Genomic DNA, 113050 nt, shown 5'->3' on the forward strand with positions numbered 1-113050 from the left:
AAGCCCCCAGCACCCAAGCCCCGGGAACTCAGACCCCGCCTCCGGCGACCACGCCACCGAGCAACCCTCAACCTGATCCCACAGGGGGTGCCGCGAGCGGACCGACGCCTCCTCCGCCAACCACAACGCCACCACCAGCAGAAGAGCCGACAACACCACCGGTGAGCGGACCAACAACACCTCCCGGCACTCCTTCGGATCCGGTCACCCCACAGCCTTCGACGGAGCCAAGTGTGCCGCAGCCCGAGCCTACGCTCGTCCAGGAGCCGCCGGCGTCGCCGGATCCAATAGTGCCGCAGGAGATCACGCCGCCGGTGGTCGCTGACCCCGAGCCTTTACCCGCGGAAACCAGTCCTACTCCAGATCCAGCGCTGCTCTCGGCGGTCTGACCCATGACGGGACATGACCATAAGCCCGGAAACCTTCCTTCCGGAGCAGACGATCACCCCCTCAACCAAGTCACCGATACCCCGGGCCCGGACACGGGCTACGTGCTGGCGGCCGGGACTTCAGCTGTTCGCGAGCTGCTCCTGGCCCTGTCCGTGGGATTCTCCCTTTCCTCGCCCCTGCCTGACCGCTTCCAGGAGCACCTGCTGGACGGCGTGGGCGACCACGACGGCCTGGATTCGGTGATCGCCGCAGCCAAGGACGCCGGCCTGCTGTCGTCGGACGGGACCGTGGTGGGTACAGTGCGGTACGCCCTGCTAAAGGGAACTCCCGCTGCCCGCATCCGGGCGCTGCAAAGGGAGCTGGTGGACAAGACTCTCCAAGAGGGCCAGGCATTAGGGGATCTGGCTCGTGACCTGGCGAGGAGTGGCTTACAGGACCCACGTGTCGCGGCTGAGCTTGAAAGATGTGCTGACGCCGCATTGGAATTTGACCCACGGCTGGCCGCCGAGCTTTACGCCGAAGCCCTCTTGGCCGGGGGAGACGATGTTGCCAAGGCGGCGAGGCGTGCGCAGGCTGCGGCGGCAAGCGGTGACTTGGACGCCGCGGGCAGGATCGTGGACCGCCTGCTCGCTACCCCTGAAGCACCCGAGCTTCGTCTGGGAGTGGACGTGGCAGCGGCCGTTTGGGCGCAACGCGGAATGCTTGCGCGAGGCGCAGATACTTACAGCTGGCTGGGCCCGGACAGGATCGATGGTTCTGCCCCGCTCGCAGCGGTGGCCATGATCGGTTCGGGAAACCCGGGGGGTGCCGAGGCGCTTGTTACCGCGGCTCCTCCGAGCGGTTCGCCTACGCTCCTGGCGGTTGCGATGTCCCTGACGCAGCAGGGGCTCCGGAAAACCTTGGAGATGGCACCGGAACTGGCACTTCCCGAGCTCATCAGGGCCTCGGACATGATGAACGCGGCAGGCACCTCCATCCCCTTGCCGGAAACCCCCGCTGCGCTGGCGGCCTTATCTGCCCTTCATAGCGGGGAGCCAGCTGTTTCCGACACTGTGCTCCAAGCAGCGCTGGCTGCAGGCCAAGGCGGTGACGCAGCCCGTCCCCGGCTGTTCCTGTTGCGCGCGTGGTCCGCCATGCAGCAGGACAACTCCGACGACGCCCGTTTGGCCATCAACGAGGCGGTGAAAGCCAATCATTGGGCCTTGGCGCCCCGGGATGAGTTCTTGTTGGCTGCCTTGGAAGTAGGCCTTGCCCGACGGGGCAGTGACGTACACGAGCTTGTACTGGCTTGGGACAGGGCCCGCGAAGCCATGATGCACGTATCAGTGGATCTCTACAGCCTTCTTCCGTGGGGAGAACTGATGATCTGCGCTGCGCGATTGCGGGAAACCAGGAGGGTTTCGCACTACCTGGAGGGCGCTTGGGATGTGCTGGGCAGGCTGGGAAATCCGCCCTTGTGGTCGGTGCCACTACATTGGGCGGCCGTGCAGGCGGCCTTGCTGAGCGAGGACCCTGCAGGGCTTGCACCGCACGCGTCAGCACTGGTGCGCGCCTCGGAGCATAGCCATTTGGCATCCGTGCTCGCCGCTGGCGGTAGGGCGTGGGTTTCTGTCCTGGCCGGCCGTTTTGACGCCTCCGACGTCGAAAAAGCGGCGCGCGGTTTGGCCGCCGTCGGCATGCCTTGGGAGGGCGCGCGCCTGGCGGGCCATGCCGCCGCGCATGCGGATGAACGACGTGACATGGCGAAACTGCTGGCCTGCGCCAGGGACATCCACCCTCAAGGTTCAGCCCCGCCTCCGGGAGCTTCAGAGCAGCCGAATGATTCTCACACTGCCGTTCCCGCTCAGCCCGTCTTGGACAAGGGGGGCGGGCCCCGACCTCCTGACTCCTCCGGGCTCAGCGCCAGGGAACGTGAAGTGGCTCGGCTCATCCTGGAGGGCAAGACCTACCGCGAAATCGGCGAAACCATTTACATCTCACCCCGCACTGCGGAGCACCACGTGGCACGCATGCGCCGGCGTTTGGGGGCCGGGAGCCGTTCCGAACTCCTGGTCCGGCTGCGACTGGCCTTGGGGGAGGGATACCCGCCTCCGTAAGCGGCAACCCCTCCACCCCCTAACGGGCAAACACGCAATCCCCTAACGGGGAAGCAACTGGTAGGGGGACCACCCCCGATGCCCGGTCCCCGGCCCCGGCAATACGTTGAATGCAAGCCCGGCAAAGGCGCCGGGCGAACCATTATCCATCACAGAATTTGAGGGAGCACTCCAATGCCAACACTCGCACAACAGCTCGTGCAGTTCCTGATGAGCCTGTTCAACGATCCTGATGCCGCTGAAGAATTCGTCCGGGATCCTGAAGCAGCGCTCGCCGCAGCGGGGCTGCGAGACGTCTCTTCGGCCGACGTCGACGCCGTCCGGCCGGTGGTCCTCGACTACGCACCCATCAATGCCCGTTCGTCGTTCGACCGCGAATACAACACCGGCGGCAACGACGCGTCCACTGGCGTGGGCGGCAGCTGGGGTGGCCGTGATGACGATGATGACGATGGCGGCGGAAACGGCGGCGGTGGCGGTGGCTGGGACGGCCATGATGACGATGGCGGCGGAAACGGCGGCGGTGGCGGTGGCGACTGGGACGATCATGCGCATGCAGTCCAGCAGTTGGTCCATGTGGTGAATAACTACTCCTACACCACGATCGACGACCGCGACACGATCACGGACCAGTCGGTCAACCAGAACATCTGGGCCGACGGCGATGTCACGCAGCTCTTCAACCAGGACTCTGTGGTTGCCTCGGGTGATGGCGCCATTGCTGCAGGTGACGATGTCAGCAATGCGGGCAATACTACGACCACAACCACCAACACTGACGACCATTCAACGGATAACTCGGTGAATATCAATGAATCCGGTCCAGGTGACGTTGAGGTTGGCAACACGGACATCGAGGTAAAGGACTCGTTCAACGACGATCACTCGGTGACCAAGGACTCCTACAACACGGACGTTGACGTTGATGTGGACATTGAGGATTCCTTCAATGAGGACAACTCCAACGACACGACCAATACCACCAACAACACCACCATCACCAACAACGACTCGTTCAACAAGGATTCCTACAACACTGAGAACGAGCTGGAAGTCGGCGACGTGGACGTGGAGTACACGAACATCGAGAACTCCACCATTATCAAGGACAACGACGTGGACCTGGAGTACACCAACGATCAGTCCACCAACGTGACCGTGGAGGACGTCCAAGTGAATTACGACTCCACCGTTATCCAGGACAACGAGCTGGAGATCGACAATTCCAAGGAGATCGACGTCGAAGACGTGCAGGTCAACTACGATTCCACGGTTATCCAGGACAACAAGGTGGACGTCGAGTACACCAACGTCGAGGACAACACGGTCATTGCCGACAACGAGGTCGAGCTCGATGTCGAATACAACGACATTGACGACTCGATCGTCCTCGCCAAGAACGACGTGGAAATTGACTAGTACCGAGGAGAACCAAACAGCGAAAGGGTCAATTAACACGATGTGAAGCCCCAGCAGTGCCCGGCAGACAGCTCACCGTCTGCCGGGCACTTCGTGGCCTCACTGCATCAGACGGCAGCACCGGGACAGGCAGAGCAAAGGACAGACGGTGGCGGACACAGGACACATGACCACGTTGGTTGAGCAGGGCATGGCGCTGGTAGGGGACCGGAACGACCTCCGGCGCCGGCTGCAGAATACCCTCAACCGCTTGCGCGATCCGAGCGTCCGCGTGATGGTGGTGGGTGAGTTCAAACAGGGCAAGAGCCAGCTGATCAACGCCTTGGTGAACGCACCGGTCTGCCCGGTTGATGATGACATCGCAACTTCCGTCCCTACCGTCGTACGGCAGGGGGATCCGGCGTCGGCAGCTGTCCTGGTCCCCGGTCAGAAGGGCACCGATCCCGAAGGGGAAGCCGGCGGACCGGACAGCATGCTGGAACGGCAACCGGTCCAGCTGGAGCAGCTCGCAGAGTATGTCTCCGAAAAGGGCAATCCGGGCAACACTAAGAAGATCATCGCGGCCGAAGTTTCCCTGCCCCGTAAACTGCTGTCAGGCGGACTGGTAATCGTGGACTCGCCAGGAGTTGGTGGCCTGGGCTCAACGCACACGTTGACCACGTTGACCGCCCTGCCATCTGCACATGCCATGGTGTTTGTCTCCGATGCTTCCCAGGAATTCACCGAGCCTGAGATGAGGTTCCTGCGGCAAGCGATGCGCATCAGCCCCAACGTCATATGCGTGCTGTCCAAGACTGACCTTTACCCGACCTGGCGCCAGATCGCGGAGCTGGACCAAAGGCACCTGGCTGATGTGGCTCCTGACATTCCGCTGTTTCCCGTGTCTTCGGAGTTGCGACTCCACGCGGCCCGGCTGCAGGACCCCGAGCTGAACGCCGAATCAGGGTTTCCTGCGCTGATCGCGCACCTGCGGAACAACATCGTGGGCGGGGCGGCCAGGATTCAACGCAAAGCCGTGAGCAATGACCTGTTATCCGTCACCGAGAACCTCAGGCTCGCACTGCAGTCGGAGCTTGGCGCCCTGGTGAATCCGGAAGGAACTCCGCAGATGATTGCCGGGCTGAATGCGGCGAAGGAGGACGCCGACTCGTTGCGCAAACGCTCCGCGCGTTGGCAGATAACGCTCAATGATGGCATCGGCGACCTCATCGCGGACATGGAGTATGACCTGAGGGACAGGCTGCGCAGGATCCAACGCGAGGCCGAAATTGCCATCGACCAAGGCGACCCCGGGCCTGTGTGGGAGCAGTTCACCCAGTGGTTGGAACAGAGCACGGCGGCAGCGGTATCCGACACTTTCGTATGGACCAGCGAACGGTCTCAGTGGTTGGCCACTCAAGTGGCGGATCATTTCTCAGAAGAAGAAGTGGCACTCCCCGCGTTGAAAGTAGCCGATACCGGCGGTGTCCTGGACCCCGTGGCAGACATCCAGGACATGGAAGACGGACGCCTCGGACCGATGCAGAAGGTTCTGGTAGGGATGCGCGGGTCCTACGGCGGCGTGCTGATGTTTGGCCTGCTGACCGGCATCTTTGGGATGGCCCTCATCAACCCACTGTCCGTCGGAGCGGGCTTGATGCTGGGGCGGAAAGCTTACCGGGAGGATAAGGAAGCCAGGCTCAAGCAACGGCAATCAGAAGCCAAGGTCCTGGTCCGCAAGCACGTGGACGATGTTGTTTTCCAAGTGGGAAAGCAACTCAAGGACAGGCTGCGGCTGGTCCAACGGGCCACAAGGGACCACTTTACGGAGATCGCCGAGGAGCACCACCGTTCCCTGGCGGAATCCGTGGCGGCCGCGCAGAAAGCGGCCGCAACTTATGCCGTGGAGCGGGACAGGAGAATCAAAGAGATACGGAATCAGCTCAAGGTAGTGGATGCCCTGGCCAAAGCTTCCCGGCAGTTGCAGGAGGGGCCGCCCGCATCCCAGCCCAATCCCGTATCCCAGTCCAGCCCGTCCCCGCGATCCGAAACAGCGCCATCCTCGGTTCCGGCGAGATGATCGAGCCAGGCATCGACGGAGTCGCGGGCCTGCTCCGGCAAGCAAGGGAGGTCTTCCATGACGACCCAACGGCGCTCGCGGTGCTCAATGAGCTCGAAGGCAGGCTGGAAGGGCCTTTACGTGTAGCAGTAGCCGGGATGGTGAAGGCCGGCAAATCAACGCTTCTCAATGCGATCATCGGGGAAGAAATTGCGCCCACCGACGCCGGAGAATGTACTCGGATCGTCACGTGGTACCGCTATGGACACACCCCCAGGATCACGCTCCATCCGTTCATTGGTGAGCCACAAGCACTCCCTGTGACCCGCGAGGACGGCAGGCTGGTCTTCAATTTGGGTGATGTCCGGGCCGAGGACGTGGAGCGGCTGGTGGTGGATTGGCCATCTGCCAGCCTCCGGGAGCTGACCTTGATTGATACCCCGGGGATCGCGTCGTTGTCACAGGATGTCTCAGGCCGGTCCAAGGCCTTCCTCCTCCCCGAAGATGCTCCCATGGCGGCCGATGCCGTCATCTATCTCATGCGGCATCTCCACGCCTCCGATGTCCGCTTCCTGGAATCCTTCAAGGATACGGCCGCAGGCCAATCCGGGACTGTCAACGCGTTGGCGGTTCTGTCCAGGGCTGACGAGATCGGAGCCGGCAGGATCGATTCGCTCATCTCCGCTGCGGTGATCGCTGACAGATACAGTCGGGACCAAAACCTTAAGCCCCTTGCTTTGGGTGTTGTCCCGGTTGCCGGTCTGCTGGCGCAAAGTTCGCGGACCATGCGCCAATCGGACTTTGAGGCCATGAAACTGTTGGCGCAATTGGACAGGCGTCATCGGGAGAGGCTCATGTTGTCGGCGGATCTTTTTGTCCGCGCTGCCGAGCCCGAAGGGCTGGGCCAAGCAGCAAAAGCGTCCCTCGTGCAAAGATTCGGCCTGTTCGGGATCCGCCTTGCTGTCGCCCTGATTCGAGGTGGCATCGGCAATCCTACCGAACTGGCCCATGAGCTGGCACGGAGAAGTGGACTTGGCCAGTTACTCGACAACATCGCCTACCTGTTCCAAACGCGAGCGGCGGCGCTCAAGGCGCGTGCCGCCGTCGTGGGTTTGGAAGCCCTGGTGCGCAGTACGCCCAAGGACGTCGCGTTGCTCTTGGAAGCCAACTTGGAAAAGCTTCAGGCGGGCGCCCACGAGTTCCGGGAATTGAAACTCCTCGCCACACTGCGGACGGAGGGGATAAGCCTGACCCCGGGGCAGTCGGCAGAGGCTGAGCGGCTGGTGGGCGGCCGTGGCAGCACGCTACCGCTGAGGTTGGACCTGAATCCGGAGGCCAGCCCGGAGCAGATCAGTGAAGCGGCTCGGAACTGCCTGAACCGTTGGCGGTTGCTTGCGGAGAACCCGCTGACTGAACCGGCCGCACTTGAAGCTTGCCGCGTAGTCCTCCGCAGCTGCGAAGGGATGCTGGCCGCCAACTCGCCGTTCGCGAGGCAACCCGTTCGCTAGGCAACCCGTTCGCTTAGCAGCCACTTGGTGGTGGGCGGGAGGAACAAAAGGATCAGCCCGGCCGCGGCCAGGATGAATTGAGCCGCCAGTAACACGATCGTCAGGACACCGTCCGCGCCGGGGGCCACTACAAAGTCGGCGGTAATCACGGTGACCACTGCATGTAGCAGGACCAAAGGGGCAAGGGCCCAGCGAGCCCAAATGCGGCGTTTGAAGAGGACTGCCAGCAGGACGGTTTCCATGGCCACCACCAGCACAAGCATGGTCAGGCTCCCCAGGAACACGACGGCGGTTGCCCCCTCCACTGCCTCGGCGTCGCCGTCGGGCACCATGCCGGCAATGATGCCCTTCAGGCGTTCGAAGTGGGAATCACGCCCAAGAAACCCTGTCACCACCACCGCGATTCCGGCCACGAAGCTGGCCATCCACAGACTACGGGAGGATCGTGCCGGTCCGGGAGGACGAACCACCCTTGCTATGGGCGGCGGTGTGGACAGGGAAATGCCGGGGCGTGGCGGCGGCGCCGAAGGTGATGCGGGCCCGCTGACTGATGGTGTGGAGGAAGATGACTGCCGTGATCCATCAGCTTGCTGGGCCATATTTGCCTACTTCAGCTCGTCCGTGTCATGGGGATCCGGCTCGCTGCGCTTGGCTTCGCCGGGTTTGAAGCCGTTGTTTTTGGCATCCCCGCTGCCATCGGATGGCGTGTCGCCCAGAGCGCGTTCCTTGGCCTCAAGGTCTGCCTTGAGTTTCTTCAGGCGGTCGTCTTCAGCCTGCTTGCGGCGGCGGGTTTCCAGATTGCGGAGGAATTCGGGGTCGTCGTCCGGGGCGGTGGGCTGGCGGCGAGCGGGCTTGGCCGTTGGCTTGCCGTAGGGCCGGCCGAAGATGAACCAGAGGAGTGCGCCCAGCAGGGGCAGAAGGATCATCACAATAATCCATGCGGGTTTGGAGATCCCGCGTGTTTGGTGGCCGTCCGTGCGGATGACGTCCACCAGGGCATAGACAAAGATGACTAGAACTATAACGACGCCTACAACCCGGAGCATGCACCAAGTCTAGTCGCCTGAAGCCAATCACTGGGCGCCCGCTTCCGGCTGTGATCAGAGTGCAACCATCGGGGCGGCTAAACTTGGATGGTGGCTTTCCTCAAATACTCCCTCATCCGTCTGGTGCTGTTCGTGCCGTTGTTAGTTCTGTTCGCCTATTTAGGGGTCGGTTGGATCCTGGCGGTTGTCTTTGCCGGGCTTATTGCCTTCGCCATCAGCTACCTCTTCTTCCAGAAACAGCGCGACGCCGCCACGGCAGCCATGCGTGAACGTTTCTCCGGGCGGGCCAAGCCCATCCGTACCGCCGGTGAGGTTGAAGACGCCGCCGCCGAGGACGGCCTGGTGGAGAAAAACCCGGACATCGCCGTGAACAACGACAAACGCCCGGGTTCCGTCTAAGTTTTTGTACAGCAAACGCCCCCAAGACAGCTTCTTGGGGGCGTTTGCTGTACAAAAACTCGTATCAGGGGCTCAGAAGCCGCGGCTCAGGATCAGTCCCAGCGAGAACAACAGGCTGTAGCCGAGGTTGATCATTCCGGTCTGCTTCAGAACCGGAATGAGGCTCTTGCGCTTCTTGCCGTTCACCATGAGCCAGGCTGGCATCAGGCAAGCCGGAATCAGTAGCAGCACGATCAGCATCCACGGCTTGGTAGGTGCCATGACGATCACCAGCAAGATGGCGACGGCCAGCATCAGCACGTAGCTTTCACGGGCGTGCCGGTCACCCAGCCGGACGGCCAACGTCCTCTTTCCTGCCGCCGCATCCGTGGGGATGTCCCTGACGTTGTTGGCCATCAGCAGTGCACAGGCAATGAGCCCGGTGCCGATCGCACCGATGACCGCAGCAAGGCTCACTTGGCCCGCCTGGGTGTAGGTGGTTCCAAGGGTGGCCACGAGTCCGAAGAAGACGAAGACGAAGACGTCACCCAAGCCCAGGTAGCCGTAGGGGTTCTTGCCGCCGGTGTAACCCCAAGCCGCCAGGACGCAGCCGATACCTACCAGGATCAGCCACCACGTCTGGGTAATGATCACCAGGATCAGGCCGCAAATCATTGCCGCTCCGAACAGCGCAAACGCAGCCCACTTCACCTGCTCGGGCTTCGCGGCGCCGGAACCCACCAAACGGAGGGGCCCCACACGGTCCTCATCGGTGCCGCGGATGCCATCGGAATAATCGTTGGCGTAGTTCACGCCAATTTGAAGCAGGAGGGCCACAAGTGCCGCCAGGATAGCGTTCGGCAGCCGGAAAGCCTGAAGCTCGTATGCCGCTGCCGAACCGATAAGGACCGGCGCGATGGCTGCGGGCAGTGTGCGGAGCCGGGCTCCTTGAATCCATTGTGCAGCTGTCGCCACGTGTAGTACCTCGTGTATTTCGCGAATTGATCTTAGTCAGGGGATTGGAGGGGAGAACTTACCTATTGTCCCTGATGCAGATTGGAAAGCAGGTCAATCATTGCCATGCGGTCCGGTTTTCCGTTGGGAAGCATTGGCAATTTCTTATCAGCCAGCACCGTCTTGGGTGCCAGAACACCCAGTGCTTCCTCACGGCGCGCGGTGAAACCCTTCAGGCCCTCGGGCGACGGATCAGTCACGGCAACGTAGGCCGCCACGGCCTGGCCCCATTCCCGTGAGGGGACGCCGGTGACGAAAGCCGCGGTCACGCCGTCGAGCTCTTCGAGCTTGCGTTGGATGAAAGCGGCCGAGGCCTTGACGCCTCCGGTAATGATCACGTCGTCGGCGCGGCCCAGCACGGTGAGCTTGCCGTCGTCGGACATCTCGCCCAGATCACCGGTGACGTACCAGCGGACGCCGTCTTCCTCGAAGAATGCTGCCTTTGAGGCGCGGGCGGAATCCAGGTAGCCGGCAGCCACGGTGTCGCCACCCAGCAGGATGCGGCCTTCCAGCTCGCCCTCGCCGATCCGGACCTCGACGCCGTCCAGCGGCTCGCCGTCATAAACGCACCCGCCGGACGTCTCGGCTGATCCGTAGGTGGTTACAACGTTCAGTCCCTGGGCGTGAGCGGTCGCCAGGAGCTCGGGCGAAGCAGGGGCGCCGCCCAGAAGGACGGCGTTGAAGCGGCGCAGCACGGCGAGGGTTTCCGGGGCGGGGGAGTCCAAAAGCCGCTGGAGCTGGGTGGGCACCAGGGACGTGAAACGGATCTTGTCCGTCAGTTCCTCGGCGGCGGCCGTGAAGGCCTCTGGCGTGAAGCCGTTCGATTGGTCCATGACCCAGGGACGCGTGCCTGCATAGAGCGAGCGGACCAGCACCTGCACGCCCGCCACATACTGCAAGGGAAGCGCCAGCAGCCACTGGCCTTCGCCGCGCAGGGCCATGGCAGTGGAGATGGACGACGCCGCGAGGGCCTCGACGGTCAGCACGGTGGCCTTGGGTGTCCCCGTGGAACCAGAGGTTCGGACTACCACCGCTGCATCTTCGACGCCGGTCTCTACCGGAACCGCCTGTGGCGCACCGTTTTCGTCCAGGACGATTTCGACGGCGGGGCCCTCACCGTGGAGGGCGGCCATGAGGGCTTTCAGTACGGGATCGATGTCCACAGGGGAGTCCTAGAAGTAGTAGGGGAAGTTGGACCAGTCCGGGTCGCGCTTTTGGAGGAACGCTTCTTTGCCCTCAACGGCCTCGTCAGTCATGTACGCGAGACGGGTGGCTTCGCCGGCGAAGACCTGCTGCCCGGCGAGGCCGTCATCAGCGAGGTTGAAAGCGAATTTGAGCATACGGATGGCCTGCGGGGACTGGCGGGCGATGTCCGCGGCGTATTCCAAAGCTACTTCTTCGAGGTGCTCGTGGTCGACTGCCTCGTTGACCGCACCCATCTTCACCATGTCCTCGGCGGAATATTCGCGTGCAAGGAAGAAGATTTCCCGCGCGGCTTTCTGCCCGATCTGGCGGGCCAACAGCGCAGAGCCGTATCCGGCGTCGAAACTTCCCACCGTGGCGTCCGTCTGCTTGAACTTGCCATGCTCGCGCGAGGCGATGGTGAGGTCGCTGACCACGTGGAGTGAGTGCCCGCCGCCTGCAGCCCAACCATTGACGACGGCGATCACCACCTTGGGCATGGTCCGCATGAGCCGCTGGACTTCCAGGATGTGCAGGCGTCCGGCGCGGGCGGGGTCGATGGTCTCTTGGGTGTCGCCCTCGGCGTACCTGTAGCCATCCCGGCCCCGGATCCGCTGGTCGCCGCCGGAGCAGAAGGAGTGCCCGCCGTCTTTCGCTGACGGACCGTTGCCCGTGAGCAGGACCGTGGCCACATCCGGCGTCATTCGGGCATGGTCCATGGCCCGGTAGAGCTCGTCCACGGTACCCGGGCGGAACGCGTTGCGGACCTCGGGGCGGTTGAAGGCGATGCGGACCGTGGGGAGGTCCTTGACTGTGCCGTCCGATGAGCGCTCCACCTGCCGGTGGTAGGTCATGTCCTTGAAGTCGTCGAAGCCGGAAACTGCGCGCCAGCGCGAGGGGTCAAAGACGTCGGAAACCTTGGCAGGGAGTTGGTTGTTCACACTCCGAGTCTAGTAATGGCCTTAGCTGATGCAGAACTCGTTGCCCTCAGGGTCCGCCATGGTGTGCCATCCGTGAGGTCCTTGATTGGCGGTCCACAGGTGCTTGGCGCCGCGCGCCTCAAGCTGTTTCCGCACGTCGTCCTTGTCCCGGCCGTCCAGCCTGACGTCCCAGTGCACCCGGTTTTTGACGGACTTTTCGTTGGGATCCGTTTGGAACAGGATGCGCCGGCCGGTCTTGGGATCGGTGTCTTCGGCGGGTACGATCGCGCAACCTTCGGCCCATGCCAGCTTGCCGTTGTGGGTGATCGTCTGCTCCTCGGTGGCATTGCCCTGCTCGATCATGGACCGGATGAACGCCTCGTCCTGCGGCTCCACGCTCCACCCGAGGGTCTGGGCCCACCAGTCGGCGAGGTCGTGTGGCTTCTTGCGATCGACTACTACCTGAATGTTCAGCGTCATAACTAACAAGCTATTCCTGACGGCGGGCGGCAGGGTAGGTCTTCGCGGTCACTTTCCGTGAACGTGCTTAAGCGGAACCTAGTTGGGGAGCAGCTCGGGTGGGACTGCGTAGATCAGGACAACGGCCATGAGGTTCTTGGCGGCATGGACAAAGTAGGAGAACATCAGGTTCTTCCCCGTCCAGACGTATACGGCCACCAGCACCACGGCCATCCCCAGGTACGGAGCCAGTGCAGGGAGAGCGAGTCCTTCGCGGCCCACTAAATGGATCGAGGCGAACACCACCACGGAGATCACGCAGCAGACCCAGATGTTCAGATGCTGCGACAACTTGCCGATCAAGAGATGCCGAAAAAGATACTCCTCCACGAACGGTCCCAGAATCACCAACAACGGCACCATGAGCCACGCCGGCACCTGTTGCAGCATGCCTTGGATACCCAACTGGTTCTGGGAGCTTTGGGCGGTCCCGAAGGCCGCCACCAGAATAGCTGTCAGAATCAGCATCACCACGATGGCAAGCGGGACCGTGGCCAGCGTGAACCACGGGCGGGTTCCCAGGATTCTGAGATCGCGGCCCACCACGCGCCAAGCCGACGCCACTGCAAATATTCCGACGCCGACATAGAAGATCGCGTTGACGGCATAGCTCGCTGTGGCCGGATCGATAAACAGGTCAAGCATCAGCCGCTCGAGCGCCTGTCCTGAGGTCAGGAAGTAGGCTGTAAAGCCAAAATATATAGCCACGGCAATGGCATCCAAGGCAGTGAACCTGTACAAAGTCGCCTTAGTGGAAAGAGTGCCCATGTGACCAGCGTAGTTTGCCGCGAGGTCTTGCATGGCCATCGGTAATGGTCACCGTGAAGTAAACATTCAGCCATGTTTCCATCGGGCCCCTCAGTGGATAGCGACCACGGCGGTTGGCGTTCTGGCCGAGTTGGAGCATGAATGCCAGCACCAAAAAACCGGCGGCTGCCTCCCTGGAGGCGTCAAATGGGGTGCGGACAGAGACAGACCGGGTGTTGTCTGTGAGAATCAGGTATGGCCGAGGATCTTGGATTGTTGCCGTTGACACACATCGGGGGAGTTGGGGCCTTCGCCCGGTTCAGTTTGCTGGACCCGGGACGTGTTGGCCCGGGTAAGGCATATGATGACGCGGTCCCCATCGGCCGTCTTCGGCTGCATCCCGCCGGGGGCGGGCTTGGACTTGGACTTGGACTGGCTGGCCGATGAGCAGCGCCATGGCGCGTGGCAAACCTCGTTGGGCGATCCTTCTGGTCGTTACTGCCCTGGTTCTTGCAGGAGCCATGATCTATGCGGTCGGCGCGTATCAGCGTTTTGAGGAGAGTCGGACCGCGGCGTCAGTTGTGGGCGTCATAGCGGGGCAGCCGCTCCCGGACACACCTTTCGTTTTGTTCCGCAATACCGCGGGTGGGCAGGGGTATGGGAATGCGGCGACCGTGCTGCTGTCCGCGCCGGATGGTACCCGTGCCGTGAGTGAGCAGGCCTGCGACCGGGTCTACGGTACTGCAGAAGAAGTTGTTTGCTTGAGGACGAAACGCGGTCTTGTGACGACGTTTGAGGCCGCAGTTTTGGACCGAAATTGGCAGCAAGAGCGTGCTTGGCCGATCCCCGGTATTCCGAGCCGGACACGCGTAAGCCCGGATGGGTCCATGATTTCAACGACGGTTTTCGTGTCGGGCCATTCTTATACGTCGGCAGGGTTTTCCACAGCCACGGAGATCAGCCTGCCCTCGGGTGGTCCGGGCAACCTGGAGGAGTTCGCGCTCGTGGTGAACGGCGAACGATTACTGGCAGCAGACAGGAACATTTGGGGTGTAACCTTCGTCCCCGGTCAGAGTGATGCCTTCTACGCCACGGCCGCATCGTCCGGACGGATCTGGTTGGTCCGTGGGAGCATCGCTGCCAGGACGCTGACAGCCGTTCGCGACAACGTTGAGTGCCCGTCGGTGTCGCCGGACGGCACAAGGATCGCATATAAGAAGAACGTCGGCGGGCCTTTGGCCGCGCATTGGAACGTGGCGCTGCTTGACCTGGCAACCAGCACTGAAACCGTGCTCTCGGAGAAGCGCAGCGTGGATGACCAGATTGAGTGGCTGGATAATCAGACCCTGCTCTACGGTCTGGCTGACGAAGCCGCTGAAGGTGACAGCAACATCTGGAAGCTGCCCACCGACCCCGCGTCCCAACCCAGCCTGTTCATCGAACATGCGTGGTCGCCGAGTGTGGTCCGGTGAGAACTCCTGGAGTGGGCACGCCCATTGCGAAATGGGACCGCACTTACCGCGCGGTCCCTGCTTGCCAGTCTCAAGCCTGGCCTCCGCCCCGATTCGTGTTCAGACCTTCCAGTCTTTTCACGCCGCTGCGGCGACGCCGGAATCAACCTCCGGAACATATGAAAGTATGCTCATATATTGTTCCTGCGGTTGAACCGCAGCACCCGTTCTTGAGGAGCCCCGTAACCTGATGATTTCCAATACCGAAGCGAGTCCACCCTCGGCACCGGCGGAGGCCGCCAAGATGCCGGTTGGAGCCCGTCGCCTCGTGCTCATAGGAGGACTCTGCATTCCTGTAGGGCTGGTTGCCGGTCCGTATCTCTTCGGTCTGCAGTTGGTGGCAGTTGCGGGGGCCGTCGCCGTGGCTGTGGCTTTGTCCTATCGGCGGGAGCCGGTGTGGTTTTCCCGCTGGTCATGGCTGGCAGCGGCGGCCGGTGGTCTGTGGGTGATCGCCACGGTCGGGTACTGGCTGAGCATCATGGCTGCCGTGGACGGCACCTCGGCACCGTCCGGCCTGCCGAACCTGTTGTTTTACTTAGGATTAGTGGCACTGGGAGTTATGGTCTTGGCTACAATCGCGGGGTGGATTTCACGGTTCCTGGCCGATCGGCGCGCTTCTGCCGGGGGGTTATAGCACACACCTTTCCGTGGGCTTCGGGTTAGTTGCCCGAAGCCCACGGGCGAGCCCTCAGATGGCTCGTGCGGTTCGGCTAGACTCCCGCGCCCTTATCCCTGCGCCGGCGCGCGATGAAGAACACCGCGGCAACGACAGCAAGGATGGCCGCGGCAATGCCTACGGTTACGGGCGCGTTGCTGTCGTCAGGCTTAATCTGCTCGGGTGCCGTTTGTGCCGCCGGCGCAGGGGTGCGGGTAGACGTTTCCGCGGCCGTGGTCGGCGTCGTTGATGGTGTGGCGACAACGGCCTGGGCAGGATCCTGAACGGTAAAGGAGTAGTTGCCTTCGATAGGGTGTCCGTCGGAGGAAACTGTGCGCCAGAGGACCTTATAGACGCCATTTACCCCCGCGGTGATCGCGGTGGAAATGGTCGGGCCCTCTACCGTGACCTTGCCGTCACTGAGGGTCTTGCCCGTCTCATCGGTGACGGTGATGACGCTCAGGTTCAGCTGCTCTGTGTCCAGAGGAGGCTCCGAGAGTGTCAGGGACACGCTGCCAGGGGCTGCAGTGACCGTGGTGTCCTTCGCCGGCACGGTGGATTCCAAAGCGTCATGGGCCAGCGCGGGCGTGGCGGCGAAGGCCGGGATCAGCAAGGCGACTGCGATTGCCAGCCGGAGGCGGAGGCCTCGGGGATTACGGGGTTTCATGATGGGATTCTGCAATTCTGCTGGAGTAGAAGATGACCGGGCAGCGCCGGGACGTCCTGAAACGCAGGCTCAGTACGCGTCGGCGGGGCCCTGCAGCGGAGGTCCCCGTACGGGCGGCCGGACCGAATCTTTCCAGCGCGGAGCGGGATCTGCGGACGCAGTGACAGGAACATAGCGGCGGGCCGGGATTGAAGAGGACTCAATCGTTTCAATCAAGGGCCGCAGCCAGGCCGCCAAGGCCCACAGCGCAGACTCTCCTCGCGCCATCAAAAGCGCCATAATGAAGACCGCGGCCACATGCAAGCCGAGCATCCCCAAGCTGGCATCTGCGCTCAAATGGTCATACGGGGCCCCGGCGGCAACGGCTCCGCTGCTGCCCGGCAGCCCTCCGTGATGGGCGCCACCGGCCAAGGGCGAGCCCGGGCCGGACGACGCTGAAAACGCCAGATGCAGCGCCGCCTGACCAATGCCGAGATATGCGGCCAGGATTGGGGCCGTCATTTTCCTGCCCGACAACACCACTGCCGACAGGGCAACGACAGCTGTCAGGGCGGTCATCACCGAAAAGGCCGGGAGTTCACCGCCGGCCAGCACATGCGCTGCGGCCGCCAATGTCAGGACCACCAGCGCAACGGCTGCGGCCCTGGGGAGGCGGAATGGTGCACGCATAGAAGTCATCGCGCACCACTCCTTCCAGGGAAACTATGGTTCTACGTTATGTAGAATGCTGATTTTAGGGCAATAATGCCCGGTATACCCGTGCTGCTGGCCGCTATTTTGCGGCGTCTGCGAGCAACTGCCGGAATTGTTCTTCGGTTTCCAAGGTCAGCATTTCGCCGTTGAGGAAGAACGTCGGAGTTCCCTTGACCCCGAGAGCCGTGCCGTCGGCGATATCCTTCTTGATTCGCTCCTTGGTCTTGTCATCGGCCACGGCGGCGTCATAGGCGGCCAGGTCCAGTCCGAGCTCTTGGGCGAAAGTGCGGAACAGGGGTGCCTGGGACTCGGTCTTCTCGCCCCACTGCGGCTGGGTTTCGAACATTTTGGCATACATTTGCTCGTACTTGCCCTGCTGGGCGGCGGCTTCCACGGCGAGGGCTGCGGTGGCTGAGTTACGGTGCGAGGGCAGGGGGAAGTACCGGTTGACGAAGGTGATCCGGTCACCGAATTCCTTCTTCAGTTCCTCCACCAAAGGCTGTGCTGCAAGGCAGGCCTCGCATTCGAAGTCCAGGAATTCCACTAGCTGGGCCTTTTCCGTGGTTGGAGAGGTGACGCGGTGGCTGTCGTCGCGGACCAGTTGGGCTTCTGCGGACGCAACTGGTGTCGGGGCGGCCGGGGAGGGTTTGTTCAGTGTGAACACGGTGTACCAGATCACCCCGACGGCGACGAGGACGGCCAGCAAGACCCAGATGAAGACCCTGGCTTTCTTGGCTGTGTCCATGGGAGGGGGAGGCGTTTTGGTCTGTGTCATCAGTGGTGGATGCTTTCCTGGTCGCGGTGGGAGGCGGGTTCGATCTGGAAGGTGGAGTGTTCGACGCTGATGTCGAAGTGCTGGGCCACGCAGTCCTGCAGGTACGCCAGAATACTGGCGGCATGCCCGTCGGTCATGCAGTTATCCTCGACAGTGACGTGGGCTGACAGGACCGGGGTTCCGGAGGCCACGAGTGAGGCATGAAGGTCGTGCACATCGATAACGTGCGGCAAGGCCAGGATGTGCTCACGCACCTTGGCCAGGTCCAGGCCCTTGGGCGTGGATTCCATCAGCACGTTCACGGTGTCGCGGAGAAGTTTAAGCGTGCGGGGGATGATCAGGACGCCGATCAGCAAGGACACCAGAGCGTCGGCCTGAAGCCATCCGGTCAGAGCGATGATGATGGCGGCAGCGATGACGGCTACGGACCCGAGGGCGTCGTTGAGGACCTCCAGGAATGCTGCCTTCATATTGAAGTTGTGGTTCCGACCGGAGGCGAGGATGAGCAGGCCGATAACATTGCCGGCCAGGCCAATGATGCCGAACCAGAGCATTGTCGATTCCCCGATTTCCGGGGGCTCGAAGAGCCGCCGGATGCCTTCGACGATGACGAAGCCGCCGACTGCCAGTAGTAGCGCGGCCTGACCGGCGGCGGCGATGATTTCGGCGCGCTTGTAGCCCCATGTACGCGTCAAGGTTGCCGGTTTCAACGCGAGCGATGCGGCAATGAGTGCGATCAGTAGTCCGGCCGAGTCGGTGAACATGTGGCCGGCGTCTGCCAGCAGGGCAAGGCTGCCGGTCAGTGCAGAACCGATGATCTCGGCAATCATCACCGTGAACGTGATGGCAAAGACCGCGATGAGTTTGCCGCGCCTGGCAGTGGCCTCGGCGGCGTGGTCGTGCCCGTGACCGCTCATGAGCGGACCTCCAAAATGTTGTCAGAAGAGAACGATCGTGTGGTGGTGTCCTGGTTATGCCCGGGCTCGCCGGAGCCGCAGATGGTGTCAACGGTCAGGATGGTGCCCAGCAGGTCATTCAGCGCGTGGGCCAGTTTAGCGTCGGCGAGTTCGTAACGGACCCGGCGTCCGGCCGGCTCCGCGGCCACCAAGCCGCAGTCCCGCAGGCAGGCCAGATGGTTGGAGAGAATCTGGCGGCTGACTCCGATGCTCTCAGCCAGGTCCGAAGGGAATGCCGGACCGTCCTTGAGTTGCAGCAGGACCGCAGCCCGGGTTGGATCCGCGAGGGCTTTCCCGAACCTGGCCAAAACATCAATCGTGGGCAGTATGCGCATACCCGTCATATTACAGGCTGTCTTGAATTCAGGAATATCTGTACCGGTTGTGTTTGCATACCTGGCTAGCCGTTTCTGTCGTGGTTACGGCTTCTGGTGTCGCGTTCTTCCAGTTGAGTGAGCATGGCGTTGTAGGCGTCCAGGTCGGCATCGTTGTTGCGGGCCGCTGCCCTGTCGACGCGCCGCGTTTCGCGAGCGTCCGAACGTGACCACATGATGGCCACGCCAATGGCAATCAGCAGGGTCGGGACTTCGCCAATGCCCCAGGTGATGGCACCGGCCATCTGTTGGTCTTCCAAGGGCGGGGCGCCCCATTCGCGTCCCAGTTCGGTGAACCACTCGGGTTGGATCAGGGTGGTTGACCCCATCAGCGTGACGCCGAAGAAGGCGTGGAAGGCCATGGTGGCAAGAAGGAGCAACAACCGAAGAGGGTATGGTGCGCGGCGCGGAACGGGGTCTGTTCCGATCATCGACAGGACGAACAGGTAGCCGGTGATCACGAAGTGGACGGTCATGAGTTCGTGGCCGACGTGTTCTTTGAGGGCGAACCCGAATGCATCGGAGTAATAGAACAGGACGATGGAGCCGGCGAAATTGGCGGCCACGAACAAGGGATGGGTCACAACCGCGGCCGCCCGGGAGTGAATGAGAATCATGACCCATTCCCGTGGACCCCGCGAGCCATCCCGGCGGGGCGCCAGGGTCCGCAGTGCCAGGGTGACCGGTGCGCCCAGGACCAGGAATACCGGCACGATCATGGTCAGGGCCATGTGGTCAAGCATGTGTGCGCTGAACAGTATCCGCCCATATACGGACGGTCCGCCCGAGGTGAAGAACACCAGCGCTGCCAGGCCCACGAGCCAGGCAACGCTGCGGATCCACGGCCAACTGTCCCCGCGGCGCCGCAGATGCTGCGCGGCGCGCAAATAAAGGTACGCGGCGAACACCGCGAAGGCGATCCAGAGCCAGTCCGGCCGCCAGATGGTGAACCAGCGTTCGGGCGTCAGTTCCGGCGGCAGGAGGTATCCGGTGAGGATCTCCGCGGGCGTCAGGGCCGGCCGGATGTCTTCCCCGGCTGGTGGCGGGGTCCGGCTCAGTGCGGCTGCGAGCCCACTGACGGCGCCCATGATCAGCAGCTCAACCACAATGAAACGCCACAGCAGCCGGTTGGCCTGCCCGGTCCGGTTCTTCACGCTGAGGGCGGGAATAAGCCGTTTCCTGTGCAGGTACCCGATGGCCCCCAAAGCGATGGCCGCCGTCGTCTTCGCCATGAGCAGTACCCCGTAGGGGGAGGCAAGGCCGGCCGGGAGCTCGATGCGGATCGTGGCATTGATGATTCCCGAGGCCACAACGAGGACAAAGGCGAAGCCAGCCAAGGTGGAAAACCGTTTGAGGACTTCGGCGGTGTCTTTGCCAAAGGCCGTTCCGCCCACGGCCAGTGCGATGAGACCACCCAGCCACAGGCAAACTCCCACCAGGTGCAGACCCAGGGAGTTGATGGCCTGCTCGTGATCGTTGCCGCCGGCGGCGTGGCCGATCAGCACCACCGGCACCAGGCCGCCAACCGCGAGGAGGGCTGCGGTGGCCAGGCCTGCGCTGGAGCGGACGCCAAAGGTCAGGGTGGCCACGACCGCGGCGATGATGACGACCCACAGCCAAGCCGCACCGTTGGGAAGCTCAGTGATGTAGGAGACAATCTGGGCGGCAAACTCGCGACTGCCCGAAACCGGAACGCCCGCAATATCGGCGAAACTAAACACCAGCACCGTCAAGGCCGAGAGAGTCCAAACCAGGCTCGCCACCGAGGCCAGCGCCATGATCCGACTGAAGGCCGGATGCTCATCAGCGGCTGCAACCCCCGCCGACGAGATGTCCGGTGTGCGGGACCCGGATCGGCTGCCCCTGCGCCCCGGCATCACCGGCGGCACAATGAAGGCCACGAAAACCAAGGCACCAATGGTGGCCGCCGCTGCAACATTCTGCACGGTCTGGGCCACGCCGTAGCCCCATCGGACCAAGGCGCCGGGATCCCGGGTTTCGGCCGGCAAGGTCCCCCTGCCGTAGGCCGTCGCCACCAGCACCACGACGACGGCGATCACGCCAGCCGCGGCCAGCCACCGCAATTTCGGCGAGGTGGTTGGGCTGCCGCTGGCAGCGGGGGCTTTCAAAGCCACAATGGTTCCTTAAGGCTGGTCCCGTACCTGCCTCCTCAAGGCCGGGGAGCCAGGCGGCGCCGAGCAGTCCGACGCCATTCAAGATTATCTGTAGAGTTGTTCAGACGTTAATCGGTGGCCGACGCCCGCTTCCTGACCCAAGCATTACGGCCCAATCAGGCGCGGACCGTACGTCACAAGGCAAATGCGACGCATTAGCAGGTAGAGGTAGTCTTAATGAATGACCGGAACAGCACAGGCTATGCCTACGTCCAGCCAGCCGGGCAACGACTGCGCAGTTCGGCTGGTGGATGCCGAAAAGGTCGAGGCCGTACGGTCCCGAATGCCGGCGGACATGGACGTGAGCGATCTTGCTGTCATTTTCGGGCTCCTCTCGGACCAGGGGCGGGTCAGGATCCTCATCGCGCTGCTCGAGGGGGAAATGTGCGTGTGCGATTTGGCCGCCACCACAGGGTTGAGCGAATCCGCTGTTTCCCATGCGCTGCGCTTGCTGCGCGGACCGCGTGTGGTGGAGGTCCGTCGGGCCGGCCGGATGGCCTACTATTCATTGGCCGACTCCCACGTGCGCATGCTGCTCGATCTTGGTCTCACACACGTCGGTCACACCGGTCAGGACCGCCTGAAGATGGTCAGCAACAGCTAACTTACGCCCTTGGCCAGGCCGCCGTGGCCGGACGGGGGCACTGATATGGGCGAGCCTGGAGTCGAGGGCCCGGTATGGCTTCCCTCGTTACCGCCCTCGCTGGGCGAGTTTCTCGCACCGAACCTGCAGCCTATTCCCCTGATTCCTGCCCTGACGCTGCTGGCCGCGGTCCTCTACCTTGCCGGCGCGATCAGTCTCTGGGGGCAGGGCCGGCACTGGTCCCCGGTACGCACAGCATCGTTCCTGTTCGGATGCCTGGCCATCATCGTCGTCATGGGAGCCGGTATCGAAGGGTACGGGCTGCGCATGTTCTCCATTTTCATGTTCCAGCAGCTGACCCTGATGATGGCTGTCCCGCCCTTGCTGGTCATCGGTTCCCCTGGGACGCTGCTGCTGCGGGCGACCCCGCACAATCTGCTGGGGCGGCCAGTCCTGAAGTTTGCCCTCTGGGGCCTTCGGTCGCGTGCCGGCAGGTTGGCCATTCACCCGGCCTTTATGGTGCCGCTGTTCCTGCTCAGCTTCTACGGGGTCTACTTTTCGGGACTGGCCGACCTGTTGCTGCCGAACTGGTATGGCCATGTGGGCCTTGAATTGCTGTTCCTGGCCGCGGGCATCCTCTTCACGGTGCCGTTGATTTCCGCTGACCCGCTGCCGAGCAGGCAGACACACTTCGGCCGGCTGCTGGACATTTTTGCCGAGATGCCGCTGCATGCCTTTTTCGGTGTCGTGATCATGATGGCTACTGCGCCCATGGTTAAGTTCTTCGCCGCGCCGCCGGAAAGCTGGGAGGTGGACCCCATGCAGGACCAAGGGCTGGCAGGAGGGCTGGCCTGGTCCTATGGGGAACTGCCGGGAGTGCTGTTGTTGATGTTCATTCTGGTTCGCTGGCAACGGGACGAGGCCAAGGGATGGGTCAAATCCGAGCGTAAGGCCGCTGTAGTGGGAGACCCGGACCTGGACGCCTACAACGAATACCTGCGTCAGCTGGCCAATCGCCCGGAGCGCCAGCGATGACAGTACCCGACGTTTCGACGTCGGCCGCCAACCAGGCGCAGGACCCCGCTGCAGCCGAGGCGACGGCGATCCCCGGACAGCTGGCGCAGCGATGGTATCTCCAGGAGGAACGGCGTGGCGTATAGGTTCCTTCTGTCCTGGCGTTGGGCGGGATGGCTGCTGTTGGCCGCACTTTTCGCCGCCGCATGCGTCGGGCTGGGGAACTGGCAGATGGATCGCCGGAATCAGACGGTGGCCGAGATCCGAAGAGTCCAGCAGAATTACGACAAAACCCCGGTGCCGTTTCAGGATGCCCGCACCTACTTTGAAGTTGCGGACCCGGACGCGAAGTGGAGAACGGTTCTAGTGTCAGGGCGGTACCTTACCGAGGACCAGAGAATCATCAGGAACCGCCCCAACAACTCCGTTGCCGGATACGAGGTAGTGGTACCGTTCCGGCTTGCTTCCGGTGAAACGATCGCGGTCAACCGGGGCTGGCTGCCGATCGGCAACGCCCGGCCCGGGTACCCCGATGCCGTGCCCTCCCCACCAACGGGAGATGTCTCGGCAGTCGTACGGATCAAACCCTCCGAGCCCGATGTTGGCCGTGACGCTCCGGAGGGCCAACTGGCAAGCATCGACCTGTCCTACTACGCGAGCCAACTGGGGTACCCGTTGCTGGCAGGCAGCTACGGGGTCATGGCCTCGGAGTCACCGCAGCCTCCCGCAGTCCCGCAGTCGCTTGCCCGACCTGCCATCAAGGAGGGATCGAACCTGTCCTACGCCCTGCAATGGATCACATTCGGAGTCCTCGCGTTTGTCGGATTCGGGTACATGGCACGTCAACAGGCCCGCATCCACCGTGAGGAACTTGAAGCCGCGGAGGCGTTGCCGGACACGGCAAGCAGCGTCCATAGGCCCAGCCTTTCGCGGCCGGGCAAGCGCAAGCGCTCCCGAGCAGAGGAAGAAGACGCCCTCCTGGACTCGATGGGACTTTGACCCGCACGGAGCCCCCGAGGGAAGGCTCTGCCCCGGAACGGCGTACCGTCATCCCCCGGAAGGAGTAATCACCTGGTCTGCCGGGGAACCATGCCACGGCCGGGATCGTTGAGCCCGTAGCTGCACATCTGAAGATACTGTCAGTGCGGATCACCACCGGGCCGGGCGTTCCTGCCCGAGGCCGTCAACGCAAAAGTCACGAAATTGTAACGACAGTACTTTACGGCTACCATTAATTCAGGTTTTTCTGTATTAAAAACCTTTGATGCTCCACGCTGGACCCCGCCGGGGGCATCAAACGTCAATTCTCTTTGACGGCGGGGGTGGAGGACCCAGTTTTGGCAGCAAGCCTGCCTTGGGGTGAAGCCGTGATGTCAGTGGTCTGTTGACCGCCGGCCACGGCCGGGCATTTTCCTTGGCCCGAACCCGACAGCTAACTTCGCAGGCGAACCGAAAGGATCCCCCTTGGCTTCTGTATCCCCCCATGGCCGCCGTCGAAAACCAGCCTCCGGTTTCGCGCCCCGCATGGCCCTCCCGATGATTTCCACGACCACCGGCCGCCACCGGCCCGTGCCAGAGGCAGGAGGGAGGGGGAGCCGGCACAAACAGGTCACGGCCGCCACCACGCTGAGCGTGGCCGCGCTTTTAACAGCAGCGCTCACCGCAGCTCATGCCAGCCCGGCGTCGAATAATGCAGCTCCTGCCTTGCAGTCGACGGGGACCGTCGCCGCCGGCGCGCCTGTCCAAGCCCCCTTGGGGGCTTCGATAAGTTACGAACGCCCGGCTGTCACCACCGAGCAGGCGCCGTTGCCGGTACCGGCCAAGGCTGACGTAGCTGCTTCCGGCGCGGTTGCGCCTAAACCCGTCGCTGCGCCCCCTGCCCCTGTGACTGCCCCTGTGCAACCTGTCTCAGCGGCCCGGCTCGGGGCGCCCTTGGCCGCCATGTCAATCACCTCTCCGTTCGGTGTTCGCACGTCTCCGATCTCAGGTGCCGGGGAGCTGCACACTGGCCTGGACCTGGTGGCGGCCTGCCAGGTAGCCGTGTTCGCCGCCGGGGCCGGAACTGTCGTGGAGGCCGGATGGTCCCCCTACGGTGGCGGGAACAGGATTGTGGTTGACCACGGGAACGGCCTGAAGAGCACTTACAACCACCTGGCCGCGATCGAAACCTCCGTCGGCGCGACCGTATCAGCCGGCGAGCGGCTGGCGGCGGCCGGCACCACCGGCAACTCCACCGGCTGCCATTTGCACTTCGAGGTACTCCTTAATGGACAGACCGTGAACCCGCAGGGATGGATGTAAGTCCCCACCATCGCCTCTCCGGGATGTCCACGGTCAGAGTCCTGATGTGCCCAGGAAGACGTGGCTGAAGGCGAAGAAGATGGTTCCGGCAACGGCCACGTAGAGCAGCGCAGTAAAGATCCAGCCAAAGTCAGCGACAACGCGGGCGGTGGTGGCGGGTACTTTAATGACTCCATGGGCGATGTTCCGGGCTGTGACCCAAACGAACAGGGGAATCATTGCCGCCCAGACAATCATGCAGAAGGGACAGAGGATGTGAATGGAGTACAGAGCCTGGGACCATAGCCACACAACGAAGGCAAACCCAAGCGTGACTCCGGTCTGCAGCCCGGCCCAGTACCATCGGGCGAACGTGGCCCCGGAGAGCAGTGCCATGCCGGTGGTGATGACGACGGCGAACGCCACGATTCCGATAAACATGTTGGGGAACCCGAAAACTGAACTTTGCCAGGTCTGCATGACCTGGCCGCAGGAAATCCAGGGATTGACGTCGCAGACCGTTTTGTAGCCGGGGTCCTTGAGTACCTCGAGTTTCTCAAGGACCAGGGCGCCGGAGGCGAGCCAGCCGACGATACCGGTGATGACCAGCAACCAGCCGAACGGCTTGTCCCGGGTCATGCGGGGAACAACCGTTCCTACATCAGCTGAAGCATCACTGCTGTTGGCGGGTTTCAAGTTCGCAGCGGATTTCTCGGTGCTGGTCATGGCTGTCGTCCTTCGGGTTTGGTGGAGGGCTTGACTACCATGATCCCGCAGATGCGGTAGTGATCGGTGCCTTCGAGGTTCCTTTTCGCTACATTCGCAGGATCCGGTCACTGAGGCGGCCTTCAAACCTCGCCGATAACATCACGACTTTGCGCTATCATCGTCATATGACGATTCATATGGCCGGCCCCGGGAGCGATTGCGCCCCCTTGGATCCCGCGGCCGCACTCTTTCATTCGCTCAGCGATCCGACACGTCTGGGCATTGTGAAGCGCATGTCCCAAGGAGAAGTGCGGGTGGGTGAGCTTGCTGCTGAGCTGGGTCTGGCACAGTCCACAGTCTCCGCCCATATTGCTTGCCTGCGTGATTGCGGCCTGGTTGAAGGCCGCGCCCAAGGCCGCAGCGTGTATTACTCGCTCTCACGCCCCGAGCTGATGGATGTACTTGCCCAAGCTGAAATTCTGCTTGCGGCAACCGGCAACGCTGTCAGCTTGTGCCCGAACTACGGCGCCGACAGTGCCCGCGCCGAGCTGACAAACACGAACCTTACGAAGGAGAACGCCCGATGAGCGACGCATGCGGCTGCAGCGACGACAAGCCCGAAACCGCGGCCGAAGAGGCTGAGGAAGCGGTCGGATTCTGGCAAATCAACGAGATCAGGGCCGCCGCAGTGGCCGGGGTGCTTCTACTGACCGGATGGATTCTGTCTCTGACCGGAGGCCCTGAGTGGCTGCGCCTGGTCCTGGAAATCGGTGCCCTGCTGGTCGCTGCCTGGACGTTCGTTCCCTCCACCCTCCGGCGCTTGGCTAAAGGCAAGATCGGCGTGGGCACCCTCATGACGATCGCCGCCGCCGGCGCAGTCGCATTGGGCGAGTACGAGGAAGCAGCCATGCTTGCCTTCCTCTACTCCATTTCCGAGGGCCTTGAAGAATACTCTCTGGCCAAAACCCGCCGCGGTCTCCGCGCGTTGTTGGACCTGGTTCCGGCAGAAGCGACGGTCCTGCGCAGCGGCACTGAGGTCACAGTAGACCCGGCCGAACTTGTCCCGGGGGACCGGATGATTGTCCGCCCGGGAGAGCGGCTGGCCACCGATGGTCGAATCATCACCGGCCGCACTTCCCTGGACACTTCGGCCCTGACCGGTGAATCCGTCCCGGTGGAGGCCGGTCCCGGCAGCGAGGTCTACGCCGGGTCCATCAACGGAACAGGGCCACTGGAAGTCGAAGTCACCAGCACCGCGGAGAACAACTCCCTGGCCCGCATCGTGCACATCGTCGAGGCCGAACAGTCCCGCAAGGGACCGGGCCAGCGACTTGCGGACAACATCGCCAAAAAGCTCGTCCCCGGCATCCTGATCGCTGCGGTCCTGATCATCGTCTTCGGCTTCATCGTCGGAGAACCGCTGCTATGGTTCGAACGCGCACTGGTTGTCCTGGTCGCCGCATCACCGTGCGCTTTGGCGATTTCCGTCCCGGTCACCGTTGTGGCCTCCGTCGGTGCGGCCAGCCGCATCGGTGTGCTCATCAAGGGCGGCGGAGCCTTGGAAACCCTCGGCAAGATCCGCACCATCGCCCTGGACAAGACCGGCACCCTGACCCGGAACAAGCCCGAAGTCATCGACGTCGCCGCAACCGGGACCGCGACACGCGAAGAAGTCCTGGCCCTCGCGGCCGGGCTGGAAGCCCGCAGCGAACACCCCCTTGCTCGTGCCATCCTGGCCGCATCTCCTGTCCGGGCTGAGGTCACCGACGTGGACACGGTGCCCGGAGCCGGCCTGGAAGGCCTTTTCGAGGGTAAAACCGTCCGGTTGGGCCGCCCTGGCTGGATCAACCCCGGTTCCCTTGCCGGGGAGGTTGAGCGTATGCAAACGGCAGGTGCCACCGCTGTCCTGATCGAATCCGATGGCGAGGTCATCGGTGCCGTCGCAGTGCGTGACGAGCTTCGTCCCGAAGCCCGGGACGTCATTGCCCGGCTCACGTCCTCCGGGTACACCACAGCCATGCTGACCGGGGATAACATCATCACAGCCAATGCCTTGGGCAAGGACGCCGGGATCACCGAAGTCCACGCCGACCTCCGTCCCGAAGACAAGGCGGAGATCATCAGGACCCTGAAGTCCCGGCAGCCCACCGCTATGGTCGGCGACGGCGTCAACGACGCCCCTGCCCTGGCCACAGCCGACACCGGCATAGCAATGGGAGCGATGGGCACCGACGTCGCAATTGAAACCGCTGACATCGCCCTGATGGGTGAGGACCTGAATCACCTGCCACAAGTCCTGGACCATGCCCGCAGGACCCGGGCGATCATGCTCCAGAACGTGGGCCTGTCCCTGCTGCTGATCGCAATCCTGATCCCACTGGCACTGTTCGGCCTGCTGGGACTGGCTGCCGTGGTCCTGATCCATGAACTCGCTGAGATTGTGGTGATCGGCAACGGCGTCCGCGCCGGCCGGATCAGCCGCAAAACCGCGCTCGCGTCGGTCAAGACCACGCCGGCTCTGGAGCCGGCAGCGTGAGCGTCCCGTCGCCGGCAAGTCCCGCCGGCACGTCAGCTGTTGCCGGGAGAGCACGGCGGGTCAGGATCACCTTGCTCATCACGGCAGCAGTACTCGCCGTGGTTGACCTGGTCATTAAGGCCCTGGCCGAAGCCATGCTCTCCAAGGGCGCCACCATCGATCTGGGTCTGGTGAACTTGAAGCTGTTGTACAACACCGGGGTAGCTTTCAGCCTTGGCGATGACCTGGCCCCATGGCTGGTGATCGCCGCGACCGCCGCGATCATCCTGGCCATGACCTGGTACGCGGTCTCCACCGCCCCCACCATGTCAGCCCTTTCACGGGCCGGTGCTGCCCTGGTGGTGGGCGGCGGGGCCGGGAACCTCGTAGACCGGCTCGATGGGCGCGGCGTCGTGGACTACCTGCACAGCGGCTGGTTTCCTACCTTCAACCTCGCCGATGTCTTCGTCACCGTTGGGGTAGCACTGTACATACTGGGCACTTTGCTCGGGTCCAAAAAACAGCAAACGGCGTAAGCAGCACACGAAACTCAAGGCTCTCCTGATACCCGAAAGGGACTCCCGTGTTTGCGACCATCCTGGCAGCGGCTGGCATGTTTGCCGCAACGAACATCGATGACATCGTGGTGCTGACGGCACTTTTCCTGGCCTCAAGAAAGGGTAAACCGCGCCCTTGGCACATCGTCGGAGGGCAGTACGCGGGATTCATCACCCTTGTGGGGTTGAGCCTCCTGGCCGCGCTGGGTCTAAGCATCGTCCCGGACGAGTGGGTGGGACTTCTCGGATTCCTCCCCTTGACTTTGGGCGTCCTGGGCCTTATTCGGGGCCTGAAAGAAGACGGCGATGACGATGAGAATAAGCTCACCGGAGGGCTTGGCCTGATCGGAATCGCGGGTATCACCATTGCCAACGGTGCGGACAACATCGCCATCTATACCCCGGTGTTCCGAACCATGGCCCCGTCCGACACCGCCATCACCGTCGTCGTTTTTCTGGCACTTGTTGCTCTCTGGTGCGCTCTGGGCAAGATCATCGGCACTCACCACAGAGTCGTAGAAACCCTGGAAAGAGTTGAGCATTGGTTGGTGCCGGCAGTCTTCATCGGGCTCGGCCTGACTATCCTCATCGGATCAGGATCCCTGCAACGCTTGATAAACCTTTGGGTCTGACACTTGGGTGAGCGAGGTCAAAACCGCCGCGCACGCACGCACGCTCGCAGCGGCGGCAGCCGATGGCAGTAAGGCTCCAAATGGGGAATCGGATATAAGAGGGCCGGGCTCCCTCACAGGGAGGAAGCCCGGCACCACGAAAGGGCTGCTCAGAGTGCCGCCAGAAGCGTCTGCATTTCCTTGATCTCGGCTTCCTGGGCGCTCACGATGTCCTTGCTGAGCTGGAGGGCCTCCGCATCCTTGCCGTCCTTGCTTTCTGTTGTGGCCATCGTCACGGCGCCCTGATGGTGGGCGATCATCTGGGTCAGGAACAGTTTGGCGGCCTCAGTGCCCTGGGCGGCTTCCAACTTGGTCATCTCTTCGGGGCCCATCATGCCCTCCATGCTGTGCCCTGTGGGCATCTGAGTGGGTTCGCCCCAGCCCTGCAACCAGCCAGTCATTTTCTCAATCTCCGGGGCCTGGGCGTCCTTGATGCGGGTTGACAGGTCCCTGACCTCGGCAGGGATATCTTTTTTCTTGAGGATCATCTCGCTCATCTCAACAGCCTGGGTGTGGTGCGGAATCATCATCTGGGCGAACGTCACGTCAGCGGAGTTATGGTTCGCCGCGGCCGCCGGGTTCGACGGGTCGGACGAGCCGCTGCCGTGGTCCATTCCCGGCATGGACGTCACGGAGGAACCGGAACCACCGGAACCACCGGAACCACCGGAACCACCGGGCGCTCCGCATCCGGCAAGGGCGACGGCGGCAGCGATGGCTGTTGCTGCAAGGGGTAAGAACTTTTTCGTCTTCATAAAAATCAGGTCCTTCCTAAGAATTTCGGGGCGCGAAGACGCCCGTTCAAAGGTGGTGGGATCATCAGCTGTACGCCTCTCAGTCTGAGGGCAAGGGCGCATTGAAACCTGCCTGGGCTGGCCCGGCAGAAGGAACGGCTACGTTCTGCTGATGGACAACTCACCCGGTGAAGGACTCCCGGGCCGGTAGGACCATGGGATCCGAGGTGTGCTGGTCGGGACCGCGGATTGTGCCGTGACGGAGGTCGTGTCATTCGGTACGGGCGCCGCCAGAGCAGCGGCCGTCGCCGAGGGGATGCAGGATGCACCCATCGAGTGTTGACTCGAGCACTTCCCGGAGCAGGAGCACTGCACAGCGGAGTCGGCACCCTTGGCGGCGGACAGTTCCGCCATTGCAGGCTCCGCCGGTGCGGCCGCATGGTCGTCGTGCCCGGACGCTTCACCTCCAGGCGCTGCCGGACTTTGCCCGGCCATGTACGGCATGCGCGCGGCAGTGGTGCTTGACTGTGCCGAGTGTGCGCTGGTCAGAACATGCATGCCCAGGATTCCGGCGATGATGGCCAGCACGGCGGTCAGAAGCGCCGTCGTGAGCAGGGCAGAACTGGTCATGGTGCGCTGTCCGGCCATACTGGACCTTCCTCCCTGCGTGCGTCTGGTTTTAGCTGCCGGCACCGCCGCCCCCAACCTGCGGGACGGCGGTGCCAACGCGGGCTCACGGTTGGGTCAACGAACCTGCGAGAGGTTCAGTTTCACTCGGCGGAGCAGTTGGGTGTTCAGGGCTACCACGATTGTGGAAACTGACAACAGAACCGCGCCCGTCCGAGTATGGCCGCCTTTCGCGGGGAGGGGAGCAGGCCAAATGAGACTGAGCTAGATGCTCAGCCTGTATCCGGCTGCAGTAACGGCGTCCCGGATAGCTGCATCTGTGGCTGATCCGGAAGCGACCAGGCGGGAGATTCCGCCAGGGACGAGTTCAACAGTCGCGGTAACAACTCCCTCCACAGCGTTGACCGCCTTCTCAACGCTGGCTTTGCAACTACCGCAGGTCAAGCCTTCCAAGGAAAACCCGATGCCGGGAGCCGACTCCGGTGCTTGCGCGGTTTCCGTGGAGCAGCAGCCACATCCCGTGGAGGAAGCAGAAGTCACGGGCAGTTCAGTACGTGATGGTGTTTGCATGTCAGTTCCATTCAAAGCAGAAGATTCGATGGTGCTGTGGTTGAACGGTTGTAAAGAGGAAATCACTTAGCCCTCCGCGACAGACCACTCACTGACAACACCCCGAGTATACCCCCCAGGGGTATGAGAGTGCAACTGTTCGGAAGAGCCATCTGAGTGCTCGAGCTCTCCGTCGCCGCGACCTGGCACCGAATCTCGGTGGCCCTCACCATGAGGGAGAATGAACTCATGAGGATAGAACTGCTTTACATTGATGACTGTCCGAACTCCGCTGGAGCGCAGGAGCGCCTGGAAGCAGCCCTCGAAATCCTGGGACGCGGCGACATTCCCGTGCATATGCGGCAGCTGAACTCCGCGTCAGAGACCGAAGATACGGGATTCGCCGGTTCCCCGACCATCACTGTCGACGGCAAAGACATCTTCCCGACCGGCGCAACCGCCGACGATCTCGCGTGCAGGGTGTACGTCACCCCGCACGGACTCACAGGAATGCCGACCGTCGAGCAGGTCACCGGCGCCCTCAAGAATCATGGATTCTGAGTCTTCCGGCACATGCTCCTGCTGCGGCAGGAGCATGGCCCGGAAAAAGCTTCACGCCTTGGGAGAAGAGGCATTCTTTATCTGCCGTCGCTGCGGCTTGTGGGTAGCTCTACGGCTCACCGCAGATCACCCGGACTAAGACCCGCCCTTGCCCCGCTACGACCCACATGGCGACCCGATCCCCTTGCCGGACGAACACCCCGACACGGCACGCACGATCCAGTTGGACGTGGTGGTGCCGGGGCCACAGTGGTCATTTGGCTGGTCTTGGATGGATGCGCCGAGATGCTTCACTGCTCCGCCGGGAAGTGCCTCGTCCGGGCCGCGCAACTCATCATCAATGAACGCAAGGCCTTCGCGGCCGGGATGCTGACCGTGTCGCTGGAGCCGGAGCTGATGTCGTTCTGGTGACGAGGTTGCTGCGGGGCTCTGGGTGGAAACTGTTGCCCCGCCCTGGAGGGCTTCAGTTTTCAGGATGGGTTCTCAGGATTGTCCGCTGAAGGTGAGCGTGATGAGCATTATATTGAGTCCGACGATCAAGGTGGCACTGGTCCAGCCGGCGATCTTCAGGGCTTTGCCGTCGGTGTGGATGCCCATCACGTCACGCTTTCCCGTGAGCCGGATCAGGGGGATCAATGCGAACGGGATGCCGAAACTGAGCAGTACTTGGCTCAATACCAGGGCCAGGGTCGGCTCGATCCCCGCCCCGAGAACGATCAGCGCCGGAATGAGGGTGATGACCCGGCGGGTCAGCAGCGGGATCCGGACTTTCAGGAGTCCGCCCATGATCGTTGCACCGGCGTAGCAACCAACCGACGTCGACGCCAGCCCGGACGCGAGGAGTCCGATGGCGAAGATGACGCCGATGGCCGGTCCCAGTGCCGAGGTCACTGCCGCGTGGGCGCCGGCGATGGTGTCCGTGCCCTCGGTGCCACGCAGGCTGGATGCCGCCAGCAGCAGCATCGAAATGTTCACAACACCAGCCAGCAACAAGGCGCCGATGACGTCGAAACGGGTGGCGCGGATCAGGCGCGTCCGCACCGCCGGATCTTCGGAGAACCCATGCCGGTCCCGTGCCAGGGCCGAGTGCAGGTAAATCGCGTGTGGCATGACTGTCGCGCCCAACATGCTCGCTGCCAGCAGGACGGTGTCAGTGCCCTCAAAACGAGGAACCAGACCGCCCAGGGCGGCTCCACCGTCTGGCGGGTTGACGAACAACCCGGACATGAACCCAACCGCGATGACGCCCAGGAGCACCAGGATCGCGTATTCAAAGGAACGCTGGCCCCGATGCGACTGCAACGCCAGCAGCAGCATGGAGGCCACGCCAATGATGACACCGCCGACCAACAATGGGAGCCCGAACAACAGATTCAGTGCCACCGCACCGCCGATCACCTCGGCCATGTCCGTGGCACCCGCAACGATTTCGGCCTGCACCCAGTAAAGCCTGCGCCGTTTGGTCCCGAGCCGCTTGGCCAGAATCTCGGGAAGGCTCATACCAGTGGCCAAGCCCAGCTTCGCCGATTGATACTGCACGAGAACGGCCATGGCGTTGGCCACCACCAAAACCCACACCAGCAAGTACCCATAGTTCGCACCCGCTGTGAGGTTCGCCGCAACATTGCCCGGATCCACATAGGCGATCGCGGCAACGAAGGCCGGACCGAGCAGCAAGAGCCGGGACCACACCTTCCGGGGAGTAGGGCGGGTTTCAAGTGTGGGTGCAGTCATCGGATGGTCCTCATCATCGGGGCGGTCTGATAAGAGAATAGAGGAAAATTAGGCATACCGAAAAGTAGCTTTTAGGAATGCCTATAAAGTCAGCTTTTACCTGCTGCGTGAAGCTCTCATTCTTGGCATCCGTGTGTCCGGCTTAGCATTACAAGAGTGGAAAACAGGAACTTCGTGGCATGGATGGACGAGCATCAGATTGGCCTCTACCTGACGGCAATTGTCATCGGCGGTGGCATCGGGTTCTTGGCGCCGGGGCAAGCTCCGGCGTTGGAGCATTGGATCAACCCTGTGCTTGGGCTCTTGCTTTACGCGACGTTCTTGGGTATTCCGTTTGCCTTAATCGGCAGGGCTGCAAAGGACTTTCGCTTCCTGGCCACGGTGCTGGTGTTGAACTTCGTCGTCGTCCCTGTCGTGGTGTTTGGTCTGACACGGTTCATTGCCGGGGACCAAGCTTTGTTGGTCGGCGTTCTGCTGGTGCTCCTCACGCCGTGCGTTGACTACGTCATCGTCTTCAGCGGTCTCGCCGGCGGGGCCGGTGACCGGCTTCTGGCGACCGCGCCGGTGCTGATGCTGGCTCAAATGCTCCTGCTCCCGCTTTACCTTCTGCTCTTTGTCGGCCCGGACTTGGTGTCAGCCGTCGACCCGGCACCGTTCTTTGAAGCCCTCGTCGTGCTGATCATCATCCCGCTGGGTGCGGCGGCGCTGACACAGGTTCTTGCCCGGAAAGCGGCGGCCGGCAGGGCCGTGATGGCCGTAATGCAGTCGTTTATGGTGCCGCTCATGATGGCGACGCTGGCCGTCGTTGTCGGTTCACAAATCGTAGGAGTGGGACAGGAACTTACCTCTCTACTTTCTGCCGTGCCGATTTATGCCGCGTTCCTGCTCGTCATGGTGCCGCTGGGCATGTTCGCCGCCAAACCCGCCAGACTCGATGTTGCCGCTACCCGCGCCGTGGTTTTCAGCGGAGCGACCCGTAATTCCCTGGTGGTCCTTCCGCTTGCCCTGGCACTGCCTGACCACCTGGCGCTTGCCGCACTTGCCGTGGTGACGCAAACGCTGGTGGAGCTGATCGGCATGGTGCTCTTCGTCAGATTCCTGCCTGTAATAGTAGGCAAGGAACGGCGCCCGCAGGCGGCCTGATAGGTGCACGGATGATGCGGACGGGACCATGACCAACGGCAACCGGATTGCCTGGCGGTGATCACCCGTCCCGGAAACTTACATGTCAGCTTCCTGGCTGCCGGACGCTGATGGGGGATCGCACCACATGGATGTCGCCGTAGGCGTTGCGGGCGCGGATCTCCACTTTATGGGTGGTTTCACCTGGTCCGCTGGTGGCCTCGAGTGCGTTGCGTACACGTCCGTACTTAGTGTTGAGGTCCAGCCAGGCGGCAGTGCCTTCACGAACACCGACGGCCAATGCGCCTGCGGCGGTCTGGACGGTGAGGGTACCCGCGGCCACTTCCCCCACCGTGATGTCGCCGTTGGACGTTTTGACCGTAGTGGACCCGCCGGCCCGCTCCAGGGAGACGTCGCCGTTGGCTGCACTGACGCTGAGCTCGCCGGAAGCGCAAGCGATGTAGGTGTTGCCGTTGCCGTTCTTTACGGTAGCAACGCCCTCAATATCCCGGATACGGATCTTGCCGGAGCCGGTCTTGATCCTGGACCTCCCTGATGCGCGCTCCACCGTGACATCGCCCATGTCCGTGTGTGCCTGCAGCTCGCCGCAGTGCTCCACGCGGATGTGGCCCAGATCGGTTTTCAGGTCGGCAGTGCCGAATTCGCCCTCGCAGCGGAGGTCTCCCATGGCGGATCTCAACTCCAGGCTGCTGCCGGCGGGAACCTCCACAGTGATCTCCACCGCGCCGCCGTCGCTGAACCAGCTGTGGCGGAATCCGGGGTGCAGCCTGACCTGCAAGCGGCCGTCCGAATAGTCCACGGTTGTCTGCTCAGCCATCCTGGCGTCCAGGCTTCGCTTGGCCTTTCGGGGCTGGACCGTCACCTCGGTTTGCGGGTGGTCGCGGGCTACGATCCACATATCGCCGCGAACAGAGACATCAATCACGACGGCGATTGGTTGAGGAATCTGGAAGGTTGCCATCAGCGCGCCCATCCCGTGAAGTTCTGCTCGCCGGGTTCGTGGCGCGTACTTTCTTTGTCGAGAGGCCGCCGTGGACTGCTTCGGCGACGGCCCGTACCAGCCAGGAGTTCACGGACAGGCGCTCCCTGCCGGCTGCCTCTTCAACTTGTTGCTTGAGCTGATCCGGAAGTCGGAGAGTGGTGCGCGAGGTGCTGGTGCCATCGAAGTCTTCCGGCGCCATGGGGCCTCGGATTGACTGTTCGATCATTGCCTCGAAGTAACTGGTTGGCGGATTGTTGACCACGAATTCCGGATCACGGCCCCGGAGCCTGACTTCTACGGAGCCGGGGGCGATTTCCAAGGTGATTTCGCTGGCGGCATCAGAGAGCGCCTCCAACAGGACCAGCCGAACCGTGGATTCGACGGCGGCAGTGAGGCGTTCGCTGAGGGCCCGCGCCTCCGGGCCGCCGGCTTCGGCGGCGCTTTCCAGCTGTTTCCGTACCTCGCTGACGTATTGGCTAAGCTGCATGACACCATTGTGACGCCAATATGGTGTCATAGCAATGCCGTTCTGCGGGCGGGGGCCCTGTGGTGTGGTGGCTTGACGCGAACCCACAAAGCCCGGCAGTCTGGAGCGATGAAGTCTTGAGCGCAGCCCTTCTTCCCGGCTGCATCCCCAGTACCCACACGGCTTTCTGCCACCCACTGCGGACTTGCGAGGATTCCTCTTGACTGACCACCTTCACCTTTCCGGCGTTTCCCACGGCTACGGGGACCGCGAACTATTCCATGCCGTCGACCTTGCCATCCACCACGGCGAACACGTGGCGATCGTCGGCGAAAACGGCGCCGGCAAATCCACCCTCCTCCGGCTCATGGCCGGCGTTGAAACGCCCGACGACGGCACGGCAGGTTTGTCAGGCAACCCCGGCTACCGCGTGGGATACCTCGCGCAAACCCATGGCTTCTCTGAGTCTCTGACCGTCAGAGACGCCATTGACACTTCCCTGGCTTCGCTGCGTTCCCTGGAGGCGCGCATCCTGGACCTCGAATCCGGCCTGGCCGACGCTGATTCCGACGAACTCGAGCTCTACGGGAGCCTGCAAACGGAATACCAGCTCCGTGAAGGCTACGCCGCCGAATCCCGCGTGGAATCAGCGCTGGACAAGCTGGGGCTGGGAGGCCTGGACCGGCGTCGAACGCTTGGATCCTTATCCGGCGGCGAGCAGGAGCGGGTAGCGCTCGCCTGTCTGCTGGCTGATCCGGCAGACGCGTTGCTCCTGGATGAGCCCACCAACCACTTGGATGCGAGCGGCACTGCGTGGCTTGAATCGCGGTTGGCCGCGCATCGCGGAACAGTGGTGGTGGTCTCGCATGACCGCGTCCTGCTGCGGAAGATAGCCACCACCATCATTGAGGTGGACGCTGACCGGCGGTCGGTGAACCGCTACGGGAACGGGTACGAAGGCTACCTCCGGGAGAAAGCCGCCGAGCGGGCCCGGTGGATCCAGCAATACGAGCAATGGCTCGATGCCATGGCCGCTGAACGACTCCAAGCCGCCACTGTGGCAGACGGCATGGGCTACGGCCGAAAACGCGACAACGACAAAATGGGTTTCGACTTCAAAGCGGGAACCTGGCAGCGCGCGGCGGCCAGCAAGGTCCGCAATGCCCAGGAGCGCCTCCGCAGGCTCGAGGATAACCCCGTGGATCGGCCGCCCGTGCCGCTGAAACTTGCAGCACCCCTGGGAGTCATTGCCGTGGCGGCGTCCGAACCCGCGGTCGAAGCCCACGGCATCAGCGCGCCCGGCAGACTCCAGACCACCCACCTCAGGGTGGAAGCCGGACAAAAAGTGCTCATCACCGGTCCTAACGGTGCGGGCAAATCCACGCTGTTGTCCATCCTGGCCGGGACGCTGGAGCCGGCCACAGGCTCTGTCACGGTGAACGGCAAGGTGGGTTACCTGCAGCAGGAACTTGAAGTGCCCTCCCGCCCGGGGCTTCGCCTGCTACCTGCATTCGCCGCGGGGCTCGGCGGGAACATCGACGAACATGCTGAGGGCCTGCTGCGGCTGGGGCTGTTCCGACCGGCTGAATTCCATGTTCCCGTGGGTGGCCTTTCCGCAGGGCAGCAGCGCCGGCTCGCCCTGGCCCGACTCCTTCTGGGCGGCTACGACACCATGATCGTGGACGAGCCCACCAACCACTTGGCACCGGTGCTGGTGGAGCAGTTGGAGGCAGCGCTCGCCGCCTTCGAGGGGACCTTGGTGATCGTGAGCCACGACCGCGCGCTGGGAGAGTGGTTTGACCACTGTGCCCGTGCCGATGTCGCGGTCGAACACCGCTGCGGTCCGGTCGGCACGGGCGGCCATTGGGTCAGGTACGGAATGCAGGGCGGCGAATTGCTGTAGCCCTCACGCGGGTCCACGCCTGTGAGCTGCCCGAAAAGCGATGGTTACGCGTTGTCCTGCAGGCCGAAACGCGGCGGCGGGCGTCCTGTAACACGGCCGGAGCACCATGGAAGGAAGCCGGCCGAAAGGAACTTCCGTGATCATCCAGAATCTCTTCCTGCAGGGCATCTACCCGTTCGAGGGCAGCGGCATGGAAAAGCCAGTCCCCCTCCACAGCGAGCTGGCGCACTTTGTCCCGGACGGCGTCGTGAACCAAACGCTGTACTTCCGCGGGGGCAATTCCAGTCCCGAGCTCATCACCGTGGTCCTCATGCGCGACGGCGTGCCCATCCGTTACTTCCCCATCGGGGCCAAAAGCGACGTCCATATTCCGCTGAGGGTTGTTGAAGACACTGACGGTGGGTCGGTGATCGAGCTGTTCATCGTGGCTCCCGCAGGCGTCAGGGGTTCGGTTGTGGTGGACCTCGGGATGGTGGAGCACTGATGCGCCGGCGGCTGGTGGTCATCGGCAACGGAATGGCCGGCGCCCGGGCCGTGGAGGAAATCCTGGCAAGGGGCGGCTCTGACCTCTTCCACATCACCATGTTTGGCGACGAACCCTACGGGAATTACAACCGGATCATGCTCAGCCATGTCCTGTCCGGTGAGGAGGGCGATGCGGATATCTTCCTCAACTCTCTTAGCTGGTACCAGCAGAACAACATCACACTCCATGCCGGTGTCCGGGTGGACCGCATCGACAAGTTCAGCAAGCACGTCTTTGCCGCCGACGGCCGGGTGGAACCTTACGACGACCTCATCATCGCGACCGGCAGCCGTTCACACTTGCCGCCCATGGAGGGCGTCTTTGCACCCAGTGGAGCAGTCAGGCACGGTGTCTTCACGTTCAGGACCTTGGACGATACCCGGAAGATGATTCAGTTCGCCAATAGTGAGCACCATAGCCGGGCAGTGGTGATCGGCGGCGGCTTGCTCGGGCTGGAAGCGGCCCACGGCTTACAGGCCAATGGATTGGCCGTTTCTGTGGTTCACTCCGGCGGGCATCTGATGAATGCGCAATTAGGGCCCGACGGCGGTGCAATACTGCGGCGGAGCGTCGAGGCGCTGGGCATCGAAGTGCATACGGGAAGCCGGACCACAGCGATCCTTGGCGCGGAGCGCATCACCGGGGTAAGCCTGCGCGATCAACGCGAGCTCGGCTGCGACATGGTGGTGGTTACCGCCGGCATCAGGCCAAACGTTGACGTCGCCGTCGTGAGTGGCCTGGCAGTGGAGCGGGGCATTGTGGTGGACGACCACCTGCGCGTCATGGATGAAGAGAATATCTTCGCCGTAGGGGAGTGCGTGCAGCACCGCGGTGAGGTGTACGGACTGGTGGCCCCACTGTGGGAGCAGGCTGCCGTGCTGGCCGATCAAGTCACCGGGGTGGATCGTTCATCGGTGTATCTGGGCTCCCGGACCGCCACCAAACTAAAGGTGGCCGGCGTCGATGTTGCGTCCATGGGGCTTGCCGGGCCGGAGCGCGACACAGATGAACACATCGTGTTCTCGGAACCGGGCCGGGGCGTGTTCAAGTCGATCGTCATTCGCGACAACAAAATGGTGGGCGCCACGTTGTTGGGCGATAGCCGGAAGGTGGCCTACCTGACCCAGGCTTTTGATCAGGGCTTGGCCCTCCCCGAGGAGCGTCTATCGCTAATGTTCGATCTCGGTGGACCAAGTGCCGAGGAGAGCGTGGCCGAACTGGCTGACAGCGCGCAGGTCTGCAACTGCAACGGAGTTTCCAAAGGGGCACTTGTTGCTGTGGTGAAGGGTGGCTGCACCTCGGTATCCGCGGCCATGGACGCTACCCGGGCGGGAAAAGGCTGTGGCTCGTGCAAGCTCATGGTCACACAGGTGGTGGAATGGGCCGCGGGCGGGGCGGTGGAGGAAGACCCGGCAGCGAGCTACTACGTTCCCGGAATTCCGCTGGATAAGGCCGCTTTGATGGCTGAGATCCGGGCACGAGGGCTGCGCTCCGTTTCCCAGGTGTTTGCCGCTCTCGCCCCGGGAAAGCTTGAGGACGCTAAATCGAAGATGGCCCTTGCATCCCTCTTGAAAATGATGCTGGCCGATCAGTACGTTGATGAACGCGATGCCCGTTTCATCAATGACCGCGTACACGCCAACATCCAGCGGGACGGCACGTTCTCCGTAGTCCCACAAATGAAAGGCGGAGTGACGTCGGTCCAACAGCTCCGGAGAATTGCCGACGTCGCGGAGAAACACAAGATTCCCATGATCAAGCTGACAGGCGGGCAACGGATCGACCTGCTGGGGGTGCCCAAGGAGGACCTGCCACAGGTCTGGGCTGATCTGGACATGCCGTCCGGATATGCCTATGGCAAGAGCTTCAGGACCGTCAAGACCTGTGTCGGCAAGGATTATTGCCGCTTTGGAACAGGCGACTCAACCGGCTTGGGCATTGGATTGGAGTCCCGTTTCCAGGGAATTGAGGCACCGGCCAAGCTGAAACTCGCGGTCTCCGGCTGTCCGCGCAATTGTGCGGAATCATTGGTCAAGGACGTCGGCGTAGTGGCGGTGGAAGGTGGCCGATGGGAGATCTATGTGGGCGGTGCGGCCGGTGCCCACATCCGCAAGGGAGATCTGTTGGTCACCGTGGATACCCCTGATCAGGTCACCCTCCTGGCGGGCCGGTTCATGCAGTACTACAGGGAGAACGCCAACTGGCTGGAACGGACCTACGCCTTTGTGCCACGGGTAGGCATCGAACACCTTCGGAGAGTCATCCTGGACGACTCAGAGGGTATCGCCGGGCGGTTGGACGCAGCCATGCAAGCTTCTGTGGATGCCTATGCTGACCCTTGGAGTGAACGCGATGATCCACTCACGCCCGGGCAGTTCCGGACCTCCCTGCCGTTGACCGTGCTGCCTCAGGTGCCTGTCCGATGAGCACGCAGTCCCTGTCCGCCGTCGAATCGAACTTTCAGCGCGTCTTAGGGCCGGTGGACCAAATTCCGTTCGGGGAGGGCAGGGCCTTCGGAGTGGACGGCGAGCAGGTGGCGGTGTTCAGGTTACGGGACGGATCGTTGCGGGCAGTCTCGGGTGTCTGCCCCCACAAAGGCGGCCCGATCGCCGACGGCACCATCGACCACAGCGTGGTCATCTGTCCCCTTCACCAACACGCCTTCGAGCTGGAAAGCGGATGTTCCACTACGGGCGCCAACCCTTTGCGGTCTTACAAAGTCTTCGCAGATGAGGCCGGGAACATCGTGCTGATGCGGGGCTGAGAGGCGCTTTTCCACAGGCCCTTGTTGCCTGCGTCACGGGCATTGGGGTTAATCCCGTAAGATAGACGGGTTGCGCGAAGCTTCGGCGTTCTGCGTTCTTTGTCACACTTCGGGCCCTCCAACGAGGAAAAGCTCGAATTATGTGTGCCAAAGCCGCCCGTGTTCCGGCACCGGCGTAACACCAACAGCAACACCCCAACCCACAAGGAACAGCTGTGCCGCAAAGTACTCCCACAGATCTCCAGAGCTCCAAGGCCTCATCCGTAGCCTCGGACTCCAACCTCAGTGCCGAGGGATACCAGAAGACCCTGAGCCGCCGCCACGTCACCATGATCGCCATGGGTGGCGCTATCGGCGTCGGTCTGTTCATGGGCGCCGGTGGCCGTCTGGCCTCCACGGGCCCTGCCCTGATCTTCTCCTACGCCATTGCCGGCGTCATCGCTTACCTGCTGATGCGCGCCCTCGGCGAACTCATCATGTACCGCCAGACCTCCGGCTCCTTCGTGAGTTACGCCGGTGAAATGTTCGGCAAGAAGGGCGCCTTCCTTTCCGGGTGGATGTACTTCATCAACTGGGCCATGACAGGCATTGCCGAGCTGATCGCAATCGGCCTGTACTTCCAGTTCTTCTTCCCGAATGTGCCTATTGAACTGTCCGCCATCGCAGCACTGGTGCTGCTGGTGGCCGTGAACCTGTTCAGCGTCAAGGCGTTCGGCGAGTTCGAATTCTGGGCTTCCTGCCTTAAGGTCGCGGCGATCGTGATCTTCCTGGCTGTTGGCACGTTCATGGTTGTCACCAACGCCAAGGTGGGCGACGGCAACGCGTCTGTGGCCAACCTCTTCCACGAAAACGGCGGCATGTTCCCCAAGGGCGGCCTGGTGATGATCCTGGTCCTCAACGCCGTGATCTTCGCTTACAACGCCATTGAACTCGTCGGCATCACTGCTGGCGAGATGGAAAACCCGGAGCGCGAAGTTCCCAAGGCGATCCGCGCCGTCGTGGTCCGTATTGTGGTCTTCTACGTTGGTTCGGTGACGCTGCTCGCGATGCTGCTGCCGTCCGACCAGTACGTTGCCGGCACCTCGCCGTTCGTTACCGTGTTCGGCCAGATGGGCCTCGGCTGGATGGGCGATGTCATGAACATGATCGTCATCACTGCCGCCCTGTCCTCCTGCAACTCGGGCCTGTACTCGATCGGCCGCATCTTCCGGACCATGGCCAACAACGGCCACGCTCCGCAGGGGCTCACCAAGATGTCCACCCGCCACGTGCCGTACGCGGCCATCCTGGCAATCGGTGGCGTGTACCTGGTAGGCATCCTGCTCAACATCTGGCTGGGTGGCTCGTACGCGTTCGACCTCGCGCTGAACACCGCGTCCATCGGCGTGATCTTCACATGGGGCTCCATTTTCGCGAGCCAGATCGCACTGCGGAAGAAGCGCGGCAACGTCTCCACCCTGCCGATGCCGGGTTCGCCGTGGACCAGCTGGTTGGGTCTTATTGCCCTGCTGGCCATCACCGTTCTGATCGGTTTCGACTCCATGACCAACAAGGAAACCGGCGAGGTCTTCCTGCTGGGCCTGTGGACCCTCGCGACCATCCCGTTCTTCGCCCTGGTGCTGTGGCTCGGATGGCAGAAGGTCAAGAACAACGAACCCAAGAGCGAGCTGTTCAGCTAAGCCTCTGGTTTCAAACGCTCCAAACGCTTCAAACGCTTCAAACGCTCGACGGCGCGTGCCTCCTTTTGGTCGCACGCGCCGTTTTGCGTTGTGGGGCCTGTTGTGCGTGNNGGGCCCCGCAAGTGGAGGGGGCCTGTTGTGGGGCCTGTTGTGCGTGCTATTGCGGCAGACCTGTCAGTTGGGAGTGTCAGGGGTCGGGTCTAGGCTCGATGTATGGAACACACCACCACCCTGACGCAGCACGTCAACGCAAGCCCGGAGAAGGTTTGGGCCGTCATATCGGACATTCCCGGATCAGCCGGTACGCTCTCCGGCATCGACTCAATCCAGATGCTCAGCGATGGCCCTTACGGGGAGGGCACGCGCTGGAAGGAAACCCGGACCATGATGGGTAAGAAGGAGACCGTCGAGATGTGGGTTTCCGAGACGGACCCTCCGCGCAGCACCACGGTCAAGGCACTTCAGGGCGGTGCGGACTACACCAGCCGCTTCAACCTCACCGAGAGCCACGGCGGCACCGATCTGACGCTGACTTTCGGGGCCGCGGTGACCAATCCGTCGCTCCTCAGCAAGGTGGGCGTGGCTCTGTTCGGGAAGATCGGGATGAGCATGACCCGCAAGGCCCTGGCCAAGGACCTCGCCGAGATCGCAGCCAAAGCGGAAACGCTCTGATGGCGGGAGCAAAGGTTGCCGCGCCCAAGATTTCGCCGGTGCGGCTGGATGAACTGCGTGACGACGACGCCCCGGACTTCCAGCGCGGCGAACGGTACGACGGCGTCAGGCTCACCCGCGTTTCCGCCGATGGAGAGGAACTGAGCGGTGCAGATTTCATTGAGTGCGAGCTGAACGGTGTCTCCTTCAACGAGGCTCAGTTGCGGGGCGCGACATTCCGTGAGTGCATCTTTTCCGAGCCGTACGCCCCGGTTTTCATGGCTGCGCGAACTTCCTGGCAGGACGTAGAGATCACCAATCCGCGGTGGGGTTCGGCTGAACTTTATGAGGGAAACTGGCGGTCTGTCCGAATCGACGGCGGCAAGCTGGATTATGTGAACCTGCGCGGCTCCAAGCTCATGGATATCCAGATCTCCGATTGCATCATCAATGAACTTGATCTCGGAGGGTGCACGGGAACGCGGTTGGCATTGAAGAACTGCACTATCGGCACGCTGGATGTCACGGGCGCCAAGCTGAAGGACGTGGATCTGAGGACTTCGGAGTTCCGCGGAATCAACGGTTTGGCGGGGCTCGCAGGCGTGGTGATTGATGATTACCAGTTGAGCCTCATGGCGCCGTTGTTGGCCGGGCATTTGGGTATCCGGGTGATCTGATGCGGGCCAGGGCCGGTCCTTTGGGGTCCGTAACTGAGGGCTTCAGCTGTTGACCGGCCCTCCGGGCAGTGTAATCTTTATAGAACGAACGGTCGGTATATTATTCCGGATCGGTCCCTTTCACTTCGCGAAGGATGTTCTCATGGTCGAGGCTTTTCTTGTTGGCGGCGCACGTACGCCTGTAGGTCGCTACGGTGGGGCGCTGTCCTCCGTCCGCCCGGACGATCTTGCTGCACTGGTGGTCCGGGAAGCGGTGGCGCGTGCCGGCGTCGATCCTGACTCCATTGACGAGGTGATCCTCGGCAACGCCAACGGCGCGGGCGAGGAAAACCGAAACGTAGCCCGCATGGCAACGCTCCTCGCGGGACTTCCGCTCCACATCCCTGGGATCACGGTCAACCGCTTGTGTGCCTCGGGCCTCAGCGCGATCATCATGGCCAGCCAGATGATCAAGTCCGGAGCTGCGGACATCGTGGTGGCCGGCGGCGTCGAATCCATGAGCCGTGCCCCGTGGGTGCAGGAAAAGCCCACTACGGCGTTCGCCAAGCCCGGCCAGATCTTTGATACCTCCATTGGCTGGCGCTTCACCAATCCGCTCTTCAACAAGGGCGAGCTCTCGCGCGACGGCAAGATGACTTACTCCATGCCCGAGACGGCGGAGGAAGTGGGCCGTGTGGACAACATCTCCCGGGAGGACGCTGACGCTTTCGCCGTCCGCTCCCACGAGCTAGCACTGGCCGCCATTGCCGGGGGTCGATTCAACGACGAAATTGTTCCCGTCATTGTGAAGACCCGGAAGTCCGAAACGCTGGTGGATACCGATGAGGGCCCCCGCGAAGGAACTACCATGGACGTCCTGGCCAAGCTGCGGCCGGTTGTTCCGGGCGGATCCGTGGTTACGGCCGGCAATTCTTCCACCCTCAACGACGGCGCCTCGGCGATCATCGTCGCTTCCGAGGCCGCCATCAAGAAGTTTGGCCTAACGCCCCGGGCCCGCATTGTGGACGGCGCATCTGCCGGCTGCGAGCCTGAGATCATGGGCATCGGCCCGGTCCCGGCTACCCAAAAAGTCCTGGCACGCTCCAGGCTCACGGTGGATCAGCTGGGTGCCGTGGAACTTAATGAGGCTTTCGCCACGCAGTCGCTGGCGAGCATGCGTCGCCTTGGACTGAACCCGGAAATCGTCAACAACGACGGCGGCGCCATCAGTTTGGGGCACCCGCTCGGTTCCAGCGGCTCACGAATCGCCATCACGCTGCTGGGTCGGATGGAGCGGGAACTCGCGTCATCCTCCGGACCCAAGCTCGGACTGGCCACGATGTGCATCGGCGTCGGACAGGGCACCGCGATGCTGATGGAAGGCGTGTAATGGCGCTGGATCCGCAAGACTTCACCACGCTTCTCATCGAGGAACGCGAGGACCGGCTCACTGTCCTGCTGAACCGTCCCGAGGTCCGTAACGCGATTGACCAGACAATGGTGGACGAGCTTCACCAGGTGTGTGCTGAACTCGAGCGGAATCCGAAGGTACTGATCATTGCAGGGACTGAGGGCGTTTTCGCCTCCGGCGCGGATATTGGCCAGTTGCGCGAACGCCGCCGTGACGACGCTTTGCAGGGGATCAACTCCACCATCTTTGTCCGCATCGCCAGGTTGCCCATGCCCGTCATCGCGGCCTTGGACGGGTATTGCCTTGGTGGTGGAGCAGAGCTCGCGTACGCCGCCGACTTCCGCATTGGCACTCCGAGTGTCCGCATCGGCAATCCGGAGACCGGCCTGGGGATCCTTGCAGCGGCTGGGGCCAGTTGGCGGCTCAAGGAACTCGTGGGGGAGCCCAAAGCCAAGGAAATCCTCCTGGCCGGCGCAGTGCTGCGCGCCGAAGAAGCCCTGCGCATCAACCTCATCACGGAGATCCATGAAGCACCTGACCTCATGGATGCCGCGCACAAGTTGGCGGACAGGATCGGACGCCAGGACCCCTTGGCCGTGCGGATCACCAAATCCGTGTTCCACGCCCCGGTAGAAGCACACCCGCTGATCGATACGCTCGCGCAGGGGATTCTTTTCGAGTCCCAGGCCAAGTTTGACCGAATGCAGGCATTCCTGGATAAGAAGTCGGCCAAGGCATCCCAAGACACCGCCGCACCCGCAACAACCACCGCAGACCCGCAAGACAGGACACAGAAATGAGCCAAGCTCCCACCATCCCGCACGTCGTCGGAGTCCTGGGTGGTGGCCGGATGGGTGCCGGGATCGCGCACGCCTTCCTCACCAAAGGTGCCAATGTGATCGTGGTGGAACGCGACCACGAGGCAGCAGCCGGAGCGCAGGATCGCGTTGCCGACGCTGTCACCAAGTCCGCTGCCCGCGGCACCCTGAACGAGTCTCACGAACAGGCGATGTCCCGCTTCAGCACCTCCACGGACTACGCGTCGTTCATTCACTGCGGCCTGGTGGTGGAGGCAGTGCCTGAGGACTACCACCTCAAGGTCAAAGCGCTGAAAGCTGTTGAGGAACACCTGTCCGCGGATGCATTCCTTGCCTCCAACACGTCCTCGTTGTCCGTGACCGGCCTGGCCAGCGAACTTCGTCGTCCGGCCCACTTCGTGGGTTTGCACTTCTTTAACCCGGTGCCCGCCTCCACTCTCATTGAGGTGGTGCTGGCCAAGGAAACGTCTCCCGAACTCGCTGCTGCGGCCAAAAACTGGACCGAGGCACTCGGCAAGACCGCCGTCGTCGTCAATGATGCTCCCGGCTTTGCATCCTCCAGGCTTGGCGTCGCAATTGCCCTCGAGGCGATGCGCATGGTGGAGGAAGGTGTGGCGTCCGCCGAGGACATTGATGCCGCTATGGTCCTGGGTTACAAGCACCCCACTGGCCCGTTGAAGACCACGGATATTGTTGGCTTGGACGTTCGGCTGGGCATCGCGGAGTACCTTCACTCAACGCTCGGCGACCGCTTTGCTCCGCCGCAGATCCTTCGCGACAAAGTGGCACGCGGTGAACTGGGACGTAAAACGGGCAAGGGATTCTTCGAGTGGAGCGCCTAACCCCCGCAGGCGGTTAGGCTAACCGGGTGACTTCAATCGAACCCACCACCCTGACCGGTAAATTCGTGACCCTGGAACCATTGAGCCAGGAACACCATGACGGGCTGGTGGACGCAGCCCGCGACGGCGATCTCTGGAAGCTTTGGTACACCTCCGTCCCTACGCCGGAGGGTATGGCTGCCGAAATCGATCGCCGCCTGGACCTGCAGGCAAAAGGGTCCATGGTGCCGTTTGCCACGCGGTCCAACGCAACACGCAAGCTCATAGGAATGACCACCTACATGAACATCGACGCCGAAACTCCTCGCTTGGAGATCGGGTCAACCTGGAATGCCGCGTCGGCGCACGGCACGGGAACCAACCCGGATTCGAAGCTGCTGCTCCTGCGGCACGCCTTCGAAACGCTGGGCTGCCCGGCCGTGGAATTCCGCACGCACTGGATGAACCAGCAGTCCCGTGAGGCGATTGCCAGGCTCGGCGCCAAGCAGGACGGTGTGCTTCGGAACCACTCCCGCAGCAAGGACGGCGCCCTCCGCGACACCGTGGTGTTCTCCATCCTGGAACACGAATGGCCCGCCGTGCGGAACGGGTTGGAGTTCCGGCTGGCGAAGTACGGCGTGTAGCCGTTTCTGCGCATCGAGGGGCGGGCTTTCGGCATTATCGACACGTCAAAAAGCCGAAAGCTAACCCCTCAGCGCTGTGGGAGTCTTCGTCGAGGGGCGGGCTCTCGGCAGTAAGTGGGCGCGATAGTCCCGAGAGCTAACCCCTCGACGAGGGCTACGCCGGCGCGCCCGTCACAACGCCACGCTCTCCCCGGCCAAAGCACTCCGCACCGAGGTCCAGGACTTCAGCACCTCCAACACGGCAGGATCGCGCTCGTCAAGGACGGCTTGCTGATACGAGTCCTCGAGCAGCGAATCCACGGAAACCCGGACGCCGTCGGAAGCACTGAGAATCGCGGCTTCCACCATGGCCAGGCTCATGATGTTCTGGTGCACCCGTCCCATGGGCGTGCTTCCGGTGCGCACAGCGGACACGAAGTCCCGCAGCGACCCGGCGATCTCCTGACCCGGATCCTCAGAAAGGAAGGCATCGCCGGAAACCAGGGCATCGCCGGCTTGAGTAGGAAGGGAAGACACCGGCTCATTGTCGCCGTCCCACAAGACAGTTCCTTGCTCACCGCTGATCCGCCACGATGCATTCCACGAGGTCTCCTGGCCAGGGCTGCACCAGCTGCCTGTGAACACGAAGCGCTCGCCGCCGGTCATCTCGAAGATGGCCGTGGATCCCGCATCTCCGCGATACCAGCTCCAGGACGGGTTGTACTCCTCACAGAACACTGAGACGGGGTCGGCGTCGAGCAGGAAGCGGGCCATATCGAACTGGTGTATGGCCATGTCCAGCAGGAGCGGGTGATCCATGGCGTCACGGAATCCCCCGAAGTGCGGTGCCTTGAAGAACTCGGCCGAGACGATGCCAACTGAACCCAATGTGGAGGACAGGCGCTTGGCCGAGAACAGGTGCTTGTTGTAGCGCCGGGACTGGCTGACCATGAAAAGCTGGGCGTGAAGTTCCGCGGCTGCTGCCAAGGAAAGGCCCTGCGCCACAGTCGAAGCCACTGGTTTCTCGCCCAGAACCGGTAAGCCGGCGGCCAGCGCTTCGGTGGTTACCGGATGATGCGCAGCCGGAACCGTGACGTTGATGACCGCCTGGGCTCCGACGTCGGACGCCAACTGAGCTGTACCGGCGCCAACGGGGAGGCCGGGGCGCCCTAACCACGCCGCAGCGTCAGCGGCAGCCGCAAGGTCCAGATCAACGATTCCGACGAGCTCAACCAACGGCGACGACTCCACCGTACGAAGCCACGCGCGGCCCATTCCCCCTGCGCCTACAACGACGACGCGAAGGGGAGTGCCGTCGTCGGGAATGGTAGCGAAAGTGCTCACGCGTTGGCCCCCTGGTAGCTCTTGCCGTTGAAGAAGTCGCCGGTCTCGTACCGCAGGAGCTCAGGGACGGCGCGTTCCGGGCGGTCGGTGACGGCCCATTCCACGGCGTTGGCGATGACACGCCGGACGTCCTTGTGGTGGTAGACGGGGTAGTCCTGGTCGCCGGGGCTGAAGAAGAAGATCTTGCCGTGGCCGCGGCGGAACGTGCAGCCGGACCGGAAGACTTCGCCGCCGCTGAAGGAGCTGATGAACACCAGTTCCTCGGGCGTGGGGATGTCGAAGAATTCGCCGTACATTTCCTGTTGCGGGATCTCGATGGGATGCGGGACGCCCTTCGCGATGGGGTGCGTGGGATCCACGGTCCACACGAGTTCGCGGTCCTGCTCGGAGCGCCAACGCAGTGTGCAGGAGGTGCCCATGAGCTTGGTGAAGATCTTGGACCAGTGCCCGGAGTGCAGCACGATCAAGCCCATTCCGGCCAGGACATGCCGGTGGACGCGTTCCACGATCTCGTCGTCAACATCTGCGTGGGACATGTGGCCCCACCAGGTGAGGACATCGGTGTTCTCGAGGATTTCCTCGGTGAGGCCGTGTTCCGGTTCGTCCAGCGTCGCGGTCCGGACCTCGACGGCGGCACCCAGGTTCTCTTCGATGCCCGCCTTGACGGCGCCGTGCATACCGTCCGGGTAAAGGCGTGCCACGAGTTCATCGCGCTTCTCGTGGCGGTTCTCGGACCACACGGTGACGCGGATGGGCTTGCTCTCAGTCATGATTTCTCCTTGAAGGTGTGGGTACGCGGTCTACTTGACCGCACCGCCGGTGGTGCCGGCGGCGATGTATTTTTGGGCTGCGACCAGTAGGACGATTGCCGGGATGGAGGCGAGTACCGCCGTCGCCATGACCGAACTCCAGTCGTTCACGTAGGCGCCGATGTACTGGAAGATGCCCAAGGTGACGGGCCGGACGGCTTCGGTGGTGGTGAGGGTCAGTGCGAAGAGGAAGTCACTCCACGCGAACAGGAACGTGAAGAGCCCTGCAGTGATCAGGGAGTTCCGGCTGAGCGGAAGCACGATCGACCAGAACGCCCGGAGGTGACCCGCCCCGTCCATCCGGGCAGCCTCGATCACCGAGGCCGGCATACCGTTCATGAAAGCCCGGATGATGAGGATGGCGAACGGGATGCCGTGGGCCGAGTCAGCCAGGATCAGGCCCGGAATGGAGTTGAGAAGGCCGAGATCGTTGTAGGCGGTGTACAGCGCGTTGGCCACCACGATTCCCGGAATCATCTGGCTGATGAGTATGGCGAACAAGACCACTCCGGCACCCCGGACTTTGAAATAGGCAAGGGCGTAAGCGGCCGGGGCTGCAATGGCCAGACTCAGCACCACGCTGCCCAGCGAAATGATGAGGCTGGTTCCCAGGTTGCCCGCTTGCTCGTTGATGGCTGTGGCATAACCGGTGAAGTCGGGCTTCACAGGGAACCATGAGGTTTCCAAAGTGGTGCCGTTGGGTTGAAGGGAGGCGTTGACCATCCAATAGACCGGGAACAGCATGATGGCCAGGAAGAAGATGGCCAGTGCTGTGTAGCCCCAGTTCTTGCGTCCCGCGGTTTTTTGGGGTTTTCCGCCCGCGCGCCGGAGCGTGGGTGCCTTTAGTACGGTTGTCATGCTGTCCTCACTCATCCACTGCGCGTCGGCTGGCCCGCAGATACAGCACTGCGAAAACCAGGGAGATGATCACCAGCACGTTGCCCAATGCCGCACCTTCGCCGAACTTGAACTCGTGGAAGGACAGGTTGTAGGACTGCGTCGCGATGGTCTGGGTGGAGTTGGCGGGCCCGCCGTTGGTCAGGCCCAGGATGATGTCCAGCACCTTGAGCGTGTAGACGACGCCGAGCACCAGGACCACGCTCACCACTGGCCTGAGCATGGGCCAGGTGATGTGCCGGAAGGCCTTCCAGCCCGTGGCACCGTCCAAGGAGCCTGCCTCGTAGAGTTCGTCCGGGATTTCCTGCAGGCCACCGTAGAGGATGGTCAGGTTGAACGGGATGCCGATCCAGATGTTGACGCCCACCACGGCAATAAGGGCCAATGAAGTGCTGGTGAGCCATGGAATGCCGGTATCGATGATGCCGAGGTCTCCCAGGAATCGGTTCAGCGCACCGCTGTCCTTATCCAGGATCCAGCGCCACACGGCACTCGAGACGATCAAGGGAAGCAGCCAAGGGAGCAGGAGCAGGGACCGCAGGATTCCGTTGAGCGGGAACTTGCGCTGGAAGAAGATGGCCAGCGAAAGGCCGATCACGAACTGGCCAATGATGGAGCCAATGGTGAACAGCACCGTATTGAGCAAAGACGTCGAGAACAACGACGACGACAATACAGTTACGTAGTTGGCGAACCCTACCCAGGGGGCTTCTCCAGTGAAGAACGTGGAGGTGGTGTAGTCCTGGAAACTCATCACCACGTTCTTGACTACCGGATAGCCGAAGAACAACGTCATGTAGACCACGGCGGGAACCAGGAAGAGCCACTGGAAGATGCGCTCGCGGCGTTGGCGGGAACGACGCCGGGGTGCCGGCTTTTCGGTGTCGGTTCCGGGAGTCTTCGCTGCCTCGCCGGTGGCCCGCCCCTCTGAGTGAGGTAAGTCAGTTGCTAATGACATAGCAGCTTGCCTACTGACCTTGGGCTTGCTTGAGGGCATCGGCCGGTGAGGCGTTGCCCGTCAGCGAAGTCTGGATGGCTGTGTAGATCTTGGTGGCCTGTGCAGGCCATTCTTCTCCGAGCTGGCCGGTGCGTGCACGGGCTGTCTTGATCAGCTCGGTGAACGTGGCGAGCTTTGGGTTGTCGCTTGCGAACTTGTCCGAGAGGGTGGTTTTGGAAGGGATGGTATTACGGGCTGTGGCCATGGCCAATTGGTTCTCGTCGCTGTTCAGGCAGGCAACCATCTCTGCTGCCTTTGCTTGCCGGGCTTTGTTACCGGTTTGCGGGACAGTCCATACTTCGCCGCCGAGCGGAGCCACGGACGTCTGCCCGGCTTCACGTACAGGGATCTTCACTACGCCGTACTGAAGCGTGGGTTGCTTGTCCAAAGCCGGGATTTGCCAGGGTCCGTTGACCATCATGGCTGCCTTGCCTGCCAGGAACTGGTCTTTGACATCAGCCTGGGTCCAGTTAAGGGCAGATGATGAAACCGAGCCGCTCTTTACCAGGTCCGTCCACAGCTGCAGGGCCTGCTCGGTCTCTTTGGTGTCGATCTTCTTCTCATCACCACCGTTGGACCACATGACGGGAAGGAACTGCCACGTGCCCTCGTAGGTGGGGTTGGCGTTGAAAGCGAGTCCGTACTGGTCTCCAGCGGTGAGTTTGGCGGAAGCATCCTTGAGTTCATCCCACGTCGTGGGCGGGGTGACACCCGCCTTGGCCAGGATGTCCTTGTTGTAGAACAAGGCGATGGTGTTCACGGTTGGCGCCAAGCCGTACACCTTGTCCTTGTACGTGCCCGCGCTCAGCACACCTTCAGCGAAGTTTTCAGTGCTGACCTTGAAATCGGCAAGGGGTGCCAAAGCTCCTGTGGCTGCGATCTGCTGGAGGTCCGGGTTGTCCAACATCAGGACGTCGGGGAGAGTCTTGGAGGAGGATTGTTGGAGGACCTTGGAAATGAGAGATTTTCCGGGGACCGTCTCCCGCTTGACGGTAACGCCCAGCTGGGTGCCGCACTTTGTCAGCGCATCGCCGATGAACGATTTGTCCGGCTCGTTGTTGTAGTAATCCATGACTGAGAGTTCGGTGACGGTCTCTGAGGACGATGCCGCAGTGGAGGAGCCGCAGCCGGAGAGGGCCAGCGGTAGACCCACCAAGGCGGCGACTGCCAATGCGAGTGGACGGGATGTCCTTTGTGGTGACTTCATTGTCTGTTCCTTTCTGGGAATCGATTTATCGATGCGTATCGACGATGCGTATCGATGAACTTTGGAATCGGAGGTAGAGCAGGTGGTTACAGAGGGGTGTTAGCTGCCGTGGGGTGGGCGGAGCGTGCTTGAACGGTGCGTAATGACCGTGGGTACCAGTTCCAGGGATTCGTGTGGTCCTTGGTTCTCGGCTTCGAGGAGGTCGCAGATGATCTTCACTGCCCGGCGGGAAACTTCCCTCGGGCGCAGATCGATGGTGGAGAGGGGAACGGGCTGTAGTTCGGCCAGGGTGGGTGAGGCGCTGCCTATGACGGAGACGTCCACCCCCGGAGTCAGGCCTCGTGCGGCCAGCGCACGGCGGAGAATATCCTGGATGGTGCGGTCAGGCGCAATGAAGGCCGGTATGCCTTCGGTTGCGGCCAGTGCTTTGTCCACGGACTCGGAGATGATGGCCACATCTGCGCCTCCCGGGAAATGCTGTACTGCCACTCCCAGTGATTCGGCTGCCGCGTCGGCTCCCCGCATGAATCGGTCAACGTAATTGACGTGCCGGTTCACCACCGCGGGTTGCCATTCGATGATCGAGATGACGCTGTGGCCAGCCGAGGCCAGATCGCGGACGCATTGCTCACCTGCCATTTCGAAGTCCGCGTCAATGCAGACCAGGCCGGAGGGGTCCCGGGGTATGCCGATCAGCAGCACGGGGACATTGAGCGACCGCGCGACGGGGAGTCGTTCATCCTCATCTTCGACTTGCATGAGGATCAAGCCGTCGCAGATCTGTTGACCCACAACGCGACGAAGCCCCGCCGCCCCTTCGTCTTCGGTGACCAGGAGAATGTCGTGATCAAACTGCCTTGCCGTGGAAGCGATCACCGACACGAACTCCATGAGGGAAGCCATTTCGAGTTCCGGGATGAACGGAATGACCAGTCCGATCACACGTGTCCGTCGGCCGGCCAGGGCACGGGCGCCGGCATTCGGCTGGTAGGTCAATTCCTCGATCGCAGCCTCTACCTTTTTCCGCGTCTTCTCGGAGATGGGCCGCTTGCCGCTTAGAACGTAGGAAACTGTGCTTTGAGCTACTCCGGCGGCCTGGGCGACGTCCTTGCTGGTGGGCATGGCCGGACCTCCTTGTGCTCTCTGCTGAACAGTTTCCTGTGATTGTCGATGCGTATCGTCGATGCGCATCGAAAACGAGTATGACACGGGTCACTCAACCTCCGCAAGACCCTCTCCCACGTCCCGCGTGCTTCAGGTGAACCCTCTCTCACGTCCCGCGTGCTTCAGGCGAACCCTCTCTCACGTCCCGTTCCAGGGCACCAATGTGCTTAGCTGGCTCCTATGGACGGGACTTCAGCTCTTCAGGGCGTCCAATGGGATGGCGCCGTCAACGCTTGGCGCATTGCCGGGGATGTGTACCGCATGGGCCGCCACGAATGGGTCACCGAATCCGGCTGGCAGCAGATGTACGACGACGGCGTCCGCACCGTGATCGATCTCCGCGCCTCGCGCGAGCGGCGGCTACGCGACACCGACACCCTGGTGCCGGACGAGGCGAAGGTGCGGATCGACGTCGTACATTGCCCAACCGAAGATCCTGATCATAGTGACTTCGACGAGCTTTTCGGACCGTACCTCAAGGACCCCGCTCAATACGGGGATTACCTTCACCTGTTCGGGGACAAGATCGCGGCCGTCTTCAAAGCTATTGCGGCGTCCCCGGGAAAAGTGGTGGTTCATTGCTCCGCAGGCAGGGACCGCAGTGGCGTGATCGCGGTGATGCTGCAGCGGTTGGCGCTGTCCGGGCCAAGCTGGGCGTGGGCCGCCCTAACTAAAGCCGGAAATTCCTGCTGTACTCCACGGGGCATTCATGTACCCTGTATATATTACCGAACGGCCGGTCAGTAATGTTGGCTCCAGTCAGCAGGGACCGTGCCGATTTCACGTGCCTTGGAAGGACCCGTCGACGATGACCACTACAGCAGTCGCCCCGGAAACCACAGCCGTTGCAACCGTTCCCAGCTACGTCCAGGATGCCTGGTGGACGCCGGCGCCCGACGTGAAAAAGGTGCCGGTCCGTGACGCAAGCACCGGAGAGGTTCTGGCCAACGTCAGCACCGACGGACTGGACCTTGCCGCCGTCGTAAATTACGGACGCACCACCGGCCAAACGGAACTCGGGAAGCTGACGTTCCACCAGCGCGCGCTCAAACTCAAAGAACTGGCCATGTACCTGAACGGGCGCCGTGAAGAACTGTACGAGTCCTCGTCACAGAGCGGTGCCACCAAGATCGACAACATGATCGATATTGACGGCGGAATCGGCGTGCTCTTCACGTTTGGTTCCAAGGGTCGCCGCGAATTGCCCAACTCGCAGGTTGTGGTGGACGGTCCCATGGAGACGCTGTCCAAAGACGGATCGTTCGTGGCCGAGCACATCTACACCCGCATCCCAGGTGTCGCGGTTCAGATCAACGCGTTCAACTTCCCGGTGTGGGGCATGCTGGAGAAGTTCGCCCCCGCATTCCTCGCCGGCGTCCCCACCATCGTGAAGCCCGCCACGCCCACAGGTTACGTTGCCGCCGCCGCAGTCAAGGCGATCATCGAGTCCGGCATTCTTCCCGCAGGCTCGCTTCAGCTGATTTCCGGTTCTGCCCGCACCATCCTGGATGAGCTCGATTACCGCGACCTCGTGTCCTTTACGGGCTCGGCGTCCACTGCCAATTCGCTTAAAGGCCACAAGAACGTGGTCCAGGGCGGCGTCCGTTTCACCTCGGAAACCGACTCCCTCAACGCTGCGATCCTCGGCCCCGACGCCGTCCCCGGCACTCCCGAGTTCGACGCTTTCATCAAGGCCGTGGTCACGGAGATGACCGTCAAAGCCGGCCAGAAATGCACCGCCATTCGCCGCGTCATCGTCCCGCAGGAGCTCACGGCCGAGGTCGCCTCGGCGGTCGGCGCGCGCATCAACGAGCGGGTAGTGCTTGGCGATCCTCGCGCCGAGGGCGTCACCATGGGCGCCCTGGCGTCGCTGGAACAGCTCGCGGACGTCCGCGCTGCCGTCCAGTCAATGCTCGACGCCGGCGGTGAGCTTGCGTACGGATCTCTCGATTCGCCGTCGGTCACCTCCGTTGGCGGCAACGTAGGCGTGGTGGAAGACGGCGCGTTCATGTCCCCGGTGCTACTGAGCTGGACTGACGCCGAGGCCGAAGAAGTCCACTCCTTGGAGGCATTCGGGCCGGTATCCTCGGTGTTGGGGTACTCGGATCTTGCAGATGCCATCCGCTTGGCGGCCCGCGGCTCCGGCTCGTTGGTGGCCTCTGTATGCACCAACGATCCCGCTGTTGCGCAAGAACTGGTGCTCGGCATCGCTGCCCACCACGGACGCGTCCACATGCTCAACCGTGAAGACGCCCGCTCATCCACAGGTCACGGATCCCCGGTGCCACACCTGGTCCACGGCGGTCCCGGCCGCGCAGGCGGCGGCGAAGAACTGGGCGGCATCCGATCTGTCATGCACCACATGCAGCGCACCGCCATCCAGGGCTCGCCCAACATGCTCACAGCCGTTACCGGTCTTTGGCACACCGGCGCGGACAGGAACTTCACCGTGGAAACCGAGGGGGAGCACCCCTTCCGGAAGCATCTGTCCACGCTGCGAATCGGCGATGCCGTACGTTCGGATCTCCGCGAGGTCAAACTGGAGGACATCACTGCCTTTGCCAACTCCACGGGCGATACGTTCTACGCGCACACCAACCAGGAAGCCGCCGAGGCCAACCCGTTCTTCCCCGGCATTGTGGCCCACGGCTACTTGCTCCTGAGCTGGGCTGCCGGACTCTTTGTGGAGCCCGCCCCGGGCCCCGTCCTGGCCAACTATGGCTTGGAGAACCTGCGCTTCATCACCCCTGTTGCAGCCGGCGATTCCATCCGCGTCACGCTGACGGCCAAAAAGATCACACCCCGTGAGACTGACGAGTACGGGGAGGTGGCCTGGGACGCCGTCCTGACCAACCAGAACGACGAAATCGTAGCCACCTACGATGTCCTCACCCTCGTGGAAAAGTAACGCTCTCTCACATCCCTCGGGCTTGAGCGGGACGCTCTCTCACCACGACGAAACGCCTTTCCACCTGTATGGGGAAAGGCGTTTCGTCGTTTCGGCTGAAGGCAGCCAGGAGTAACTACACGACGACGACGGCACAAGGCTTTGCCACGCGCGTCACCTTGCGGGATGTGAGAGATGGTTTGCCGGAAGCCAAGGGGATGTGCGAGAGGGCTGGCCGGAAGGGCTAGGGATGTGCGAGAGGGTCAGGCGGCCGTGTGGAGGCCGTCGAAGGCCATGGTGATCACGTCGTCGGCGAGTTTCTCCGGCGACAGCGAGCCGCCGGGCTTGTACCATTCCACGATCGAGTTGATGGTGCCGAACAGGAGGCGCGTGACCGTTCGCGGATCAATATCCTGGCGGAGCGACCCGTCCTCCCGGGCGGCCGCGATCAGCTCGGCTACTTTGTGGTCAAACGCGCGACGACGTTCCAAGGCGTCCCGCTCGATCTCGGTGTTGCCGCGCAATCGAAGTAGCAGTGTGACGAACGGCAACCGGTCCACCAGCACGGCGATGGTCTGCCGCAGCACGAACTCAAGGCGCGCATCGGCGGGCCCGGAGGTAGCGGAGGGCTCCTCCAGGATGGCCTCGAGACCGCCCAGCGCGTGGTCCAGGGCGAGCTTCAGCAGATCACCCTTGGACGGCACGTGGTGGTAGATGGCTGACTTCGAGATCCCAAGGTTCTCGGCCAGGATGCCCATGGACGTTGCGTCGTACCCGTGGCGGTTAAAGACGTCGACGGCGATGCGGAGCACCGACTGCTGGTCATAACCGGGCCGTCCGCGCTTGGTGGTGGTCTCAGTAGGCATGCTGGCATTTTCTCACGATCTCAACGGGGTATGGCGATCAGCCCTTGGGACGCATGTCGTAGATCCGGCGAAGCTTGCCGTTGGACCGCTCAAGGGAGCCGGGCTCCACAACGTCAACCACGCAAGATGACCCCACGTGAATCTTGATCTGCTCACGCAAGGTGTGTGCCGCCGTCGTGCCTGCCTCCGATGGAACGTTCTCGCGGCGTTCGATCTTTACCGTCAGCGAATCCATGCGTTTGCCCTCGGGGCGGGTGATTTCGAGCTGGAAGTGCGGGCTGAGCTCGGGGATTCGGAGCGCGATTTCCTCGATCTGTGACGGGAACAGGTTCACGCCGCGCAGGATGATCATGTCGTCGCTGCGGCCGGTGATGCGGCCCATGCGGCGGTGAGCCGGGCGGGCGGTGCCGGGGAGCAGGCGGGTGAGGTCCTTGGTGCGGTAGCGGATGATCGGCAGCGCTTCCTTGGTGAGGGAAGTAAAGACGAGCTCGCCGGGTTCGCCGTCGGCCAGGACTGCGCTTTCCCCCCGGGAGGGATCGACCGGATCGATGATTTCCGGCCGGAAATGGTCCTCCCAGATGTGGCAGCCGTCCTGGGTTTCAACAGCTTCGCCGGCGACGCCCGGGCCCATGACCTCAGAGAGCCCGTAGATGTCCGAGGCCTTGATGTTCATGGTGGTTTCGAGCTCGTGGCGCATTTCTTCAGTCCACGGTTCGGCGCCCAGAACGGCGTACTTGAGCGAGGTGGACCTGGGGTCGATGCCCTGGTGTTGCATGGCATCGGCGATGGTGAGCAAGTAAGTGGGCGTGGCCAGGATGGCGTCGGGCTTGAAGTCCTGGATGAGCTGGATCTGACGTTCTGTCTGTCCTCCGGAAATGGGGATGACGGTGCAGCCGAGCGCTTCGGCGCCCGCGTGCGCACCGAGGCCGCCGGTGAACAGGCCGTAGCCGTAGGCGTTGTGGACCTTCATGCCGGGGCGTACGCCGGAGGCGCGGAAGGAGCGTGCAACCAGGGTTGCCCAGTTGGCGAGGTCGTTCTTGGTGTAACCAACCACGGTGGGGCGGCCGGTGGTGCCGGAGCTGGCATGGATGCGGGCTACCTGGTCCTGCGGGACCGCGAACATGCCGAAGGGGTACTCCAGCCGGAGGTCTTCTTTGGTGGTGTAGGGAAACTTGCCGAGGTCGCTCAACTCGCGGAGGTCCGTGGGGTGCATACCGGCCTCGTCGAACTTGCGCTTGTACAGGGGCACACGATCATAGGCGTAAGCCACCGTGTGCTGGAGTCGGGTGAGCTGCAGGGCCTCGAGTTCGTCGCGGGAGATGGTTTCTTCGCGGTCCAGCACGGGCGCGCTGGCGACGGAGGTGGTAGCGGGTGCGGCCACGGTGTTCTGAGTCATGGGGTTCCTACTTCTTGGAGATGGTGCGGCTGCGGCCACGGAACTCGGCGATGAGCTCCCCGGGATCGGAAGCGGTGGGATCGGTGGCGTCAGCGTCCGGTGAGGCCGCATAAATCTGGATGTCGTACAGGCCGCTTCGGCCGGTGCTCGCGCGGCGGTTTGCGACGGCGGTGACCACCTGGCCTTGGAATGCCGGCTTGATGAAGTTGATATCGACGCCGGAGGCCACCGTGATGTTGGCGGCTTGCTTGGGCGTGGGGTTGGCCGGGTTACAGGCCAGTGCGAAGGCGGTGTCGCCAAAGGCGAAGATCATTCCGCCGTGGGCCATGCCGAATCCGTTGAGCATTTCCTGGCGGAGATGCATGCGGATGGTGGCGTGCCCGTCGTCGAGCTTGAGGACCTCGATGCCCATCCATTCGGACGCGTAGTCGTTCGTCAGGATGTGGTGCTGTGCACCGGAGAGGGTTGTTTCAACCATGCGTCATTGCCTCCAGCTTTATTTACCGAATGTTCATTAGGTAATCCCAGATCGCGCCACGTGTCAAGACTGGACCAGTATTCTCCTGTACCTAGTAGCCTCGAAGTCATGCCCGAAATTGAGCTTCCCATCATCACCGACCGACTCATCCTGCGGCGTTTCGAGGCCGAGGACCTAGAGAGGTTCCACGGCTACCAGTCGCTTCCCGAAACTGCCCGTTACCTCTTGCGCAACGAGCTGAGCAAAACAAAGTCCATGGAGGTCCTTGGCAGGTACGCGAACTTCGAGTTCAACCAGGTAGGGGACTGGGTTTGCCTCGCCATCGAGCGTAAGGACCACCCCGGCCTGATGGGTGAGGTAGTGCTGAAATGGCTGGAGGGCGCCGGGCAGGGAGAGCTGGGCTGGATACTGCATCCGGAGGCGCGCGGCCACGGGATTGCGACGGAGGCAGCGGAGGCAGTCATGAAGCTGGCGTTCGAGAAGCTGGCTTTCCATCGCATCGATGCAAAACTGGACGCACTCAACTCCGGCTCCGCGGGTATCTGCAAGCGGCTTGGCATGCGGCTGGAAGCCACGTTGGTGGACAACTGGCACTACAAGGGGCAATGGGCGACCGAGAACATCTACGCGATTCTGGACTCGGAATGGCGCACGAGGCACCATCCATGGACCCGGAAAATCAGCTGACAGGCCACGTCTTGTGGTACTTCAGCTGTTCGGTCAGCTGCGGCTCAGGCAGCGGCCGGCTGAAGTAGTAGCCCTGTCCGCTGGTGCACCCGATACTCAGCAGGTACTCAGCCTGCTCCGCGGTCTCCACACCTTCCCACACGGCGGCCAATCCGCAGGCCCGGATGAGTTGCAGTACGGCCGCGAGAAGTGCCGGCTGTGAGGGGTCGCTGCCAAGGGCCGACAGTAGCGTCCGGTCCACTTTGACGGTATCCACCGGGAGCTGGCGAAGGTAGCTGATGGACGAATAGCCGGTGCCGAAGTCGTCGATTTCCAGGCCGACGCCAAGTCGGCGCAAACTGTTGAGTGTGTAACGGTCCAGATCGTTCCCTTGGATCACAGCGCTCTCGGTCAGCTCCAGGACCAGCAGTGACGGATCCAGATCGGCTGACGCCAACGCCTCGCGGACGTCTTCAATGAATTCCAGACGCTGCAGGTCCGCGGCCGAAACATTGATGCGCATGCTGAAGTTGTGGCCCGCCGTCATGGGATCGGTTCGCCATTGCTTCAACTGCTCGACGGCGGTGCGGAGCACCCATCCGCCCAGGTCCGAGATCATTCCCGTTTCCTCGGCCACGGGGATGAACTCGTCCGGCATGATGATCCCACGGGTGGGGTGGTTCCAGCGGACCAGGGCTTCCACGCCTTCAATTTCGCGGGTGTCCAGCCTGATGATGGGTTGATAGTAGAGCACCAATTGGGAACCCGAGATCGCCTCTTTGAGTTCGCCCACCAACTGATTCCGCATCTGCCGGGCCAGAAGCATGTCAGGTGCGAACACCTTGAGCTTCCCGCGCCCGTCCGCCTTGGACTCATACATGGCGATGTCGGCTTCCATCATGAGCTCTTCCGCCCGCTGGCCGGGATCGGCCATCCGGAGGCCCATGCTGACCCCGCAGCGAAGGTGTTGGCCCTCGATCTCCATCGCCCCCACCACGGCAGCGAGGATTCGGCTGCCGATGGCGCTGGCCTCAGCGGGTGTCACTTCCGGGAGCAGGACAGCGAATTCGTCACCGCCCATGCGGGCCACCATGTCCTGTTCGCGAACTGCCCCGCTGATACGGTTGGCCACCGTTTCCAGGACTTTGTCACCGATGGTGTGGCCGAGGGAATCGTTGATGGCTTTGAAGCCATCCATATCCAGCAGGAGGATCGCGGGCCGTTTGTTGCCTTGGCCGCCGTTCGCTTGGGCCTCGCTCAGGGCGGTGGCAAACGCGGATCGATTGTTGAGGCCCGTAAGGGGATCGGTCATGGCCATGCGCTGCATCGCAAGGTGCGCTTCATTGAGCTGTTGTGTCCGGGCCTGCACCCTTTGTTCGAGCTCTTCGTAGACGATCTGCAGGTCTTCGGCCAGCAGGTTGGTGCCTATAATGACCGCATCGATCTCGTCCCGCGCTTCGGAGACCTCGATCCTGGTGTTCAGGTCGCCGGCCGCCAACCTGACGATACCTTCCAGGAGCAGCCCCAATCGGGGGTCGTTGGCGGAGTACATTTCTGCGTCAGACATGCTCACCCCCCGTGCGGCCCTCCCCGGACGCTTTGCCGAAGGAACTCGCGAACGGCGGCGCTGCGTTCCGGCAAGGCCGCTTGGTCAAAGAGCTTCGCTGCTTCTTCGAATGCATCCAGGCCCTCCTCAATTCGCTCGGACGCCAGCAAAGTCCGTCCGAAGAGAAAGTGCGCTTCCGCGGACGTTTGAATGGCCAAAATGGAGGAACGGGCACAAAGAGGTTCAAGGATCGCCAACGCTTCCTGCATATCACCTATGAGGCAGTTCCAATGGGCGCGGACCAAGGACATCTCCAGATGGTCCCGCTCGGATCCGCCCACAATGTCCGTGGCGAGCTCTGCCCTCTCAATGCAGCGAAGGGTGGCAGCGTCACCCAGTTTTGCCTGCAGGCGCATCTCAGCCGAGGCGCGGTTGAAGCGTGCCCACAAGTCAACATCCTTTGACGGTGAAAGCCGTTCGGCAGCCAGATCGTGATAGCGGCCGCCATCGGTGACACGGTCAGCCAGGAAGGCAACGTTTCCGATCACCCAGTAACCCTTGCCCGCGGTGTCTTCGTCAACGTCATCGGTAATCAACGTCTCCAGGACAAGGCATTCCCGCCATGCATCTTCGAGCAATCGGCTCTCGGCCAGGGCCGCGATCAGGGCACGCTGGGCCAGGACCTGCACATAAAGGAGATCCGGATCCGTGGCAGCAAGTTTTGCCGCGTCGGCTGCCATGGCCGCAGCTTCGGCAAGCCTGCCGAGGCCTTGCAGCCCGATGGCCACCATTGTTCCTGCCTTGGCCCCCAGCTCGGGCGAGGACGCGGTGAGGCTGTGGTCATTGAGCGCGGATGCCAGCGCAAGGTATTCATCGATGTTTCCCTGATCGCGGAGACACTCCGCTTGAAGGTAGCGCATGTTCCACCAGGCGAGTTCGTCGCCGGCGTCCCGGGCAAGTTCGGCAGCCTCCGCGGCCAGCCTCAAGGCCTGGTCAAAGTCCCGCGCCTTCCATTTGGCGCGTGCATTGAGTCCGGCAACAAGGTGGGAGGCCAGGTGGGGACTTTGCATGTGCCCATTATCCATGTCATTGCGGAAGAAAAGCTCGTATAGTTTGCCCCGTGACTTTATTCAAGTCACAGACAACAAATTCGCATCAGTACGAAAGGGCATAGCGGATGAAAAAATTTGCGGCAACCCTGCTCATGGCGGCGGTTCTGGCAGTAACAGGTTTCGCTGCTCCGGCTAATGCCGAGCCTACGCAGGACAGCACGGCAATTGGCTGGTGGCCTAACAGCACCACCACTGGTAAGACGAACACCACCAGCATCGGTTGGTGGCCGAACTAAACATTGGGGGAGCGCCTCTTAAGGCCAAAGAGCTAAATTGATGCCCCGGGCTGTTGCCCGGGGCATCAGTTTTGTTTCGCTGGGTGTCGAGCATTAGTGACCGCAGGACACATCTTCCGCTTCGGCTGTGACACTGCTGTCACAGCCGACGGCGGGAGTTACGCGCCGCGGGCCTCAGACCCTCAATGCCGCGCGTCGCAGACACAGCCACGCAGTGACCACCAGCGCGGCCTATGGTCCTCCTACGGGCAACTCAACGGATACCGTGGTCCCGGATCCCAAGGTGGAGTCAAAGGCCATCCGCCCCATATGGCGGCTGATGATGTCGTTGGCGATCGCCAGCCCCAGTCCACTGCCGGGCACGGCCGCCGAGGTGGCATTGGACGCGCGGTAGAAGCGGGTCAGGATGTGGGGGAGATCGTGTTCCGGGATACCCAGACCGTTATCTGCGATGCGGACAAGAGCCGCACGTCCGCCGTTCTCGGAGGCCGACATTGCGCTGGTGATGCCGACTCGTCCGCCCTCGGGAGTGAACTTGATGGCGTTGGCCACAATGTTGGTGAACACCTGTTCCAGTTTGGCTTCATCTGCTGTGACCTCGATGTCCTCGGTGGCTTCAGTGAAGGACACGGAAACGTGACGGGACTCGGCCAGCGGCCGGAGAGTTGTCACCACCACTTGGAGGAGCTTGTCGATGTCCACCGGCTTGAGGTCCAGGTTGCTGCCATCCTGCATGGAGACGGTGAGCATGTCCTCAATCAGCCTGCGCAGGCGGTCCGAGTTCCGGGCAATGACATCCAGCATTTTCCTGATGCCCTCGGGAATGGGGCCACCGGAGCCGTCCTGAATCATGTCCAGATAGGCCGTGATGGAAGTGAGGGGCGTCCGAAGCTCATGGTTTACGGTGGCAAGGAAGTCTGTCTTGGCCTTGTCCAGTTGCCTTAGCTGATGCAGCACGCGTTGCTGGGCGCTGATGAGGTGTCCCTGGATGAGCCCGTGGGCCACGTTCCCGGCGACGTGCTGCATCAAGGCGATCTCTGGACGCGTCCAGTCGTGCCGCTCCTGGACAGTTGACAGCAGGATGATGCCCATGGCGGTAGCGCCTTCGCCAACAGGGAGCAGCACCGTGGAAATAGGCTTGAGTTGGCCTGACCATTCGCGTAGTGCCTTTGCGATCTTAGAGTCGGGGTCCTCCCGATGGTCCGCAACGGCGAGGACCTCCGCTTCCGCCCACAGCCGATTGGCCGTCTCCGTAATGAGGTTCTCGCTCTCGCCCAGCTTTGCCGGAAGCAGCGGAAGTCCTGGACGGTTCCACTGTGCCCGGATGCTGGGAACCCGCTCATCGCGGAAAGTGGCGAACCAAACGTGGTCCGCACCCAAGGCCTCACCAAAACCGCGAACCACGTGCTCGGCGATCAACTGCGGATCATTGGTTTGCCTGATTTCGGAAGAGACGTTCCGGAGGCTTTCCCGCAGTGCTTCAATTTCGCCACGGGAACGTGCGCGTTCCTTTGCCCGGCCGATCAGTGTTTCAACCCGATGGACCAGTTCCCCGGCCCGCGCCGGGCTGAAGATGTAGTCTGCTACGCGCCAGGACTCCACTTCCGCAAGGTCCACGGACTCCTGGGCGCCAAGAAGCAGCAGCACGGGAAACCCGGGGTTGCCCAGCCCATGGGCGAGGGAGTTCTCCGCCACTGCCACTGACGGGCGGTGTTGCTGGAGCTTCACGGCCAGTGAGGCAGCGTCCTTGGCAGGGAAAACCTGGAAGCCCGCAGCCTCAAGCGCGGACGTAGTGGCCGCGAGACGGTCATGGTCTGAGTCCGCCACGACAGCCGAACGGGAAGCATGCTGTTCACCGGCAACGGTCTCGCCCACTGAGCCCCTTCCGTTCCAACATTGGTCCACAGTATTTCAGGATTTGGCAACACCCTATCAGCGGCATAGTGGCCAGTGGTCGCCCAACTGTAAACGGGCTTTTTGAGTCGTGGGACACATCTTTACTTTGACTCGCGGATTCGACAGCCTTGAGGGAGTGAGTGCGGGGGATCCATTCCGGATTTCCCCTTGCAGCTGTAGTGAAATGCGCGAGGAGAATAGTGGACCACCCAGCAACACCGCAAGACCAGCAACAGGTGAAATTCGAGTTGGAACTCGAAGAGCCCGGGATCCTTCGCCTGACGTGGCCGCGGGGGGCCAGGATCAAGGAACCGGATGCCCAAAGGGCAATGGACAAGGTCAACGAACTTTGCGGACAAGACCGGCACCCCATGATTGTGGACATGGCTACTACGGACGACGTCACCAGGGGCGCCCGATCAGTGTTTGCCAAACCTTGCCAGGCTTCCCGGATTGCTCTTTGGGGTTCGTCCCCCGTGGACAGGGTCATTGCCAACTTCTTCCTTGGCATCATGAAGCCGCCCTGCCCTACCAAGTTCTTCACATCTGAAACAGAAGCGTTGGACTGGCTGGTGGAGGCCTAACGCCCCATATATTTGGAGAATGTTTTCTGCGCTCAGGAAGTACCTGCTGATACCTCGCCTCATTAGGCTGTCCTCGGCAGCTCCCAAGGACCCGTTCACGGCATGGGACCAGTATTGGGGGAACATCCGGTCGACCGGCGCCACCGGCGATGTCTTGTGGGATTCGGGAAGTGCCCATGAACTCAATGGTTATCTCCCCACCCTGAAGCAGTTGGACCAGACCTTACCGATCGTTGACGTCGGCTGCGGGAACGGCAGCTTTACCCGGCTGCTGGCACAGCATTTCCCCCACGCGCTGGGGCTCGACTACTCCGCCAATGCAGTGGACCGTGCCCGGCAGGAGGCAGTGGGGATCACGACGGCGTCATTCGCCGTGTGCGACATGACGGCACCTGACGCTGCGCAGACCGTGGCCACGGCACTGGAAGCTGCGGGCTGGGCAGGGGACGCAAACGTGTTCATCCGAGGTGTTTTGCACGTACTGGACCGCGGAGGCCAGTCGGCTCTGGCTGCAAACCTTCTGCCCGTCGTCGGGACCCGCGGTGGCGTTTTCCTGGCCGAGACCAACTTCCCGGGCAATCCCGTGGACTACGTCAGCCACCTCGGCGCCACCCGGAACTCCATCCCGGCGCCGCTCGAGGGGGCCATCCGGGGACTGCCGATGCCCGGGCGTTTCGGTGCAGCACAACGTGCCAAGGCCTTCCCTACGGCGGACTGGAACCTTTCGGAGGAGGGCTCAGCGAGCATCGAGACGCGCCCGCTGAGCAATCCTTCGGCGCCGGACCTCATTCCCGGCTACTACGCGCTGCTCCGGGCCCGCCGAGCATAGCTTCTTGGGGCCAACTTCTTGAGGCCGAGCTTCTTGGGGCCCAGCTACTAGGCGCCGGCGCTACTTGAGGCCGGCGCCGGGGAGCAGCTCGGCGGCACCCAGGGAATCGGCGACGAATGCGTAGTCCCATGCCCTTTCGCGCCACTGCACGTAGCGGCCCGAGGCACCACCATGTCCGCCGTCCATTTCGATCTTCATGACGATTGGTTCGGTTCCCGTGGATGCCGAGCGCAGTGCCTGGACCCACTTGGCCGGCTCCACGTACAGTACGCGGGTGTCGTTGAACGAGGTCACAGCAGCGATCTTAGGGTAGGCCACGGCCCCCACATTCTCGTAAGGAGTGTAGGACTTCATGTACGCGTAGGCCTCGGGGTCCGTGATGGGGTTGCCCCATTCCTCCCATTCCAGGGCCGACAGCGGAAGCTCAGGATCCAGGATGGTGGTCAAAGCATCCACGAACGGTACCTGCGCCACCACGGCGGCGTACTTTTCCGGGGCCATGTTGGCCACTGCGCCCATGAGCAGGCCGCCAGCGGACCCTCCCATGGCAGCAATGCGCGAAGGGTCAACCCAGCCGGAGTCCGCCAGCCAGTCGGTGGCAGCGATGAAGTCCGTGAAGGTGTTCTTCTTTGTGAGTTTCTTGCCGTCCTCATACCACTTGCGACCCAGTTCACCGCCGCCGCGGATGTGCGCAATCACCATGACGATTCCGCGGTCCATGAGGGACAAGCGGGCCACGCCGAACACCGGATCCATGCTCATTTCATACGACCCGTAGCCGTACACCAGGCCTGCTGCGGTGCTATCCGGCTGGACCGAGGCGTGACGCAGCACTGACAGCGGCACCTGTGTGCCGTCGTCGGCGGTGGCCCATTCGCGCGTCGCGACGTAATCCGACGCGGAGTAGCCCCCCAGGACCGGGCTTTCCTTGCGGAGCAGCAACTCACCACCGGGGTGTTCCGAGGTGGGCAGGACGAAGTCGTAGACGCGCGACGGCGTGAAGTACGAGGTGTAGCCAATCCGGATCACGGGAGCTTCATAGTCAGAGCCGGATACACCTGCGGTGTAGAGCTCTTCATCGAAGGCAGGCTCCACCGGCGCCCCTTGCGCTTCTGTGCCAAGACCTGCCAGCGGCAGGACCTGTACGCGCTCGATGGTGTCCTTGCGTACGGACAACACCAGATGGGTGGACGTTACACCGGCGCCGTTGACGCGAACTTCGTCGGAATGCTCGACGACGGTCCGCCAGTTCTGCTCGGCAAGCGGCTTGGTGAGCTCTGCCGGATCCACCAGGCTGACCATCGAATTGATGGCGTCCTTGTTGTGGGTGACGAGCAGGGTTTCCTTGCCGTCAAGGAGGAAGGGCTCGGCCTCGTAGAGAACGTGATGGTCCCGGGAAATGACGGTGCTGAGGCCGGCGTCGTAGTCATCGAAGCCAAGCAGCCGCGTTTCGCTGAACTCTGAGCAGCCGATGCTGACCACCAGGTGGCAGCGGTCGGAGGAGAGGTCGAACCCGAGCCACATGGCGACGTCGTCCTCTTGGTACAGAACCTCATCCTCAGCCACGGGCGTGCCCAGGAGGTGGGCTTTTACCTGGTAGGGCCGCCACGAATCGTCCACCACTGTGTAGAAGAGCCTGGTGCCGTCGGGAGAGAAGGCAACCCCGTAGAAGATGTCCTCAATGACGTCCGGGAGGAGTTCCCCGGTGCGCAGATCCTTGATCCGCAAAGTGAAGCGTTCATCGCCGGAATTGTCCACGGCGTAGGCGTAAAGGTTGCCGTCCATGGTCACGGCGGCACCGCCCACGCTGAAGAACGGTTGTCCCTCTGCTTCGATGTTGCCGTCCAGCAGCACCTGCTCGCCGGGAAGTTCAACGCCGGCTTCCACTGCCGGGGGAGTCCAGTCCGCCACGGGATCATCGGTGTTGTTGGCCAGGACGCGGCACTGGATGCTGTACTCCTTGCCCTCCACCGAACGGCTGTAGTACCACCAGCCGTCCTTGCGGCTGGGCACGGACAGATCAGTCTCCTGGGTCCGGCCCTTGATCTCCTGGAACATGGCCTCACGGAGCGGCTCCTGATGTGCCGTGACCGCTTCCTGGTAGGCATTTTCCGCCTTGAGGTGGTCAACAACCTCGGAGGATTCCTTGTCCCTGAGCCACTCATAGTTATCCACGAAGACATCCCCGTGATGTTCGCGGCGGGTGGGAATCTGCTTCGCGACAGGAGGCTGGACAGTGGTTTCCTTGGCAGCGGCAGGCGCGGATGAAGTGTGGCTCATGTGGCCACTCTATAGACGGGGTCCGACACGGAACCAGCAATTTCGCTCAGAGCGCCCGGGTCAATCCGCTGTTATGAGAGTGATCCATGACTTGAAGCACACCGTCTGGATTTGCGTCATGACTTGCGTGGTGGCCCCACTCCATATATTGCGAGCACGATTTCGGCCCGTTCCCGGATATTGGAGGTTCAGATGGTTCCGCTTCACGCGCAGAGTGTTCACATCGGCAGGAGAGGTCGTCTCCAAACCCGGCGACATCCAGACTCTTTGCGCCGTTCCCACGTGGACCTCGAAGTCATCATTCCTGCCTTCAATGAAGCAGCGAGGATTCCCGACACCTTGACGCAGACGGTGGACTTCCTGGCAGTCCAACCTTGGACTTCGCGCATTGTGGTGGTGGACAACGGCAGCGTGGATGAGACTGCTGCGGTGGTCCGCCGGATCTCGCGGGAAAAGGGAAATGCGGTACCAATCGCATTGGTGGGGTGTTCCCGCCGCGGAAAAGGAGCGGCTGTACGCCGCGGCCTCCTCAGCGGAACATCCAAATACACGGGCTTCTTCGACGCCGACCTCGCCACGCCGCTGGAGACACTCACGGAAACCATGTCGCAGCTGTCCGGCGGCGCTGCAGCGGTTATCGCCTCGCGGCATGCCCCGGGTTCCACCTTTGTTGTGCCACAACACCTCGGGCGCAGGATGGGTGGCACGGCCTTCCGGGCTCTGACCAAATCCAAGGTCAAAGGCATCCAGGACACTCAGTGCGGCTTCAAGTTCTTTGAGCGGGATGCCCTCACCGCTGCCATGGTGCAGTGCCGCAGCACAGGTTTCGCCTTCGATGTGGAACTGCTCCTTCGGCTTCAGGACAACGAGGCCAGCATTGTGGAACTGCCTGTGGCCTGGACCGATGGAGCCGAGTCCACGTTCCGCCCCTTCCAGGACGGAGTGGCCAGCTTCGCCTCGGTGATTCAACTTCAGAAAGCAGCATCATGACGGACGGCTCAACTGACATGAACTCCCCAACCCAACTTGCTGGAAAGCACGTGCTGGTGCTCAACTGGCGCGACGTCAAGCATTCACAAGCAGGCGGCGCAGAGCAGTACATGCATGAAATCTCCCGCAGGTGGGTCAAGAACGGAGTTCGTGTCACCTGGTTTACCGGCCGGGACTCGGGCCAGTCAGCCGAGGACACCATAGATGGCATCCGCATTTTGCGGGGAGGCGGGGCGCTCTCCATCTATGGGCAAGCCGCTCTCAGGCTCCTGCGTACCAATGGCCAGTTCGACGCCGTGGTGGATTGCCAAAACGGAATCCCATTTTTCTCTCCGTTGTTCCTTCGCGGGGATATCCCGATTGTGCAACTGGTTCACCACGTACACCAGGAACAGTTCCGCACCAGGTTCTCCCCGCCCATGGCCGCCGTGGGCCGCTTCCTCGAAAGCAGCGGCGCCAAGACGGTGTACGGGCAACGCGCCATCGTGGCTGTATCGCCTTCCACGCGCCGGGAATTGCGGAAGCTTGGATTCTCGGGTCCCATCCACGTGGTGCCCAACGGCACCATCGATATCCCGCCGACGGTTACGGCGCGGGCTGCGGAGCCCACCATCGCCGTCGTGAGTCGTTTGGTGCCCCACAAGCGATTGGACCTACTGCTCGGCCAGTTCGCCGTGGCGGCGCGCAGGCTTCCCAATCTGCGCATGGACATCGTCGGGGACGGTCCCGAGAGAGCGCGGCTGCAACAACTCGCCATGGACCTCGGCCTTGACCACGCAGTGACTTTCCACGGCTACCAATCCAACCAGGTTCGTGACAACTTGTTGAGCCGCGCCTGGATGACTGTCTCCACGTCGGCTTCAGAAGGCTGGGGTTGTTCAGTGATTGAAGCCGCAGCCTGGGGCGTGCCGTGTTTGGCGCTGCGGGTTCCGGGTATCAGGGATTCCGTGGTGGACGGCCGTACCGGATGGCTGGTGGATAATCCCACCGACTTCGGTTCTGCCATGGTTGACGCGATCTCTGAGTTGACCGAACCCGAGGCCGCCATCATCGTCTCCGGAGAATGCCGTGAATGGGCCCGCTGCTTCACCTGGGACCGCAGCACGCTACTGCTCACCGGGGTGCTTTTGGAGGAAGCGAAGATGCGCCGTGACGGCGGAGACCCCCGGGCCAGCCACTCCGACTTGTCCACGCTGGTTCAGGTTGAAGTCCCTGAGGTTGCCGATTTCAAGGCCGCTCTCAGGCCTACCGATGAGTACGCCGTGGCTGACGGTCACGTCTCCATCATCATGAAAGGCCGGGACGAGTTCGAGGCCTTTGCCGCGATGAAGAAGATCGGACTGGCCTCCGCGGAGATCCGATCCGCAGGCAGCAGCACTTTGCTGGCCGGACCCGGAAGCGTCTTCGCACCGGCCGATGCCAACGATGGCCAGTAACAGTAGTTGATCCATGGATGGATGCGAACAGACCATGACCACAGCCGTGAACCTAAGACCCAGAGCTGAAAGCAGGGAAAGGACGCCGGACCAAAACGTCAACATAGCTCAAAACAGTGGCTTCCTCGCTGTGTCCGCCGGACTGGTGGGCGTGGTGAGTTACGCCTGCACACTGCTCATGGCCAACATGCTGGGGACAGCGGATTACACACAGTTCGCTGCTGCCGCGATGATCCTTGGCGTGGTGGGGATCGTGGCCAATGCGCTGGTTCCGCTTCCTCTGTCCCACGTGGTTGCCGTGCATCCGGAAGGGTCCGAAGAGCGGCGCAACGGCGTTGCCTTCTCGGCCTTCGTGTCCTGCCTGGCGGGAATTGCCGCGGCGGCCATCACTGGCAGCGTGACGCTCGCGCTTGCCACGCCGGCCCTGGCTGCAGCCGTCGCTCTGGCAGCTTTTACCATTTTCGTGGTGAACGCACCCGCCGGCTGGCTTCAGGGCGAGCTCCGCTTCACCTGGTACGCCGTGTCTACCATCGGCGAGGTTGTCCTGCGCTTGGTCTTCAGCGTGTTGGTGATCGTGATGGCATGGGGTGCAGGGGGAGCGGTCCTGGGATTTGTCGCGGGGTGCCTGGCGCCGCTGGTGGTGCCGTGGTCGTTTTATCGGGATCTCCGTTGGCGTCCCCGGGTGTTGCTTGAAAAGTGGCGATGGGCCGAAACCAGTGATATCGCGTCGGTTCTATGCGTAGTGTCCGTGCTCGTAGGCATCGACGTCGTAGTAGTCGGCTTCCTGGACAACGGCTCGGTTGAGGCGGCAGGTTTCCAAGCGCTCGCCACCATTGCAAAGGGTCCTGTTTACGTGGCTGCGGGAACGGCGCTGGTGGCTTTTCCTCTGCTTCGCAGCCCTGGCGTCAAGGTCAGCGAGGTGCTTGGCGCCTCCTTCGCTTCCTTCGGGCAGTTAGTGGTGGTGGCCTTCGCCATCATCGCCACGGCACCGCCCCTGATGTCCGGCGTCATTGTTCCGCAGAAGTATCACGGTTCCCTCGGACTCCTGCCATGGCTGGCGGCTTCCGGCCTCGGCTATGCCGTCCTTATGGTGCTTTCCACCATCCTCCTTGCCATGCGTGCCTACCGCCGCTGCCAAATCGGCCTCGCTTGTGCGTGCCTTCTGGTGATCGGCGGACTGTGGATCGGCTGGCAGCTGAACGCCGTGACCGGTATGGCCATTGGGTCTGCTGCCGGTGCGGTGACTGCCGGGTTGGTCCTGGCAGTCCTGGCGCGTCCCGTTCTGGCATCTGCAAACCCTGGAAAGGGTGCGGGCAGGTTCGTCATTCTGGCGCTTGCCTTGATCGTGGTTCTCGCCGTCACCTCGCACTTGCAGCCACTGCTCTGGTTGCTGCTGGCCGGTATCAGCGGTGTCTCTGTTCTTGCCCACCAGCGCGGCATGCTCCCGCACCGGAACGACTTCAAAATTTCACGACGGCGCCAGGTTGGCAGGCGCAGCAAAGCTCCCGGTCGCCGGTCCAAGCCGGACTCAGAGGTCATCAGTCCGCTTCCGGCCTGGTGGGGTACCCGGGCGCTATCGAGCAACCTGACCGCATTCATCGCTGTGGTTGCTGCCGCGTTCGGCGTTCGTGCCCTCGGCCTCGAGCGGGGCTTCGAAATATGGGTGGACGAGATGCTCTATGTCCGGTTGGGTGAGTCCGTAGCTGCCGGTGAGTTCCCAACTTTGCCTGATGGCCCGTTCTTCCTTCACCCACCCGGGTACTTTCTGCTGGAAGCCGGGGTCATCCAGATCTTTGGGATTACCGGCGAGATCATTGAGGTGACCCTTCAACTGCGTTGGCTTAACGCTGTGATGGGTGCACTGACTGTAGGACTTGGTTTTCTACTGGTACGAAAATTAGCAACCCCTACCGCAGCGTGGCTTACGGCCGTGCTGCTGGCGTTCGAACCGTTCATCCTGCGGAACAACAGCCATGCATTCCTGGAGACCTCGGCCATGGTGCCGGGCCTGGCCGGACTGCTTCTCCTGGTGTCAACCAAGGTACCGAAGAGCACATTGCATTCTTTCCTCAGGCTTGCAATGGCTGGGCTCCTACTGGGGTACTCCATCCTCTGCAAGGACTTCTTCTTCATCTGCACCGTGGCCCCGGTGCTGGCAGCCATGGTGTGGAAAAAGACGTTTCCGTGGCGGAAGGGACTGGTGGTGGCTGCCTTTGGCTTCCTGCCCTACGTGGTCTACCTGATAGTGGTGGCTGCCCATGGCCACTTTCCCAGCTGGGTGTGGGCCAAGACCAACGGGCTGGTTCGCATGTCCGGTGTGGAAAAGAGCACCGGGTTCACGTCAGAAGGATCACCGAGCATCATCTCCCGCCTCGTTGAACAGAGCGGGCATTTCGGGACCAGCTACATCCTGCTGGGGCTGTGCCCCGTGGTTGGTTTGCTGCTGTGCTTCAGCCTCCACGCGGGCCGCCGTCTTATTGGGCTTGCCGGCTTGGCTCTGGGGGCAGCGGGCGCCTACAGCGCAGTGTTCGGCACTTTCGAGGAACAGTACGGCTACGGTGTCATGGTGGCCGGGGCTATCTGTTCGGTCCTGGTGGTGGTGGAGATCCGGGAAAGGTACCCGAGAACCCGCAAAACCTTGGCCATCATCAGCGTCTGCTACGTGGTACTGACCGTGGTACTGGGCCTCCGCACGGCCCTGACAGTGGACAACGGCTTTGTCCGGGCCAATGACTGGATCCAGGCCAACCTCCCTGCCGATGCCCGCATCAGTGTCACCAACAGCACCGGGCACTTTGCCTACATGCATGATCCCCGCTTTGGTATTTGGCCCTCCGCGCCGCTGATGAAACAGAACGGCGTCAATTACATCCTCACCCAGTCGAAGCCCACCAGCCAAGGCTACGGCTATGCCAACCCCACCATGCTTACTTGGCTGAAAGACCATGCAACTCCCATGGTCACAACGCCTGGCCCCACCAACGGTGAAACCACTATCTGGTACGTGGACCCGGCTGCCCTGGATGCAGCGGCCGCGGCCAACGTAGGGGTGCCTTCCAAAGACTTCGGGACGGAAAGATAAAAATGAGAGTTTTGCATTTGGGCTTTGAAGATCCACGCATGCCCGGGGCAGGCGGAGGATCCGTACGAACCCACGAAATCAACCGCCGCTTGGCGGCAAAGGGCTTCCGCGTTACCGTCCTGACTACCCGGTATCCTGGCTGGCAGGAACGCATGGAGGACGGTGTGCACTATGTGCCCATTGGCTTCGGAACGGGCGGTAACCGCCTGACGAGGCTGGTGGCCTATATTGCACGGCTGCCCTTCGAGGTACGCAAGCGCCGGTCAACTGCTGAGTTGGTGGTGGAGGATTTCTTCGCTCCGTTTTCCACCATGGCCGCCCCCCTCTGGACCAAGCGCCCCACCATCGGTGTTGTCCAGTGGCTTCATGCCGGAGACAAGGCACGGCAGTACAAGCTGCCCTTCCACTGGATAGAGCGGTTGGGCGTGCGGAAGCACCGCAGGCTCATCTCGGTTTCTCAGGGCATCGGCGATCGACTGAAAGACCTGAACCCGGACTTGCATGTGGACGTGATCGGCAACGGTGTGGATCCCGGCGCTTGGAACATCGAACCCCGGCTGGGGAAAGATGTCCTTTTCATCGGACGCCTGGAGTACGGGCACAAGGGCTTGGATCTCCTTTTGGAGGCATGGTCCCACGCCTGCAGCAGCATAGAGGGCAACCTGCTGATCGCCGGCAATGGCCCGGACGAAGAAAGGCTGCGTACCGGCATCCAGGACGGCGGTCTCTCCGAGCGCGTGCAGATGCTCGGATGGTTGTCCGGGGAGCGGAAGTTCCAGGCTCTCAGCGATGCCCGGCTGCTGGTAGTGCCTTCCCGGCATGAGACCTTCGGGCTGGTGGCCATCGACGCGCTGGCGGCTGGCACTCCGGTGATTGCCTTCGACATTCCGTGCCTGAAAGAGATCATCCCGCCGGGTACCGGGTGGATAGTCGACGCCTTCGATGTTCAGGCGTTGGGCGAGGAAATTGCCCTTCGCTACTCCCAGGCCGGGCTGGAGCACGTGGCCGAGCAGGGCCGGAAATTCGCAGCCAATTACAACTGGGATGCGCTCGCCGACATGCAAGCCCAGGCGTACCGCACCGCTCTGACCGAACTGAAGAAACCTCCAACCCGGCGGCCGCATGCCTCCCACGCTGAAAGGCCTTGAATGCCTCTCCAATCACGAGTTGAACGTTCCATGGCAGGCGACGCACCGTGGCTGTTCCTGTCACCCCATCTGGATGATGCAGTGTTGTCCTGCGGTGCGCTCATTGAAGCGCAGGCCCAGGGGCGCGAGATCATCGTGGCTACACTCTTCACTGAGGCTACGCAGTCACCGCATACGCGCGCAGCAGGGTCCTTCATGCGTCAGTGCACCGTACCGGATGCCGGAAAACTATTTGAGGCCAGAAGGGCGGAAGACCGCGCCGTACTCCGGGACATGGGGGTTCAGTCCATCCATCTCGGCGAAGTGGATGCGCTGTTTCGACGCCGCCGCAAGCCACCAATGCTGGGGAGCAGCGCGTGGGAAAGGCTGCTCCCGGAGCTGACCCACCGATACCCCACCTATCGCTTCGATATCGCGTTGGGCCGTATCGCAAAGGGCGATCAATTACTCATCCGCCAACTCCGTGGAGACGTGGCCGGGCTCATGGCACTAACCAAGGCGGAGCTGCTGTTTTGCCCCGCCGGCGTGGGCAAGCATGTGGACCACCTGATCACCCGCGAGGTAGGTAAGGGACACCCGGAGAACGTGGTGATGTACTCCGATTTCCCCTACGACCTGGCTGCCGGCCCGGATGAAGCGCACATGTCCAAGATGGGATTCGTGCCGTGGACCTGGGATACGGGACTCGCTGCCAAGCCCGGTCGGATCAGGCAGTATCCCACGCAGGCAGACGCCCTGTTCCCCAGCGGAGTAATCCCTCTGAAACCGGAAACCTACTTTGTGCCGGCACCCATCATTGACGGCGGATAGTGACGTCGCCTGAGGAGCACAAAGTATCCCGGCCGGGGCATCGGGCGCGAAGGTCTGCCGGCTGGCGCCACCGGACGGTGCCGGGATACGTGTGGGTTGCGGCCATGGTTGGACTGCTGGCCGCGGTGTTCCGACTGTTCGGCGTTCAACGGGCCAATGACGTCTTTATCGATGAAGTGACCTACGCGGACATAGCGAGGCAAATAGCAGATGGCCACATGCCATCCATCCTTGGTACCCCGTTCTTCCTGCATCCTCCCGGCTCTTACGCCCTCAACGCAGTGGTTATCCGCGTGCTGGGTTTGGGAGGACACTCCATGGATTTGGCGTTGCAACTGCGTTGGGTCAACAGCGTGCTCGGGGTCATGACAGCAGTGGTTTGCTTCTTGTTGGTCCGCCGCCTGGCCGGGGTGGGACCGGCCGCGCTTGCGGGCGTCATGCTGGCCAGCGATCCCTTTGTCCTCCGCATGGATGGGCGCTTGATGATGGAAACACCGGCAGGGTTGGCGGTTCTGTTGGGATGGCTGTTGATGCTGTTGGCACTCCACCGCCCGGCGGGGCGCTCGCGCTTGTGGCTGGAAATCAGCGCAGGGCTGGTCTTCGGAGTGGCCATTGTCATGAAGGATATGACGGCCGTGTTCACTGTGGTGCCACTGTTGGCCGCAGTAGCGTGGCGCAGAACAGTTCCACTGCACACGGCTTTGCGTGTCCTCGCCTGTTCCCTGGTTCCCTATCTTCTGTATCTGTGCTTGATTGCTGCCAGCGGGCTGTTCGGGGAGTTTATGGACCAAAAGTCGGTAGGCGTCCTCAGGATGGTGGGGGCCGTCCAGATGACCGGCTTCAATTCAGTGCACAGTGTGAGCCTTACCGATCGGCTCATTGACCTGAGCAGTCGCTTTGGCACCAGTTATCTTCTGTTGGGGCTTTCCATGGTGGCCGGTGTCGTGGCCGCCATGTCTCCGCTGGCGGGACGGCGGTTGGTGGGCTTGTTCTCGGTCTTTACCGGCTTTGTTGGTGTGTACTCCGTCTTTTTTGGTGCGGCAGAAGAACAGTTTGGCTATTGCGTGGTGCTGGCCGGATTGGTTTCGACGCCCGTGGCCGCTGTGATGGTGCTGAAGTGGCGGCCGCGTCTTCGTGGGTGATAGGGGCTTTTGCGGCTGTCATGGGTGTCCTCAGTCTCTTTCTGGGTGTTCAGGCAAGGTCAGTGGTGGATGACGGGCTTGTGCGTGCACGGGATTGGATGAACGCCGGGTTGCCGCCGTCGTCGAAGGTAGCTTTGACGTCCGTCACGGGCGAATTCGCCTTGCAGCCTCATGAGGGCTGGGCTGTGATGCCGTCCCTTCAGTCCCTGAGGGATGGAGGGGCCGAGTACGTCCTGACTCAGGGCAGGCAGTTGAGTGAGGGGTACGGTTTCGCTTCGCCTGAGTTCTTGCACTGGTTGCAGAACAACGCCCGGCCGGTTTTCTCTTTCACGGGACCAACGTCAGGTGACACGGTGGTATGGAAGGTGGACCGTCCAACGTTGGAGGAGGCCGTCGACGGCGGGCTGACGCTCCCGCCTGTGTCGGGCGGTTATCAGTGAGAGCGCTGGTTCCCACGCTGTTGCTGCTGTTCGTCATTGCCACGATGACCGCCGGATGCAGCCCGGAGACCGGGCAAGCACCCCCGACCCTGTCCTTCGGGGTTTTGGGAGCCAGTTGTGATCCGGAAAAGCTGGCAGCACTTCAAAGGGCCGGGGTTTCCGTGGTGGAATTGCCGCTGGCCTGGGACCGTTACCAGCCCGAAGCAGATCAGGTGGACCGACACTACGTTGCCGAGGTGCGGGTGCGTCTAAGCGATTGCCGCAAAGCCGGCATGGGCGTGGTGCTCTCCCCGGGCCTGCACTACCCGCCGGAGTGGGTACGAACCCTGCCCGGTGGAGCGCTGAAAGGAAGCGCGGGGGGTGTGCCCCAGGAAGCCGGGGCTGAACTGGTTTTCAGCGCCAAGGCCAGGAACGCTGCACAAAAGTACCTCGCCCGGCTCGCATCTGACCTGGGTTTCGAGGGCGTAGCAGCAATTCGGGTGGGGACGAACGCCAGCGGTGAGCTCGGATACCCCGGCCCAGGGGACGGTGGGAATGATCGCGAGTTTTGGGCCTTTGGTGACGCTCCCCAGTTCGGTATTGGTTTGGCCTGGGGAGTAGCGCCTTCTCCTATGCCGGGGTGGGTACCGGGCTCCCGCTCGTGGCACGGCAGGTCAGTCACCGACGAACAGGTCCGGAGGTGGTGGGATTGGTACGCCGGATCCGTTGCGGAGGCGGTGGCATGGCAAGTGGGCCAGTTGCGTTCGCTCGGATATCAAGGGCGGATCCACGTTCCTGTGGCAGGGCGGGGAGTGCTGCCGAATGACAAGACAGAAGCAATCGAGGGACGCCTGGATGGAAGGGCCAACCCGGACGGCGCCCAGGAACGCGGCTTGGACTATGCTGCCCAGTTCGGGATCCTGGCACGGTTGCCAGGGGTGGACGTGGACTTCACCGGACTGGATGACGTCTCGGATGTCAGATCACGTGCTGCTGTTCCGCCACAAGACCAGTGCCGTCCACATGACCAGGAAGGCGTGCTGACGGACAACGTCTCACAATGGTCCTCCCACAGGTACACGAGTGCCTTGGCCCGGGGGGCGGGCCTGGGATTGGTCGGTGAGAACCCTGGGCCTCCCGGTGCGCCCTTCACTGGCGGGGCGCCGCAGTCACATAGCCTCGCCGAACAACTGCAAACTGCGCCCCGCTATGCCTCGGAATGCGGCATGACCATGTTCCTGTTCGGCTTCGAAGAAAACCTCTTTGGAGAAAAGGGCCGGCCGGGCACCGGCGTCACGGTGGAGGACTACAAGGAGGTTATCCGGCAGCTCCAAGCTCCGACTGGTTCACTCTGAGCGGAGTGCATTTGCCAGGGTCACCCGGTTCCGCCCGGACGCCTTCGCCGCGTACAGGGCCAGATCGGCTTCGCGTAAAAGTTGCTCGCTGCCTGCCCGATGCCCCTCAGCGTAGGCCGAGACACCGGCACTGATGGTCAGGACGCCGTCGGGGTCCCCCGAGTGTTCGATGCGTAGATCATGCACTGCGGACCGGACCCTTTCCAGGACGACTCCGGCGGTAGCCGCCGACTGGTCTTCAAGCACCAGCAGGAACTCCTCACCGCCAAAGCGATACACGGCGTCGCCCTTCCGCATCTCTCGGGCGAGGGTTGTGGCGATGGCCACCAGGGCTGCGTCCCCGGCTTGGTGGCCGTAAATGTCGTTGTAGCTCTTGAAGTTATCTACATCCACCATCGCCAGGCAGTAGTCGTGGTCTTCGCGGCTATGCAACTGGCCGAGGTCCTCGGCCAGCTTCAGGCGGTTATGCAGCTTGGTGAGGGGGTCCGTGCGGGCCTGCTCAGACAGCGCGGAACGGTACCGGGCCAGGTCCGCGTGGAGCGAGGTGATGCGCTGGGCAGCCAGGAGCCGGATGTGCAGGCTGAACGGATCAAGGGGCTTGGTGACATAGTCGTCTGCCCCTGCCTCCATTCCAGCCAGCACATCTTTCCGCGAACCGTGCGAGGTCACCAGGATCACATAGGTATACCTGTCCTCCTCGGCCGCCCGGATGGCGCGGCAGAGATCCAGCCCGTTCAGGCCGGGCATCATCAGGTCGGTCACCACGGCTTCGGGGCTGTGTTCCTTATAGAGTTCCCACGCCGAGTCACCGTCGACGGCCACGATGCACTCGTGACCGGACTGCTCGACGGCGGCCTTGGTGACCATCCGGGAGATCCGGTCGTCGTCAGCGATGAGGATTTTCACAGTGCCCCCGGTGAGTGTGCTTCAGAAAGTGTGCGCTTGAGCGCCTCGTCCACGCGAGCGAGTTCCGTATGCAATTGGCTCAGCAACAGTTCACCTTCGGATCCCAGCTCCGGTCCTGCATCGCGTCCCAGCCGTTCCAGGTCCTTGCACAGGGCGGCAGCACCAACCGCTCCAATATTGGCTGCCGCACCCGCGAGTTTGTGCGCCGCCGCTTCCACATCCGCGGCTTGCTCGTTTTCCAGTGCAGCACGCAACGTCTCCACGGCTCCCTGGGAATCCTGCCGAAAAGCCCTGACGGCTTCGGGTAACAACCCCAAACCGTCCGCGGGCCCAAGTTCACGCAGGATCTTCAGCCGGTCATGGTCAAGAACACCAGAGTTCGACGCCGGTGCTTCCGCCTGCTGTTGACCGGCGTCAGCCGCAGCCTCGGCATCCACCCCGCCGTCCGTCGTCGACGTCTGCGGCACCCAGCGCGAGAGGACTTCAGCGAGTGTGGCCAGATCCACGGGCTTGCTGATGTAATCGTCCATGCCGGCGGCGAAGCAGCGCTCGCGGTCCTCGTCCAGGGCGCCGGCGGTCATGGCGATGATGGGAATACGGGCGGAGTGTCCGTTGCGGGCCCGGATTGCCCGGGTTGCGTCGAAGCCGTCCATGACGGGCATATGGCAGTCCATGAGCACAGCTGCATACGTGCCGGACAGCGCAGCGGAAACGGCTTGTTCGCCGTCGTCCACAATGTCAACTTCGTAACCGAGGCGGTTCGCCATGCCCCGGGCCACCAGTTGATTGACTTCGTTGTCCTCGGCCACCAGCAATCTCCCGAGCAACGGCGCAGGATCCGCCGATTCAACAGGGCGGGCGAGCACAGGCGGGGAAGGCATGCCGGCGGTCTTGGTGGCCAGCACACGCAAGAGGCGGTTATAGAGTTCGGAGCTGCGGACGGGCTTGGTGAGGTATTCGCGGATCCCGGCTGCGGTGAGGTCGCTCCTTTCCACTTGCATGGTGGAGGTCAGCAGGATGATCCCCGGGCCGCCGGAGCCGTTGCTCTCGGTTTTGATGCTGCGGGCAAGTTGGAGGCCGTCGGTATCGGGCATGCACATGTCCACCACGGCGATGTCGTATGGGTCGCTCGAAGAGGCCGCTGCCCGGTACTCGTCCAAAGCGGAGGCGGCGTCCGCAACCGAGACCGGGAACATTCCCCAGCTGGCCAGTTGCGTTTCCAGCACCAGGCGGTTGGTTGCATTGTCGTCCACCACCAATACCCGGCGCCCGGTGAGGGTGGCAGGCAAGGATTCGGTGTCCGAAGGGGCCGGGCCAAGGGGCAGTTCGAGGTCAAACCAGAACCTGCTGCCTTCTCCCGGCTCACTGTCCAAGCCGATCCTGCCGCCCATGACTTCCGTGAGGCGCCGTGAGATAGCCAGGCCCAGTCCCGTTCCGCCATAACGGCGTGTGGTGGAGGCGTCTGCTTGGGCGAAGGATTCGAAGAGCCTCTGATGGTTTTCGGCGCTGATGCCAATGCCCGTGTCCCTGACCTCGAAGCGCAAGGATGCCTTGGCCGGGTCCTGGGCAAGAACGGAGACCTGGACTTCCACTTCACCGGATGGAGTGAACTTGACCGCGTTGGAGGACAGGTTCAACAGGATTTGGCGGATGCGGCCGGCGTCGCCCATGAGGCGCACCGGAACGTCAGGGTGGCAGTAGGAGATCAGCTCCAGGTTCTTTCCCTGTGCAGCTTCCACAACCAGTCCCGCTACTTCTTCAACCAGCGCCCGGGGGTCGAAGACGTTGACGTCCAGGTCCACTTTTCCGGCTTCCAGTTTGGAGAAGTCAAGGATGTCGTTGATCAGGGTCAGCAGGACCTCGCCGGCGCCCTTTACTCCTTGGGCGTACTGCCTCTGGCCTTCACTGAGGGGCGTGTCCATCATGAGCGAGGTCAGTCCGATCACCGCGTTGAGGGGAGTCCGGATTTCGTGGCTCATGGTGGCCAGAAACTCGGATTTGAGGCGGCTGGCCTCAAGGGCTGCTTCGCGGGCTGCAAGGAGTTCCTTTTCGGCAGCTTTGCGTTCGGTGATGTCGCGGGAGATGGTGGCGACGCCGCGGATGCCTGATTCACCCTGGACAGGAGACAGAGTCACGGATACCGGGATTACCTCTCCGTCACCGCGTAGCCGATGGCTTTCGTAGTTCTGCACTACGCCGCTGTGCGCGGTAGCTTCCAATGCCTGGCGTTCGTTCTCCATCAGGTCCTTCGGGACAAAGAAGTCCCCTTTGCGACCAACGGCCTCCGAGGCCGGGTAGCCGAAGATGCGTTCGGCACCAGGGTTCCAACTGGTGATCACGCCATCGGGGGTTTCCCCAATGATGGCGTCGCCGGAGGAGTTGACGATTGCCCCGAGTCCCTCAAGTTCGGCCGTCCGTTCGGCCACCTTCGATTCGAGTTCGCGGGTCAGCGTCACGTTTTCGACGACGATCAGCACCTGCCGCACGATGACAAAGACGATCACCACCAGCCCTGTGAGCAGCAGGACGCGGTCCTCTCCGATGGGACGGCTGCGCGAAAAGAAGACCGCACTGAACACGGGCAGGTAGGGGAGAAGTTCAAGGGCTACGGCGTAGGCGCGCCCATCCTTTTGGGTGCTTCCGGCTTCGGGGAGCAAGGGACTCAGCCCCACCAAGAGGAAGGCCAGCACCCACCCCAGAGCCAAGGGGGAGCCTGTAACGCCCGTGATGCCTTGGAGCGTTAAGCTCATGTATCCGAGGTCTGTGATGGCAAGGATCCAGAAGCCAATTCCCATGCTCAGCCAAGGGAGCCTGCGGCCGCGGGCTGCGCGCATGGTCAGGACGATCACCACGGAGACCATGAACACGTCCGCAATGGGGTAGGCCATCTGCGTCGTGTGGGCAAAGGCGTCCTGGTCAGTGGCCCCGGCCAGGGGTCCCAGCACGGAGCTCCACGCGATAAAGAATGTGGAACTTGCTACCACACCTGCGTCCAGAATGGTGCGGCGCAGTGAAATGCGCAGGCCTTGTCCTCTTGACAGCAGCACAAGTCCGATGGATGCGGGCAGCGCGTACCAAACGAAGCCGATGTCTGCGAAGGACGGGAACGGGTATTGGTGGTTCAGGGTGATGCCGTTGATGGTCCACACCGTTTGCCCGGCGCTCCATACGGCCAGGCCCGCCACGATGAACCAGCGGCCGGGGTTGTTGTCCCGGCGCCGACGGGCAGCGAGGGTATGAGTGGTCAGCGCGGTGAGTGCGGCGAGAAGGATGGCCAAGTCACCGGCGAGCTGCGCCGTCGTCGTCCCTGCTCCGCTTGCAAGACCGAAAGCCAACAGCACCAGACAAACCGCGACAGGCACTAAGAAGAGCACCCAAACCTGCCGCAACGACGAGCGCACTGGAAGAACCCCGTGCTTCACTCCTGCCACTGAACCCCTGCCTTCGAAAGTGGCCCCACCAAAAGCGAACAACGCGTCTTGCCTGCGCTGAGGAGAGCATACGCCGAAATCACCGTCTAAGTACCCAACGTGCCCTGCAAGGGGCACATTGGGTACCAGATGGTAGGCCTACATGGGTCAGCGCTGCGGTGTGAGCGTCTTCGAGTAGATCGTTGCCCCGAGGGCGTTCCGCAGGCTCACCGTGAACAAGCCGTCCGAAGCGAGATCCACATGCCCGAAGTACTGGTTCTCGCCGTCACGGGGTGACTCGCCCGGGAAGCGCCCGGCCTTGGCAAACAGAACTTCGGGACCGAAGGTCTTGTCCATCTCGCTCGGTCCGAAAGAGCCTGCGTTGATGGGCCCGGCAACAAATTCCCAGAAGGGGTCGAAATCCGTGAAGGACGCCCGCTCGGGGGAATAGTGGTGGGCCGCGCAGTAGTGCACGTCAGCGGTCAGCCACACGGTGTTCTTGACCCCGTACTTCTTGAAGGCGCTGAGCACGCCGGCAATTTCAAGCTCGCGTCCCAAAGGGGCTCCGGGGTCGCGGTTGGCCAGGCTTTCCTGGTTCACGGCGCCGTCGGGCACGATGATTCCCAGCGGCAGGTCCGCGGCGATCACCTTCCATGTCGCCTTGGATGTGCGGACTTCCTTGATCAGCCAATCCACCTGCTCCTGGCCCAGGATGCTGGTGGCATACGGTTCCTTGCCGTCGGTGTTGGGGGACTTGAAGGTCCGCATGTCCAGGCAGAAGATCTCCAACTGAGGCCCGCGCGAAATCTTCCGATAGATGCGCGCTGGCTGGTACTGGCCGGCGTCGTAAGTTCCCGGGCGCCAGAGTGCCGCGGCGTCCGCTATGGGCATGTTCTCCTGCCACGCCTGCCGGCCGCGGGCGGCCAGGACATTGACGTTGCGCTCGGTGTAGCGGGGGTCGTCCAGGATTTCGCCGGGGTACCAGTTGTTGGTGGTCTCGTGGTCATCCCACTGCGCGATGACGGGGACATCGGCGAACATGGCGCGCATATTGGCGTCCAGCGAGTTGTAGCGGTGCCTGCCGCGGTACTCCTTGAGCGTCTCGGCAACCTTGGACACTTCCTCAGTGACGATATTCCGCCACACCTGGCCGTCCTTTTCCGTGACGGTGGCGGCGATGGGGCCGTCGGCGTAAATGGTGTCGCCGGAGTGGATGAAGAAGTCGGGCTTCGTGGCGTGCATGGCTTTGTAGCCTCGCATGCCGCCGAGTTCCTCGTTGATGCCCCAGCCTTGGCCGGCGGTATCTCCGGTCCACACGAAGGACTGCGGGTTCGACGACGAACTGCCGCCTCCGCGCGCGTCTTCAGTACCGCCGTCGTGCTTTCCCGTAGCGGAAGCGGGCGCTGTGCTGAACGTGCCTCGAACTGCCTCCCCGGGACCGTTTTCATCTTCGAAGGTCAGTTCCAGTGCGAAGCGTGTGCCCGCGGGCAGGCCCTTGGCGTGGATTTTGGCGGTGAAATCGCTGGCATCGGTGGCCAGGGGGCCGCGGATAGTGCGGTTGAAACCGTAGCGTCCCCGAAGGATCCCGCCCGCGTTGTCCACGGCCTGAAGCTGAGCCGTGAGCCGGCCCGGACCGGAAGCGCGGGACCAGAGGACGGCGGAGTCCGTAGTGACGTCGCCGGTGGCGATCCCCGTAGGAAGCGTGAGCCTCTTACGTACCAGAGGGATGGCGGAAGGGGCGGAAGCCGGGATGGCCGAAGCGGGCGCGGCAGTGCCCGTGGCAATGCCTGCGAGGGCGAGCGTGGCGAGGGAGGTTTTGACGAGTGAGCGGCGCGAGAGGTCAGTCATGGGTTCCACAGTGCGGGGCGCGGATGAACGGAGGGTGAGGGCAAGTAGTCCATTTCGGAAAACTGCGTAATGCCCAAGTAACCGTTCAGGTCAAAACAGGGAAAGTCGAGTAGTTCCTACTCGTGCGGCAGACATTGTCCTCTTCGTAGCATTGGAATTCCTAAGGTTTATAGCAATTCCGTTCCTCCGGCTCAGCGGTGGACTGCACCCCCGTCAATACCAGGTGGTGCCCTCCCAATACGTAGCTGCGCTTTTCTCCTTCAGACCCACAGCGGTTTGTCATGCGCGGTCCAAGCCATGGAGTCCGGGGTTTCCCATGAATATGAATGACTTAGATCTTCAAACGTCCCTGTCAACCAAGAGCAACGCTGATGTTCGGCGGCCAAAATTCAGCAAACCCAAGCTGTTGATTGCCGGCGCAGTGCTCGCGATATTGGCACTGATCCCACTATTCTTTGGCGTCGTCAATTGGGCTACGCAACCCGCGGGTGAGGTTGACCAAACTGTTTCCAATGAGCAGGTGCCTTCCGCGAAGGATGAAGGTACCAAAGCCCCCGCAGCTCTGCCTGTGCAGGATTCGGAAGCAGCCCCTGCAGCTGAAGCGCCAGCAGTGCCGGCAGCCGCAGCACCGGCAGCTGAGGCGCCCGCAGCTGAGGCGCCCGCAGCGCCCGCTCCCGAACCACCCGCACCCGCACCCGAGCCACCCGCACCCGCTCCCGTCGAGGCGGCCCCGGCACCACCTGCCGGCGACCCCAACCTCTACACGGTGGCGTCCGGCGACACGGTGGGTTCCATTGCTTCGCGCTACGGAGTGGATGTCACTGCGATGTTGGCTGCCAACGGCCTTAGCGCTTACTCAGTGATTGTGCCGGGGCAGGTTTTGAAGCTGACGGGACCTCCTATCGCGATCGTCGCTCCGGCTCCGGCAGCTCCAGCCGCTCCAGCAGCCCAGGCCGCACCCGCGCAAGCACCGGCAGCAGCCGCTCCAGTAGCTCCGGCTCCCGCGCCGGCACCCGCTCCTGCTGTCAGGACCATCTACGTGGCCGGAGCGGGAGGCCAATCGATGGTGGACGCCTGCATCGGGCCCATCCAGTACACGCCAACCAATGCCTACGCCACGTTCATCACAGAGCACGATTTCTGCGGAGGCTGGGGCCGGTTCTCGGGAATCAGCGTTGGTGAAACCGTGTCGATTCCGGGCTACGGAACCTTCACGGCCACCGGTAGGGGCCAAGTACCCAACCCGGGAACTACCAACGACGTCGCAGCCGTGTTCGGGGGATTCCCGGCAGTTGTCCTGCAGACCTGCATTCCCGGCACCAGCCAGATACTGGTGATTGCCCTCAACTGATAAACAAGAACTAGGCCGGCGCCGTCAGGCGCGCGAAACGGAGGATGCCCAGGATGGCCGGGGCCAGCTCATCCTCCATCTGGTGGTAGACCTCTTCCGCTCGTCGGTAGGGGTCTACCACGTCGTTGTCTGAAGGGTCGGATGGCAAAGCGAGGTGGCGGACCGATGCCGCCCGGGTGGGGAGCGCACGCCAGAACTCCGTGATGTCGCCGGCAGAGGCGGTATCGCCACGGTTCTCCAGCACGGACAGCATTCGGGCAAATTCCCGGACGGTGAAGGTGCGTTTCAACAAAGATGCGTCCAGTTGGAGGACTTCGCCGCGATGCTTGGAGGTCATGGCCAGCACCAGGTCGGTTTCCTTGAGGATTTTGGGCGTGAGTTGCCTGGCCGCAAAACCGTCGGGGCTGCCACGGAACGTGCTGATGATTTGGGCTGAGAGCGGCTGGATGGGCTCGCCCACCATGGCTCGCGTGCCGGCGCTGCGGACTTCGAAGGATCCCGGGCTGACCTGGTTGAGCCCGGCCTGCAGCAACCGTTCGGCAACGGGGGAGCGGCAGATGTTCCCGGTGCAGACGGTGAGAATCCTGAAGGGCTGGGGCGATTCCACGTAAGGCTCTTTTCTGGCGGTGACTGGGGACAGCTGAGGTCCCACCCCAAGTTAACACGGTGAGTGGCGAGGACCTTGTCAACAACGCAGGGCCACTGAACAGAGTCCGAACACGTCCGGTGCCAACAAGCGAACGCTTGACTGAAATCACCCGCTCCGCATATTCTGAACGAACGGTCGGTAATTTATTAGGAGCAACCATGGCATCGCAGAATCTGCAGTCAGTGCCCGCTGAGCTGTCCCCGGAAGAGCAGGAGCGGGAGGCAGCCGGACAGGCGTATTTTGATCGCATCATTTCGGAGGACTCGCGCATCGAACCGCGCGACTGGATGCCGGCGGCTTACCGCAAGACTTTGCTGCGCCAGATCTCGCAGCACGCGCACTCGGAAATCATCGGCATGCAGCCGGAAGCCAACTGGATCACCAGGGCGCCGAGCCTGAAGCGCAAATCCATCCTCATGGCCAAGGTCCAGGACGAGGCCGGCCACGGCCTGTACCTTTACTCCGCCGCTGAGACATTGGGCCAGTCCCGGGACCAGATGATGGAGGACCTGATTGCCGGCAAGGCCCGGTACTCGTCCATTTTCAACTACCCCACGATTTCCTGGGCTGACATGGGAGCCATCGGCTGGCTTGTTGATGGTGCCGCCATCTGCAACCAGGTGCCCCTGTGCCGTGCATCCTATGGTCCTTACGGTCGCGCAATGGTGCGCATCTGCAAGGAAGAATCATTCCACCAGCGCCAGGGTTTCGAGATCCTGCTGGAACTTTCCAACGGCACGCCTGCGCAGAAGCAGATGGCCCAGGAGGCGGTGAACCGCTGGTATGCGCCGTCGCTGATGATGTTCGGTCCGCCGGATGACGATTCACCCAACTCCAAGCAGTCCATGGCCTGGAACATCAAGCGCTTCAGCAATGACGAGCTGCGCAGCCGGTTCGTCGGCATGATGGTGGAGCAGGTCCGGGTCCTCGGCCTGACCCTTCCTGACAAGGACATCCGTTTCAACGAGGAAACCAAGAAGTGGGAGCACGGACCCCTGGACTGGAATGAGTTCAAGGAAGTCCTGGCCGGCCGCGGTCCCTGCAACTCGCAGCGCGTCGAGCGCCGCCGTGAGGCACACGAAAACGGTGCCTGGGTTCGCGAAGCCGCCGTGGCGTACGCCCGCAAGCAAGCACAGAAGGAACACGCAGCATGAGCCCTCACGGCAATCCGGAAGCACCGGCCAGCGCCGCCAGCGAAATCAACCGCGAAGCCCCCAAGGTTGCGGCAACCAACGCTGAAAGCTCGACGACGGGGCGCGTCTCAGGCCCCGACGTCACCTTGGGCGGCGCCAAGGAAGAAACCCCTTGGTCCCTTTGGGAGGTCTTCGTCCGCTCCAGCCGCGGCCTTTCGCACGTGCACGCAGGATCGTTGCACGCACCGGACGCCGCTATGGCCCTCCGGAATGCACGGGATTTGTACACCCGCCGCAACGAAGGCGTCTCCATCTGGGTGGTCCCGGCCGAGGCCATCTCCTCCAGCGATCCCGACTCCAAGGGTTCCTTCTTCGAGTCCCCGCAGGGTAAGGATTACCGCCACGCAACGTATTACACCAAGAGCGAAGGCGTGAAGCACCTGTGAGCAACACTAAAGACACTGACTTCGCAATCGAAGGCCACGGCGACATCTCCGTGGGCGTCCACGGAGCCGGGGCTTCAGGTGACGGCTCGGCGAGCGCCACCCGCATCACGCCGGGCAACGCGCTGCGTCCGGAGGACATCGCCCTGGAGATCAGCCGTGGGCAGGTCAAACCCAGCGAAGATGTGGCAGAGTTCGCCCTGCGCATCGGCGATGACGGCCTGATCCTCGCCCAGCGCCTGGGGCACTGGATTTCGCGTGCTCCGGAGCTTGAAGAAGACATCGCCTTGGGCAATATTGCCTTGGACCAGTTGGGCCACGCGCGTTCGTTCCTGACCTACGCCGGTGCAGCTTGGGGTAAGTCCGAGGACGACCTGGCGTACTTCCGCCGCGAGCACGAGTTCCGTTCCGCGCACTTGTTTGAGCAGCCCAACGGCGACTTCGCGGTGACCATCGCCCGCCAGTTCATCGTGAGCTTCTACCAGTACGAGCTCTACACGGCGCTTACCGCATCAAGCGACGCCACCCTCGCAGCCATCTCCGCGAAGGCCGTCAAGGAAGTGGACTACCACCGCGACCACAGCGCCCAGTGGGTGCTTCGTTTGGCCGGAGGCACGGACGAGTCCCGCGCACGCATCATCCAGGGCTTCAAGCTCGTATGGCCGTACGTGGATGAACTCTTCGAAGACGACGAGCTCACCACCCGCCTGTCCGAGGCTGGCGTTACAGTTCAGCCGTCCAGCCTCCGCGCAGAATTCGATCGCCTCACCCGTGGGATCATGGCCGAAGCGGAGCTGGAAATCCCCGGCGTGCCGCAGGCCCTGGGCGGTGGACGCAACGGCAAGCACTCCGAATTCATGGGCTATATCCTCGCTGAGATGCAGGTCCTTGCCCGCGAGCACCCCGGCGCGAGCTGGTGACCAGCATGGCTACCCGTTCACCAACGCAGCCAAGGACAGCCGAGCAGCGGGCCTGGGACATCGCGTCCACGGTCTGCGATCCGGAGATTCCAGTCCTCACCATCGAGGACCTGGGCATCCTCCGCGGCGTGCGGGTTTCCCCTGCCGAAGCACCCACCCCTGCCGAAGCACACGGCCCTGCCGAAGCACCCACCTCTGCCGAAACGCCAGGCCAGCACGACGGCGGTGCCTCCAGTGCCGTCGTCGAGGTCACCATCACGCCCACCTACTCGGGCTGCCCGGCGATGGATGCCATTGGTGACGACCTGCGGGCTGCCTTCCAGAAGGAGGGCTACGCCAGCGTGCACATCAACCTGGTGCTGTCGCCGGCGTGGACCACTGACTGGATGACCGAATCCGGCAAGGCCAAGCTGGAGGAATACGGGATTGCTCCGCCCAGTGGCATGGCTGCTGCCGGTGGCCACTCCGGTCCTGTCCGCCTGAGCCTGGCCGTGAAATGCCCGCAGTGTTCGTCGTTGAACACCAAGGAACTCACCCGCTTTGGTTCCACGTCCTGCAAGGCGTTGTTCGTCTGCCAGGACTGCAAGGAACCGTTCGACTACTTCAAAGTCCTCTAAGGAATTCCATGACCACCGAAACCCAGACGGCCAGTCGCCGTCGTGCGTCTTTCCACAACCTGACCGTCACGGAAGTCCGGCGCCTGACGGACGATGCCATTGAGGTCACGTTCGGGGTTCCTGCCGGGCTTGCCGGGCAATACGACTACCTGCCCGGCCAGTACGTGGCCCTTCGAACCACGCTCCCCGATGAGAAGGGTGAGCCGCACGAGGTCCGCCGCAGTTACTCGATTTGCGCAGAGCCGCGCAGCTTCGGGGACGGCAGCAGCGAGATCCGCGTGGCCATCAAGAAGGACCTGGGCGGTCTCTTCTCTACGTGGGCCAACGCCGAACTGAAGGCCGGCGACGTCCTGGATGTCATGAGCCCGCAGGGTGCGTTCATCTCGCGGCACGGCAAGGACGGCGCGTCGGTTCAGCACAACGTCATGAATTCCATGAACCACCCGGAGGAGTTGGCGGGGGAGCCGGGTAATTTCGTGGCGATCGCCGCAGGTTCGGGCATCACGCCGGTGATCGCGATTGCACGTACGTTGCTGGCGGCCAATCCGGAAACCACGTTTGACCTTGTCTACGCAAACAAGGCGGCCATGGATGTCATGTTCCTTGAAGAGCTGGCGGACTTGAAGGACAAGTACCCCTCGCGCCTGGCACTCCACCACGTGTTGTCACGCGAGCAGCGGATCGCACCGCTGATGACGGGTCGTATTGATTCCGAGAAGCTGCAGGCACTGCTCAGTAGTGCCATCCGTGCCGAGGATGTGGACGAGTGGTTCTTGTGCGGGCCGTTCGAATTGGTCCAGCTGTGCCGTGACACCCTTGCTGCCCGCGGCGTTGAGCCCGAGCACGTGCGTTTTGAGCTGTTCACCACTGGCCGTCCGGATCGTCCCGAGGGCAACGCCGGCCGTCCTGTTGTGGAGGACGAGTCGCAGGATACGTACAAGATCACCTTTACTTTGGACGGGCTGACCGGCGACGTCGCCAGCCCCACACACGCCCGCGAGTCCATCCTCAACGCTGCGTTGCGTGTCCGCCCGGACGTTCCCTTCGCGTGCGCCGGTGGTGTCTGCGGCACCTGCCGCGCCAAGCTGATCACCGGTACGGTGACCATGGATGAGAACTACGCCCTTGAACAGGACGAGCTGGACAAGGGCTACGTCCTCACCTGCCAGTCCCACCCCACCAGCGAAGAAGTTACCGTCGACTTCGACGTCTAAGGAGTCCCCATGATCGAGCTCTCCATTGCCAACGGTATTGCCGAAATAGTCCTCAACTACCCGGACAAGCTGAACTCGCTCAACGAGGACGCGCTTGCCCAACTGGACAAAGCGTACGACGACGCTGCTGCCGCCGCCTCACGTGGTGAGGTGCGGGTGCTGCTGCTTCGCGGAGAGGGACGCGCGTTCTGTGCCGGTCGCGACATCTCAGGGGTGACGCCGGAAACCGATGATGCGCAGGCTTACCTCGGCGGACTCGTGGAGCCGCTGCTGAAGAAGATGGCTGCGTTCCCGGCACCCACGTTTGCCGCCGCCCATGGTGCTTGCCTTGGGGTTGGGCTGGGGCTGCTGCTGGCCACGGACGTTGTTTACGTGGCGGACAACGCAAAGTTCGGCTCGCCGTTTGCCAAGCTTGGAGCCACGCTGGACTCGGGCGGGCACTGGTACTTCACCGAGCGCCTGGGCATGCACCGCACCTTGGACCTGATCTACACCGCCGATCTCATTTCCGGCGCTGAAGCCGTGGAACAGGGGATGTTCAGCCGGGCGATGCCTGCGGATTCCCTGCTGCCGGTGACCCGGGAGATCGTTTCTCGCGTGGCTGTAGGAGCGACTGGCGCTTTCAATGCGTCGAAGGAGCTCGTGGCCCACATCCGCGACCAGCGCCTGGGCCTGTGGGCTTCCATGGCCGAGGAAAACACCGAGCAGGCCCGGCTGTGCAAAACCGACGACTACGCCGAGGGTTTCCGTGCCTTCCAGGAGAAGCGGGCACCCGTTTTCAAGGGCTAACTCCCACTTTCTGCTGCGGATTCCGCCCTTGTTCGTCCCACTTGCAGTTGTGCGCTGAGCAGGGCGAACAAGGGCAGGTTTCGTAGGCTCTGGCTTAGACATCGGTGAGAGCACCATAAGTGAATGCGGGAGCCGGGCTGCCGCTCTTGAGGCACGGAAATCCGGTGAATGGACTTGACGCGGGCAAGGACCCGCGAGCATCGGGACTGAATTATGGTTCCCCCAGGAACATCAATGGTTCAGCACCTGGAGGGTGTAGTTCCAAACCAGAAAAGACCATCAAGACGTGGCTCAGATAGAGAATACAGCTCAGGGAGCTGGATGATTGCGTGCGTCCCAGCGGAACCCTCTACCCGCAACTAAGGCGTGCGGCCTAAAATAAGTCACACGCATTGGAACGCGCCTGGCGGTTCAGCGTGCTTTGAACGGAGAGTGCCATGCTCCAGATGATCATGTGCAAATTCAATCTCCACCACCGCTGGCACGTGGAATCCGCGGAGGACGGCAGCGGACGGTACCGGCGCTGCACCAGCTGTGGCAAATTCGACCGCGACTGGGACGGCAGCGGCTTTATGCACTGAGCGAAGCTAGATCAGGGTGTTGAAGATCCCCCAGCCGGTACCAATGTGCATGTTGCCGAAGAGGCCGGCCCCGTACTCCGAGTTCATGAAGAGACGCAGGTCGCCGGTTTCATCGATGCCCACGATGTCGTTGAGGGGTTTGAGAGCGGAGTAGCGGGCCCCGTAGAGCCGTTCATAGATACCGGCGCCGCTTATTTCGGTCATGACTTCCCAGCCCTGACCAGCAATGGATGGGGCTTTCCAACCGCCGTTGCCATCCGCCGGGTACTGGTACAGGATGCCGGAGTGGTCCCGGGCGTAAATGTCCACGGCGCCGTCGCCGTCGGTGTCGCCGGGTGTCACCAGCTTGTTCATGACATCCCATCCGGTGCCCACACGAGATGATGCCAGCCACCCGCCGTCGCCGTCACCAGGGTAGAGGTACAGGTCTCCTGTTGTGTCCCGGGCGAGGACGTCATTGTTGCCGTCGCCGTCGAAATCTCCTGGTCCCACCACGGCGTCAAAGATGTTCCAGCCCCAGCCGACTTGTGACGGAGGGAGCCATCCGCCGTTGCCATCTCCTGGGTAGATATGCAGCGTTCCTGCCCTGTCGCGGCCAAGGAGATCGTTGTTGCCGTCGCCGTCAAAATCACCCGTGGAGAAGACGGTGTCGAAGATGCCGAAGCCCCGGCCTACTACCCGCGGTGCTTCCGATGTGTGGTTGTAAAGGACACACCGGGCGCCGGACGGACAGATCGAGTACTCCGGGCTGTAGACGTGCGGGTAGAGGACCAAGTTGCCGTCATTGGTGCGGCCCAGGAGTTCGAAATTACCGCGGCCGGTCCACCCCATGGAGCGATTGGATGCTGCGATGGGAGCGGTCTCGGCGCTCTGGAACACTTCTGATTCAGAGCACACGCCGTAAACGTTGAACGATATGCGGTTGCCTTGGTCCTCGGGAAGGAGCTTCAGGAATTCGCCCTGACGCTCCGGAGGCAGGGGGTCGCCGTTGCTCAACCATTCCATGACGAAGCCGTGCGGGGCCTCCGCCGTCGATGGGCAGTCCTGTAGGCCGTAATCGGCCTTTCCTATGGTCAGTTCCGAACCGACGTTAGGCATACCAAACATTGGAGGAACCCAGTCCTGGGAATCCGCTGCGGCGGGTGCAGCGCCCACCGCCGTCGAGCCTAATAACAATGCGCCAAGTGCCGCAGACTTGAACGCAAATGATCGAAAGCTTCCCATGTTCCCCTGCAAGGCCCGTGACACAACAGCGTGAATGAAGCCGAGCCTAACATTCCCACGGAGAGTTGGCCGTCGTCCTAAGAGCCAACAATCGTGTACTCGACGGCGACCGTACAGAGGCGACCGTACAGATAAGGAACCTTCTGTAGCTCGTGGCGTGGCGAAAGTACGACGACGTTGCTGCCGCCCACGGTGGCTGGGCGCCCGTCCCGCTCCCTGGGGGAGCGGCTTGACCCCTTGAAATGGGAAATGTTGCGTCCAATCCAGCCGAATCGCCGGTGTGTCCGTCAGACTGATGATCGGCACATGAATGTTGGGGACCTCGGCGGAGACTGTCGTTACCCTGCGCCGTGGGCTGCATAAACATTCTCCGAAAGGCATCACATGACACAGCCGCAACCCGACCCCAATCCGGACACACCTGAAGTCCACCAGCCTCCGGCGCCGCAGCAGCCGGATCATTCCGCTCAACTGCAGCAGCACTACGCTCCGCCGCAGATGCCCCAGCAGCCGCAGTACGGGGCGCAGCCGCCGCAGCCGCAGTACGGCACGCAGCCGCCACAGCCGCAGTACGGCACGCAGCCGCCACAGCCGCAGTACTACGCTCAGCCGCAGGCGCCCCAGCAACCTCAGTACGGGGCACAGCCGCCGCAACCCAATATGGCCTACGCTTATCCGCAGCCCAAGTCGAAAATTGCGGCCGGCCTTCTAGGAATTTTCCTGGGCGGCCTCGGCATCCACCGCTTCTACCTGGGCTACACCACCATCGGTGTCATTCAGTTGGTTCTCACTGTGGTTGTGGGCATCTTCACTTTCGGGTTGGTGGGCCTGTGGGGCCTTATCGAGGGCATCATGATCCTTGCCGGAGCCGACTACTTCCGGAGGGACGCCAAGGGCGTTCCTCTTCGCGACTGACGCAGGAAAGAAAATTTTGACCAACATCATTCACGACAAGCCGGAGCAATTAGAACAAATCCGGGCGGGTCTCCTGCAAGGCGAAATTGTCTATGCGGTGTACGACTGCATCGGCGTTGGCACTGGCTTCGTCGGTATCACGAACATGCGCGTCATTCTGCAAGACAAGAGCTTCGTGGGCAATAAGCTCGCCATCGTGTCTGTGCCCTACAAGAACATCCGCTCCGTCTCCATGCTCTCCAATAAATCGATGATGGGCCGGTTCGCTTCGACGTCGAGCATTGGCATCGACACAGGGGGAAGTATCAAAGAAGCCGACTTCCGTGGCGATGACAAGGCCCGGCACGCGCATGACTTGATCCTTTGGAACGTGCTGACCACGAAATAGCTTTCGCGATTGGAGGGCGGTCGAACATTCGGCCGCCCTCTTGGCTGTTTGAGGCCAATTTCCTACACAGGCCACTTCCTATGCAGACCACTTGGCGCATGGCAAAGTGATCGGCATGACTCGAATCCTGATGATCGGTATCCGAGCCAGTGCGCTCGACTACAGCAAGCTGCCTCCCGGGCTGGATGAAGCCATCATGACCGAACGGATCGAGGCCGGTTTCGGAGCAACAATTGCCGCCGGCTTTGATGCTGTGTCCTGTCTGATCGGCACTTCGCCGGATGAGGCTGAATCGGAAATTCGAGAAGCCTTTGCCCGTGACCGTTTTGGCCTGGTGATGATCGGCGGTGGAATCAGGATGGTCCCGGAGTACACAGAATTGTTCGAGCGGGTCATCAACACGTGCAGCGCGGAAGCACCCGGAATCCCGTTCTGCTTCAACACCTCGCCGGAAACCACCTTGGAGGCTTTGAGGCGCCATATCCAGCCTTAGTCATCTGCAAAAAGCGCGGCGTAGACTTTCCGTTGTGCGGTGGCGGGCCCTACTATTCGGAGGGAGGCTGACATGGCTTACGATCCCCAAGCATCCCGTAGTGACAGCGTCACCGAGCAGCTTCAGGACCTCGTTCTGCAGTCCGTGGACGTGGACGAATTCCTCACGGACCTGGCTGCGGAACACACGCTTTTACTGGTCCCGGCATTGAGGAGGCGGAGTCCCAGGCTGCGCAGGCTTCAAAGGTCTTGCGGATGGCTAGCCGAGGTCTGTAATCAATCGCGTGAGGTTGGTGGTGTCCGCATTTTGAACTCGTGGGGTACGGAAGCGTAGTAGCGCGCCCGCGTTAAATCACGTCTGCTTCAGATGCGGGGGAGCGTGGAGTACGGGCGGCTCGGAAGGTTTCCGGCAACCCACGGCCGGACGGGTGGTTCCAGCGGAATCTCGCCGCGGCCGTCGCGGATCACCAAGACCACCGCGCCTATCGCAGCAGCCAAGCAAGCTATGCCCATCAGGACCAGGGCAATCATCAAAGCCAGAGACATCGCCATTCCCTCTGACTTCAATTTTAGTGCTGTTTCAGCGGAAGGGGGCAGTTGATCAGCAGCACGTCCGTTGACGAAGCGAATCCTGCTGTGCCTATTCTGAGAATGAATCAGGTCCAGCAAGCGGCCTGAAGTCATCGGCGGGAATATCATCCCGTGGAAGGTCATTTTTGTATCATGTCCCAGCAACTTCCCCTCGACGAACTCACCCTTACTCTGGCCCGGATCAAGGGCTTGCTCCTGACAGAGGAAAAGGTAGACAGGGCAGTGCAGCTGCTTGCCGAAGGAATCCGTGATGCGTTCCCCGGCAGTGCAGGAGCCGGAGTGTCTCTCATTGATGAGCAGGGCAACAGGACCAGTGCCGGAGCCACGGATCCTTTGGTGATCCAGGTTGACCAGTCGCAATACCGGTTGGGGGAGGGGCCGTGCCTGACCGCTTGGGCAACCGAACGCACCGTCATCGTCCACAACGCCGAGACGGATGACCGTTGGCCGGAATGGGCAGAGGCCGCACGGGAACTCGCCATTGCCTCAGTCATCAGCGTCCCCTTGATACGTGGAAGCAGGTGTCTCGGAGCCATGAAGCTCTACGCCGCTGCCACCGATGCTTACGACCAGACCACGGCGCGGTCCCTGCAGAAGCTTGCTGCCTCCGCAGCCATCCTCTTGGACAACATTCAGAGTTCTGAGACACCGAAACGCTTCAGTGAAGGCCTGGTGGAGGCGCTGAACAGCCGGGACACCATCAGCCGCGCCCAGGGTTACCTCATGGGTCAGCGCGGCATGGCTGAGGAGGACGCTGTCAGGGAACTTCTGAACCTGTCCCAAGAAACCAAGCAATCCCTGGCGTCCGTCAGCGCCCAAATCCTCAGCGGGGGGAAGAAGGAAGAATCTTATGACGGAACCTGAGCGGAACGGTTGCGAGGGACTATCCCTTCAAGAACAACTCCAGCTCAAGGGTCTGCGCAAGGCCCTGACAAGCGCGGGAATTCCGGATGAGGATTTGTGGCTGCGCTACTTTTCCATCGGCGGGATGGTGGGCGAATACGAAGTCGATGCCTACCTTCAGTCGCTTCACTCGCTGCCTTCGCTGCAGAGGGACCTGTTGGCGCACGCGGCTAACGAACTCATCGATGAACTGCCTGCGCTGCCCCGCGCTCCTTACAACGAACAAGTGTCCCCGGGTCGGCCACGCTGATCCGTCGAAGGGCGCGATAAGCGGCCCTAAGGGACGAGTCTGGACTAAGGCTGCGCTGCTGTCTCCGGAGATGCCATAGCTGCGGGGTCCCCGGCTGGTGTCGCCGGATCGACGAGCGGCTGATAGCGGCGGGCGGCCGGCTCCCATAACGCGTTCCAGCGGTCCATGCCTGATTCGCCGCCGGCGGGGCTTCCTGAATGGTCGGGGATTGCATTCATTGTGTCTCCGAAGATAATTTGGGCTCAAAATTTAGTGCCTGAAGTATTATGTGACCTGAGCTACAGCGAGGTCAAGACAGGGTGCAGGTGCTCACTCTCAATCGCTATGCGGGCTTGTGCTGCCGCGGCTTTGAGGGCATCATCCACCGTTGCGCCGCGGAGCGTCGCTGCCAGGAAACCGGTCATGAAGGCGTCACCTGCACCGTTGGTATCAACCACATGGGCGGGTACTGCACTGACCTCATGCCGCGCACCGGAGGCCTCCAACGCAATGGCCCCTTCTGCCCCGCGGGTGCAGACTGCCAAGCGGGGGCCGCGTTCCAGGCAAGCGCGCATAAGCTCCCATGGGTCCTCTGTACTGTCGTCACTCATGAAGACTGTGGTGGCGGCGCGAAGGAATGGCTCGTGGAATTCTGACGATCCGTCGTAGTCGTGAAGGTCGGCCCAGATAGGGGTCTGTTGGGGGTCCAAACGTTGCAGCAGGAGCGTACCAAGTTCGCTGAGGTCGATGATCGCGACGTCGGCCGCAGCCACCGCCTCAGCAGCGACACTTAGTTCGTGCTCGCTGGGCGTCGACGGAACCGCAAGGTACAGCGAAACCCGCTTGCCGTCGTCGGACATGAGGTTGACGTGGCGCTCGGTCTGTTCAGACGTCAAGCGTTCGACGGCGACCCCGGCTGCCGTCAGGGCGCTGCGGATCCGCTGGCCTTCCGTGTCAGTTCCAAGCGGCGAGCACAACCGCACCTTGACTCCGAGGTCTGCGAGGTGCAGGGCCTTGCCCGCCGAGGTCCCTCCGATGGTCTCCCAAGAACGGCGGGCAAACTGCATGTGCGGGACAGGCTCCGGAAGATGGTCGAGAAGAATGAGCTGGTTCCACGATGCCGGGCCGCAGACGGTTACTGAGGGAGGAGTAGGCATGCCATATCCAATCATTCATCCGGGGCGCTGGTACAGGGCGGTTAGCGTCTCATCTCGGCGACCAGTCCGTCAGCTAGCTGGAGGAGCGCCGGATGATCAGTCGGGTGCGCAGCCGGTGCAGCTGACTGTGACAGGTTTGGTTGACATAGCCACCGCGTCCTGCCGGCCCTCCAGGACCAGATAAGCAATGCTGCCGACCCGAGGGGTGCGAGGAAAGCTGCCATCATCACTATGGGGAGCCCGACTGTGGCAGCGGCAAGCCCCATCAAGGCCACGACGGCGATTCGGGCAAAGCGACCGGCAACCACCAGCCGCCCCAACGGGAGTGCAATGGCGAAGCCTATAAGAGTTGCCGCAACCACCGTGGAAGGCCACTGAGAGGGGTGTCCCGCTCCAAGAAGTTGCGCGAAGCCCTGGGCGGCCATGGCTGCGCATCCGAGAGCGACTGACCACGGCATGACGGGCCCCAGACGCTGGGCAAGTACCAGTCCGGCAAGAACCAGCAGGGGGATACTGATGAATGCTCCGTAGGCTAAACCGAGGTTCATCGCGTGCGTGGAATTGGTGACCATGGGTGCCCAGCTGCTGCCCGTGACGGCAAAGACAGCGCACGCCAGCCCCGCCAGGAGCAATGTCAGTGCAGTCCCGGCCACGGTGCTTCGGTTCGGCGCCGATGCTTGGCAGGGCACTACCGGGGTAACTTCCGCGGCCCGCGACGGCACCGGGCGTTCCTTCTGGAGGGCCAGGACAAAGAGTGCGACGGCGCCCAGGGTCCCCGCCATGGGTGGCATCAGCATGAGAGCCCCGAGTGCAAGAGCCGTGGGTGCGGCCAAGAGTACAGCCTGTAAGACGCGGACGGCAAGCGAACGCCGGCTGGCCAGGAGTGAACCAAGCGGGACCGCTATGCAGACCGTCCCGGCAACCCAGCCCAGGATCATGAAGGGAAGGAAGGCGGATCCAAACCAACTGAAGCCCTGACCTTTATCGGCTTCGTCAAAGCGCACCGACCAACTTGCTGCTGCAGAGAACGCCAGAGCCCACGCCGGCACCGCACCTATGGCTGTGAAGAGAGCGACGCCGGCAGGCAGCCGTCCAGCTCGTCGCAAGAGCACGACGCCGGAAAAGCTCGCCGCGAGCGGGCCGACGAATCCAGCCAGTATGAGGTGCGTAGGGCCTGTCCACGGGAGGTAGCGGACGTTACTGAACAAGACGACCATGGCTCCCAAGAACGCCGCCAAAGACGCGGCTGCGAACCCCACGGCCCAACGGTTTGTTACTGAAAATCGGCGCGGCTGCGCAAATGAACCCACGTATTGCCTAACTTTTTGGCGGATACCGCCCCCCAATGGATCTCCCGCCAAAAGGCAGTGGTTCACATGCTATCCGGGCTGCTTGTCTTTTCGAGCGGGGAACTGCGTCTATATCCTTAAGAGATGAGTGACGTAGCGCGTTCCACCATCGCCTTCGAGGGGCACTTCGCACGGGAGCTCCCGGAGCTGGCTATCCCGTGGCGGGCGGAGGAAGCTCCGGATCCGCAGCTTCTGGTGCTCAACCAGCCGCTCGCCGTCGAGCTTGGTTTTGATCCTGATTTTCTCCGGAGCCCGGAGGGCGTAAGGCTGCTGATCGGAAACGCCGTTCCTGAGGAGGCGACTCCGGTGGCCCAGGGATACTCGGGCCATCAGTTCGGCTTTTACTCGCCACGTCTGGGGGATGGCCGCGCACTCCTGCTGGGTGAGGTTGCCGGTGCTGACGGGAAGCTGCGCGATATTCACCTCAAGGGTTCGGGGCGCACGCCCTTTGCCAGGAACGGTGATGGTTTGGCGGCGATTGGTCCCATGGTGCGGGAGTACATCGTGAGCGAGTCGATGCATGCGCTGAACATTCCCACCACCAGGTCCCTCGCGGTTGTTGCCACAGGACGTCAGGTTCAGCGGGAGACGCTCCTGCCGGGGGCTGTTCTGACCCGCGTGGCCAGCAGTCACCTGCGCGTGGGTAGTTTCCAGTACGCCAGGGCGTCCAATGATCTGGACCTGTTGCGACGGCTTGCCGACCATGCGATCGAACGCCACCACCCGGCGTCGGCCGATGAAAGCAACCGGTATCTCGCGCTCCTCAAGGCCGTCATATCGGTGCAGGCGAAATTGGTGGCGCAGTGGATGTTGGTCGGATTCGTGCACGGTGTCATGAACACGGACAACATGACGGTGTCCGGAGAGACCATCGACTACGGCCCGTGCGCTTTCATGGAGGGTTTCGATCCCGTCGCGGTGTACAGCTCCATTGATGAGATGGGGCGTTACGCCTACCGTAACCAGCCAGTGATTGCGGAGTGGAACCTTGCCCGCTTCGCCGAATCAATCGCAATCCTGATCCACGAGGATGAGGAACAGGCGGTGGCCCTTGCCGTAGAGGCGCTCAACGGGTTCCGCCAGGAGTACAGCGCCACGTGGTTCAACGGCATGAAGGCCAAGCTTGGGTTGCCGGAGGACTTGGACGACGCCGTTGCCTCACCTTTGGTGGATGACCTCCTTCAGTTGGTTCAGGAGACGCGCGCTGACTACACCTCGTTCTTCCGAAGCCTGAGCAGGGCAGCCCGCGGGGAGGCCGAACCGGCGCGCCGGCAGATCGTGGATTTGGCCGCGTTTGATCGATGGTTGAAACGCTGGCGGGCACTCGCACCGGATGCCGATGCCATGGATAGGGTCAACCCGATCTACATTCCCCGGAATCATCTGGTGGAGGAAGCCCTTGCTGCCGCGACTGAGGGAGATACGGGCCCGACGGAGCGGTTGCTGAGCGCCGTATCCGAGCCGTACACCGAACGCCCCGGCTTGGAAAAGTACGCCGAGCCCGCGCCGGAAAGCTTTGGCCCCTACCGGACTTTCTGCGGCACGTAGGGAACGCTGGAGCAAGAGAAAAGCTGAGGGCAAGCGACCCGAATTGCGTCGCTTGCCCTCAGCTTCTTGTTTTTGTGGCCTAGCTCCAGACGGCTCTAACCACCATGTCTGCACCTGCGGCCAGATGATTGCCGGTGTGGCCGGCATCCAGAACGCACACATCCTCTGATTCAGGTGCGCCTGTTGATACCAGGCACTCTGCGGCCCTGAAACTCAGAAGATCCACGGGGAGGCTGTCGCCTATTTGAAGTTCACTCATGATGCCCTTTTTGCTCGCCCGGGCGTCACTTTGAGTGTCTATAGCCCGGTGTTGTAGTTGGAGAGACTTTCTCCTTGGGACGCCGGACTTCATCAGCGGATGAGTCCATACTGCTAGATAGACGAGCTTTCGTCTACGCGGGATCACCTATCACTTAGTTGAAATTGGTGTGGCGCACGATTGCCAGGAGCTCTGCGCGGAGATCCTCAGAGTCCAGGTTGACGGCCGAGAGCACATTGTTTTCCTGGTGGTGGGATTGCTCCAGCAGTGTCAGGCCCAGTTCGGTAATCGATATCAGCTGGCTGCGCCGGTCGAACCTGTTTGGCTCACGCCGAATGTAGCCCCGTGATTCAAGCCTGGACAGCAGCGGCCCCATGGTTTGGGCTTGGACCCGGACGCTTCGGGCAAGGTCCCCGGGCGTAATGGGCCCTGCCGTCGCAACAGCATCAAGAGTAAGGACCGCCGGATAGGTCAAGCCCAGCGGGCGTAGTTTGTCGTTCCATGCCAGCTCCACGAGCCGCGCTGCCGTGGACAGCAGCCGGCTGGTTGGCCATCGTTCCATGTCAGGCATTCAGGCACCCCCACGCATTCCCAAAATAGTCAGCTTGCTTACTAGGCTACATGAGGTGCTAAGGGCACGACGGCGGAACCCGCCTTAAGCGTTCGGAGTAGTGGTGATGCCTAGCCTTCACACTCGGTGCTGCGCACGTTGTAGCTCAGGGGCTTTGTTCTGTATTCCCGGGCCAGGGGAGCGGGTTCAGGAGAGCTCGAACGCCGAACGTCCCGGGCCTCGCTCCGCGGCGTGGACCTGCAGCGCGTGCCGCATGGCTTGGCGGTTGTCTTCGGCAAGTTCAGGTTGGCCGGCGACGCGGTAGAGGTCCGCTGCCCACTGAAACTCATCGGCAGCGGCACGGAAACGGGCCTCGTCGAAAAGCCGGCGCCCGATGTGGTGGCGAACGTAGGCCTCATCTCCAGGCGTCCGGGCTGTTCGCAGCGCTTTCTCGTGGAGCACGGCGGCGTCATGCCAGCGGTACTGGCGTTGATTGATCTGTGCAAGGACCAGCAGCAGCTCGCGACGGTCCGGTGTGTGGGGTAGCAGCTTGAAGCCTTCGCCCAGGGCTTGAGCGTCCCGGCCAAGCAAAGCGAGGTACCGAACGCGTTCCACGGGAGGGCAGTCGCCTGCCAGGGCAGCTTCAAGGGCTTGGCGGTTGATCACCACGTCGCGGAACGTCGTAGGGTCAGTGCGCCAGAGACTTGCAGTATCTTCCACCGTGATGTGCCCCCCATAGGCTTGTTACGGAGCCAGCTGAGTCGCAGCACTGTTCAATGACAGACTGCAGGAAATTCCATAATCTCATGAACGGTTGGACCCGCAAGCTCGTTCCACCCTGAGGGCATCAGTGGAGTTGACTGTCCGCTGGCGTAGCGCGCCAGGAGTGGAAAGGAACGGTCAACCCTGCGCGTGTTGGTGCGCAGGTAAACGGCCCGGCGGCTGCAACGAGGTCAGGTGCAAACGGCACCACTCGCACCAGCTGGAGTTCGTTGCTGCCTGAAGTGGCCCGGATGGTCAGGGCGTCGCCCGAGCGGCTGACCCTCATTCGTACGCGCCCGCCATTCCATTCCGGCACAGGCGCCAAGGACCAGTCGGAGAAGCGGTCGGTGACCACCGCGCCCAGTTGAGCGGCGCCGTCGGCGAATTCGACGCCAGCCTTGATCCAGTGCTCGGCGCTGACACGGATAAAGATGCCCGCCTGATCGAACTGTTGCGAAAATTCGGCGGTGAACTCAACCTCCATGGCGCTGTCCTGCGGAAAGGAAGCCAGCAGCGCGTGTTCGGTGTCGTGGATGAATCCGTAGGACGTGACGCGCCAGGCGTCGCTGCTTTCGGCGGCCGTCACCAGCAGGTCACCTGCCTGCTCGACGACGGCGGCTGGCTGGTTGGTCCACTCGCCGCGGTTCCAGGGAATGTCAGTCGGCATAAGGCTCCTCGATGTTTTGGTTCGCAAGGTTGTTTAGGACTCTAGCGGCTCCTTCTCCACCGTGGCGTGGTTTTCACCGGCGGGGTAGTTGGATCCTTTGCGGGCCTGAATCCAGCGCGTAAAGAAGAAGAGGACGAGCCCGATTCCCAGCAGGATGGCTGCACGCAACCAGATTTCCGCGTCTTGCTGAAACAGGAGAAGCGCACAGGAGGCCAGGGCCAGGCACGGGATGATGACGTGCACGCGGAAGTGCTCGTGTTCCACCCTGTCTTTGCGCAGCACGAGGACGGCCACGTTGGTGCTGATGAAGACGAACAAGAGCAGCAGGACCACTGTTTCAGCGAGCGAGCCGAGGTCCCCGGTGGCGGTCAGCGCCATCGCGGCCAAAGTGGTTACCGCAATGGCCACCCAAGGCGTGCGCCGCTTGGGGAGAACCCGCCCCATCCCTGCCGGCAGCAGTGATTGTTCGGCCATTCCAAAGGCCAAGCGACTGGCCATGATCATTGTCAGCAGGGCACCGTTGGCAACGGCGATGAGTGCCACCAGGCCGAAGACCCAGTCGGGGACTCCAAAACCAGTGGCTTGAACAACCTGCAGCAGTGGGCCTGAAGAACTGTTCAAGTCGCTTGCAGGCAGGGCGATGGATGATGCCAGGCCAATCAGAATGTAGATGCCACCAGCGGTCAGCAATGCACCGAACAGTGCCTTGGGGTAGACGCGGTGGACGTCCCGGACCTCTTCGGCCACGTTGGCTGAGGTTTCAAAGCCTACAAAGGAGTAGTAGGCCAACAAGGAAGCGGCGAGGATTCCCGCCCCGGGGGAAACGGCCGGGTTGAACTCAACCACGCGGGAAACATCGCCGTCTCCGCGGCCAAACATGAGGCCGACCAGAACGATGACCAAGACAAGGCCTGATACTTCGATGACGGTCATGACTACGTTGGCCCTGACGGATTCCTTGACCCCGCGCGCGTTCAGCAGCGCGATCAACAGCAGAAACAACAATGCCGTTGGAGTGGCGGGTACGTCCAGGAAGGGCTTGAGGTAATCCCCGGCGAACGCGAGGCTCAACCCGGCCGCGCTGGTCACTCCGGCGGCCAACATGCAGAAACCGACCAGAAACGAAATCAGGGGAACTTTGAAAGCCCGCTCTGCAAAGACGGCAGCCCCACCGGCCTTAGGGTACTTTGTCACCAGCTCCGCATAGGAGGCGGCGGTGAGCATGGCCAGGAACAAGGCAAGTGCCAAGGGAATCCAGACTGCCCCGCCCACCTCGCCTGCCACCTTTCCCACCAGCGCGTAGATACCGGCTCCCAGCACATCGCCGAGGATAAAGAGGAAAAGAAGTGGACCGGTAATGGACTGCTTGAGTTTTGAGGTTTGGGGCCTTGCCGGTCTGTTCATGGGAACAAATCTTACTGGAACTAAGCACCCTTACTAAATTCCCAAGGGTGCCCGCAACAAAGTCTTACTGAGTCGCCGGAAAGGCTTTCCATTAACGCCGCGTACCGTTCCGTCCCGGGGGTGATCCGTTTATGCTGGGACTTACTAAGTACCCTTGCTATTGCGGAGGTTGATCACATGCGAAAAGTTCCAGCGGTTGGAGTGTTGGCGGTTGGGGCGCTGGCATTAGCCGGGTGCACAGGCGGCGGAGGCGGTTCAGCAAGCCCTTCCTCGAGCCCTTCCGCCACCGCATCGGCGTCGGAGTCGGTCCAAGCCAAGGTCTACAACGAGGATGAGTTGCGGGACCTTATCTCAGGCATGAAGGACGGTGACGGTAACGAACTGAAGCTCTACTCAAAGGATCAAGTGGACCAGGGCAGTAACATCGCCAATCTATTGTTGAGCACCGCCACAGTCGATCCCGCTGACTGCAAGGACATCGCCACCGCGGGGCTGATGGACAAGGTTGAAAAGGGAGACATCGCCGTCGCGCTGTCTGAGGGCGAGCAGCCAAGGTCCCTGTCCGCACAGTCCGGCAGCGAAGGACCGGACGCCGACAAGGTTCTCCAAGACATCAGCGCCAAGATGGACAACTGCTCGAAGTTCACAGTGAAGGCACTTGGCGGAACGTATGACGTCACCAGCGAGAAACTTCAGGCTGAGACGAATGCCTCGGAAACGTTCGGAACCATCAGCACCCGTTCGGGTGACAATCAGCAAAAGCTGATGCAGGTGTCCGCCGCTGAGGGTAGGTTGCTGGTGGTGGCTACGAAGAGCGGGGCAACCCTGGGCGATCCTGACCAGAAGGAGCTTGAGGATTTGATCAACCAGGTGCTTGAGAAAGCCGAAGGCGGCAGCGGAAGCGGCAGCCCGACGCCGAGCATCTCTTCGGGCAGCCCGTCTGCTTCGACTCCCTCGACAACTTCAGAATCGACAACTTCAGAATCGCCAACTTCAGAATCGCCATCTTCGTCGTCGCCCGAGGCGACACCTACAATGACTGCCACTGAGGGCGGTGAAACTTCCTCTGCTTCGCCGAGTCCGACCCCTTAATCGAAACCCCTTCGCCGCCGTAACATTACGGCCACCTGCAACACCTCGCCGGCCCCGGCTGGATGCTTAGGCTTGGCTAACCTAAACTTCTCGGGAGGAGATAGTCCCCAACTTTCCTCATCTTCCCCACGAAAGTAGCCCCCATGAAGTTCCGCAAGAATGCGCTGGCCGGAATCGCACTCGCCGCCACCGCAACGCTCGGCCTCGCGGCCTGTGGCTCCAACGCCGGCACCGCACCTGCCGCTTCCGAATCCGTCGCCGCAAGCGATGGCATCACGGTGTACAACGCCCAGCATGAGAGCCTGGCCAAAGAATGGACCGAAGCTTTCACTAAGGAGACCGGCATCAAGGTCACCCTTCGCCAGGGCTCGGACACTGAAATGTCCAACCAGATTGTCCAGGAGGGCGCAGCTTCCCCGGCTGACGTTTTCCTTACGGAAAACTCACCTGCAATGGCGCAGGTTGAAAATGCAGGCCTGTTCGCTGATGTGGACAAGGCTACTGTCGATCAGGTTCCGGCGGAGTTCCGCCCGTCCACGGGCAAGTGGACCGGCATAGCCGCCCGCTCCACGGTTTTGGTCTATGACAAGAACAAGATCAGCGAAGACAAGCTGCCCAAGTCCATGCTGGATCTCGCTAACCCCGAGTGGAAGGGCAAGTGGGCAGCTTCGCCCACGGGCGCCGATTACCAGGCAATTGTTGCCGCCCTGCTCGAGCTCAAAGGTGAGGCCGCTACTGAGGCCTGGCTCAAGGGCATGAAGGAAAACTTCAAGGCCTACAAGGGCAACGGCACCGCCATGAAGGCTGTCAACGCCGGTGAAGTGGACGCTGCGCTGATCTACCACTATTACTACTACGGCGATCAGGCCAAGACCGGCGAGAATTCCAAGAACGTCACGCCGTACTACTTCAAGAACCAGGACCCGGGTGCGTTCGTCTCCACCTCCGGTGGCGGTGTCCTGAAGTCCTCAAAGAAGGCAGCGGACGCCCAGGCGTTCCTGAAGTTCATCACGGGCAAGCAAGGCCAGGAGATCCTCAAGAACGGTACGTCGTTCGAGTACACCATCGCCTCCCAGGTTGAGGCCAACCAGAAGCTTGTTCCCATCAAAGAGCTCCAGGCACCTGCCGTTGACCCGGCCAAGCTGAATTCCACCAAGGTCACCGAACTGATGACCAAGGCAGGACTGCTGTAATTCCGTGAGCGTTCGCCTTTCGGCTCCCGGCTCGCAGAGTCCGGAAAGCACGACGACGGCGGGTGGGGGCAAGCGCCCCCGCCCGCCTTTCGGCGTTTCCACTGTGTCCTTGTTGGCAGTGTTGATTGCACTGTTTTCGCTGGTGCCGCTGGGTTACGTCGTCTATATGACAGCGGCGACAGGCTGGGACACCGCCGTCGAACTTATTGTCCGGCCGCGGGTTGGCGAGCTGCTGCTGAACACCGTCATGCTGATGGTCTTGACGGTTCCGCTGTGCCTCATCCTGGGGGTCGGGGGCGCTTGGTTGGTGGAGCGGACCGACCTCCGCGGTCACCGCTGGTGGGCCGTCGCGTTGGCCGCGCCTCTGGCGATCCCTGCGTTTGTGAACAGCTACGCGTGGGTGTCCGCGGTTCCTTCATTGGAGGGAATCTGGTCCGGCGTGCTGATTGCCACCCTGTCCTATTTCCCGCTGGTCTATATACCGGCAGCCGCCACCTTGGGCAGGCTGGACCCGGCCATCGAACAATCCGCCGCCTCCATGGGTCTTGGCCCCTGGGCCGTGTTCTTCCGCGTGGTGCTGCCGCAACTTCGCATCGCCATGACCGGTGGCGCGCTGCTGGTGGCGTTGCACCTCCTGGCAGAGTACGGAGCCTTCGCCATGATCCGTTTTGATACCTTCACGACGGCGATCATGGTCCAGTTCCAGTCGACGTTCAACGGTACTGCAGGCAACATGCTGGCCAGCGTCCTGGTCTTTCTCTGCCTCATCCTGTTGCTCGCCGAGGTCAAGAGCCGCGGCACGGCACGCTATGCACGCATAGGTTCCGGCGCCCAGGCCAAAGCCACCCGGATTGCCCTGGGCCGCTATCAAGCGCCGGCGCAGCTGGCAATGCTGGCTCTGACTGTCCTGGCTTTTGGTCTCCCGTTGTGGCTTGTGTTGCGCTGGGCAGTAGCTGGAGGGTCGGAGGTCTGGGCAGCCGATGAATTCATCCCCGCGCTACTCCAAACCCTGATGTACGGGGCGGTGGGCGCTGCTGTTACAACCGTGGTGGCGTTCCCCATGGCCTACCTGGCGGTCCGGCACCCGAGCGGGTTCAGCAAAATGCTTGAGCTCTCAAACTACGTGACCAGCTCAATGCCAGGAATCGTGGTGGGCCTTGCCTTCGTCACCGTCAGCATCCGTGCCATTCCCGGCGTCTATCAGACTGCGGGTGTACTGATCGCAGCCTACGTCCTGTTATTCGTGCCGAGGGCCTTGGTCAACCTTCGCTCCGGTCTGGCCCAGGCGCCCAAGGAGCTTGATGAGGCTGCCCAGTCCCTCGGCAAGGCTCCGCTGGTGTCCTTCTTCAAAGTCACCTTGCGGCTCACCGCCCCGGCCGCGGCCGGGGGAGCAGCCCTGGTTTTCCTCGCGATCGTCAATGAACTCACGGCCACACTCCTGCTCGCGCCCAACGGCACCCGGACCCTCGCTACAGAGTTCTGGAGTAAGAGCAGCGAAATTGACTACGCCGGCGCGGCACCCTACGCGTTGCTGATGATCCTGCTCTCGGCCCCCATGACCTATCTGCTCTTCCAACAGTCCAAGAAAGTGGCCGGACAGTGACTACTCATTCTTCCCCGGGAATAGCGGCGCCGCGCATCGCGCCCTCTGTTGCACCAACCACGGACATTCACCTCGACATTGCCGGCGTCACCAAGAATTTTGGTTCACAGCCGGTCTTGAGGGGTGTCGATCTCTCCGTGTCCAAGGGCAGTACCACTGCCATCGTGGGACCGTCAGGTTCGGGCAAGACTACGCTGCTGAGGCTCATCGCGGGTTTCGAGGTTCCCTCCAGCGGTGCAATCAGCCTCAAGGGAACTCCCGTTGCGGGAAACGGGGTCTGGGTTCCCGCGCACAAGCGCCACGTGGGCTACGTTGCCCAGGACGGCGCCCTCTTCCCGCACCTTACGGTGGGGCAGAACATCGCCTTCGGCCTGGACGTTGGAAAGCTCGACGGCGGTCGTCGGGGTGTTCGGGCCCGGGTTGAGGAGCTGCTCGCAATGGTTTCGCTTGATGCCTCCATGGCAAAGCGCCGGCCTCACCAGTTGTCCGGCGGTCAGCAGCAGAGGGTTGCCTTGGCCAGGGCACTGGCCCTTGAGCCCGAACTAATGCTGCTCGACGAGCCGTTTTCCGCCTTGGACGCCGGTCTCCGCGTCGCGACGCGGAGGGCCGTAGCCAAGGTACTGAGCCAAGCCGGCGTGACTACCATCCTGGTCACCCACGACCAAGCAGAAGCCCTATCCTTTGCGGACCAGGTGGCCATCATGCGCGATGGAACACTAGCCCAGATTGGCAACCCCTTTGTTGTCTACACGCGTCCCGTGGACCGTGCCACGGCGGAGTTCTTGGGTGAGGCGGTCATTTTGGACGCCTGGATGGAAGGCTCCCTGGCTACATGCTCCCTGGGCGGTATTCCCGTGAGGCGCCCCCCTGCCCAGGGCAGGGTCCAACTCATGCTGCGGCCGGAGCAGATCCGTATCGCTCCGGATGGCCCCATCCGTGGCGTCGTTGTGGACACCGACTACTTTGGGCCTGAAACGACCGTGCGCATCAGGCTGGGTTCTTATTCTGCTCCCGACGGAGGAAGCTCCGGCAACGGCCATCGCTACCCGGGCGGCGGTGAGGTGATCACCATCAGGCATTGGAACGCATCCATCACTAAACCTGGAACGGAGCTCTGCCTGCGCGTGGTGGGCGAGGCGGTAGCGTTCCCGGTGAGCGCCTAGCCGAGGTCATATTCATGACGCCAAGCATTATCCAGTTGAGTTAGGTTAGCTTTACCTTGTTCAATTTCGCATGTGACTATTCAGCCGGATTTGGCCGGAGTGTCGTTCGCCGCAAATTTGGCTGCGTTCGGAGACCGGACCGCCATCAGCGTCGGGGAACGCTCACTTAGCTATAGCGAGCTTGCCTACCGCGTGGAGGCCATGGTGCGCTCCTTGGGCCCTGCCCGACGACTGATCGCCCTTGAGGCCGAGAATACGCTATCGTCCTTGACCGTCTATCTCGCCGCGCTGGCGTCCGGACATCCACTGCTGATCCTGCCCGCGGGTGGTGGCCAAGCCGCGGAAGCGCTCATCGCGGCCTATGACCCCGACGTTATTGCCCGCTCATCCCAAGGCAGCTCTGTCCTGGACGTCCGCAGGCTCGAGACCCGGCACGAACTGCACCCTGAGTTGGCGCTCCTGGTCAGCACTTCAGGGTCCACTGGATCACCGAAACTTGTTCGTCTCGCCGGAGCTTCCCTTCAGGCCAATGCGGCAGCGATCGCCGAGTACCTGCACCTGCGTCCAAGTGACACGGCAGCCACCACGCTGCCCCTCTCTTACTGCTACGGGATGAGCGTGGTCAACAGCCACTTGCTGGTGGGGGCCTCGATCGCGCTGACGGACCTGTCGGTGGTGGACCCGTGTTTCTGGGACCTGGTCCGGTCCCGGCACGTAACGTCGTTTGCTGCTGTGCCGTACACGTTCGATCTTCTGGACCGGGTGGGCTTCGAACACATGGACCTTCCTAGCCTGCGCTACATCACCCAGGCTGGAGGTCGACTTGCCCCGGAAAGGGTCCGGGCCTACTCCCAACTGGGTCAGGAGCGCGGCTGGGACCTATTTGTCATGTACGGGCAGACGGAGGCCACCGCCCGGATGGCCTACCTTCCACCTGACCAAGCGGTGGACCACCCGGGCGCTATCGGGGTGCCGGTACCCGGGGGAGCGTTCCGGCTGGAACCCGTCCCGGAACTGGATGCCCACGAGTTGATTTACACCGGCCCCAATGTCATGTTGGGCTACGCGGAGCAACCCGGGGACTTGGCCCTCGGCCGTGAAATTACAGAGCTCCGCACCGGCGATCTCGCCCGGCAGGGAACTGGCGGACTCTACGAAATTGTTGGCCGTCGCAGCAGGTTCGTCAAGATCGTTGGGCTGCGGGTCGATCTGGGACAAGTGGAGCGGCTCCTCGCCGACCTTGGCCTAAGTGCCGCCGCAGCGGGCTCCGACGAGATGGTGGTAGCCGCAGTGGAAGGGGACCATGACCTAGCCCTGGTCGCCAAAACACTGGCGCAGGACCTCGGCGTGCCGCGTGCCGCCGTCGAACTTTACTCTGTACCGTCCATTCCGCGGCTGGCCAACGGGAAACCTGACTACCCCGCCATCCTGGCGCTTTCTGTCCGTTCGGAGCCAGCCCAATCGGAAGACGTTTTGGACGCTGACGACGGACATCCGTCCGCAACGACGGGGTCAGTGCAGAAAATCTACGCGGAGGCCTTGGAACGCCAGAATGTTGCCATCACGGACAGTTTCGTGTCCTTGGGGGGAGACTCGCTATCTTATGTAGCGGTGTCCGTGCGGTTGGAGAAGGCCCTTGGCCGTATTCCACAGGGATGGCACACAATGCCCATCTGCGAACTGGTTCCCGCGCAGGACTCAGCCCCCTCGGGAGACCTGGGGAAAGCGGGTGCTCCGGGCCCGGTTGGCCGTGCCGTGCAGAAGTGGCACAGCAAGCTATTCGCCAGCATGGAAACAGGGATCGTCCTCCGTGCTGTTGCCATCGTTTTCATCGTCGCCACTCACATCGACTTCTTCTCTTGGGAAGGCACCGCGCACGTGCTCATGGCCTTGGCCGGCTACAATTTTGCGCGCTTCCAGCTCACGGGGTCCAGGGGCGAGCGGCTTAGACGGCAATTAGGTGCGGTTGCGCGGATTGTGGTGCCCAGCGTTGCGGTGATCGGTCTCGCGTTCGTCGTCACCGACGACTATCGCTGGCAGAATATCTTCTTACTGAACTCTTTGGTGGGCCCGCCAGGGTGGACTG

112 protein-coding genes and 1 riboswitch (1 of these 113 cut by a window edge) are annotated in these 113050 nt (G+C 62.3%); of the genes, 64 read left to right on the plus strand and 48 right to left on the minus strand.

All coding sequences use genetic code 11. The annotated features are described in order from the left end of the window. Nucleotides 1–180: hypothetical protein (locus ACLRGI_RS06425; protein ID WP_419200827.1), on the minus strand; the 180-nt coding region annotated here is incomplete at its 3' end. Between the two features lie 212 nt (nt 181–392). Between ACLRGI_RS06425 and ACLRGI_RS06430 the strand changes: the two genes are divergently transcribed. The 4 genes from ACLRGI_RS06430 (at nt 393) to ACLRGI_RS06445 (ending at nt 7451) form a co-directional block, all read left to right on the plus strand. Next, nucleotides 393–2486 (plus strand): LuxR C-terminal-related transcriptional regulator, encoded by a 2094-nt coding sequence (locus ACLRGI_RS06430; RefSeq protein ID WP_419200828.1) that lies wholly within the window; start codon nt 393–395, stop codon nt 2484–2486. Nucleotides 2487–2660: 174 nt separating this feature from the next. Then, a complete protein-coding gene (locus ACLRGI_RS06435; protein ID WP_419200830.1) occupies nt 2661–3905 on the plus strand; it encodes an IniB N-terminal domain-containing protein in 1245 nt (414 codons plus the stop codon). 166 nt (nt 3906–4071) lie between these two features. Beyond that, nucleotides 4072–5964 carry a dynamin family protein gene (locus ACLRGI_RS06440; RefSeq protein WP_419200831.1) on the plus strand — a complete coding sequence of 631 codons (1893 nt, stop codon included), beginning with the start codon at nt 4072–4074 and terminating at the stop codon, nt 5962–5964. After that, nucleotides 5961–7451 (plus strand): dynamin family protein, encoded by a 1491-nt coding sequence (locus ACLRGI_RS06445; RefSeq protein ID WP_419200832.1) that lies wholly within the window; start codon nt 5961–5963, stop codon nt 7449–7451. The genes ACLRGI_RS06440 and ACLRGI_RS06445 overlap by 4 nt, the downstream gene beginning before the upstream one ends. Here the strand turns inward: ACLRGI_RS06445 and ACLRGI_RS06450 are convergent. Both ACLRGI_RS06450 and ACLRGI_RS06455 read right to left on the minus strand, forming a co-directional pair. Further along, the gene (locus ACLRGI_RS06450; RefSeq protein ID WP_419200834.1) at nt 7448–7876 is read right to left on the minus strand and encodes a hypothetical protein; all 429 of its coding nucleotides are present in this window, start codon (nt 7874–7876) and stop codon (nt 7448–7450) included. The genes ACLRGI_RS06445 and ACLRGI_RS06450 overlap by 4 nt on opposite strands. A gap of 180 nt (nt 7877–8056) precedes the next feature. Further along, complete coding sequence (locus tag ACLRGI_RS06455) at nt 8057–8497, minus strand: PLDc N-terminal domain-containing protein (protein WP_419200835.1); 441 nt, start codon at nt 8495–8497, stop codon at nt 8057–8059. Nucleotides 8498–8584: 87 nt separating this feature from the next. Between ACLRGI_RS06455 and ACLRGI_RS06460 the strand changes: the two genes are divergently transcribed. Then, a complete protein-coding gene (locus tag ACLRGI_RS06460; RefSeq protein WP_419200836.1) occupies nt 8585–8896 on the plus strand; it encodes a DUF4229 domain-containing protein in 312 nt (103 codons plus the stop codon). Between the two features lie 72 nt (nt 8897–8968). Here ACLRGI_RS06460 and ACLRGI_RS06465 read toward each other — a convergent pair whose 3' ends face one another. From ACLRGI_RS06465 to ACLRGI_RS06485, 5 genes are all read right to left on the minus strand, one after another. Next, nucleotides 8969–9850: a 1,4-dihydroxy-2-naphthoate polyprenyltransferase gene (locus ACLRGI_RS06465; protein WP_419200837.1), complete on the minus strand. Its 882-nt coding sequence runs from the start codon at nt 9848–9850 to the stop codon at nt 8969–8971. Between the two features lie 62 nt (nt 9851–9912). Beyond that, nucleotides 9913–11052, minus strand: coding sequence for an AMP-binding protein (locus ACLRGI_RS06470; protein ID WP_419200838.1), 1140 nt, complete (start codon nt 11050–11052; stop codon nt 9913–9915). A 9-nt stretch (nt 11053–11061) separates the two neighbouring features. Continuing rightward, the gene (locus tag ACLRGI_RS06475) at nt 11062–12012 is read right to left on the minus strand and encodes a 1,4-dihydroxy-2-naphthoyl-CoA synthase (RefSeq protein ID WP_419200839.1); all 951 of its coding nucleotides are present in this window, start codon (nt 12010–12012) and stop codon (nt 11062–11064) included. A 21-nt stretch (nt 12013–12033) separates the two neighbouring features. Then, nucleotides 12034–12471 (minus strand): VOC family protein, encoded by a 438-nt coding sequence (locus tag ACLRGI_RS06480; protein WP_419200840.1) that lies wholly within the window; start codon nt 12469–12471, stop codon nt 12034–12036. 78 nt (nt 12472–12549) lie between these two features. Further along, nucleotides 12550–13278: a CPBP family intramembrane glutamic endopeptidase gene (locus ACLRGI_RS06485; protein WP_419200841.1), complete on the minus strand. Its 729-nt coding sequence runs from the start codon at nt 13276–13278 to the stop codon at nt 12550–12552. Nucleotides 13279–13700: 422 nt separating this feature from the next. Here ACLRGI_RS06485 and ACLRGI_RS06490 point away from each other — a divergent pair, with 422 nt between their 5' ends. Beyond that, a complete protein-coding gene (locus ACLRGI_RS06490; RefSeq protein ID WP_419200842.1) occupies nt 13701–14729 on the plus strand; it encodes a TolB family protein in 1029 nt (342 codons plus the stop codon). Between the two features lie 229 nt (nt 14730–14958). Next, the gene (locus ACLRGI_RS06495; protein WP_419200843.1) at nt 14959–15402 is read left to right on the plus strand and encodes a hypothetical protein; all 444 of its coding nucleotides are present in this window, start codon (nt 14959–14961) and stop codon (nt 15400–15402) included. 76 nt (nt 15403–15478) lie between these two features. Here ACLRGI_RS06495 and ACLRGI_RS06500 read toward each other — a convergent pair whose 3' ends face one another. From ACLRGI_RS06500 to ACLRGI_RS06525, 6 genes are all read right to left on the minus strand, one after another. Next, complete coding sequence (locus ACLRGI_RS06500) at nt 15479–16090, minus strand: copper resistance CopC family protein (RefSeq protein WP_419200844.1); 612 nt, start codon at nt 16088–16090, stop codon at nt 15479–15481. 69 nt (nt 16091–16159) lie between these two features. Then, complete coding sequence (locus ACLRGI_RS06505) at nt 16160–16768, minus strand: hypothetical protein (RefSeq protein ID WP_419200845.1); 609 nt, start codon at nt 16766–16768, stop codon at nt 16160–16162. A gap of 94 nt (nt 16769–16862) precedes the next feature. Then, on the minus strand, nt 16863–17558 hold the full coding sequence (locus ACLRGI_RS06510; protein ID WP_419200846.1) for a DsbA family protein: 696 nt from the start codon (nt 17556–17558) through the stop codon (nt 16863–16865). Further along, nucleotides 17558–18475: a cation diffusion facilitator family transporter gene (locus ACLRGI_RS06515; RefSeq protein WP_419200847.1), complete on the minus strand. Its 918-nt coding sequence runs from the start codon at nt 18473–18475 to the stop codon at nt 17558–17560. Before ACLRGI_RS06515 ends, ACLRGI_RS06510 begins: the two co-directional genes overlap by 1 nt. Further along, a complete protein-coding gene (locus ACLRGI_RS06520; RefSeq protein ID WP_419200848.1) occupies nt 18472–18849 on the minus strand; it encodes an ArsR/SmtB family transcription factor in 378 nt (125 codons plus the stop codon). The genes ACLRGI_RS06515 and ACLRGI_RS06520 overlap by 4 nt, the downstream gene beginning before the upstream one ends. 65 nt (nt 18850–18914) lie before the next feature. After that, the gene (locus ACLRGI_RS06525) at nt 18915–21023 is read right to left on the minus strand and encodes a bifunctional copper resistance protein CopD/cytochrome c oxidase assembly protein (protein WP_419200849.1); all 2109 of its coding nucleotides are present in this window, start codon (nt 21021–21023) and stop codon (nt 18915–18917) included. Between the two features lie 220 nt (nt 21024–21243). Here ACLRGI_RS06525 and ACLRGI_RS06530 point away from each other — a divergent pair, with 220 nt between their 5' ends. The 5 genes from ACLRGI_RS06530 to ACLRGI_RS06550 all read left to right on the plus strand — a co-directional run bounded on the left by ACLRGI_RS06530 (nt 21244) and on the right by ACLRGI_RS06550 (nt 24960). Then, complete coding sequence (locus ACLRGI_RS06530) at nt 21244–21666, plus strand: ArsR/SmtB family transcription factor (RefSeq protein WP_419200850.1); 423 nt, start codon at nt 21244–21246, stop codon at nt 21664–21666. A 45-nt stretch (nt 21667–21711) separates the two neighbouring features. Further along, nucleotides 21712–22680 carry a cytochrome c oxidase assembly protein gene (locus ACLRGI_RS06535; protein WP_419200851.1) on the plus strand — a complete coding sequence of 323 codons (969 nt, stop codon included), beginning with the start codon at nt 21712–21714 and terminating at the stop codon, nt 22678–22680. Then, nucleotides 22677–22805 carry a hypothetical protein gene (locus tag ACLRGI_RS06540; RefSeq protein WP_419200852.1) on the plus strand — a complete coding sequence of 43 codons (129 nt, stop codon included), beginning with the start codon at nt 22677–22679 and terminating at the stop codon, nt 22803–22805. The genes ACLRGI_RS06535 and ACLRGI_RS06540 overlap by 4 nt, the downstream gene beginning before the upstream one ends. Next, nucleotides 22795–23658: an SURF1 family cytochrome oxidase biogenesis protein gene (locus ACLRGI_RS06545; protein ID WP_419200853.1), complete on the plus strand. Its 864-nt coding sequence runs from the start codon at nt 22795–22797 to the stop codon at nt 23656–23658. Before ACLRGI_RS06540 ends, ACLRGI_RS06545 begins: the two co-directional genes overlap by 11 nt. A gap of 289 nt (nt 23659–23947) precedes the next feature. Continuing rightward, nucleotides 23948–24120: riboswitch (cyclic di-AMP (ydaO/yuaA leader) on the plus strand. 3 nt (nt 24121–24123) lie between these two features. Further along, nucleotides 24124–24960: a M23 family metallopeptidase gene (locus ACLRGI_RS06550; RefSeq protein WP_419200854.1), complete on the plus strand. Its 837-nt coding sequence runs from the start codon at nt 24124–24126 to the stop codon at nt 24958–24960. A gap of 33 nt (nt 24961–24993) precedes the next feature. On the opposite strand, the gene ACLRGI_RS06555 is transcribed toward ACLRGI_RS06550, so the two are convergent. Next, nucleotides 24994–25665, minus strand: coding sequence for a vitamin K epoxide reductase family protein (locus ACLRGI_RS06555; protein ID WP_419200855.1), 672 nt, complete (start codon nt 25663–25665; stop codon nt 24994–24996). A gap of 167 nt (nt 25666–25832) precedes the next feature. Between ACLRGI_RS06555 and ACLRGI_RS06560 the strand changes: the two genes are divergently transcribed. From ACLRGI_RS06560 to ACLRGI_RS06575, 4 genes are read left to right on the plus strand one after another with little or no spacing between them, the layout of a single operon-like run. Continuing rightward, nucleotides 25833–26234, plus strand: a complete 402-nt coding sequence (locus ACLRGI_RS06560; protein WP_419200856.1) for an ArsR/SmtB family transcription factor — start codon at nt 25833–25835, stop codon at nt 26232–26234. Then, nucleotides 26231–28183 (plus strand): heavy metal translocating P-type ATPase, encoded by a 1953-nt coding sequence (locus ACLRGI_RS06565; protein WP_419200857.1) that lies wholly within the window; start codon nt 26231–26233, stop codon nt 28181–28183. The genes ACLRGI_RS06560 and ACLRGI_RS06565 overlap by 4 nt, the downstream gene beginning before the upstream one ends. After that, nucleotides 28180–28698, plus strand: a complete 519-nt coding sequence (gene lspA, locus ACLRGI_RS06570) for a signal peptidase II (protein WP_419200858.1) — start codon at nt 28180–28182, stop codon at nt 28696–28698. Before ACLRGI_RS06565 ends, lspA begins: the two co-directional genes overlap by 4 nt. A 47-nt stretch (nt 28699–28745) precedes the next feature. After that, nucleotides 28746–29351 carry a cadmium resistance transporter gene (locus tag ACLRGI_RS06575; RefSeq protein ID WP_419200859.1) on the plus strand — a complete coding sequence of 202 codons (606 nt, stop codon included), beginning with the start codon at nt 28746–28748 and terminating at the stop codon, nt 29349–29351. A 149-nt stretch (nt 29352–29500) separates the two neighbouring features. Here ACLRGI_RS06575 and ACLRGI_RS06580 read toward each other — a convergent pair whose 3' ends face one another. The 3 genes from ACLRGI_RS06580 to ACLRGI_RS06590 all read right to left on the minus strand — a co-directional run bounded on the left by ACLRGI_RS06580 (nt 29501) and on the right by ACLRGI_RS06590 (nt 31321). Next, nucleotides 29501–30145 carry a DUF305 domain-containing protein gene (locus tag ACLRGI_RS06580; protein ID WP_419200860.1) on the minus strand — a complete coding sequence of 215 codons (645 nt, stop codon included), beginning with the start codon at nt 30143–30145 and terminating at the stop codon, nt 29501–29503. A gap of 138 nt (nt 30146–30283) precedes the next feature. Continuing rightward, nucleotides 30284–30772, minus strand: coding sequence for a DUF6153 family protein (locus ACLRGI_RS06585; RefSeq protein ID WP_419200861.1), 489 nt, complete (start codon nt 30770–30772; stop codon nt 30284–30286). A 243-nt stretch (nt 30773–31015) separates the two neighbouring features. Continuing rightward, nucleotides 31016–31321, minus strand: coding sequence for a heavy-metal-associated domain-containing protein (locus ACLRGI_RS06590; protein ID WP_419200862.1), 306 nt, complete (start codon nt 31319–31321; stop codon nt 31016–31018). Nucleotides 31322–31549: 228 nt separating this feature from the next. On the opposite strand from ACLRGI_RS06590, the gene ACLRGI_RS06595 reads away from it, so the two are divergent. Next, nucleotides 31550–31861, plus strand: a complete 312-nt coding sequence (locus tag ACLRGI_RS06595; RefSeq protein ID WP_419200863.1) for a thioredoxin family protein — start codon at nt 31550–31552, stop codon at nt 31859–31861. 285 nt (nt 31862–32146) lie between these two features. After that, on the plus strand, nt 32147–32272 hold the full coding sequence (locus tag ACLRGI_RS06600) for a hypothetical protein (RefSeq protein WP_419200864.1): 126 nt from the start codon (nt 32147–32149) through the stop codon (nt 32270–32272). Between the two features lie 72 nt (nt 32273–32344). Here the strand turns inward: ACLRGI_RS06600 and ACLRGI_RS06605 are convergent, their stop codons facing one another. Then, nucleotides 32345–33595 carry an Nramp family divalent metal transporter gene (locus ACLRGI_RS06605; RefSeq protein WP_419200865.1) on the minus strand — a complete coding sequence of 417 codons (1251 nt, stop codon included), beginning with the start codon at nt 33593–33595 and terminating at the stop codon, nt 32345–32347. 183 nt (nt 33596–33778) lie between these two features. Between ACLRGI_RS06605 and ACLRGI_RS06610 the strand changes: the two genes are divergently transcribed. After that, entirely contained in the window at nt 33779–34738 is a 960-nt protein-coding gene (locus ACLRGI_RS06610) for an arsenic resistance protein (RefSeq protein ID WP_419200941.1), read from the plus strand. Between the two features lie 85 nt (nt 34739–34823). Here the strand turns inward: ACLRGI_RS06610 and ACLRGI_RS06615 are convergent, their stop codons facing one another. Together ACLRGI_RS06615 and ACLRGI_RS06620 are read right to left on the minus strand one after the other, a co-directional pair. Next, the gene (locus tag ACLRGI_RS06615) at nt 34824–35699 is read right to left on the minus strand and encodes a DUF4097 family beta strand repeat-containing protein (protein ID WP_419200866.1); all 876 of its coding nucleotides are present in this window, start codon (nt 35697–35699) and stop codon (nt 34824–34826) included. Next, a complete protein-coding gene (locus ACLRGI_RS06620; protein WP_419200867.1) occupies nt 35656–36207 on the minus strand; it encodes a histidine kinase in 552 nt (183 codons plus the stop codon). Before ACLRGI_RS06620 ends, ACLRGI_RS06615 begins: the two co-directional genes overlap by 44 nt. A 199-nt stretch (nt 36208–36406) precedes the next feature. Between ACLRGI_RS06620 and ACLRGI_RS06625 the strand changes: the two genes are divergently transcribed. The 11 genes from ACLRGI_RS06625 to ACLRGI_RS06675 all read left to right on the plus strand — a co-directional run bounded on the left by ACLRGI_RS06625 (nt 36407) and on the right by ACLRGI_RS06675 (nt 48059). Then, on the plus strand, nt 36407–38089 hold the full coding sequence (locus ACLRGI_RS06625; RefSeq protein ID WP_419200868.1) for an ABC-F family ATP-binding cassette domain-containing protein: 1683 nt from the start codon (nt 36407–36409) through the stop codon (nt 38087–38089). A 136-nt stretch (nt 38090–38225) separates the two neighbouring features. Next, entirely contained in the window at nt 38226–38573 is a 348-nt protein-coding gene (locus ACLRGI_RS06630) for a molybdopterin oxidoreductase (RefSeq protein WP_419200869.1), read from the plus strand. Next, nucleotides 38573–41041 (plus strand): nitrite reductase large subunit NirB, encoded by a 2469-nt coding sequence (gene nirB, locus ACLRGI_RS06635; protein WP_419200870.1) that lies wholly within the window; start codon nt 38573–38575, stop codon nt 41039–41041. Before ACLRGI_RS06630 ends, nirB begins: the two co-directional genes overlap by 1 nt. Then, a complete protein-coding gene (locus ACLRGI_RS06640) occupies nt 41038–41379 on the plus strand; it encodes a Rieske (2Fe-2S) protein (RefSeq protein WP_419200871.1) in 342 nt (113 codons plus the stop codon). The genes nirB and ACLRGI_RS06640 overlap by 4 nt, the downstream gene beginning before the upstream one ends. Nucleotides 41380–41594: 215 nt before the next feature. After that, a complete protein-coding gene (locus tag ACLRGI_RS06645) occupies nt 41595–43058 on the plus strand; it encodes an amino acid permease (RefSeq protein ID WP_419200872.1) in 1464 nt (487 codons plus the stop codon). Between the two features lie 213 nt (nt 43059–43271). Then, a complete protein-coding gene (locus ACLRGI_RS06650) occupies nt 43272–43730 on the plus strand; it encodes an SRPBCC family protein (RefSeq protein ID WP_419200873.1) in 459 nt (152 codons plus the stop codon). Then, a complete protein-coding gene (locus ACLRGI_RS06655; RefSeq protein WP_419200874.1) occupies nt 43730–44386 on the plus strand; it encodes a pentapeptide repeat-containing protein in 657 nt (218 codons plus the stop codon). The genes ACLRGI_RS06650 and ACLRGI_RS06655 overlap by 1 nt, the downstream gene beginning before the upstream one ends. 142 nt (nt 44387–44528) lie before the next feature. Beyond that, nucleotides 44529–45755 (plus strand): thiolase family protein, encoded by a 1227-nt coding sequence (locus ACLRGI_RS06660; RefSeq protein WP_419200875.1) that lies wholly within the window; start codon nt 44529–44531, stop codon nt 45753–45755. Next, a complete protein-coding gene (locus ACLRGI_RS06665; RefSeq protein ID WP_419200876.1) occupies nt 45755–46576 on the plus strand; it encodes an enoyl-CoA hydratase/isomerase family protein in 822 nt (273 codons plus the stop codon). Before ACLRGI_RS06660 ends, ACLRGI_RS06665 begins: the two co-directional genes overlap by 1 nt. Then, entirely contained in the window at nt 46573–47436 is an 864-nt protein-coding gene (locus ACLRGI_RS06670) for a 3-hydroxyacyl-CoA dehydrogenase family protein (protein ID WP_419200877.1), read from the plus strand. The genes ACLRGI_RS06665 and ACLRGI_RS06670 overlap by 4 nt, the downstream gene beginning before the upstream one ends. A gap of 26 nt (nt 47437–47462) precedes the next feature. Next, the gene (locus ACLRGI_RS06675) at nt 47463–48059 is read left to right on the plus strand and encodes a GNAT family N-acetyltransferase (RefSeq protein ID WP_419200878.1); all 597 of its coding nucleotides are present in this window, start codon (nt 47463–47465) and stop codon (nt 48057–48059) included. Between the two features lie 171 nt (nt 48060–48230). Here the strand turns inward: ACLRGI_RS06675 and ACLRGI_RS06680 are convergent, their stop codons facing one another. From ACLRGI_RS06680 to ACLRGI_RS06705, 6 genes are all read right to left on the minus strand, one after another. Further along, nucleotides 48231–49382: a Gfo/Idh/MocA family protein gene (locus ACLRGI_RS06680; RefSeq protein ID WP_419200879.1), complete on the minus strand. Its 1152-nt coding sequence runs from the start codon at nt 49380–49382 to the stop codon at nt 48231–48233. After that, a complete protein-coding gene (locus ACLRGI_RS06685; RefSeq protein WP_419200880.1) occupies nt 49379–50152 on the minus strand; it encodes a ThuA domain-containing protein in 774 nt (257 codons plus the stop codon). Before ACLRGI_RS06685 ends, ACLRGI_RS06680 begins: the two co-directional genes overlap by 4 nt. 30 nt (nt 50153–50182) lie before the next feature. After that, nucleotides 50183–51049, minus strand: a complete 867-nt coding sequence (locus tag ACLRGI_RS06690) for a carbohydrate ABC transporter permease (protein WP_419200881.1) — start codon at nt 51047–51049, stop codon at nt 50183–50185. A gap of 7 nt (nt 51050–51056) precedes the next feature. After that, nucleotides 51057–52046 carry a carbohydrate ABC transporter permease gene (locus ACLRGI_RS06695; RefSeq protein ID WP_419200882.1) on the minus strand — a complete coding sequence of 330 codons (990 nt, stop codon included), beginning with the start codon at nt 52044–52046 and terminating at the stop codon, nt 51057–51059. A 10-nt stretch (nt 52047–52056) separates the two neighbouring features. Then, nucleotides 52057–53292 (minus strand): sugar ABC transporter substrate-binding protein, encoded by a 1236-nt coding sequence (locus tag ACLRGI_RS06700; protein WP_419200883.1) that lies wholly within the window; start codon nt 53290–53292, stop codon nt 52057–52059. A gap of 99 nt (nt 53293–53391) precedes the next feature. Continuing rightward, a complete protein-coding gene (locus ACLRGI_RS06705) occupies nt 53392–54414 on the minus strand; it encodes a LacI family DNA-binding transcriptional regulator (RefSeq protein WP_419200884.1) in 1023 nt (340 codons plus the stop codon). A gap of 222 nt (nt 54415–54636) precedes the next feature. Between ACLRGI_RS06705 and ACLRGI_RS06710 the strand changes: the two genes are divergently transcribed. Further along, nucleotides 54637–55203: a tyrosine-protein phosphatase gene (locus ACLRGI_RS06710; RefSeq protein ID WP_419200885.1), complete on the plus strand. Its 567-nt coding sequence runs from the start codon at nt 54637–54639 to the stop codon at nt 55201–55203. Nucleotides 55204–55264: 61 nt separating this feature from the next. Then, nucleotides 55265–57364 (plus strand): phenylacetic acid degradation bifunctional protein PaaZ, encoded by a 2100-nt coding sequence (paaZ, locus tag ACLRGI_RS06715; RefSeq protein ID WP_419200886.1) that lies wholly within the window; start codon nt 55265–55267, stop codon nt 57362–57364. Between the two features lie 242 nt (nt 57365–57606). Here paaZ and ACLRGI_RS06720 read toward each other — a convergent pair whose 3' ends face one another. Genes ACLRGI_RS06720 through ACLRGI_RS06730 form a run of 3 tightly spaced genes read right to left on the minus strand, consistent with a single transcriptional unit; the run spans nt 57607 to nt 60083 of the window. Next, the gene (locus tag ACLRGI_RS06720; RefSeq protein ID WP_014922600.1) at nt 57607–58209 is read right to left on the minus strand and encodes a TetR/AcrR family transcriptional regulator; all 603 of its coding nucleotides are present in this window, start codon (nt 58207–58209) and stop codon (nt 57607–57609) included. A gap of 37 nt (nt 58210–58246) precedes the next feature. Continuing rightward, nucleotides 58247–59605 (minus strand): phenylacetate--CoA ligase PaaK, encoded by a 1359-nt coding sequence (gene paaK / locus ACLRGI_RS06725; protein WP_419200887.1) that lies wholly within the window; start codon nt 59603–59605, stop codon nt 58247–58249. Between the two features lie 7 nt (nt 59606–59612). Then, nucleotides 59613–60083, minus strand: a complete 471-nt coding sequence (locus ACLRGI_RS06730; RefSeq protein ID WP_419200888.1) for a hotdog fold thioesterase — start codon at nt 60081–60083, stop codon at nt 59613–59615. Between the two features lie 108 nt (nt 60084–60191). Here ACLRGI_RS06730 and ACLRGI_RS06735 point away from each other — a divergent pair, with 108 nt between their 5' ends. After that, the gene (locus ACLRGI_RS06735) at nt 60192–60770 is read left to right on the plus strand and encodes a GNAT family N-acetyltransferase (protein ID WP_419200889.1); all 579 of its coding nucleotides are present in this window, start codon (nt 60192–60194) and stop codon (nt 60768–60770) included. Here the strand turns inward: ACLRGI_RS06735 and ACLRGI_RS06740 are convergent. Continuing rightward, nucleotides 60763–62316 (minus strand): putative bifunctional diguanylate cyclase/phosphodiesterase, encoded by a 1554-nt coding sequence (locus tag ACLRGI_RS06740; protein ID WP_419200890.1) that lies wholly within the window; start codon nt 62314–62316, stop codon nt 60763–60765. The genes ACLRGI_RS06735 and ACLRGI_RS06740 overlap by 8 nt on opposite strands. A gap of 2 nt (nt 62317–62318) precedes the next feature. Then, a complete protein-coding gene (locus tag ACLRGI_RS06745; protein WP_419200891.1) occupies nt 62319–63365 on the minus strand; it encodes a hypothetical protein in 1047 nt (348 codons plus the stop codon). A 107-nt stretch (nt 63366–63472) separates the two neighbouring features. On the opposite strand from ACLRGI_RS06745, the gene ACLRGI_RS06750 reads away from it, so the two are divergent. Then, a complete protein-coding gene (locus tag ACLRGI_RS06750) occupies nt 63473–63643 on the plus strand; it encodes a hypothetical protein (RefSeq protein WP_017199100.1) in 171 nt (56 codons plus the stop codon). A 231-nt stretch (nt 63644–63874) separates the two neighbouring features. On the opposite strand, the gene ACLRGI_RS06755 is transcribed toward ACLRGI_RS06750, so the two are convergent. Further along, nucleotides 63875–65518, minus strand: coding sequence for an ATP-binding protein (locus ACLRGI_RS06755; protein ID WP_419200892.1), 1644 nt, complete (start codon nt 65516–65518; stop codon nt 63875–63877). A gap of 221 nt (nt 65519–65739) precedes the next feature. Between ACLRGI_RS06755 and ACLRGI_RS06760 the strand changes: the two genes are divergently transcribed. After that, a complete protein-coding gene (locus tag ACLRGI_RS06760) occupies nt 65740–66123 on the plus strand; it encodes a DUF7793 family protein (protein ID WP_419200893.1) in 384 nt (127 codons plus the stop codon). Nucleotides 66124–66142: 19 nt separating this feature from the next. Further along, nucleotides 66143–66952, plus strand: a complete 810-nt coding sequence (locus ACLRGI_RS06765; protein WP_419200894.1) for a class I SAM-dependent methyltransferase — start codon at nt 66143–66145, stop codon at nt 66950–66952. Nucleotides 66953–67012: 60 nt separating this feature from the next. Here the strand turns inward: ACLRGI_RS06765 and ACLRGI_RS06770 are convergent, their stop codons facing one another. Then, the gene (locus ACLRGI_RS06770; RefSeq protein ID WP_419200895.1) at nt 67013–69232 is read right to left on the minus strand and encodes a S9 family peptidase; all 2220 of its coding nucleotides are present in this window, start codon (nt 69230–69232) and stop codon (nt 67013–67015) included. Nucleotides 69233–69499: 267 nt separating this feature from the next. Between ACLRGI_RS06770 and ACLRGI_RS06775 the strand changes: the two genes are divergently transcribed. The 8 genes from ACLRGI_RS06775 to ACLRGI_RS06810 all read left to right on the plus strand — a co-directional run bounded on the left by ACLRGI_RS06775 (nt 69500) and on the right by ACLRGI_RS06810 (nt 79614). Further along, nucleotides 69500–70222 carry a glycosyltransferase gene (locus ACLRGI_RS06775; RefSeq protein WP_419200896.1) on the plus strand — a complete coding sequence of 241 codons (723 nt, stop codon included), beginning with the start codon at nt 69500–69502 and terminating at the stop codon, nt 70220–70222. Between the two features lie 17 nt (nt 70223–70239). Next, a complete protein-coding gene (locus ACLRGI_RS06780) occupies nt 70240–71658 on the plus strand; it encodes a glycosyltransferase family 4 protein (RefSeq protein ID WP_419200898.1) in 1419 nt (472 codons plus the stop codon). Nucleotides 71659–71692: 34 nt separating this feature from the next. Further along, nucleotides 71693–74740 (plus strand): oligosaccharide flippase family protein, encoded by a 3048-nt coding sequence (locus tag ACLRGI_RS06785; RefSeq protein ID WP_419200899.1) that lies wholly within the window; start codon nt 71693–71695, stop codon nt 74738–74740. A 2-nt stretch (nt 74741–74742) separates the two neighbouring features. Beyond that, complete coding sequence (locus ACLRGI_RS06790; RefSeq protein WP_419200900.1) at nt 74743–75888, plus strand: glycosyltransferase family 4 protein; 1146 nt, start codon at nt 74743–74745, stop codon at nt 75886–75888. Next, a complete protein-coding gene (locus ACLRGI_RS06795; RefSeq protein ID WP_419200901.1) occupies nt 75889–76698 on the plus strand; it encodes a PIG-L deacetylase family protein in 810 nt (269 codons plus the stop codon). Between the two features lie 104 nt (nt 76699–76802). Beyond that, the gene (locus ACLRGI_RS06800; RefSeq protein ID WP_419200902.1) at nt 76803–77840 is read left to right on the plus strand and encodes an ArnT family glycosyltransferase; all 1038 of its coding nucleotides are present in this window, start codon (nt 76803–76805) and stop codon (nt 77838–77840) included. Between the two features lie 20 nt (nt 77841–77860). Continuing rightward, nucleotides 77861–78280 carry a hypothetical protein gene (locus ACLRGI_RS06805; protein WP_419200903.1) on the plus strand — a complete coding sequence of 140 codons (420 nt, stop codon included), beginning with the start codon at nt 77861–77863 and terminating at the stop codon, nt 78278–78280. Then, a complete protein-coding gene (locus ACLRGI_RS06810) occupies nt 78277–79614 on the plus strand; it encodes a hypothetical protein (protein WP_419200904.1) in 1338 nt (445 codons plus the stop codon). Before ACLRGI_RS06805 ends, ACLRGI_RS06810 begins: the two co-directional genes overlap by 4 nt. On the opposite strand, the gene ACLRGI_RS06815 is transcribed toward ACLRGI_RS06810, so the two are convergent. The 3 genes from ACLRGI_RS06815 to ACLRGI_RS06825 form a co-directional block, all read right to left on the minus strand. Further along, nucleotides 79606–80520: a GGDEF domain-containing response regulator gene (locus tag ACLRGI_RS06815; protein ID WP_419200905.1), complete on the minus strand. Its 915-nt coding sequence runs from the start codon at nt 80518–80520 to the stop codon at nt 79606–79608. The two genes, ACLRGI_RS06810 and ACLRGI_RS06815, sit on opposite strands and share 9 nt — an antisense overlap. After that, entirely contained in the window at nt 80517–83951 is a 3435-nt protein-coding gene (locus tag ACLRGI_RS06820; protein ID WP_419200906.1) for a hybrid sensor histidine kinase/response regulator, read from the minus strand. Before ACLRGI_RS06820 ends, ACLRGI_RS06815 begins: the two co-directional genes overlap by 4 nt. A gap of 147 nt (nt 83952–84098) precedes the next feature. Next, a complete protein-coding gene (locus tag ACLRGI_RS06825) occupies nt 84099–85778 on the minus strand; it encodes an alkaline phosphatase D family protein (protein WP_419200907.1) in 1680 nt (559 codons plus the stop codon). A 316-nt stretch (nt 85779–86094) separates the two neighbouring features. Between ACLRGI_RS06825 and ACLRGI_RS06830 the strand changes: the two genes are divergently transcribed. Continuing rightward, nucleotides 86095–87129: a LysM peptidoglycan-binding domain-containing protein gene (locus ACLRGI_RS06830; protein WP_419200908.1), complete on the plus strand. Its 1035-nt coding sequence runs from the start codon at nt 86095–86097 to the stop codon at nt 87127–87129. Nucleotides 87130–87139: 10 nt separating this feature from the next. Here ACLRGI_RS06830 and ACLRGI_RS06835 read toward each other — a convergent pair whose 3' ends face one another. After that, entirely contained in the window at nt 87140–87736 is a 597-nt protein-coding gene (locus tag ACLRGI_RS06835) for an arsenate reductase/protein-tyrosine-phosphatase family protein (protein ID WP_419200909.1), read from the minus strand. A 200-nt stretch (nt 87737–87936) separates the two neighbouring features. Between ACLRGI_RS06835 and paaA the strand changes: the two genes are divergently transcribed. From paaA to ACLRGI_RS06870, 7 genes are all read left to right on the plus strand, one after another. Beyond that, the gene (gene paaA / locus ACLRGI_RS06840; protein WP_419200910.1) at nt 87937–88932 is read left to right on the plus strand and encodes a 1,2-phenylacetyl-CoA epoxidase subunit PaaA; all 996 of its coding nucleotides are present in this window, start codon (nt 87937–87939) and stop codon (nt 88930–88932) included. Then, complete coding sequence (gene paaB, locus ACLRGI_RS06845; protein ID WP_419200911.1) at nt 88929–89357, plus strand: 1,2-phenylacetyl-CoA epoxidase subunit PaaB; 429 nt, start codon at nt 88929–88931, stop codon at nt 89355–89357. The genes paaA and paaB overlap by 4 nt, the downstream gene beginning before the upstream one ends. Next, nucleotides 89354–90274 carry a 1,2-phenylacetyl-CoA epoxidase subunit PaaC gene (paaC, locus tag ACLRGI_RS06850; protein WP_419200912.1) on the plus strand — a complete coding sequence of 307 codons (921 nt, stop codon included), beginning with the start codon at nt 89354–89356 and terminating at the stop codon, nt 90272–90274. Before paaB ends, paaC begins: the two co-directional genes overlap by 4 nt. A gap of 5 nt (nt 90275–90279) precedes the next feature. Beyond that, on the plus strand, nt 90280–90891 hold the full coding sequence (gene paaD, locus ACLRGI_RS06855; protein ID WP_419200913.1) for a 1,2-phenylacetyl-CoA epoxidase subunit PaaD: 612 nt from the start codon (nt 90280–90282) through the stop codon (nt 90889–90891). Between the two features lie 8 nt (nt 90892–90899). Then, the gene (gene paaE, locus ACLRGI_RS06860) at nt 90900–92105 is read left to right on the plus strand and encodes a 1,2-phenylacetyl-CoA epoxidase subunit PaaE (protein ID WP_419200914.1); all 1206 of its coding nucleotides are present in this window, start codon (nt 90900–90902) and stop codon (nt 92103–92105) included. A gap of 9 nt (nt 92106–92114) precedes the next feature. After that, entirely contained in the window at nt 92115–92894 is a 780-nt protein-coding gene (locus ACLRGI_RS06865) for an enoyl-CoA hydratase/isomerase family protein (RefSeq protein ID WP_419200915.1), read from the plus strand. 437 nt (nt 92895–93331) lie between these two features. Beyond that, nucleotides 93332–93475 carry a hypothetical protein gene (locus tag ACLRGI_RS06870; RefSeq protein WP_419200916.1) on the plus strand — a complete coding sequence of 48 codons (144 nt, stop codon included), beginning with the start codon at nt 93332–93334 and terminating at the stop codon, nt 93473–93475. Between the two features lie 6 nt (nt 93476–93481). Here ACLRGI_RS06870 and ACLRGI_RS06875 read toward each other — a convergent pair whose 3' ends face one another. Next, nucleotides 93482–94573 carry an FG-GAP repeat domain-containing protein gene (locus tag ACLRGI_RS06875; RefSeq protein ID WP_419200917.1) on the minus strand — a complete coding sequence of 364 codons (1092 nt, stop codon included), beginning with the start codon at nt 94571–94573 and terminating at the stop codon, nt 93482–93484. Between the two features lie 510 nt (nt 94574–95083). Here ACLRGI_RS06875 and ACLRGI_RS06880 point away from each other — a divergent pair. From ACLRGI_RS06880 to ACLRGI_RS06895, 4 genes are all read left to right on the plus strand, one after another. Next, a complete protein-coding gene (locus tag ACLRGI_RS06880) occupies nt 95084–95614 on the plus strand; it encodes a TM2 domain-containing protein (protein ID WP_419200918.1) in 531 nt (176 codons plus the stop codon). A 16-nt stretch (nt 95615–95630) separates the two neighbouring features. Beyond that, entirely contained in the window at nt 95631–96002 is a 372-nt protein-coding gene (locus ACLRGI_RS06885) for a PH domain-containing protein (protein WP_144650587.1), read from the plus strand. Between the two features lie 115 nt (nt 96003–96117). Continuing rightward, entirely contained in the window at nt 96118–96495 is a 378-nt protein-coding gene (locus ACLRGI_RS06890; RefSeq protein WP_419200919.1) for a hypothetical protein, read from the plus strand. Nucleotides 96496–96567: 72 nt separating this feature from the next. Beyond that, nucleotides 96568–96828 carry a hypothetical protein gene (locus ACLRGI_RS06895; RefSeq protein ID WP_419200921.1) on the plus strand — a complete coding sequence of 87 codons (261 nt, stop codon included), beginning with the start codon at nt 96568–96570 and terminating at the stop codon, nt 96826–96828. A 29-nt stretch (nt 96829–96857) separates the two neighbouring features. Here the strand turns inward: ACLRGI_RS06895 and ACLRGI_RS06900 are convergent, their stop codons facing one another. Continuing rightward, nucleotides 96858–97040, minus strand: a complete 183-nt coding sequence (locus ACLRGI_RS06900) for a hypothetical protein (protein WP_419200922.1) — start codon at nt 97038–97040, stop codon at nt 96858–96860. Nucleotides 97041–97217: 177 nt separating this feature from the next. On the opposite strand from ACLRGI_RS06900, the gene ACLRGI_RS06905 reads away from it, so the two are divergent. Further along, nucleotides 97218–97949, plus strand: a complete 732-nt coding sequence (locus ACLRGI_RS06905; protein ID WP_419200923.1) for a GAF and ANTAR domain-containing protein — start codon at nt 97218–97220, stop codon at nt 97947–97949. Then, nucleotides 97936–98238 (plus strand): hypothetical protein, encoded by a 303-nt coding sequence (locus tag ACLRGI_RS06910; RefSeq protein WP_419200924.1) that lies wholly within the window; start codon nt 97936–97938, stop codon nt 98236–98238. The genes ACLRGI_RS06905 and ACLRGI_RS06910 overlap by 14 nt, the downstream gene beginning before the upstream one ends. Nucleotides 98239–98282: 44 nt before the next feature. Here ACLRGI_RS06910 and ACLRGI_RS06915 read toward each other — a convergent pair whose 3' ends face one another. The 3 genes from ACLRGI_RS06915 to ACLRGI_RS06925 are packed head-to-tail and all read right to left on the minus strand — an operon-like array spanning nt 98283 to nt 100633. After that, on the minus strand, nt 98283–98456 hold the full coding sequence (locus ACLRGI_RS06915; protein WP_419200925.1) for a hypothetical protein: 174 nt from the start codon (nt 98454–98456) through the stop codon (nt 98283–98285). 60 nt (nt 98457–98516) lie between these two features. Continuing rightward, nucleotides 98517–99374, minus strand: coding sequence for a carbohydrate kinase family protein (locus tag ACLRGI_RS06920; RefSeq protein WP_419200926.1), 858 nt, complete (start codon nt 99372–99374; stop codon nt 98517–98519). A 41-nt stretch (nt 99375–99415) separates the two neighbouring features. Beyond that, nucleotides 99416–100633: a hypothetical protein gene (locus ACLRGI_RS06925; RefSeq protein ID WP_419200927.1), complete on the minus strand. Its 1218-nt coding sequence runs from the start codon at nt 100631–100633 to the stop codon at nt 99416–99418. Nucleotides 100634–100807: 174 nt separating this feature from the next. On the opposite strand from ACLRGI_RS06925, the gene ACLRGI_RS06930 reads away from it, so the two are divergent. Next, entirely contained in the window at nt 100808–102271 is a 1464-nt protein-coding gene (locus tag ACLRGI_RS06930; protein WP_419200928.1) for a protein adenylyltransferase SelO, read from the plus strand. A 79-nt stretch (nt 102272–102350) separates the two neighbouring features. On the opposite strand, the gene ACLRGI_RS06935 is transcribed toward ACLRGI_RS06930, so the two are convergent. The 5 genes from ACLRGI_RS06935 to ACLRGI_RS06955 form a co-directional block, all read right to left on the minus strand. Then, entirely contained in the window at nt 102351–102530 is a 180-nt protein-coding gene (locus ACLRGI_RS06935; RefSeq protein WP_172325321.1) for a hypothetical protein, read from the minus strand. A gap of 154 nt (nt 102531–102684) precedes the next feature. After that, entirely contained in the window at nt 102685–103092 is a 408-nt protein-coding gene (locus ACLRGI_RS06940; protein ID WP_419200929.1) for a MarR family winged helix-turn-helix transcriptional regulator, read from the minus strand. 195 nt (nt 103093–103287) lie between these two features. Beyond that, entirely contained in the window at nt 103288–103800 is a 513-nt protein-coding gene (locus tag ACLRGI_RS06945; RefSeq protein WP_419200930.1) for a hypothetical protein, read from the minus strand. Between the two features lie 127 nt (nt 103801–103927). After that, nucleotides 103928–104509, minus strand: coding sequence for a DUF1349 domain-containing protein (locus ACLRGI_RS06950; RefSeq protein WP_419200931.1), 582 nt, complete (start codon nt 104507–104509; stop codon nt 103928–103930). A 33-nt stretch (nt 104510–104542) separates the two neighbouring features. Continuing rightward, nucleotides 104543–105913 (minus strand): APC family permease, encoded by a 1371-nt coding sequence (locus ACLRGI_RS06955; RefSeq protein WP_419200933.1) that lies wholly within the window; start codon nt 105911–105913, stop codon nt 104543–104545. A gap of 177 nt (nt 105914–106090) precedes the next feature. Between ACLRGI_RS06955 and ACLRGI_RS06960 the strand changes: the two genes are divergently transcribed. The 5 genes from ACLRGI_RS06960 to ACLRGI_RS06980 form a co-directional block, all read left to right on the plus strand. After that, on the plus strand, nt 106091–107005 hold the full coding sequence (locus ACLRGI_RS06960) for a hypothetical protein (RefSeq protein ID WP_419200934.1): 915 nt from the start codon (nt 106091–106093) through the stop codon (nt 107003–107005). A gap of 143 nt (nt 107006–107148) precedes the next feature. Next, nucleotides 107149–108198, plus strand: coding sequence for an iron ABC transporter substrate-binding protein (locus tag ACLRGI_RS06965; RefSeq protein WP_419200935.1), 1050 nt, complete (start codon nt 107149–107151; stop codon nt 108196–108198). Nucleotides 108199–108202: 4 nt separating this feature from the next. Beyond that, the gene (locus tag ACLRGI_RS06970; protein WP_419200936.1) at nt 108203–109801 is read left to right on the plus strand and encodes an ABC transporter permease; all 1599 of its coding nucleotides are present in this window, start codon (nt 108203–108205) and stop codon (nt 109799–109801) included. Next, a complete protein-coding gene (locus ACLRGI_RS06975) occupies nt 109798–110964 on the plus strand; it encodes an ABC transporter ATP-binding protein (protein ID WP_419200937.1) in 1167 nt (388 codons plus the stop codon). Before ACLRGI_RS06970 ends, ACLRGI_RS06975 begins: the two co-directional genes overlap by 4 nt. A gap of 72 nt (nt 110965–111036) precedes the next feature. Further along, nucleotides 111037–113050: the 5' portion of an AMP-binding protein gene (locus tag ACLRGI_RS06980; RefSeq protein WP_419200938.1), read on the plus strand. Its footprint extends 602 nt past the window's final position; the window shows 2014 of its 2616 coding nt (coding positions 1–2014); the start codon lies at nt 111037–111039; its stop codon lies off the right edge, out of view.

Origin of the sequence: Paenarthrobacter sp. PPS72, from assembly GCF_048537125.1 — a bacterium.
In the GTDB taxonomy this organism is placed as follows: domain Bacteria; phylum Actinomycetota; class Actinomycetes; order Actinomycetales; family Micrococcaceae; genus Arthrobacter; species Arthrobacter nitroguajacolicus_E.

Coding starts and splice junctions, on each gene's coding strand:
- ACLRGI_RS06585 (WP_419200861.1), bottom strand. CDS start 30,772: ATGGCCGGACAGCGCACCATGACCAGTTCTGCCCTGCTCACGACGGCG.
- ACLRGI_RS06800 (WP_419200902.1), top strand. CDS start 76,803: ATGGTTGGACTGCTGGCCGCGGTGTTCCGACTGTTCGGCGTTCAACGG.
- ACLRGI_RS06920 (WP_419200926.1), bottom strand. CDS start 99,374: ATGCCTACTCCTCCCTCAGTAACCGTCTGCGGCCCGGCATCGTGGAAC.
- ACLRGI_RS06560 (WP_419200856.1), top strand. CDS start 25,833: ATGACGATTCATATGGCCGGCCCCGGGAGCGATTGCGCCCCCTTGGAT.
- ACLRGI_RS06900 (WP_419200922.1), bottom strand. CDS start 97,040: ATGTCTCTGGCTTTGATGATTGCCCTGGTCCTGATGGGCATAGCTTGC.
- ACLRGI_RS06565 (WP_419200857.1), top strand. CDS start 26,231: ATGAGCGACGCATGCGGCTGCAGCGACGACAAGCCCGAAACCGCGGCC.
- ACLRGI_RS06825 (WP_419200907.1), bottom strand. CDS start 85,778: ATGACTGACCTCTCGCGCCGCTCACTCGTCAAAACCTCCCTCGCCACG.
- ACLRGI_RS06735 (WP_419200889.1), top strand. CDS start 60,192: ATGCCCGAAATTGAGCTTCCCATCATCACCGACCGACTCATCCTGCGG.
- ACLRGI_RS06780 (WP_419200898.1), top strand. CDS start 70,240: ATGAACTCCCCAACCCAACTTGCTGGAAAGCACGTGCTGGTGCTCAAC.
- paaK (WP_419200887.1), bottom strand. CDS start 59,605: ATGACTCAGAACACCGTGGCCGCACCCGCTACCACCTCCGTCGCCAGC.
- ACLRGI_RS06590 (WP_419200862.1), bottom strand. CDS start 31,321: ATGCAAACACCATCACGTACTGAACTGCCCGTGACTTCTGCTTCCTCC.
- ACLRGI_RS06785 (WP_419200899.1), top strand. CDS start 71,693: ATGACCACAGCCGTGAACCTAAGACCCAGAGCTGAAAGCAGGGAAAGG.
- ACLRGI_RS06580 (WP_419200860.1), bottom strand. CDS start 30,145: ATGAAGACGAAAAAGTTCTTACCCCTTGCAGCAACAGCCATCGCTGCC.
- ACLRGI_RS06455 (WP_419200835.1), bottom strand. CDS start 8,497: ATGCTCCGGGTTGTAGGCGTCGTTATAGTTCTAGTCATCTTTGTCTAT.
- paaE (WP_419200914.1), top strand. CDS start 90,900: ATGACCACCGAAACCCAGACGGCCAGTCGCCGTCGTGCGTCTTTCCAC.
- ACLRGI_RS06685 (WP_419200880.1), bottom strand. CDS start 50,152: ATGACTGAGAGCAAGCCCATCCGCGTCACCGTGTGGTCCGAGAACCGC.
- ACLRGI_RS06910 (WP_419200924.1), top strand. CDS start 97,936: ATGACGGAACCTGAGCGGAACGGTTGCGAGGGACTATCCCTTCAAGAA.
- ACLRGI_RS06660 (WP_419200875.1), top strand. CDS start 44,529: ATGGTCGAGGCTTTTCTTGTTGGCGGCGCACGTACGCCTGTAGGTCGC.
- ACLRGI_RS06730 (WP_419200888.1), bottom strand. CDS start 60,083: ATGGTTGAAACAACCCTCTCCGGTGCACAGCACCACATCCTGACGAAC.
- ACLRGI_RS06870 (WP_419200916.1), top strand. CDS start 93,332: ATGCTCCAGATGATCATGTGCAAATTCAATCTCCACCACCGCTGGCAC.
- ACLRGI_RS06500 (WP_419200844.1), bottom strand. CDS start 16,090: ATGAAACCCCGTAATCCCCGAGGCCTCCGCCTCCGGCTGGCAATCGCA.
- ACLRGI_RS06555 (WP_419200855.1), bottom strand. CDS start 25,665: ATGACCAGCACCGAGAAATCCGCTGCGAACTTGAAACCCGCCAACAGC.
- ACLRGI_RS06830 (WP_419200908.1), top strand. CDS start 86,095: ATGAATATGAATGACTTAGATCTTCAAACGTCCCTGTCAACCAAGAGC.
- ACLRGI_RS06485 (WP_419200841.1), bottom strand. CDS start 13,278: ATGGGCACTCTTTCCACTAAGGCGACTTTGTACAGGTTCACTGCCTTG.
- ACLRGI_RS06895 (WP_419200921.1), top strand. CDS start 96,568: ATGGCTTACGATCCCCAAGCATCCCGTAGTGACAGCGTCACCGAGCAG.
- ACLRGI_RS06720 (WP_014922600.1), bottom strand. CDS start 58,209: ATGCCTACTGAGACCACCACCAAGCGCGGACGGCCCGGTTATGACCAG.
- ACLRGI_RS06460 (WP_419200836.1), top strand. CDS start 8,585: ATGGTGGCTTTCCTCAAATACTCCCTCATCCGTCTGGTGCTGTTCGTG.
- ACLRGI_RS06445 (WP_419200832.1), top strand. CDS start 5,961: ATGATCGAGCCAGGCATCGACGGAGTCGCGGGCCTGCTCCGGCAAGCA.
- ACLRGI_RS06505 (WP_419200845.1), bottom strand. CDS start 16,768: ATGACTTCTATGCGTGCACCATTCCGCCTCCCCAGGGCCGCAGCCGTT.
- ACLRGI_RS06640 (WP_419200871.1), top strand. CDS start 41,038: ATGAGCACGCAGTCCCTGTCCGCCGTCGAATCGAACTTTCAGCGCGTC.
- ACLRGI_RS06805 (WP_419200903.1), top strand. CDS start 77,861: ATGGGTGTCCTCAGTCTCTTTCTGGGTGTTCAGGCAAGGTCAGTGGTG.
- paaA (WP_419200910.1), top strand. CDS start 87,937: ATGGCATCGCAGAATCTGCAGTCAGTGCCCGCTGAGCTGTCCCCGGAA.
- ACLRGI_RS06890 (WP_419200919.1), top strand. CDS start 96,118: ATGACTCGAATCCTGATGATCGGTATCCGAGCCAGTGCGCTCGACTAC.
- ACLRGI_RS06700 (WP_419200883.1), bottom strand. CDS start 53,292: ATGAAGTCACCACAAAGGACATCCCGTCCACTCGCATTGGCAGTCGCC.
- ACLRGI_RS06515 (WP_419200847.1), bottom strand. CDS start 18,475: ATGAGCGGTCACGGGCACGACCACGCCGCCGAGGCCACTGCCAGGCGC.
- nirB (WP_419200870.1), top strand. CDS start 38,573: ATGCGCCGGCGGCTGGTGGTCATCGGCAACGGAATGGCCGGCGCCCGG.
- paaZ (WP_419200886.1), top strand. CDS start 55,265: ATGACCACTACAGCAGTCGCCCCGGAAACCACAGCCGTTGCAACCGTT.
- paaD (WP_419200913.1), top strand. CDS start 90,280: ATGGCTACCCGTTCACCAACGCAGCCAAGGACAGCCGAGCAGCGGGCC.
- ACLRGI_RS06790 (WP_419200900.1), top strand. CDS start 74,743: ATGAGAGTTTTGCATTTGGGCTTTGAAGATCCACGCATGCCCGGGGCA.
- ACLRGI_RS06665 (WP_419200876.1), top strand. CDS start 45,755: ATGGCGCTGGATCCGCAAGACTTCACCACGCTTCTCATCGAGGAACGC.
- ACLRGI_RS06600 (WP_419200864.1), top strand. CDS start 32,147: ATGCTTCACTGCTCCGCCGGGAAGTGCCTCGTCCGGGCCGCGCAACTC.
- ACLRGI_RS06615 (WP_419200866.1), bottom strand. CDS start 35,699: ATGGCAACCTTCCAGATTCCTCAACCAATCGCCGTCGTGATTGATGTC.
- ACLRGI_RS06620 (WP_419200867.1), bottom strand. CDS start 36,207: ATGCAGCTTAGCCAATACGTCAGCGAGGTACGGAAACAGCTGGAAAGC.
- ACLRGI_RS06740 (WP_419200890.1), bottom strand. CDS start 62,316: ATGTCTGACGCAGAAATGTACTCCGCCAACGACCCCCGATTGGGGCTG.
- ACLRGI_RS06610 (WP_419200941.1), top strand. CDS start 33,779: ATGGACGAGCATCAGATTGGCCTCTACCTGACGGCAATTGTCATCGGC.
- ACLRGI_RS06960 (WP_419200934.1), top strand. CDS start 106,091: ATGCGAAAAGTTCCAGCGGTTGGAGTGTTGGCGGTTGGGGCGCTGGCA.
- ACLRGI_RS06520 (WP_419200848.1), bottom strand. CDS start 18,849: ATGCGCATACTGCCCACGATTGATGTTTTGGCCAGGTTCGGGAAAGCC.
- ACLRGI_RS06650 (WP_419200873.1), top strand. CDS start 43,272: ATGGAACACACCACCACCCTGACGCAGCACGTCAACGCAAGCCCGGAG.
- ACLRGI_RS06875 (WP_419200917.1), bottom strand. CDS start 94,573: ATGCCTAACGTCGGTTCGGAACTGACCATAGGAAAGGCCGATTACGGC.
- ACLRGI_RS06940 (WP_419200929.1), bottom strand. CDS start 103,092: ATGGAACGATGGCCAACCAGCCGGCTGCTGTCCACGGCAGCGCGGCTC.
- ACLRGI_RS06435 (WP_419200830.1), top strand. CDS start 2,661: ATGCCAACACTCGCACAACAGCTCGTGCAGTTCCTGATGAGCCTGTTC.
- ACLRGI_RS06510 (WP_419200846.1), bottom strand. CDS start 17,558: ATGACACAGACCAAAACGCCTCCCCCTCCCATGGACACAGCCAAGAAA.
- ACLRGI_RS06490 (WP_419200842.1), top strand. CDS start 13,701: ATGAGCAGCGCCATGGCGCGTGGCAAACCTCGTTGGGCGATCCTTCTG.
- ACLRGI_RS06535 (WP_419200851.1), top strand. CDS start 21,712: ATGGGCGAGCCTGGAGTCGAGGGCCCGGTATGGCTTCCCTCGTTACCG.
- ACLRGI_RS06540 (WP_419200852.1), top strand. CDS start 22,677: ATGACAGTACCCGACGTTTCGACGTCGGCCGCCAACCAGGCGCAGGAC.
- ACLRGI_RS06605 (WP_419200865.1), bottom strand. CDS start 33,595: ATGACTGCACCCACACTTGAAACCCGCCCTACTCCCCGGAAGGTGTGG.
- ACLRGI_RS06950 (WP_419200931.1), bottom strand. CDS start 104,509: ATGCCGACTGACATTCCCTGGAACCGCGGCGAGTGGACCAACCAGCCA.
- ACLRGI_RS06710 (WP_419200885.1), top strand. CDS start 54,637: ATGGACGGGACTTCAGCTCTTCAGGGCGTCCAATGGGATGGCGCCGTC.
- ACLRGI_RS06955 (WP_419200933.1), bottom strand. CDS start 105,913: ATGAACAGACCGGCAAGGCCCCAAACCTCAAAACTCAAGCAGTCCATT.
- ACLRGI_RS06745 (WP_419200891.1), bottom strand. CDS start 63,365: ATGCAAAGTCCCCACCTGGCCTCCCACCTTGTTGCCGGACTCAATGCA.
- ACLRGI_RS06440 (WP_419200831.1), top strand. CDS start 4,072: ATGACCACGTTGGTTGAGCAGGGCATGGCGCTGGTAGGGGACCGGAAC.
- ACLRGI_RS06670 (WP_419200877.1), top strand. CDS start 46,573: ATGAGCCAAGCTCCCACCATCCCGCACGTCGTCGGAGTCCTGGGTGGT.
- ACLRGI_RS06690 (WP_419200881.1), bottom strand. CDS start 51,049: ATGACAACCGTACTAAAGGCACCCACGCTCCGGCGCGCGGGCGGAAAA.
- ACLRGI_RS06595 (WP_419200863.1), top strand. CDS start 31,550: ATGAGGATAGAACTGCTTTACATTGATGACTGTCCGAACTCCGCTGGA.
- ACLRGI_RS06795 (WP_419200901.1), top strand. CDS start 75,889: ATGCCTCTCCAATCACGAGTTGAACGTTCCATGGCAGGCGACGCACCG.
- ACLRGI_RS06530 (WP_419200850.1), top strand. CDS start 21,244: ATGACCGGAACAGCACAGGCTATGCCTACGTCCAGCCAGCCGGGCAAC.
- ACLRGI_RS06915 (WP_419200925.1), bottom strand. CDS start 98,456: ATGAATGCAATCCCCGACCATTCAGGAAGCCCCGCCGGCGGCGAATCA.
- paaB (WP_419200911.1), top strand. CDS start 88,929: ATGAGCCCTCACGGCAATCCGGAAGCACCGGCCAGCGCCGCCAGCGAA.
- ACLRGI_RS06430 (WP_419200828.1), top strand. CDS start 393: ATGACGGGACATGACCATAAGCCCGGAAACCTTCCTTCCGGAGCAGAC.
- ACLRGI_RS06905 (WP_419200923.1), top strand. CDS start 97,218: ATGTCCCAGCAACTTCCCCTCGACGAACTCACCCTTACTCTGGCCCGG.
- ACLRGI_RS06930 (WP_419200928.1), top strand. CDS start 100,808: ATGAGTGACGTAGCGCGTTCCACCATCGCCTTCGAGGGGCACTTCGCA.
- ACLRGI_RS06750 (WP_017199100.1), top strand. CDS start 63,473: ATGAAAAAATTTGCGGCAACCCTGCTCATGGCGGCGGTTCTGGCAGTA.
- ACLRGI_RS06965 (WP_419200935.1), top strand. CDS start 107,149: ATGAAGTTCCGCAAGAATGCGCTGGCCGGAATCGCACTCGCCGCCACC.
- ACLRGI_RS06480 (WP_419200840.1), bottom strand. CDS start 12,471: ATGACGCTGAACATTCAGGTAGTAGTCGATCGCAAGAAGCCACACGAC.
- ACLRGI_RS06495 (WP_419200843.1), top strand. CDS start 14,959: ATGATTTCCAATACCGAAGCGAGTCCACCCTCGGCACCGGCGGAGGCC.
- ACLRGI_RS06450 (WP_419200834.1), bottom strand. CDS start 7,876: ATGGCCAGCTTCGTGGCCGGAATCGCGGTGGTGGTGACAGGGTTTCTT.
- ACLRGI_RS06765 (WP_419200894.1), top strand. CDS start 66,143: ATGTTTTCTGCGCTCAGGAAGTACCTGCTGATACCTCGCCTCATTAGG.
- ACLRGI_RS06655 (WP_419200874.1), top strand. CDS start 43,730: ATGGCGGGAGCAAAGGTTGCCGCGCCCAAGATTTCGCCGGTGCGGCTG.
- ACLRGI_RS06865 (WP_419200915.1), top strand. CDS start 92,115: ATGATCGAGCTCTCCATTGCCAACGGTATTGCCGAAATAGTCCTCAAC.
- ACLRGI_RS06705 (WP_419200884.1), bottom strand. CDS start 54,414: ATGCCCACCAGCAAGGACGTCGCCCAGGCCGCCGGAGTAGCTCAAAGC.
- ACLRGI_RS06880 (WP_419200918.1), top strand. CDS start 95,084: ATGACACAGCCGCAACCCGACCCCAATCCGGACACACCTGAAGTCCAC.
- ACLRGI_RS06935 (WP_172325321.1), bottom strand. CDS start 102,530: ATGAGTGAACTTCAAATAGGCGACAGCCTCCCCGTGGATCTTCTGAGT.
- ACLRGI_RS06770 (WP_419200895.1), bottom strand. CDS start 69,232: ATGAGCCACACTTCATCCGCGCCTGCCGCTGCCAAGGAAACCACTGTC.
- ACLRGI_RS06695 (WP_419200882.1), bottom strand. CDS start 52,046: ATGTCATTAGCAACTGACTTACCTCACTCAGAGGGGCGGGCCACCGGC.